Annotated in this window: 106 protein-coding genes, 1 pseudogene, 1 riboswitch and 1 other annotated feature (1 of these 109 running past the window's edge); of the genes and pseudogenes, 99 read left to right on the forward strand and 8 right to left on the reverse strand. The window is 40.3% G+C overall.

What is annotated here, in order from left to right; translation table 11 throughout:
- Window positions 1-256 precede the first annotated feature (256 nt).
- Window positions 257-769, reverse strand: a complete 513-nt coding sequence (locus tag BUB87_RS02310) for a tryptophan transporter (protein ID WP_073341494.1) — start codon at window positions 767-769, stop codon at window positions 257-259.
- Between the two features lie 52 nt (window positions 770-821).
- Window positions 822-1,061 (reverse strand) — a binding site (T-box leader).
- 121 nt (window positions 1,062-1,182) lie between these two features.
- On the opposite strand from BUB87_RS02310, the gene BUB87_RS02315 reads away from it, so the two are divergent.
- The 42 genes from BUB87_RS02315 (at window position 1,183) to BUB87_RS02525 (ending at window position 49,262) form a co-directional block, all read left to right on the forward strand.
- Complete coding sequence (locus BUB87_RS02315; protein ID WP_073341495.1) at window positions 1,183-1,917, forward strand: ZIP family metal transporter; 735 nt, start codon at window positions 1,183-1,185, stop codon at window positions 1,915-1,917.
- Window positions 1,918-1,931: 14 nt separating this feature from the next.
- Window positions 1,932-2,984, forward strand: coding sequence for an L-threonylcarbamoyladenylate synthase (locus BUB87_RS02320; RefSeq protein WP_073341496.1), 1,053 nt, complete (start codon window positions 1,932-1,934; stop codon window positions 2,982-2,984).
- Between the two features lie 10 nt (window positions 2,985-2,994).
- Window positions 2,995-3,471 (forward strand): low molecular weight protein arginine phosphatase, encoded by a 477-nt coding sequence (locus BUB87_RS02325; RefSeq protein WP_073341497.1) that lies wholly within the window; start codon window positions 2,995-2,997, stop codon window positions 3,469-3,471.
- Window positions 3,468-3,908, forward strand: a complete 441-nt coding sequence (rpiB, locus tag BUB87_RS02330; protein ID WP_073341498.1) for a ribose 5-phosphate isomerase B — start codon at window positions 3,468-3,470, stop codon at window positions 3,906-3,908. The genes BUB87_RS02325 and rpiB overlap by 4 nt, the downstream gene beginning before the upstream one ends.
- A gap of 11 nt (window positions 3,909-3,919) precedes the next feature.
- On the forward strand, window positions 3,920-4,567 hold the full coding sequence (gene upp, locus BUB87_RS02335; RefSeq protein WP_073341499.1) for a uracil phosphoribosyltransferase: 648 nt from the start codon (window positions 3,920-3,922) through the stop codon (window positions 4,565-4,567).
- A gap of 14 nt (window positions 4,568-4,581) precedes the next feature.
- On the forward strand, window positions 4,582-5,019 hold the full coding sequence (locus tag BUB87_RS02340; protein WP_073341500.1) for a deoxycytidylate deaminase: 438 nt from the start codon (window positions 4,582-4,584) through the stop codon (window positions 5,017-5,019).
- Between the two features lie 94 nt (window positions 5,020-5,113).
- Entirely contained in the window at window positions 5,114-6,154 is a 1,041-nt protein-coding gene (locus tag BUB87_RS02345) for a glycosyltransferase family 4 protein (protein ID WP_073341501.1), read from the forward strand.
- A gap of 13 nt (window positions 6,155-6,167) precedes the next feature.
- Window positions 6,168-7,319, forward strand: a complete 1,152-nt coding sequence (wecB, locus tag BUB87_RS02350) for a non-hydrolyzing UDP-N-acetylglucosamine 2-epimerase (protein WP_073341502.1) — start codon at window positions 6,168-6,170, stop codon at window positions 7,317-7,319.
- A gap of 38 nt (window positions 7,320-7,357) precedes the next feature.
- Window positions 7,358-8,761, forward strand: coding sequence for an aspartate ammonia-lyase (locus BUB87_RS02355; protein ID WP_073341503.1), 1,404 nt, complete (start codon window positions 7,358-7,360; stop codon window positions 8,759-8,761).
- A 20-nt stretch (window positions 8,762-8,781) separates the two neighbouring features.
- A complete protein-coding gene (gene hydF / locus BUB87_RS02360) occupies window positions 8,782-10,011 on the forward strand; it encodes a [FeFe] hydrogenase H-cluster maturation GTPase HydF (protein WP_073341504.1) in 1,230 nt (409 codons plus the stop codon).
- Window positions 10,008-10,283, forward strand: a complete 276-nt coding sequence (locus BUB87_RS02365; protein ID WP_084110791.1) for an AtpZ/AtpI family protein — start codon at window positions 10,008-10,010, stop codon at window positions 10,281-10,283. Before hydF ends, BUB87_RS02365 begins: the two co-directional genes overlap by 4 nt.
- Window positions 10,284-10,360: 77 nt before the next feature.
- A complete protein-coding gene (locus tag BUB87_RS02370) occupies window positions 10,361-10,759 on the forward strand; it encodes a hypothetical protein (RefSeq protein ID WP_073341505.1) in 399 nt (132 codons plus the stop codon).
- Window positions 10,760-10,918: 159 nt separating this feature from the next.
- Window positions 10,919-11,650, forward strand: a complete 732-nt coding sequence (locus BUB87_RS02375) for a YwmB family TATA-box binding protein (RefSeq protein ID WP_073341506.1) — start codon at window positions 10,919-10,921, stop codon at window positions 11,648-11,650.
- A 15-nt stretch (window positions 11,651-11,665) separates the two neighbouring features.
- Entirely contained in the window at window positions 11,666-12,922 is a 1,257-nt protein-coding gene (murA, locus tag BUB87_RS02380; protein WP_073341507.1) for a UDP-N-acetylglucosamine 1-carboxyvinyltransferase, read from the forward strand.
- Window positions 12,923-13,031: 109 nt separating this feature from the next.
- Window positions 13,032-13,688, forward strand: a complete 657-nt coding sequence (locus tag BUB87_RS02385) for an endonuclease III domain-containing protein (RefSeq protein WP_073341508.1) — start codon at window positions 13,032-13,034, stop codon at window positions 13,686-13,688.
- Between the two features lie 122 nt (window positions 13,689-13,810).
- Window positions 13,811-14,284, forward strand: coding sequence for a GNAT family N-acetyltransferase (locus BUB87_RS02390; protein ID WP_073341509.1), 474 nt, complete (start codon window positions 13,811-13,813; stop codon window positions 14,282-14,284).
- A gap of 107 nt (window positions 14,285-14,391) precedes the next feature.
- The gene (locus tag BUB87_RS02395) at window positions 14,392-19,800 is read left to right on the forward strand and encodes an IPT/TIG domain-containing protein (RefSeq protein WP_073341510.1); all 5,409 of its coding nucleotides are present in this window, start codon (window positions 14,392-14,394) and stop codon (window positions 19,798-19,800) included.
- Window positions 19,800-22,367, forward strand: coding sequence for an S-layer homology domain-containing protein (locus BUB87_RS02400; RefSeq protein ID WP_159432350.1), 2,568 nt, complete (start codon window positions 19,800-19,802; stop codon window positions 22,365-22,367). Before BUB87_RS02395 ends, BUB87_RS02400 begins: the two co-directional genes overlap by 1 nt.
- A complete protein-coding gene (locus BUB87_RS02405) occupies window positions 22,364-22,903 on the forward strand; it encodes a hypothetical protein (RefSeq protein WP_073341512.1) in 540 nt (179 codons plus the stop codon). The genes BUB87_RS02400 and BUB87_RS02405 overlap by 4 nt, the downstream gene beginning before the upstream one ends.
- A gap of 21 nt (window positions 22,904-22,924) precedes the next feature.
- Window positions 22,925-23,854, forward strand: coding sequence for an S-layer homology domain-containing protein (locus BUB87_RS02410; protein WP_073341513.1), 930 nt, complete (start codon window positions 22,925-22,927; stop codon window positions 23,852-23,854).
- Between the two features lie 63 nt (window positions 23,855-23,917).
- A complete protein-coding gene (gene spoIID, locus BUB87_RS02415) occupies window positions 23,918-25,009 on the forward strand; it encodes a stage II sporulation protein D (protein WP_073341514.1) in 1,092 nt (363 codons plus the stop codon).
- A gap of 53 nt (window positions 25,010-25,062) precedes the next feature.
- A complete protein-coding gene (locus BUB87_RS02420; RefSeq protein WP_073341515.1) occupies window positions 25,063-25,893 on the forward strand; it encodes a M23 family metallopeptidase in 831 nt (276 codons plus the stop codon).
- Between the two features lie 66 nt (window positions 25,894-25,959).
- On the forward strand, window positions 25,960-26,259 hold the full coding sequence (spoIIID, locus tag BUB87_RS02425; protein ID WP_073341516.1) for a sporulation transcriptional regulator SpoIIID: 300 nt from the start codon (window positions 25,960-25,962) through the stop codon (window positions 26,257-26,259).
- Window positions 26,260-26,293: 34 nt separating this feature from the next.
- Entirely contained in the window at window positions 26,294-27,331 is a 1,038-nt protein-coding gene (gene mreB / locus BUB87_RS02430; protein ID WP_073341517.1) for a rod shape-determining protein, read from the forward strand.
- 4 nt (window positions 27,332-27,335) lie between these two features.
- On the forward strand, window positions 27,336-28,085 hold the full coding sequence (flgF, locus tag BUB87_RS02435; protein ID WP_073341518.1) for a flagellar basal-body rod protein FlgF: 750 nt from the start codon (window positions 27,336-27,338) through the stop codon (window positions 28,083-28,085).
- A gap of 18 nt (window positions 28,086-28,103) precedes the next feature.
- Window positions 28,104-28,901: a flagellar basal-body rod protein FlgG gene (gene flgG / locus BUB87_RS02440; RefSeq protein ID WP_073341519.1), complete on the forward strand. Its 798-nt coding sequence runs from the start codon at window positions 28,104-28,106 to the stop codon at window positions 28,899-28,901.
- A gap of 9 nt (window positions 28,902-28,910) precedes the next feature.
- Entirely contained in the window at window positions 28,911-29,261 is a 351-nt protein-coding gene (locus BUB87_RS02445) for a rod-binding protein (RefSeq protein WP_073341520.1), read from the forward strand.
- A 57-nt stretch (window positions 29,262-29,318) separates the two neighbouring features.
- Complete coding sequence (gene fabZ / locus BUB87_RS02450) at window positions 29,319-29,741, forward strand: 3-hydroxyacyl-ACP dehydratase FabZ (RefSeq protein WP_327021777.1); 423 nt, start codon at window positions 29,319-29,321, stop codon at window positions 29,739-29,741.
- A gap of 21 nt (window positions 29,742-29,762) precedes the next feature.
- Window positions 29,763-32,288, forward strand: a complete 2,526-nt coding sequence (locus BUB87_RS02455) for an O-antigen ligase family protein (protein ID WP_084110793.1) — start codon at window positions 29,763-29,765, stop codon at window positions 32,286-32,288.
- Between the two features lie 4 nt (window positions 32,289-32,292).
- Window positions 32,293-33,264 carry a DNA double-strand break repair nuclease NurA gene (locus BUB87_RS02460; protein ID WP_073341522.1) on the forward strand — a complete coding sequence of 324 codons (972 nt, stop codon included), beginning with the start codon at window positions 32,293-32,295 and terminating at the stop codon, window positions 33,262-33,264.
- 13 nt (window positions 33,265-33,277) lie between these two features.
- Window positions 33,278-35,140 carry an ATP-binding protein gene (locus BUB87_RS02465; RefSeq protein ID WP_073341523.1) on the forward strand — a complete coding sequence of 621 codons (1,863 nt, stop codon included), beginning with the start codon at window positions 33,278-33,280 and terminating at the stop codon, window positions 35,138-35,140.
- 18 nt (window positions 35,141-35,158) lie between these two features.
- Window positions 35,159-36,142, forward strand: coding sequence for a metallophosphoesterase family protein (locus BUB87_RS02470; protein ID WP_073341524.1), 984 nt, complete (start codon window positions 35,159-35,161; stop codon window positions 36,140-36,142).
- 1 nt (window position 36,143) lies between these two features.
- The gene (locus BUB87_RS02475; protein WP_073341525.1) at window positions 36,144-37,592 is read left to right on the forward strand and encodes an AAA family ATPase; all 1,449 of its coding nucleotides are present in this window, start codon (window positions 36,144-36,146) and stop codon (window positions 37,590-37,592) included.
- An 18-nt stretch (window positions 37,593-37,610) separates the two neighbouring features.
- Window positions 37,611-37,883 carry a coiled-coil domain-containing protein gene (locus BUB87_RS02480; protein ID WP_084110797.1) on the forward strand — a complete coding sequence of 91 codons (273 nt, stop codon included), beginning with the start codon at window positions 37,611-37,613 and terminating at the stop codon, window positions 37,881-37,883.
- Between the two features lie 4 nt (window positions 37,884-37,887).
- Entirely contained in the window at window positions 37,888-38,538 is a 651-nt protein-coding gene (locus tag BUB87_RS02485; protein WP_073341526.1) for an OLD family protein, read from the forward strand.
- Between the two features lie 134 nt (window positions 38,539-38,672).
- Window positions 38,673-40,595, forward strand: coding sequence for a PrkA family serine protein kinase (locus BUB87_RS02490; RefSeq protein WP_073341628.1), 1,923 nt, complete (start codon window positions 38,673-38,675; stop codon window positions 40,593-40,595).
- Between the two features lie 4 nt (window positions 40,596-40,599).
- Window positions 40,600-41,760, forward strand: a complete 1,161-nt coding sequence (gene yhbH, locus BUB87_RS02495; RefSeq protein ID WP_073341527.1) for a sporulation protein YhbH — start codon at window positions 40,600-40,602, stop codon at window positions 41,758-41,760.
- Entirely contained in the window at window positions 41,761-43,053 is a 1,293-nt protein-coding gene (locus tag BUB87_RS02500; RefSeq protein ID WP_073341528.1) for a SpoVR family protein, read from the forward strand.
- Between the two features lie 167 nt (window positions 43,054-43,220).
- On the forward strand, window positions 43,221-44,360 hold the full coding sequence (locus BUB87_RS02505) for a pyridoxal-phosphate-dependent aminotransferase family protein (RefSeq protein WP_200792744.1): 1,140 nt from the start codon (window positions 43,221-43,223) through the stop codon (window positions 44,358-44,360).
- Window positions 44,361-44,383: 23 nt separating this feature from the next.
- A complete protein-coding gene (serA, locus tag BUB87_RS02510) occupies window positions 44,384-45,994 on the forward strand; it encodes a phosphoglycerate dehydrogenase (RefSeq protein ID WP_073341529.1) in 1,611 nt (536 codons plus the stop codon).
- Window positions 45,995-46,318: 324 nt separating this feature from the next.
- Window positions 46,319-48,529 carry a hypothetical protein gene (locus tag BUB87_RS02520; RefSeq protein WP_073341530.1) on the forward strand — a complete coding sequence of 737 codons (2,211 nt, stop codon included), beginning with the start codon at window positions 46,319-46,321 and terminating at the stop codon, window positions 48,527-48,529.
- 136 nt (window positions 48,530-48,665) lie between these two features.
- Window positions 48,666-49,262, forward strand: coding sequence for a 50S ribosomal protein L25 (locus tag BUB87_RS02525; protein ID WP_073341531.1), 597 nt, complete (start codon window positions 48,666-48,668; stop codon window positions 49,260-49,262).
- A 62-nt stretch (window positions 49,263-49,324) separates the two neighbouring features.
- On the opposite strand, the gene lysA is transcribed toward BUB87_RS02525, so the two are convergent.
- The gene (gene lysA / locus BUB87_RS02530; RefSeq protein WP_073341631.1) at window positions 49,325-50,665 is read right to left on the reverse strand and encodes a diaminopimelate decarboxylase; all 1,341 of its coding nucleotides are present in this window, start codon (window positions 50,663-50,665) and stop codon (window positions 49,325-49,327) included.
- Between the two features lie 71 nt (window positions 50,666-50,736).
- Window positions 50,737-50,911, reverse strand: a riboswitch (Lysine riboswitch).
- A gap of 86 nt (window positions 50,912-50,997) precedes the next feature.
- On the opposite strand from lysA, the gene BUB87_RS02535 reads away from it, so the two are divergent.
- The 40 genes from BUB87_RS02535 (at window position 50,998) to BUB87_RS02730 (ending at window position 91,869) form a co-directional block, all read left to right on the forward strand.
- Entirely contained in the window at window positions 50,998-51,453 is a 456-nt protein-coding gene (locus BUB87_RS02535) for a hypothetical protein (protein WP_073341532.1), read from the forward strand.
- Window positions 51,453-51,896 carry a hypothetical protein gene (locus tag BUB87_RS02540; protein ID WP_073341533.1) on the forward strand — a complete coding sequence of 148 codons (444 nt, stop codon included), beginning with the start codon at window positions 51,453-51,455 and terminating at the stop codon, window positions 51,894-51,896. The genes BUB87_RS02535 and BUB87_RS02540 overlap by 1 nt, the downstream gene beginning before the upstream one ends.
- Window positions 51,897-51,991: 95 nt before the next feature.
- Window positions 51,992-53,083: an NAD(P)/FAD-dependent oxidoreductase gene (locus BUB87_RS02545; protein WP_073341633.1), complete on the forward strand. Its 1,092-nt coding sequence runs from the start codon at window positions 51,992-51,994 to the stop codon at window positions 53,081-53,083.
- A 16-nt stretch (window positions 53,084-53,099) separates the two neighbouring features.
- Window positions 53,100-54,170 (forward strand): NAD(P)/FAD-dependent oxidoreductase, encoded by a 1,071-nt coding sequence (locus BUB87_RS02550; protein WP_073341534.1) that lies wholly within the window; start codon window positions 53,100-53,102, stop codon window positions 54,168-54,170.
- A 70-nt stretch (window positions 54,171-54,240) separates the two neighbouring features.
- Window positions 54,241-55,605: a PTS galactitol transporter subunit IIC gene (locus BUB87_RS02555; RefSeq protein WP_159432352.1), complete on the forward strand. Its 1,365-nt coding sequence runs from the start codon at window positions 54,241-54,243 to the stop codon at window positions 55,603-55,605.
- Window positions 55,606-55,668: 63 nt separating this feature from the next.
- Complete coding sequence (locus BUB87_RS02560; protein ID WP_073341536.1) at window positions 55,669-56,634, forward strand: sugar phosphate isomerase/epimerase family protein; 966 nt, start codon at window positions 55,669-55,671, stop codon at window positions 56,632-56,634.
- 35 nt (window positions 56,635-56,669) lie between these two features.
- On the forward strand, window positions 56,670-57,743 hold the full coding sequence (locus tag BUB87_RS02565) for an aldose 1-epimerase family protein (RefSeq protein WP_073341537.1): 1,074 nt from the start codon (window positions 56,670-56,672) through the stop codon (window positions 57,741-57,743).
- A 122-nt stretch (window positions 57,744-57,865) separates the two neighbouring features.
- On the forward strand, window positions 57,866-60,082 hold the full coding sequence (recD2, locus tag BUB87_RS02570; protein WP_073341634.1) for an SF1B family DNA helicase RecD2: 2,217 nt from the start codon (window positions 57,866-57,868) through the stop codon (window positions 60,080-60,082).
- The gene (locus BUB87_RS02575) at window positions 60,079-61,767 is read left to right on the forward strand and encodes a DEAD/DEAH box helicase family protein (RefSeq protein WP_084110801.1); all 1,689 of its coding nucleotides are present in this window, start codon (window positions 60,079-60,081) and stop codon (window positions 61,765-61,767) included. The genes recD2 and BUB87_RS02575 overlap by 4 nt, the downstream gene beginning before the upstream one ends.
- Complete coding sequence (locus BUB87_RS02580) at window positions 61,764-62,456, forward strand: ComF family protein (protein WP_073341538.1); 693 nt, start codon at window positions 61,764-61,766, stop codon at window positions 62,454-62,456. The genes BUB87_RS02575 and BUB87_RS02580 overlap by 4 nt, the downstream gene beginning before the upstream one ends.
- Window positions 62,457-62,471: 15 nt before the next feature.
- Window positions 62,472-62,885: a TIGR03826 family flagellar region protein gene (locus tag BUB87_RS02585; protein WP_073341539.1), complete on the forward strand. Its 414-nt coding sequence runs from the start codon at window positions 62,472-62,474 to the stop codon at window positions 62,883-62,885.
- 62 nt (window positions 62,886-62,947) lie between these two features.
- A complete protein-coding gene (flgM, locus tag BUB87_RS02590) occupies window positions 62,948-63,223 on the forward strand; it encodes a flagellar biosynthesis anti-sigma factor FlgM (protein ID WP_073341540.1) in 276 nt (91 codons plus the stop codon).
- 4 nt (window positions 63,224-63,227) lie between these two features.
- Window positions 63,228-63,713: a flagellar protein FlgN gene (locus BUB87_RS02595; RefSeq protein ID WP_073341541.1), complete on the forward strand. Its 486-nt coding sequence runs from the start codon at window positions 63,228-63,230 to the stop codon at window positions 63,711-63,713.
- 1 nt (window position 63,714) lies between these two features.
- Complete coding sequence (gene flgK / locus BUB87_RS02600) at window positions 63,715-65,199, forward strand: flagellar hook-associated protein FlgK (RefSeq protein WP_073341542.1); 1,485 nt, start codon at window positions 63,715-63,717, stop codon at window positions 65,197-65,199.
- A gap of 12 nt (window positions 65,200-65,211) precedes the next feature.
- The gene (gene flgL / locus BUB87_RS02605; RefSeq protein ID WP_234945936.1) at window positions 65,212-66,129 is read left to right on the forward strand and encodes a flagellar hook-associated protein FlgL; all 918 of its coding nucleotides are present in this window, start codon (window positions 65,212-65,214) and stop codon (window positions 66,127-66,129) included.
- A gap of 12 nt (window positions 66,130-66,141) precedes the next feature.
- Complete coding sequence (locus BUB87_RS02610; RefSeq protein WP_073341545.1) at window positions 66,142-66,498, forward strand: flagellar protein FlaG; 357 nt, start codon at window positions 66,142-66,144, stop codon at window positions 66,496-66,498.
- 13 nt (window positions 66,499-66,511) lie between these two features.
- The gene (gene fliD, locus BUB87_RS02615) at window positions 66,512-68,173 is read left to right on the forward strand and encodes a flagellar filament capping protein FliD (RefSeq protein WP_073341637.1); all 1,662 of its coding nucleotides are present in this window, start codon (window positions 66,512-66,514) and stop codon (window positions 68,171-68,173) included.
- The gene (fliS, locus tag BUB87_RS02620; RefSeq protein ID WP_073341546.1) at window positions 68,170-68,556 is read left to right on the forward strand and encodes a flagellar export chaperone FliS; all 387 of its coding nucleotides are present in this window, start codon (window positions 68,170-68,172) and stop codon (window positions 68,554-68,556) included. Before fliD ends, fliS begins: the two co-directional genes overlap by 4 nt.
- A gap of 2 nt (window positions 68,557-68,558) precedes the next feature.
- Entirely contained in the window at window positions 68,559-68,897 is a 339-nt protein-coding gene (locus BUB87_RS02625) for a hypothetical protein (RefSeq protein ID WP_073341548.1), read from the forward strand.
- A 52-nt stretch (window positions 68,898-68,949) separates the two neighbouring features.
- A complete protein-coding gene (locus BUB87_RS02630) occupies window positions 68,950-70,080 on the forward strand; it encodes a glycosyltransferase family 4 protein (protein ID WP_073341549.1) in 1,131 nt (376 codons plus the stop codon).
- Window positions 70,081-70,170: 90 nt separating this feature from the next.
- A complete protein-coding gene (locus BUB87_RS02635) occupies window positions 70,171-70,368 on the forward strand; it encodes a zinc-ribbon domain-containing protein (RefSeq protein WP_073341551.1) in 198 nt (65 codons plus the stop codon).
- Window positions 70,369-70,624: 256 nt separating this feature from the next.
- Entirely contained in the window at window positions 70,625-71,494 is an 870-nt protein-coding gene (locus tag BUB87_RS02640; RefSeq protein WP_234945934.1) for a basic amino acid ABC transporter substrate-binding protein, read from the forward strand.
- 13 nt (window positions 71,495-71,507) lie between these two features.
- Window positions 71,508-72,176, forward strand: a complete 669-nt coding sequence (locus BUB87_RS02645; protein ID WP_073341553.1) for an amino acid ABC transporter permease — start codon at window positions 71,508-71,510, stop codon at window positions 72,174-72,176.
- Between the two features lies 1 nt (window position 72,177).
- Window positions 72,178-72,897 (forward strand): amino acid ABC transporter ATP-binding protein, encoded by a 720-nt coding sequence (locus BUB87_RS02650; RefSeq protein ID WP_073341638.1) that lies wholly within the window; start codon window positions 72,178-72,180, stop codon window positions 72,895-72,897.
- A 119-nt stretch (window positions 72,898-73,016) separates the two neighbouring features.
- On the forward strand, window positions 73,017-73,559 hold the full coding sequence (hpf, locus tag BUB87_RS02655) for a ribosome hibernation-promoting factor, HPF/YfiA family (protein WP_073341555.1): 543 nt from the start codon (window positions 73,017-73,019) through the stop codon (window positions 73,557-73,559).
- Between the two features lie 80 nt (window positions 73,560-73,639).
- Window positions 73,640-76,162 (forward strand): preprotein translocase subunit SecA, encoded by a 2,523-nt coding sequence (gene secA, locus BUB87_RS02660; RefSeq protein ID WP_073341556.1) that lies wholly within the window; start codon window positions 73,640-73,642, stop codon window positions 76,160-76,162.
- A gap of 43 nt (window positions 76,163-76,205) precedes the next feature.
- A protein-coding gene (gene prfB, locus BUB87_RS02665) for a peptide chain release factor 2 (RefSeq protein WP_200792745.1) occupies window positions 76,206-77,331 on the forward strand; the annotation gives its coding sequence in 2 pieces (ribosomal slippage) (window positions 76,206-76,274 and window positions 76,276-77,331; 1,125 coding nt in all).
- A gap of 221 nt (window positions 77,332-77,552) precedes the next feature.
- Window positions 77,553-78,881, forward strand: a complete 1,329-nt coding sequence (rsxC, locus tag BUB87_RS02670; RefSeq protein ID WP_073341558.1) for an electron transport complex subunit RsxC — start codon at window positions 77,553-77,555, stop codon at window positions 78,879-78,881.
- A 15-nt stretch (window positions 78,882-78,896) separates the two neighbouring features.
- On the forward strand, window positions 78,897-79,853 hold the full coding sequence (locus tag BUB87_RS02675; RefSeq protein WP_073341560.1) for an RnfABCDGE type electron transport complex subunit D: 957 nt from the start codon (window positions 78,897-78,899) through the stop codon (window positions 79,851-79,853).
- On the forward strand, window positions 79,837-80,403 hold the full coding sequence (locus BUB87_RS02680; RefSeq protein ID WP_073341561.1) for an RnfABCDGE type electron transport complex subunit G: 567 nt from the start codon (window positions 79,837-79,839) through the stop codon (window positions 80,401-80,403). The genes BUB87_RS02675 and BUB87_RS02680 overlap by 17 nt, the downstream gene beginning before the upstream one ends.
- A 17-nt stretch (window positions 80,404-80,420) precedes the next feature.
- Entirely contained in the window at window positions 80,421-81,107 is a 687-nt protein-coding gene (rsxE, locus tag BUB87_RS02685; RefSeq protein WP_084110805.1) for an electron transport complex subunit RsxE, read from the forward strand.
- A gap of 27 nt (window positions 81,108-81,134) precedes the next feature.
- The gene (gene rsxA, locus BUB87_RS02690) at window positions 81,135-81,713 is read left to right on the forward strand and encodes an electron transport complex subunit RsxA (RefSeq protein ID WP_073341563.1); all 579 of its coding nucleotides are present in this window, start codon (window positions 81,135-81,137) and stop codon (window positions 81,711-81,713) included.
- 12 nt (window positions 81,714-81,725) lie between these two features.
- Window positions 81,726-82,565, forward strand: coding sequence for an RnfABCDGE type electron transport complex subunit B (locus BUB87_RS02695; protein WP_073341564.1), 840 nt, complete (start codon window positions 81,726-81,728; stop codon window positions 82,563-82,565).
- 1 nt (window position 82,566) lies between these two features.
- Entirely contained in the window at window positions 82,567-83,268 is a 702-nt protein-coding gene (locus tag BUB87_RS02700) for a gamma-glutamyl-gamma-aminobutyrate hydrolase family protein (protein WP_073341566.1), read from the forward strand.
- Window positions 83,269-83,390: 122 nt separating this feature from the next.
- Window positions 83,391-85,034, forward strand: coding sequence for an AMP-binding protein (locus BUB87_RS02705; protein WP_084110807.1), 1,644 nt, complete (start codon window positions 83,391-83,393; stop codon window positions 85,032-85,034).
- A 43-nt stretch (window positions 85,035-85,077) separates the two neighbouring features.
- Window positions 85,078-85,845, forward strand: a complete 768-nt coding sequence (locus BUB87_RS02710; protein ID WP_073341569.1) for a class II aldolase/adducin family protein — start codon at window positions 85,078-85,080, stop codon at window positions 85,843-85,845.
- 312 nt (window positions 85,846-86,157) lie between these two features.
- A complete protein-coding gene (locus tag BUB87_RS02715) occupies window positions 86,158-87,924 on the forward strand; it encodes an ABC transporter ATP-binding protein (RefSeq protein ID WP_073341571.1) in 1,767 nt (588 codons plus the stop codon).
- Window positions 87,924-89,702, forward strand: coding sequence for an ABC transporter ATP-binding protein (locus BUB87_RS02720; protein WP_073341572.1), 1,779 nt, complete (start codon window positions 87,924-87,926; stop codon window positions 89,700-89,702). The genes BUB87_RS02715 and BUB87_RS02720 overlap by 1 nt, the downstream gene beginning before the upstream one ends.
- 316 nt (window positions 89,703-90,018) lie before the next feature.
- Window positions 90,019-90,735, forward strand: coding sequence for a ThuA domain-containing protein (locus BUB87_RS02725; protein WP_073341574.1), 717 nt, complete (start codon window positions 90,019-90,021; stop codon window positions 90,733-90,735).
- A 153-nt stretch (window positions 90,736-90,888) separates the two neighbouring features.
- Window positions 90,889-91,869: a GSU2086 family protein gene (locus BUB87_RS02730; RefSeq protein WP_073341576.1), complete on the forward strand. Its 981-nt coding sequence runs from the start codon at window positions 90,889-90,891 to the stop codon at window positions 91,867-91,869.
- 7 nt (window positions 91,870-91,876) lie between these two features.
- Here the strand turns inward: BUB87_RS02730 and BUB87_RS02735 are convergent, their stop codons facing one another.
- Together BUB87_RS02735 and melA are read right to left on the reverse strand one after the other, a co-directional pair.
- Window positions 91,877-93,049, reverse strand: a complete 1,173-nt coding sequence (locus BUB87_RS02735; protein WP_073341577.1) for an ROK family transcriptional regulator — start codon at window positions 93,047-93,049, stop codon at window positions 91,877-91,879.
- Between the two features lie 150 nt (window positions 93,050-93,199).
- Window positions 93,200-94,501: an alpha-glucosidase/alpha-galactosidase gene (gene melA / locus BUB87_RS02740; RefSeq protein WP_073341579.1), complete on the reverse strand. Its 1,302-nt coding sequence runs from the start codon at window positions 94,499-94,501 to the stop codon at window positions 93,200-93,202.
- 120 nt (window positions 94,502-94,621) lie between these two features.
- Here melA and BUB87_RS02745 point away from each other — a divergent pair, with 120 nt between their 5' ends.
- The 12 genes from BUB87_RS02745 (at window position 94,622) to BUB87_RS02800 (ending at window position 108,642) form a co-directional block, all read left to right on the forward strand.
- Entirely contained in the window at window positions 94,622-95,434 is an 813-nt protein-coding gene (locus BUB87_RS02745) for an AraC family transcriptional regulator (protein ID WP_073341580.1), read from the forward strand.
- A 108-nt stretch (window positions 95,435-95,542) separates the two neighbouring features.
- Entirely contained in the window at window positions 95,543-96,397 is an 855-nt protein-coding gene (gene hag, locus BUB87_RS02750; protein WP_073341582.1) for a flagellin Hag, read from the forward strand.
- Between the two features lie 86 nt (window positions 96,398-96,483).
- Window positions 96,484-96,837 (forward strand): hypothetical protein, encoded by a 354-nt coding sequence (locus BUB87_RS02755; RefSeq protein WP_073341583.1) that lies wholly within the window; start codon window positions 96,484-96,486, stop codon window positions 96,835-96,837.
- Window positions 96,837-98,618 (forward strand): motility associated factor glycosyltransferase family protein, encoded by a 1,782-nt coding sequence (locus BUB87_RS02760; RefSeq protein WP_073341585.1) that lies wholly within the window; start codon window positions 96,837-96,839, stop codon window positions 98,616-98,618. Before BUB87_RS02755 ends, BUB87_RS02760 begins: the two co-directional genes overlap by 1 nt.
- Window positions 98,619-98,652: 34 nt before the next feature.
- Window positions 98,653-99,639 (forward strand): NAD-dependent 4,6-dehydratase LegB, encoded by a 987-nt coding sequence (locus tag BUB87_RS02765; RefSeq protein WP_073341640.1) that lies wholly within the window; start codon window positions 98,653-98,655, stop codon window positions 99,637-99,639.
- Window positions 99,632-100,744, forward strand: a complete 1,113-nt coding sequence (locus BUB87_RS02770; RefSeq protein ID WP_073341586.1) for a LegC family aminotransferase — start codon at window positions 99,632-99,634, stop codon at window positions 100,742-100,744. The genes BUB87_RS02765 and BUB87_RS02770 overlap by 8 nt, the downstream gene beginning before the upstream one ends.
- A gap of 19 nt (window positions 100,745-100,763) precedes the next feature.
- The gene (gene neuC, locus BUB87_RS02775; protein WP_073341588.1) at window positions 100,764-101,918 is read left to right on the forward strand and encodes a UDP-N-acetylglucosamine 2-epimerase; all 1,155 of its coding nucleotides are present in this window, start codon (window positions 100,764-100,766) and stop codon (window positions 101,916-101,918) included.
- A 21-nt stretch (window positions 101,919-101,939) separates the two neighbouring features.
- Window positions 101,940-102,983, forward strand: a complete 1,044-nt coding sequence (neuB, locus tag BUB87_RS02780; RefSeq protein WP_073341590.1) for an N-acetylneuraminate synthase — start codon at window positions 101,940-101,942, stop codon at window positions 102,981-102,983.
- A gap of 30 nt (window positions 102,984-103,013) precedes the next feature.
- Window positions 103,014-103,658 (forward strand): acetyltransferase, encoded by a 645-nt coding sequence (locus BUB87_RS02785; protein ID WP_073341592.1) that lies wholly within the window; start codon window positions 103,014-103,016, stop codon window positions 103,656-103,658.
- A 31-nt stretch (window positions 103,659-103,689) separates the two neighbouring features.
- On the forward strand, window positions 103,690-104,757 hold the full coding sequence (locus tag BUB87_RS02790) for a nucleotidyltransferase family protein (RefSeq protein WP_073341594.1): 1,068 nt from the start codon (window positions 103,690-103,692) through the stop codon (window positions 104,755-104,757).
- Complete coding sequence (locus tag BUB87_RS02795) at window positions 104,750-105,454, forward strand: acylneuraminate cytidylyltransferase family protein (RefSeq protein WP_073341595.1); 705 nt, start codon at window positions 104,750-104,752, stop codon at window positions 105,452-105,454. The genes BUB87_RS02790 and BUB87_RS02795 overlap by 8 nt, the downstream gene beginning before the upstream one ends.
- A gap of 737 nt (window positions 105,455-106,191) precedes the next feature.
- A complete protein-coding gene (locus tag BUB87_RS02800) occupies window positions 106,192-108,642 on the forward strand; it encodes an AAA domain-containing protein (RefSeq protein WP_159432353.1) in 2,451 nt (816 codons plus the stop codon).
- On the opposite strand, the gene BUB87_RS14850 is transcribed toward BUB87_RS02800, so the two are convergent.
- Entirely contained in the window at window positions 108,629-108,931 is a 303-nt protein-coding gene (locus BUB87_RS14850) for an HD-GYP domain-containing protein (RefSeq protein ID WP_268761573.1), read from the reverse strand. The two genes, BUB87_RS02800 and BUB87_RS14850, sit on opposite strands and share 14 nt — an antisense overlap.
- 47 nt (window positions 108,932-108,978) lie before the next feature.
- Window positions 108,979-109,458 carry an HD-GYP domain-containing protein gene (locus BUB87_RS14855; protein WP_084110811.1) on the reverse strand — a complete coding sequence of 160 codons (480 nt, stop codon included), beginning with the start codon at window positions 109,456-109,458 and terminating at the stop codon, window positions 108,979-108,981.
- A 491-nt stretch (window positions 109,459-109,949) separates the two neighbouring features.
- Here BUB87_RS14855 and BUB87_RS02810 point away from each other — a divergent pair, with 491 nt between their 5' ends.
- Both BUB87_RS02810 and mntA read left to right on the forward strand, forming a co-directional pair.
- Window positions 109,950-110,720 carry an SDR family oxidoreductase gene (locus tag BUB87_RS02810; RefSeq protein WP_073341599.1) on the forward strand — a complete coding sequence of 257 codons (771 nt, stop codon included), beginning with the start codon at window positions 109,950-109,952 and terminating at the stop codon, window positions 110,718-110,720.
- A gap of 153 nt (window positions 110,721-110,873) precedes the next feature.
- Window positions 110,874-112,154 (forward strand): type VII toxin-antitoxin system MntA family adenylyltransferase antitoxin, encoded by a 1,281-nt coding sequence (gene mntA, locus BUB87_RS14645; protein WP_084110813.1) that lies wholly within the window; start codon window positions 110,874-110,876, stop codon window positions 112,152-112,154.
- Here mntA and BUB87_RS02825 read toward each other — a convergent pair.
- On the reverse strand, window positions 112,149-112,745 hold the full coding sequence (locus tag BUB87_RS02825) for a superoxide dismutase (RefSeq protein ID WP_073341600.1): 597 nt from the start codon (window positions 112,743-112,745) through the stop codon (window positions 112,149-112,151). The genes mntA and BUB87_RS02825 overlap by 6 nt on opposite strands.
- A 254-nt stretch (window positions 112,746-112,999) precedes the next feature.
- Between BUB87_RS02825 and BUB87_RS02830 the strand changes: the two genes are divergently transcribed.
- From BUB87_RS02830 to dusB, 3 genes and pseudogenes are all read left to right on the forward strand, one after another.
- On the forward strand, window positions 113,000-113,302 hold the full coding sequence (locus BUB87_RS02830) for a DUF5320 domain-containing protein (protein ID WP_073341602.1): 303 nt from the start codon (window positions 113,000-113,002) through the stop codon (window positions 113,300-113,302).
- A 371-nt stretch (window positions 113,303-113,673) separates the two neighbouring features.
- Window positions 113,674-113,964: pseudogene (locus BUB87_RS15165) on the forward strand (DUF134 domain-containing protein); the annotation flags it as partial.
- Window positions 113,965-114,173: 209 nt separating this feature from the next.
- A complete protein-coding gene (gene dusB, locus BUB87_RS02840) occupies window positions 114,174-115,124 on the forward strand; it encodes a tRNA dihydrouridine synthase DusB (RefSeq protein ID WP_073341606.1) in 951 nt (316 codons plus the stop codon).
- A 5-nt stretch (window positions 115,125-115,129) separates the two neighbouring features.
- On the opposite strand, the gene BUB87_RS02845 is transcribed toward dusB, so the two are convergent.
- On the reverse strand, window positions 115,130-115,343 hold the final stretch of the coding sequence (locus BUB87_RS02845) for a glycosylasparaginase (protein WP_073341607.1). 668 nt of this gene lie beyond the right edge of the window; 214 of the gene's 882 nt are visible here — the last part of the coding sequence; its start codon lies off the right edge, out of view — the gene reads right to left on this strand; the stop codon is at window positions 115,130-115,132.

The following is a 115,343-nucleotide window of genomic DNA, read 5'->3' on the forward strand; positions in this document are numbered from 1 at the left end:
AGGTACCCGAGATTGGCTACTGTTTGTATCGACGGTAATGCATCTATGGCAAACCCCATAGGCCGAGAACGATACAGAAGGTGCTTGATCTGGGGATGCTCTCCACCTCGGTGGAGAGAGGATGTCACATGAAAAAACTTTACACTACTTGGAAAATGGCATTTTCACAACAAATTGATATTAAAAGACGTGTTTTGGACAAATGTCAAAAAAGAGCGCATTTCGCGCTCTTTTTAAACTTAAGGAGCTGGATAGTTTAGAAACTGACATTCGCTGCCTTTTTGGCTGCCAGAACCAAATTGTAAAGGATATATGTCACGACAAAATTGAGTATAGCAGCAGGGATGACTACAGCTACAAAAGTGGGACCAAATATAGACATCTTAAATGCGCCAAATAGTGCAGCGAGAGTTAAAAATACAGTTCCGCTTATGCATGTGCCTAAGAGAGAAAGAATCCCCAATTTGATCTGATTGTGGAGTTTACCCAGGCCGTAAAACAGAAGCAATACGATAAATGCGGTTATGAACTTTTCGATAAAGTTAGGGATTTGCCCACCGGGCATACCTGTGGTTAGAGCGGTAAAAAGTCCACTTAAGAAAGCTGTTATTAACGTGTTTTTGACCGTTGGGAACAATACGATGCAGATAAACATCATTGACAGCAAAAGATCGGGCTTAACTCCTGCGAAAATCGGCGGCGTAAGGTAATGAAGGAGAAGACCTATTGCTATCAGCAGAGCGATAGTTATCTCCTGTCTTAACTTCATAAAAATAATACCCCCTTAGATAATTTAATATAAAAAATAAAAGCATTTCATCGCAAGGGACGAAATGCTTTACTTCCGCGGTACCACCCCAATTAGGCTGTGCCTCACTCAAGGTACATATGCCCAGCATATATACCCGGTCTTTGTTAACAGGAGACCAACCCTGGCTATGGCTACTAAAATTCACCACGCATCTCCCGGACCCATTCAATGCGCTTAAGGTATCGGCTTCCACCATCCCGACTCGCTTTGACCAATCCGCGCATTTACTATTTCCGTTCATCGATTTTATATTATATTCAATCTCTATTATAATATATCATAACTAACCCCAATTTGCAATATATTTTTAAAATCATATTTGTACTATCTGGAGAATACATTGTAACAAGTTGGGGAAAGGAGACTTTGCTATGTTAAATATGATAATTTTTAGCTTTTTCGTGGGGATTATTGGCACAGGAATTGGAGGTCTTGTGGCTTTTATTTATAAAAAACCTACTAACAGGCTTATAAGTACCACACTGGGTTTTGCTGGTGGTTTGATGCTGGCTGTGGTGTGCTTTGATCTTTTACCTGAGGCCTTTGAGGTAGGGGGATTGATTAATGGGATTGTAGGCATGGTTATAGGCGTTTTGCTGGTGACGTATTTTGATATGTGGGTAGGCGAAGTGCTACCGAATAATCACAATATGAAAGGAATTGATTATATAAAAATGGGTGTATTAATGGGTATGGCTATTGCAGTACACAATTTTCCTGAAGGTTTGGCGATTGGGACCAGTTTTTCCACGTCGAAAGAACTGGGAATGAGTTTGATGCTTGTAATAGGGTTACACGATATTCCTGAAGGTATCGCCATGGCGGCACCTATGAGCATTGGCGGGGTAAATAAATTTAAGGTGTTTATGTACACCGTGCTATCAGGCATACCTACAGGTGTGGCTGTGCTTATAGGTTTGTATTTGGGGAAGATATCGCCTATGGTAATTTCGCAATCCATGGGTTTTGCAGGCGGTGCCATGTTGTATGTTACATGTGGAGAGATGATCCCACGCTCAAGGAATATATACAGAGGAAGAATTTCGGTTCTCGGGATGATTTTTGGCGTGATTGGAGGTATAATAATCACGAGAATTTTTAGATAAAGAGGGTTGAACAGATGACAAAAATTTTTCGCGTGAGTAAAGAACAACCTGAAGTGGATGTATTAAGGGAAGCTGCAAAATATATATTAAATGGCGGTATTGTAGCTTTTCCTACAGAAACTGTGTATGGATTGGGAGCTAATGCATTAAATCCCTTGGCAGTGAGGAAGATTTTTGAGGCTAAAGGAAGGCCACAGGATAATCCGCTAATCGTACATATTTCAGATATTGAAGATGTTTATAAATATGCGCAAAAAGTACCTGACAATGCCAGGACATTGATGGATAAATTTTGGCCCGGTCCTATGACTCTGGTGTTTAAAAAAAAGAATATAATACCTGATGTAATAACTGCGGGTTTGGATTCTGTAGGTATTAGGATACCAAGCCATCCGGTGGCGAGGGCTTTTATAAAGGAGTGCGGCGTGCCAATAGCGGCTCCCAGTGCAAATATTTCAGGGAAGCCCAGTCCAACCAAGGCAGAGCACGTCCTTGAAGATTTAAATGGTAAAATAGATGCCATAATAGATGGTGGGAGCTGTGATGTGGGGGTTGAGTCCACAGTCATCGACGTGACGCAGTCTGTTCCCATGATATTGAGACCAGGAGGTATAACATCTGAACAGATAAGGGATGCCATTGGCGAAGTGGCTATTGATCCGACAATAAAGGGAGAGGTTATGAAGGAGGATTTTAGGCCAAGGGCTCCTGGTATGAAATATAAGCACTATTCTCCTGAAGCGGAAGTTTACATCGTTAAAGGCCGGATAGATGAGGTAGTCAAAAAAATCAATGCTTTAGCAGAAAAAGACTTGTCAGAGGGTAAAAAAGTGGGTATAATGGCTACAGCGCAGACACATAAAATGTATAAATATGGTAAGATAGTGGTGGTTGGTGATCGCGAAGATGCATTGGGTATCGCTCGCAATCTTTTTGATGTCCTCAGGGAATTTGATAATGCAGGGGTGGACATAATATACGCCGAGGCTATTGATGAAGAAGGTTTGGGTTTGGCCATAATGAATCGCCTGGTAAAGGCGGCTGGTTATAAGATTTTGAATTTATGAGGAGGTCATTATGAAGACAGTGTTATTTGTCTGTACGGGAAATACTTGCAGGAGTAGCATGGCCGAATATATATTTCGCGATATGTTAAACAAAAGGGGGGATGTCAAAGGGATCAAGGTATTGTCAGCAGGTATAAGCGCTTTTCCAGGTGCTATGGCTTCACCTGAAGCTATTGAGGTAATGAAAGAGCTGGGTATAGATATGTCACCCCATAGATCCCGGGCTTTGACAAGGGAAATGATAGAAAAATCAGATCTTATACTGACCATGACGAGCGAACACAAAAGACAGATCTTGAGTATCGTTCCGCAAGCTGAGAATAAGGTGTTTACCTTAAAAGAGTTTGCTCAGATGGAGGAAAAAGATATACTTGACCCATTTGGTAAGACCATAGATGTATACCGCAATAGTGCTCAGGAGATAAAAGAAGCTCTTGAGAAGTCCATTGATAAAATCTTGGCTATAAGTGAGGAGGAGAAAGGATGATAGCATTAGGTGCCGACCACGGTGGTTATGAACTGAAAGAAGAGATAAAAAAGTATTTAATGCAAAAAGGTTATGAGGTAAAAGATTTTGGTACTTTCTCAGAAGAGCCAGTGGATTATCCCGATATGGCTGAGAAGGTGGGTGAGGCTATTATATCAGGGCAATGTGATAGAGGTATACTTTGCTGTGGGACGGGCATTGGTATTTCAATAGCAGCCAATAAAATACATGGCATAAGGGCTGCTAATTGCAGTGATAGTTATTCTGCCAGGATGGCCAAAGAACATAACAATGCAAATGTTTTGTGCCTTGGAGGAAGGGTTGTAGGTAAAGGGCTTGCTATAATGATCGTAGAAGAATGGCTTAATGCCAGATTCCAAGGAGAGAGGCATCAAAGGAGAATAGACAAGATAGCGCAACTTGAGAAAAAATATTGAGGAGGATCTTTATGTACGATTACTGCAAGAATGTTCACGTTGTCGATCATCCTATGATTCAACACAAGCTTTCTATAATCAGGGATAAAAATACAGGAACAAAAGATTTTAAAGACCTGGTAGAAGAAATATCTATGTTTATGGCATATGAGGTGACCAGGGATTTGCCACTAGAAGAGATTGAGATCGAGACGCCGATTTGCAAAACTAAGGCAAAAATGCTTTCGGGTAAGAAGCTCGGTGTTATCCCAATCTTGAGGGCAGGGCTTGGCATGGTAAATGGTATTTTAAAGCTGGTGCCTGCTGCAAAGGTTGGCCATATAGGAATTTATAGGGATCCTGAGACCTTAAAACCGGTGGAATATTACTGTAAACTGCCTACAGATATAAATGAGAGAGAACTTATTGTCGTAGATCCTATGCTGGCGACAGGTGGGTCGGCGGTTGCGGCTATTTATTTTTTGCTTCAAAGAGGTGCTGATATACGAAATATTAAACTTGTCAATCTTATTGCAGCGCCTGAGGGGATAAAAGCGGTTACGGAAAAATATCCAGAGATTGAGATATTTGTAGCAGCTGTCGATGAGAGGTTAAATGAACACGGCTATATTGTGCCTGGTTTAGGAGATGCTGGTGACAGACTTTTTGGTACGAAATAATGGAGATGACGTGTATGAGGCCTGATTGGGATGAATATTTTATGGAAATAGCCCACGTAGTCATGAAAAGGTCTACTTGTTTAAGGAGGCATGTGGGCGCTGTGATAGTCAAAGACAAGCGCATACTGGCAACGGGTTATAATGGTGCACCATCTGGGATAGCTCATTGTTCTGAGGTAGGATGCTTGAGAGATCAGATGAATATACCATCAGGCGAAAGGCATGAACTGTGTAGAGGTCTGCATGCGGAGCAGAATGCCATAATTCAGGCAGCTATGTCAGGAGTGAGCATAAAAGGTTCATCAATATATGTAACAAATCAGCCATGTTCATTGTGCGCCAAAATGATAATAAATGCAGGAATTATACGGGTTATATACAAAGGAGATTATCCTGATGAGTTTGCCATTAAACTGTTAAATGAAGCAGGTATAAATGTTAACAAGATGTAAACAATAGTTTGGCGTTATTGACTTATGTATGTTACTATTATATACTTATTATGTATATCTTATTATGGTAGAATGAGCATGGAAGGATGATAAAATGTTAAAATATATCCTTGCCTTTGTTATCGCGTTTTTATTGACATGCGTATTTACACCTCTTGCAAAGAAAATTGCATATGCGATTGGCGCTATCGACGTGCCTAAGGATGAGAGGAGGGTACATAAAAAGCCTGTACCTTTATTGGGTGGCCTTTCTATCTATTTGTCTTTTTTAGTGGGGGCTATTATTTTTGTGCCTAAAAACTCTCATATATTAGGATTATTGATTGGTTCGACAATAATAATTATCGTAGGCGTTTTGGATGACAAATATGAACTCAGTGCTATTGCTAAATTATTTGGACAGATAATGGCTGCGGTAGTGGTCATGGTGTACGGGATGAGGATAAATGTCATTTCTAATCCGTTTGGAGATAGTATAAATCTTGGACTTTGGGCTTATCCTATTACCTTGATATGGATTGTGGCTATAACCAATACTTTAAATCTTATAGATGGATTGGACGGGCTGGCGGCCGGCGTTGCAGGCATTGCGTCATTTTTCTTATTTATTGTTTCCCTTCTCAATAGCAGGGATATAGCGGCAATTTTGACGATTATCACAGCGGGTTCTGCATTGGGATTTTTGCCTTTCAATTTTAATCCGGCGAAGATATTCATGGGAGATACAGGGGCATTGTTGTTGGGCTTTATACTTTCGGTCATATCGGTGGAAGGAGCCATAAAGGGAGCAGCAGCTATAGCTATAATCGTACCTGTACTGGTTTTGGGCCTGCCGATATTTGATATGATAGTTTCTATTATCAGGAGAAGTATAAAGGGAATGCCCATCATGCAGGCGGACAAAGGACATATTCACCATAGACTTCTAGATATGGGCATGAGCCAGAGGCGGGCTGTTATCTATATGTATATTATTTGTATAGTGCTAGGTATAAGTGCCATTGTCGTCAGTGCTGGGAATACACTGACAGGTATTCTGGTCATTTCATTGGTGATTTTGCTGGCGATGATTTTGACAAAGCGCATGAATCTTATAGGTCTAAACGATGATAGGTATAGAGGTATAACGAGGTAGATGGAGGATTATAATGCTAAAAATTATAAGTGTCTTTGGGACCAGACCTGAAGCGATAAAGATGGCGCCATTGATAAAAGAATTAGATGGCAATACTGATATAAATTCAAAGGTATGTGTTACGGCTCAGCACAGGGATATGCTTGATCAGGTTTTGAACTATTTTGATATAAAGCCTGATTATGATTTGAATATCATGAGCTCAAGGCAGACATTATCACAGATTACATCAAGGGTGTTGCTGGGCATGGATGATGTACTGGAAAGAGAGAAACCTGATCTGGTACTGGTCCATGGAGATACCACGACCACCTTTGCAGCTGCTCTTTCGGCGTATTATCATAAGGTGATGGTGGGCCACGTGGAAGCGGGGTTGAGGACCCACGACAAATTTTTCCCATACCCTGAAGAAATGAACAGGAGGCTTACAGCTCCATTGGCTGATATGCATTTTGCGCCTACGGCGTCTGCCAAAGCAAATCTCTTGGACGAAGGAATTGCTGAGGGCAGTATTTACGTGACGGGTAATACGGTTATTGATGCTCTCAAGTGGACAGTAAAAGAGGGACACTTATTTGAAAACCAGGCTTTAAATGATGTTGATTATAAATCCTACAGGGTTATAACCATGACGGCTCACAGGAGAGAAAATTGGGGTAAGCCTCTTGAGAACATATGTTATGCCGTACTGGATATTGTGCAAAGGTATAAAGATGTTTTAGTGATATACCCTGTTCATTTAAATCCTGCTGTGAGGGATGTGGTCTTTAAGATCCTAGGTTCTGCTGAGCGGGTTATGCTTTTAGACCCGTTGAGCATGGTGGATATGCACAACCTCATTAAGCGCTCCTATTTTGTGATGACGGATTCAGGTGGGCTTCAGGAAGAGGTGCCGTCACTGGGCAAGCCTGTTCTGGTTTTGCGGGATGTTACTGAGAGACCTGAGGCAGTAGAGGCCGGAACGGTGAGGTTGGTGGGAACGGAAAAAGAAGTGATAGTCAAAAATGTTATGAAATTGCTTGATGATCAAGCTGAATACGCCAGGATGGCTAATGCCATTAATCCATATGGAGATGGATATGCCTCAAAGCGTATTGTACAGGCGATAAAATATAAATTCGGGCTAACAGCTGAAAAGCCAGAGGAATTTATGCCGCAGGTTTAATAATGCGGCATTTTGCTATTGTTGAGGGGAGATGCGTTATGAGGTACAGAGTGGAGCATGACTTATTAGGTGAGATGGAGGTGCCTGAAGAGGCTTATTATGGCATAAATACCCTGAGGGCTGCTTATAATTTCCCCATAACCGGCAGGCCTGTCCACAGGGAATTGATAAAGGCTATGGTTATGGTAAAAAAAGCAGCTGCCATGGCCAATATGAAGCTGGGATTGCTCAAAAGAGAGATTGGAAATGCAATAATAACAGCATGCGATAGGATACTTGCAGGTGAGTTTGCTGATCAGTTTATAGTGGATAGGATTCAGGGTGGTGCCGGAACATCTACTAATATGAATGTAAATGAAGTTATTGCCAATGTGGCTATAGAGCAGCTGAAAGGACACAAAGGCGATTATAGTTTGGTGCACCCTATTAACCACGTCAATTTGTCTCAATCTACCAATGATGTATACCCTACGGCTCTTAGAATTGCGGCTATAAACCTTTTAAAGCCGCTCAGTGAAGAATTCGCTGATTTGCAGGAGGCTTTACAACAAAAAGAAAACCAATTTTCTTCGGTAATTAAGATGGGCAGGACAGAACTTCAAGACGCTGTACCCATCATGCTGGGACAGGAGTTTGGAGCATACGCTCAGGCCATAGCCAGGGATCGCTGGAGGCTTTACAAGGTTGAGGAAAGGCTGAGGCAGGTTCCCTTAGGTGGGACGGCTGTAGGAACAGGCCTTAACGCAGATGTCCGTTATATATACATGGTTATTGATATTTTAAGAGATCTAACAGGCCTGGGTCTTGCTAGAGCGGAATACATGATGGATGGAATACAAAATGCTGATGTGTTTGTAGAGGTATCAGGGCTTTTAAAGTCTGCAGCGGTGAATTTGAGCAAGATAGCCAGCGATCTCAGGCTTATGTCGTCAGGGCCTGAGTGCGGGTTTGGAGAGATAAAGCTGCCTGCTATGCAGGCGGGATCGTCTATAATGCCGGGAAAAGTAAATCCCATAATACCTGAGATGATAAATATGGTGGCGTATCAGGTAATTGGCAATGACCTTACCATTACTATGGCGGCCGAAGCGGGGCAGCTGGAGCTCAATGCTATGATGCCGCTTATTGCGTCAAATCTTCTGGATTCTATTGAGATGATGACAAATGCCGTAAGGGTTTTTATAGAAAGGTGTATATCAGGGATTGAAGCTGATGTGGAGAGATGCCACAGATATGTATTTGAGAGCGTGGGTCTGGTGACAGCATTAACACCATACATTGGTTATGATAATGCTACAAGGGTGGCTTCAGTGTGTAGGGAGACCAATAAATCTGTAAAACAAGTGGTTCTTGAGATGGGCCTTATGGGCAAAGAAGAACTGGAGAAGGCGCTTAATCCTTATGAGATGACAAAACCAGGGATCAAAGTGATTAATGGATAAAGTATCAAGAGGTGATGATTATGAATGCAACGCCAAAATCGGAAAGGCTGCATATCGCCATATTTGGGAGAAGAAATGCTGGTAAATCCAGTATCATAAATGCGCTTACCAATCAAAATGTAGCACTGGTTTCTGATGTAGCCGGCACCACAACGGACCCGGTGTATAAGGCTATGGAGCTATTACCTATCGGCCCTGTGGTATTTATTGATACGGCGGGCATTGATGATGTGGGCGAATTGGGTCAAATGAGGGTAAAAAAGACCTATGAGGTATTAAACAAAACGGATCTAGCTGTATTGGTTGTGGATTCATCAACAGGGATTGGCGATTACGAGAAGGAGCTTTTGAATAAAATAAGGGAGAAAAAAGTGCCGGTGGTCGGTGTTATCAATAAAACCGATCTGCATAATATATCTGACGAAGTACTTAAAGCGTGGGAGAAAGATCTGGGCATCAATTTCGTCAGGGTGAGTGCGGTTTCCAAAAGCGGCATAAGCAATTTAAAAAGGGCTATTGTAGTCAATGCACCTTACGATGATACGGAGATGAGCATAGTAGGAGATCTAGTACGGGATGGCCAGATAGCTGTTCTGGTGGTTCCTATAGATAAAGCGGCTCCTAAAGGTAGGTTGATATTGCCGCAACAGCAGGTCATAAGGGATCTGCTGGATCACGATGCCATTGCCGTGGTAACAAAAGAGCATGAGTTAAAGAGAACGCTGGAGAGTCTTAATCAGAAACCTGCTTTGGTGATAACCGATTCTCAGGCATTTTTAAAAGTAGATGCTGACACCCCCAAAGATATTCCGATGACATCATTTTCCATACTTTTTGCCCGCTATAAAGGGGATTTGAATCAGCTGGTAGCGGGTGCCAAAGCTATTGAGGCCCTCAAGCCTGGCGATAAGGTTCTTATAGCGGAAGCTTGTACCCATCACAGACAGTCCGATGATATTGCCACAGTAAAGATACCCAGGTGGTTGAGGCAGCTTGTAGGTGGTGATCTTGAATTCCACTGGGTTAGTGGAGGGGATTTTCCGGACAACCTGCAGGAGTACAGGCTCATCGTGCACTGTGGCGGCTGTATGATCAACAGGAGAGAGATGATGTACAGGCTTTCGGTAGCGGCTGAAAAGGGTGTGCCTATAGTAAATTATGGCGTACTTATAGCTTACGTGATGGGTGTTCTGGATAGGGCATTGGATCCATTTCCGTTGGCCAGTATGACTTTTAAGGGACTGATTTGAAATTTGGGGTAGCCATAGACTTAAAGCTTGTGAAAGGAGCGATGGAGATTAATAACAGGAATTTCCTTTATTACGCCGGACTTTTTTCATATATAGGTTTTGCTATTGCTATACCGATCATTGGTGGAACACTACTAGGGTATTACATTGATGAGAGGTTTGGCAGGGGTCATATATTTATTTTTGTGTTTTTGATATTAGGGCTTATAGATGGTTTTTACAATATGATAAGAATTGCTCTCAGAAGTTCAGGAATGAGAAAAAAGCGCTAAACTTAGCGCTTTTTTTAAATGTAGATTATTAAATTATTATGCTATAATAAAACTAAGGGGGAAAGGGGGAATTCTATATGGACGAAAATGGTATAAGCGTGAGGGAGTTGCTGAAAGAAACGGCAATCGCTTTCATAATTCTTTCTTTATATTTTTTGCTGACGGGTAAGCATGCGCTATTTTATGGATTTGCTATAGGTCATGGAATGTATATGGCAGGTATTTATCACCTTGCACACATTACAGCCCATGTTTTGTCATTGCATGCTATTCACGTATCTGTGGCTAAACCATTGGCTTTTCTGAGTTTTGGTATGAGATACGGGGTTGCTGCAATCATTTTAATTCTCATTATAAATCACGATTTAGAGATGTTTTACGGTGCTTTAATAGGCATTGTTCTGGTGATATTGATAATAGTTATGGATAGCATTGTTTGTTATGTAAGAAATTATATAAATGCGATGATGCAATGAAGCCAAATTTTGTGTTATAGATTTTATATCGGTGTATAAAATTGGGCGATGATGTCAATAATTATAAATGTAAGCGGCAAGTACACAGGTGAATTTATTCTCCCCCTTGTAAATTTGCCTACCTTGCCGCTATATTTTTGACCTTGGAGGTGTGTTATTTTGGTAAAAAAGATTATTATAGGAATAATGATTTTGATATTTATAATTTTGGGTTATAATCCGGTTATGTCTTATGAGAACAAACCGATGGAGGAGTCGGTTCAAAAAGCATTTAGATACAGTGGCGCGAAAATCAATACGATTAACATCAATGGGTGGGCTATTGTTCAGGAGAAATTTATTGGTATAGATCTCATGAAAAAATGGATAGAGGATATCAGAAAGGAATTGAATCTTGAGAATGTGAAATTAACTGAAAAAGACTATAATACATTTAGAGAAGTAAAGATGGAATACTCAGGTGATGAAAAGAGGGTAGTTGTGATATTTCAGTCGTTACATGAAGATGTTCCACAGACCTATTTAATAGTGGATGAGTACTTGGATGACTTTCAGTATATAAATGATAAAACCGATATAGAAAGGGTATTTGAAAATTACAACAAAAAACCGGAAATTTCAATACTCTGTGAAGGAACCTTTGACGGACGAAAATCTTATAATGAATTAGAAGCAATAAAAAATAAGGTAATCAATTCAATACATGGGTCAGTAATAAATGAAGGCTATTACGGCAATTTTATAAGCACAACAGCTTATTCGCCAGAAATAAAAGAATATATCGCGATAGGTGGTGAGAAAATAAATATAAATGTGGCTTTAAGATACAGCAGTTATGATGATAAAACTCATATTTATATTGGTTCGCCCATTATCACAAGTGAATATTGAAGGAGTTGAGGAGGTGTGGCCAGATTAATAGTAGAAAAAAGCCCACCATTAAAAGGTCATGTAAAGGTGAGCGGTGCTAAAAATTCTGTACTTCCGATTATGGCAGCGTCGCTAATGAGCGAAGGAAATATTGTGTTACAAGATATACCCAATCTTGAAGATGTGGATGTCATGAAAGATGTGCTTGATGCCATCGGCAGTCAGGTGCAGTATAAAGGAAGAGGAATTATCGAGATTATCACTCCAAGGATTTTAACGTGTGAAGCTCCCAATGATTTGGTAAAAAAGATGAGAGCGTCTTTTCTCATCATGGGTGCTTTACTGGCCAGAACAGGAAGGGCCAGAATGTATATGCCTGGTGGTTGCAATATAGGGGTAAGGCCTGTGGACCTGCATTTAAAAGGTTTTTCAGCCTTAGGTACAGAAATAATACAGGAGCACGGATATATAGAAGCCAGGGCTAAGAAATTAAGAGGGACGACTATATACCTTGATTTCCCCAGCGTGGGAGCTACCGAGAACATAATGATGGCAGCATGTTTTGCTGAAGGTCAAACAGTGATAGAGAATGCTGCGGAAGAGCCTGAGATTGTGGATCTGGCCAATTTTTTAAATAAAATGGGAGCAAAGATAAAAGGTGCGGGTACAGATACGATTAAAATAGAAGGTGTGAAGCAGTTAGGCTCTGCCGAACATAGAGTTATTCCTGATCGGATTGAAGTTGGTACATTTATGGCGGCGGGAGCTATTACGGGTGGAGATATTGTAATTGACAATGTCATCATGGATCATGTGGTTTCAATAGCGGCTAAGCTTAAAGAGGCTGGGGTAGAGATAATACCCTATGGTAATTCGGTCAGAGTAAGAAGTGATGGCTGCTTAAAAGCTACGGATGTAAAAACACTTCCGTATCCTGGATTTCCAACAGATATGCAGGCTCCATTTATGGCTTTGATGAGTGTTGCCAGAGGCAACAGCATAATTATTGAAACGATATTTGAAAATCGCTTTTTACATGTGGAAGAATTAAAAAGGATGGGAGCAAAGATCAAGATCGAAGGCCGCAGCGCCATTGTTGAAGGCGTTCCAAAATTGACAGGGGCTCAGGTGAAAGTTACTGACTTGAGAGCAGGGGCAGCACTGGTATTGGCTGGCCTTGTAGCTGAAGGAAAGTCAGAAATAACCGATATATTTCACATAGATAGAGGGTATGAGAGACTTGAGGAAAAGTTAAAGGGGTTGGGCGCAATCATAAATCGTGTCCAGGATTAGTGAGTACAGTACAAAGACAAGGGCTTATCGTTGTACAGGCCCTTTTTTTGTTGTATACTATTATTCAAATAATATATAAAATAGAAGTAAGCTTATAAGGGAGAAGACGATGAAGAAAGAGCTACTACACATATACGATAGATTATATAGGTACTTTGGGCCACAGCATTGGTGGCCTGCGGAATCAGAATTTGAGGTTGTCGTGGGAGCCATATTAACACAAAGCGTTTCTTGGAAAAACGTCGAAACTGCCATACAGAATTTAAAAAAAGAAGGTATATTGACGATACAAGGAATCGCAGATGTGGATAAGGGAAGGTTAGCTGAGCTAATAAAATCCACGTTGTATTACAACCAAAAGGCAGAAAAACTTAAAAGGTTTTGCAACCATCTAAAAGAAAATTACGGCTGCAATATATTTAAACTTTTTAATAAAGAAATGTATGATTTAAGGGCGGAATTGCTAAGTATAAAAGGTATCGGAAAAGAAACTGCGGATTCCATAATTTTATATGCTGCCAAAAAGCCTATATTTGTGGTGGATGCCTATACAAGGAGGATTTTTCATCGGCTGGGTTATTTTAGGGAAGATGAGGATTATCAGAGTATGCAGGACTTTTTTATGGGAAATCTGCCGCCTGATGTGGATATGTTCAACGAATACCATGCATTGATAGTGGCAGAGGGGAAAGACTTTTGCACTTCCAGAAAGCCTAAGTGTAACGCTTGCCCTTTGAGTGATATATGCAAATACTGGCGCAAGTAGTTCAACTCAATCTTTTTATTGAATAATGATTATAGTATAATAGGCGTATAATATTTTTTACATCATTTTTGGGTTTTGCAATCGACTAATTTTAATTTATGAATAGAAGGGGGAATATTATCATGCCGGATATGCTGGTAAAATTGTACGATCTTCCGGATCTGGCTCCCGCTCTACAAAGACAAAAGGAGCAGGGAATTGAGATTCGAAGGGCTATCGCTCCTGAAAAGCACGTTGTTGTGAACTGGGTCCGTAAAACCTTTGGAGAAGGATGGGCCAGCGAGTGCGAAGTGGCATTTTCTAATCATCCGGTCTCATGTTACATAGCGGTAAAGGAAGGTAACATCATAGGTTTTGGTTGTTATGATGCTACATATAAGGATTTTTTTGGTCCCACAGGTGTGGAGGAGTCCTGGCGAGGCAAGGGGATTGGTAAAGCTATATTGCTGGCTTGCTTGCACGCTATGGCTAATGAAGGTTACGGTTATGCCATAATAGGTGGCGCTGGACCTGTGGATTTTTATTCCAGATGTGTTGGAGCTGTGATTATAGAGGGATCAGTTCCAGGGATATATAGAGGCATGTTGAAGCTTTAAAATGTGGCTTAAAATATGGCCGTGTTCGAAAAAATCGGATACGGCCTTAACATTTTAAAAAATATGTCGATATAAATAATGGAGTATTGTAAACAGGGGGTCAACTTATGAGAAGAATTGTGGCGCTCTTATTGAGCATGTTTATTGCTATATCAGCTACAGGTATCTTACTACCTCGAACTGCCGTGGCATCGTCGGGTGATGTTTCCATGAATCCTACGGTTGTTTCATCAGCAGATGGAGGATATGTAGTTTTGACGGCCTTAAACGGCAAGTATTTTGACAGCAATACAGTTATAACGGTTACCTATGGTTCTAATAGTGTGACTATTGACAGTAAGGATATAAATATTACCCCAAATCAGATTCTTGTAAAAATTCCTCCAGCTAATGGTTATGTAGGCGATGCTTGGTTGATTATAAAGCCTGGTTCTTCAACTTCAACAGGTATTTCAGATATTCTTCAATTTAAATATGTATCTGGTTCTGTTATTTCCGTCAATCCCACTATAACAAATATATATCAAAATGTAGAGACGACCTTTGTAAGAGATACCAGTGGGCGCATAATTGGCAGTAACAAGATATTGCAGACTGTCATAGAGGGTAAAAACTTTGATTTAAAGGAAGTAAAGATAGGCTCTCTTTCTTCTGCCAAAAAGGATACTAATGGTAATCCTGAATTGCAACTTATATATGCTGATAGTGAGAAAATAGTAATCAAGACCCCTACAGATATAATGAGTGGAGATATAAAAGATATAACGGTGATAAACAACGATAATGGCCAGGATGTAAAGAGCTTTAAGTATAATGTTACACCTTATATATATTATATTGATAAAAGTAAAGCATACCCAGGTCTGAAAGTCACTATAACCGGTGATAATTTTAGAGCACAGGACATACAATGGATGGCTATATCCAATACAAAATTATCTTATGATAGTTATAGCGTGTTAAGCGGTCAAAAAATAGAATTTACAGTGCCTGTTGGAATGGATCCGGGTGTCAAGGACATCGTGATAAGCCAGGCGGGTTCTGATAATTATGGTGCGGATTTTGGTGGAACTCGTGTCACACTAAAAGGTGAATTTACAGTAGTACAGACACCTCCCAACCTTTCTATACAGAAGGTAGAACCTAATGCAGGTCCTACATCAGGAGGGACTATTACTACTATAACCGGTGCAGGATTTGTAGATTCACTGCAGGTCTATATAGGCGATGCAAATAATCTGGATCAGTATTTGAAGGATAGTTCTAATAAGCACCTGGCAAAGAAATTGCCTTTATTGTCAGGACAGGATGCCTATTCCACCATAAGGGTACAGATTCCACCGTTGCCTTCAGGTGAAAATCCGGGCCCCAAGGATGTTATTCTTTACAACCAATTGGATGGTACATTTTATGTTTTTAGTGGTGGTTTTACGTATTTGACGGTGGGTAATCAGCTTACCATAGATACCGTATATCCTATGGAGATGAGGGAGACCTCAGGAACGAGAACGATTAATGTTCAGGGTAGAAATATAAAGAATTTTAATATAGATAAATTTACAGCGGTATCGGATTCAGTATATGCTGCATATGACAATAACACTGATGAGTATATAGTAAGGGCTAAAGGTCAGTATTATGATAACCAAAATGTGAGCATTGAAAAACGAATTAAGCTCAATATAGGGAATAATCTTAAGATAACTGATATCGAAGGAGACGACAATGGCATTCAAACCATAACGGCAGAAATGCCACCTTTTACTCTTAATCCGAGGCAGGATACACCTGTTGATGTTATTCTCACGACCCATACTGTGATTATTGATGCCCAAGGGAAGACTCTCCTGGATATAACAGAACAGGTCATAAAAGCGGGCTTTACATTAAAACCTGATCTCACCACGCCTCAAATAGTGGATATTACACCTCCTGTAGGGTCTAGAGAAGGTGGGTATGCGGTCACCATTAAGGGTATTGATGTCAGAGATGGGGCAAAAGTATATTTCGGAGATATTCAAGCCCAGGTCAAGTCTATAGATGCGGTTTTTGATAGTGTGTACAAAAAGATTAGTTCGACCCTGGTAGTGATTGTACCTCCATCAAAAACTATTGGTAAAGTTCCTGTTAAAATAGTAAATACTGAAGGAGGAACGACTGATATTAATGACCCAAAGGCGATTTTTACCTATCAGACGGCGCCTAAAATCTCTTCTATAACGCCTGCCGTAGGAGAGGTTAACAAGGATATTTATGTTACAATAAAGGGCAGTGAATTTTATGTGGCACCAGATGGCAAAAGTATGCCGAAAGTAAGGGTGCATTATAAGGAGTATAATAGTGACGGCACGGTGGCTCAGGATGTTTATGGAGAATTTGAAGCTATTCAGGTTACCGATGACAAAGGGAATCCTATCGATGGCAGAAATGGGTCCTTTGGTACCCAGCTCCAGGTAAAAATAAGTTCGAGCTATATTGGATATCATGATGTAGAGGTAATCAATCCTGATTACGTGGAAGGGTCAACAGGAGCTCGCGCTGTAGCTAATAATGCTTTCGTCTTTAAAAAACCAGAAAAAGATATAGTAGTAAATTCAGTAACACCATCAAAGGGTAAAGTGGACGGAGGTACACCTATAACTGTAAATGGTGCCAATTTTGGTTTAAAAATGATGGTTACGATAGACGGTAGACCTGCTACCAATATTACTCGTGTTGATCAAACGCAGATAAAAGCCACAACACCTCCGGGAACCTCAGGGTTAAAGCCGGTACAAGTGATAGATCTGGATACGGGTTCTACTTTTACATATTACGATCCTTCTATCGGTAAAGGCTTTAAGTACGTAAGTATAGTGACAGATCCTTCTATTAGTTCTATTGCTCCGGATCACGGGACAGAGGGTACATGGGTCTACATTAAAGGTAAGGACTTTGTACAGGAGGTTAAAGACAATACGGGTAAACTGATAGCGTCAAAATCCACGGTGTATATAGGGGATATGAGAGTGCCGGATGGAGACGTTTACGTCATAGATAGCGGTCTAATAAAGTTTAAGGTACCTCAAATGCCTGAACCTATGGCTTACGATATAACGGTGGAGAATCCTGACGGCTCTGTAACCAGTTCTCCTGCTAAATTTCAATACATGACGCCCAGTCAGGATACCCTGCCAAGTATTGAAGGTATAGAACCTCCAATAGGGCCGGTAAATGGAGGCAACATCGCTATTATAAAAGGGAAGAACTTCAAAGATGGGATAGAGGTTTACTTTGGCAGTGAAAAGGCTAAGGTTGTAGCTTTTGACATGTCCAAAATAGACGCTGATGGATTTCAAAGCATAAGTGTTGTGGTACCGCCATCGAGAAATGGCGCCGGTTATGTAGATGTTATAGTAGTAAATTACGATGGTGGCAGTGATACACTGGTGGGGGGATACAGATACGCTATACCTAATAGCAGCCCTGTGGTAACTTCTGTTCAGCCTAATAAGGGTTCTACATTGGGCGGTGATGTGGTTATTATAAAGGGCAAGGATTTCAGGAGGATATCTGTGACCAGCGGCGGTTCTACTGTGCAGAAAGTTCCCGACGTGTTTTTTGGCGGTACAAAAGCTGAAAGTGTAAAGTATATTGATGAATTTACATTGGAGGTTACAACACCTGCATACCCCAATGGTCAGAGCGTTGATGTGACGGTTGTAAATCCCGCCGATGATAAAAACAGTGGCGGCGTGACCGTGTTGAAGAACGGCTATACATACACCCAGTCCAAACCTGTGATTACCGATATAATACCGCCTGCAATATCCGTAAAAGGTGGTGTTGTGTTGATAAAAGGCAGCAATTTTACCATGAGGCGTACAGGCAGTGATGGCAAGACTATAATGAGCGTTATAAGGATACACGACGGCGCTAATATTATACAGCTGCCAAAGGATATAAATGATCCTAGGGATGACAGTGTGACGGTTATTGATGCATCGACGATAGTGGTCAAAATTCCTGAACTTGAAAGTCAGGGAGATAAAATTATAGAGGTAATAAACCCTGATGGGGGTACAGCTACGGGTAAACTTAAGGCTGTTATTGCCCTGAGCAACCCATTAATATCGCGTATCAGCCCACAATCCGGTTCTATAAATGGTGGGACCAGGGTCACCATATACGGTCAAGATCTGAGAAAAACAGCAAAGGTGTATTTTGGGAATAATGAAGCCCAGGTGATACAACACGCTGATGATAATTCTTATATAGTGGTACTTACGCCTAAGGTTACTGAGGATTATGCAGGCAAGTCTGTGGGTGTATTAATAGATAACGGCGATGGGGGGAGCGCCTATAAGGCTGATGCTTTTATGTATCTTAAGACAAGTGCCAATCCTACCATTAACAGGATAGTACCCAATACAGGTTCCACCAATGGTGGAGATAGGGTAACCATTTATGGTTCAGGTTTTCAGTACGGTGTACAGGTTTACTTTGACGGTGTTTTGGCTTCCAATCCTCAGGTTATTAATGATAATACTGCTATTACGGTTATAACCCCCAGCGGCCGTGAAGGTTTGGTCGACGTGACGGTGAGAAACCCAGACGGTTCGGAGGCCACTTTAAAAGGTGGATATAAATATATCGTCACGAACCCCGAAACACCTATAGGCTTTTACGCGTATCCTCAGAGTGGCGACACGGTGAAGTTGGGATGGAGTTCATCCAAAGGGGCTTTAAAATATGAATTATACATTAAAGAAAGTTATAACGACCAATGGATTTTTGTGACTTCAGTGGATGCTTCTACTAATACATATTATGTTCACGGCCTTACGCCGAATACCTCGTATAGTTTTCAGCTGAGAGCTATAAACTCCAGCGGTATGTCCAATACTGTAACCACAGGAACCACAACTCTGAAAGCGGGCAGCGAAAGTTCATCTCCAGGAAGCAGTACGGGAGATTCAACTGCCAATTCTATTGAGGTGGACTCGGGTGTGGTAGTTGTAACGCTGGGGATAAGCGGTGCTAATGAAGTAAACCTGACAGGAGCAAAGTACAGAGGTGTCGACAGATATATTATAAATATTCCGCAAAGGTTTATAGGACAGGATAAATATTTTAACATATATTACGAAGGTGGAAAGATAGGCTTTAATACAAAGTACATTTGGGGTGCGGGAGATGTGGATTATGTGGTTTTAGAGTTAAACAGGATGGGAGGAAATATCGAGGAAAGAGCCAGTATTTCAGTGGGCAGGGCTTATAAGCTTATGAGCGATGTATATGACGTAAATACGTATGTGCAAAATGGTAATAAAAAGGTTAAAGCCGATGATATTATATTTTATTACGATCTAATGCTGAGCTATAGTGATTTAAAATACTGGAATAATATCCACATGTATTATTATGATCCTGATGCTGACAAATGGAAAGCAACCATAGATGATGTTTCGTTTTTGGGCGTAAGTAGCAGTCAGTATAAAAATGGGAGGTTTGCCCTTTTTAGTGAGGTGAAATGATGAGAAGGCTTATAGCGATTTTGTTAGTTGTTATCTTATCTACTTTGCAGGTATTGGGATTTGGAGCTCAGATTTATCAAGGTACCGAACAGGCAAAATACCTTGTAGAATTATCTCGCTTCAAGGATATAGAAAATAATTGGGCAAAAAAACCAATAAAAGTTCTTACAGCGCTTTCGATTTTTAGAGGTTATGGCGATAGATTTTATCCTGATAGAATTATTACTTATGAGGAGGCATTGATAGTAGCTCTTAGGGCAGCTGGACAGGAAGAAAATGCACAAAGATATATGCAGACTCTTAAAAGTAGGCCTGGTGGCACGACAAGCAACGGGGTACAAAATAGGCAGACGGCAGCCATAAATGCGGACCCGTGGGCATATGGATATGTGGATTATGCCATAAGTAAGGGAATACTGTCAAAAGCCGATGCCACCATTCCATGGACAAAACCTGCGCAAAGGCAGGTAGTAGCATATTGGCTAGCTAAATTAGCTGGTGTTGCTCCCATTTACGGCACAGAACAGGGTGCGATATATAATTTTAGTGATTGGCGAGATATAAATGAAGTTTACGCTCCGTACATAGAACCGCTGGTGCGCATCGGAGCCATCAAAGGTAGTATTTCTGGAAATAGCTTAAAATTCAGGCCTGAGGATTCCCTTGCGAGAAATGAGATGGCCAGTATGGTATACATTCTTTTGCCTTATTTTGCAAAAGTTCAAGGCATTGTATCAAAAGGCGGTATTATAGTAAGGACATCATCTAGATACGTGGATAATGCTCCAGTCAAGGATTATTATATAGAAAATGATGATGGATCCAGAGCTGTAATAGAGATAAAGCAAGATTTCGATGTGCCTGTCTTAAACGGCGATGACATTGACCTGACATCGTGGCTCAAAAACGGTGACAATATAACATATTATGCCAAAGGAAACAACATACTATTTATAGAGTTAAATGCCGGTAGCAATAACGCCAATCGGGTAGAAGGAGTTATCTTAGATGTTTCTCAAGACCAGCTGACATTAGAAGACTCCAGTGGAAATACAAGAATTTATACGTTGAGCAAGTACACACCTGTTGACGTCAATGGTCTTGCAGGCAGTTTATCAGATCTTAAATATGGGCAGTCTGTGAGTCTAAAATTGGTAAATGGTCGCGTCAAAAGTATTTCTGTGTATATAGATAATAACAATCCTGGTTATGTGACACCTGGAACTATAAGGGTATATGGGCAGGTCTTAGACATTATAAAAAGCGGAGATGGATATGCACTTAGAATTTATACACAGAATGGCGATATAAAAGATTATTATGTCAGCGAAAATATACCCGTTTTAATGCCTCAGAAGACTGGAAGTATACAGGATGTTTTAAGGGGCGACTTTGTGGCTCTGTACCTTGATTCCCTGAACTCCGCCACACCTTCAAAAATAGCCGTCCAGAGTAACTACGGTCAGGTAGTTGCGGTTATAAAAGGGAATATAAAAGGTTATGCCAATGGTCAGCTGGCGCTTTCTGATGTCAAAAGATACGAAAATGGCACGTGGGTAGATGAGAGCGGGTATGCCTTTTATGGCATTTCGAATGATGCCAAACTGTATGTTGACGGCAACAAAATCATTGCTGATGATATAAACAATTATAAGAGTATGAGAGCATATGCAGTATTGACAAATAATTATGGAGGCTCGAAAATAGGGTATTTAAATGTATTTAAGGGCTATGAATACACATATGAGTATACTTTGAGTTCCATTGATTATGCGGCTCAACGCATCACTGTTGGCAATAATGTTCTACCGTATAATAGCTCTACAGCGGTGGTTAACAGCGATAGGTTGATGCCGCCTGAAGGCCTTGTAAGCGGGGAGGATTTATTAGTTATAGCCTCTAAAGATGGAAATAATAGCATTGCCCGACTGGTATTGGTGGAAACGCCCCAATGGCCTCCGTATATGATATTTAAAGGGAACATTGTAGCAGATGCGATAAAAAATCAATATGGAAATATAATTGGATACAATGGGATATATGATGACAGATTTGAGCTGGTTAAAAGCTATATTCTTAAGAGCGGTCAATGGGAGAAGACAGGTGATGAGTACCTATATCTCAATAACGATACCAATATCGTCGATAATACATCTACACCCGGCAGATCAATTACTCTGAGAGACTTTACGTCCATGAGGTATAATGATTCAAACATGTCTTATCTCAGAGGCAAATTTATATATGTGGTGTCAGATGCTTTCAATAACACCATAGCTATAAACGTGGTAGGCGATGCAGGTGATTTTGCAGGTTCTGGTGATAGGATTACTACAGCCTATATAGATGCAGTCGATGCAGGTAATGGCTTGCTGAGTTTGAAAAACGCCAGGGATTACAGTCAATTTAAAAGTTCCTGGTTCATAAGCGGTGCAGATATGATAAATGTAAAAAAGGCTGTAATCGTTAAAAATGGCATGCCTGTGGGATTAAATGATATAAACCCAGGTGATGAAGCATTTATTGTAAGAGATGGCAGTATTGGATATGTGGTGATTGTAAGATGAGAAGAAATATTTTGATAGTGTTGCTGATTGCTGTGATATCTATGACTTTTAAGGTAGTATACGCTGCGGATGTAGGTTACGAAGGCGGTGTTTCAGATGGCGTACAGTATAAGGAGATGGTCTTTATAACCGGCGAGCCTGTAGAATTTCAGGGTACTTTGAAGGTTTATTCAACTCCACCTAGAAATAATACCCAGAGAATAAATTATACTTATTTGCTTACAAATGCACAGCATAAAGCTACATTAAGACGTACTGTTTCACTAAATGTGGATTATGAAAATGTGGGCGACTCACAGGTGCTGTCCAGGATCTCTATGTTAAATATGTCTGAGAGTATTACTATTGATGGCGTTAATTATATCTTAAAGGCACCTAATTATACTTTTAGCGCATCAAAGGTGACTGATGAAAGGCCTGCAGTAAACTACTTTGCATCTAACTGGATATATAAAAAGGTTTACGATATAAACCGCACGGAAGGCAGCGTCACTGTGAATATGACAGGTAAATCATCAGGGTATAGCAGTGCATGAGGGTCAGCTTACGACAGTAAGGTGGATATAAGTATACGCTATAATAGAACCCCAAATGGGGGCTCGCCAATTCAGTGGGAAGGTTCAATATCTGAAATTGCCGCCGATTCAAGTGCTAAACGTATTGTGTATACCAAAAACGATCCACAATATATAAGCTTTGACGGAAGTTACGTGATCAAAAATGAGGGCCAGACTGTGTTGCAGTATTCATATAATTTACCCGTATTGGAAAATGGCGTACCATCGTCTGCAAGAACAGAAAAAGAGGGTACTCTGGCAATGGAAATGTCCCCTACGATAACCCAGCCCCTTGCCATAGGAAATAAAAAGGATATAAAAGGGCACTGGGCAGAAGATTCTATAAAAAAGATGCTGGCGTTAGGAGTGTTTAGGGATGATTCTGACTATTTTGGGCCGGCATTGCCTATAAAAAGAGGGGATTTCGCTAAAGCTATAGCTATAGTGGCGGGAATAAATATTGATCAAAGTAACGATAATGTTCCAGCGTACTTACGTAATCGAAATAAAACGCCTGAGACTTCGCCGTTCTTTGATGTGTCTGTAAATAGCGCAGACTATAAATACATAAAGGCAGTGGTCCAGAACGGCTTGATGGAAGGTACATCTAATAGTACTTTTTCACCTGCCCAATCCCTTACAAGGGAACAGGCTATCGTCATTGCTATTAGGGCATTAGGCCTTGAGTCTCTTGCTCCAACGGCAGGTTATAACACAACTTTTGCAGATGACGATAAAATAAGTCCCTGGGCAAAGGATTCGGTTTATGTAGCATATCTCATTGGCCTTATTCAGGGTGATGAGTACAACAGGTTTAACCCTCAGCAGGCTATGACAAAAGCGGAGGTTTCGGTTTTTTTAGATCGATTTATACAATTTCTCCAAAAAGATATGATCAAAAATTATGTAGATAGGGTTTTGAATTTTTGATGGTAAATATCCCCCTGGTGTGCATATAAATAGATTGTAGGTGTGCACAAAGGGGGAATTTTAATGAGAATATTCCTTTATTTTATTCTGGGGTTATTTGCTACGGTAGTATTTTTGCCCCTGAGCATTGTGATCAGCTGGAACGCTTTGCATCCTGAAAAACCCCTGACATTTAATGAACCTCGACTTAATACATCCTACAAACTGATACAGGAGGGTAGGGCTGTAGCGGAAAAAAACGATAAAATATCTCCTGCGACAGATGGTAAAAATTATAAAGATTTAGAAATAAATGTATATGTGGTTCAAACAGGTAAACTGGAGAAAATGCCTCTAGAGCAATACGTGAGAGGAGTGGTAGCGGCGGAGATGCCGGCTAACTTTAATACCGAGGCTTTAAAAGCTCAAGCGGTGGCATCCAGGACCTATGCTGCGAGCAAAATGAAGATCTTTGGAGGCAATGGGGATGGTGAACATCCGGGTGCTGATGTGTGTACTGATTCTCACCATTGCCAGGCTTGGGCGTCAGAGGCAGAATTGAGATCGAAATGGGGGAAAGATTATAATATGTATATGGACAAAGTGAGTAAGGCGGTACAGGACACCACCGGTCAGGTGCTTGCTTATGAAGATAAGCTTATCCAGCCTGTATTTCACGCTATTAGTGGTGGAAAGACCGAAAGCGCAGAGGACGCATGGGGTAAGAATGTCCCATACCTTGTAAGTGTTGATAGCCCTTATGAAGAAGGTGCTCCTAAATATAAAACCCAGATCGTGATGACAAAAATTGAATTTGTACGCCGATTAAAGACCTTAAGACCGGATGCAAAGGTGGATGCAAGCAACCTTTCATCGCAGATTAAGGTTCTGGAATACTCCCACACAGACAGGATAAAGAAGATTAAAATAGGAGATCAAGTCTTGACGGGTGAAGAACTCAGAAACGTATATGATTTGAATTCCACCAATGTCAAATTTACGTTTACTGATAATAATGTGGTAATGGATGTGACAGGGTATGGACACGGCGTCGGGATGAGCCAGTTTGGAGCAGAGGGCATGGCAGAACACGGCAGTAGTTATGAAGATATTTTAAAACATTATTATAAAAATACAGCTATTATAAGTTTAAGTGAGTTACATAAAAATCAGTGATTAAAGTATATTCCACCAATATATGGCTATACTAATTTTGGAGGTGGAATATAATGAAAAATTTTTTACAAAAGAACGGTTTTTATGTAATTCTTTTAATGTGTATCGCCATAGTGGCTATTGCGGCCGTTGTCATGACAAATAACGATATAAATAAGCTGGTTAAAAAAGGGTTGCCGCCTAAGAGTGCATCTGAAAAGCAAACAAATCCTGATGTCAGCATGAGAGACAGCGATATTATCATTGGAGACATAAATAAGAAGCTAGAAAGCAACACAGCTCAGAACAACGTACAAAAATATTATGAAGAGAAAAAACAACAAGAAACAGCTCAAAACAGTGCTCAAAATACGATAACCAAGGCACAACAGACAGAACCCACTAAAGTTGTAGATAACACCAGGGATACGGAAAAAACTATTAAAAATGTTTCAACACCTGTGGCCAATGCAACTCCAGTATCCTCTACTATAACTGTCAGTATGATAATGCCTGTAGATGGCCAGATATCTACGGATTATGCAATGAGCAATCTTATTTACTCAAAAACTCTTGATGAATGGCGTACCCATAATGGCATAGATATTGCCGCAAAAGCCGATATGCCTGTTAAGGCAGCGATGGCGGGCATAGTAGAAAAGGTTTATAAGGATTTAAAGATGGGATACACAGTAATAATTAAACATAATGGTGGTTATGAGACCAGATACTCGTCTTTAGGAGAAGATATAAAAGTAAAAGAAGGCCAGACAGTAAAACAAGGTGATATAATTGGAATTGTGAGTCAATCAGCCAGTTTTGAGATAGCTGAGGGACCCCATGTACATTTTGAAGTAATAAAAGATGGCAAGAACGTCAATCCCCATGACTATATAAAACAGTGATTTGTTCTACCCTTTATCCGCTTTGCATATATTAGTAACAGAGTCGGGTAAAGGGGGCTTTTTTTTATGAAAGGCGACATTGATGAGAGAGTTATTGAAATAGCCAGATATGTGATTTCGTCTAAAGCAACTGTCAGAAAAACCGCCATCGTATTTGGCGTGAGCAAGAGCACTGTACACAAGGATATGACCGAGAGGCTTCCCAAGATAAATCCCGAACTTTATAATGGTGTGAAGGACGTCTTAGAGAAAAACAAAGCAGAAAGGCACATAAGGGGCGGCAAGGCTACCAAATTGAAGTACAAAAATTTAAAGCATTTAGCGACGGAACAGAAGGATTTTTCGGAATTATATAGAATTAAATAAAAGGGTAAGTATAAGTGAAAGGGCGAATGATGAAATGTTCGGGTTTGGCATGGATATCGGAATTGACTTGGGTACGGCTTCTGTTTTAGTTTATGTAAAGGGTAAAGGCATTGTCTTGATGGAGCCATCTGTAGTAGCCGTGGAGGCTAAAACGGGGAAAATAGTGGCGATAGGATCAGAAGCCAGGAGGATGATAGGCAGAACTCCTGGCAACATAGTAGCTGTAAGACCTCTCAGGCAGGGTGTTATTTCAAATTTTGATGTTACGCGTAAGATGTTGAGGCATTTTATAAATAAAGCATGCGGGGAGAGGTCTTTTTTTAGACCGAGAGTTATGATCAGCGTTCCCAGCAGCATAACGGAAGTAGAGAAGCGTGCAGTTATCGATGCGGCATACCAGGCTGGAGCAAAAAAGGCGTTTTTGATCGAAGAACCTATTGCGGCGGCTATAGGAGCGGGGCTTGATATATCAAAACCGAGTGGTTCGATGGTAGTGGATATAGGCGGTGGGACTACAGATATAGCGGTTATCTCTTTGGGTGGTGCTGTAGTTAGTACTTCCATAAAGGTAGCGGGAGATGACTTTGACGAGGTAATAACGAGGTACATAAGAAAAAAATATCACCTTATGATAGGGGAGAGGACTGCAGAAGAACTAAAGATAAATGCCGGTGCAGCATATCCTCAAAATCCTCCGCTTAAGATGAGCGTGCGGGGCAGAAGCCTTGTTACAGGGTTACCCATGATTGTTGAGATAAATTCCGATGAGCTGCTGGAGGCGTTAAGCGAGCCTTTAAACGTTTTGATAGATGCTGTACATGGAGTGCTTGAAAAGACGCCTCCAGAGCTAGTAGGGGATATAGGCGATAAAGGTATTGTGATGACGGGCGGTGGTTCACTGCTGAGGGATTTAAATAAATTATTGCAGGACAGGCTCAATGTGCCCGTGTATTTAGCTGATGATCCTGTTTCATGTGTAGCTCGGGGAACGGGCAAGGCGCTGGATTATATAGGTATTTTGGATACCAGTAGCATATATTCTGATGATAAAATCGTTTTTAGTGAAAGGTGATACGATGATAAGGGGTTTGTATATAGCGGCAACCGGAATGGTGGATCAGATGGCAAGATTAGATACTATTTCAAATAATTTGGCCAATGTCAATACGACGGGTTTTAAAAAGGATTACAATGTCAGTAAATCTTTTTCTGATATCATGTTAATGGCCCAAAATTACGCAGATCCCTCGCAAAACACACGAAATATAGGGATTATAAATTACGGCGTGTGGTCTGGAGGCGTATATACGGATTTATCGCAGGGTGGGCTTCAAAAAACGGACAACCCTTTAGACCTGGCTATTGATGGGAATGGTTTTTTTGTAGTACAGAATGGCAACAAAATCATGTATACGAGGGATGGACATTTTAAAAGGGACCAAAATGGTCTTTTAGTTACAGCTGAAGGTTTGCCTGTGTTAGGCGTAAATGGCAACATAATATTGCCGCCAGGGGATATCAATATTGACGTGAGCGGTGCTATATATGTAAACGGCAAATATGTAGATAGGCTCAGGATTGTAGACATCAACCAGAACGGTGCTAATACCATAACAAAAATTGGGGACGATTTAATAACAGGTCCTTTGGGTAATAGACCCCTGGGTATGATCCGTCAAGGGTATGTTGAATTATCAAATGTTAACCCCATTGTTGAAATGGTAGATATGATAGATGTGACCAGGGCTTATGAAGCCAATCAGAAGGTTATTACAGCCATGGATGATACTTTGAATAAGGCAGTAAACGATGTAGGAAAAATTTGATGAGGAGGTATATGAAAAATGATAAGAGCACTTTGGACAGCTGCTACAGGCATGAATGCTCAACAGTTAAATGTCGACGTAATTTCAAATAATCTGGCTAATGCCAATACCACGGGATATAAAGCTGCAAGGGCGGAATTCAAGGACCTGCTTTACGATACTATACAGGGTCCAGATAATCAACAATACGTGGGTTCACCTGTAAATATACAGGTAGGAGTGGGAGTAAGGCCATCGGCTACTTCCAGAGATTTTAGCGAGGGCAATTTGCAGCAGACAAACAATCCTTTTGACATAGCTATTGATGGGAAGGGTTTCTTTGTGGTCCAGGGATTAAATGGCCCTCTTTATACCAGAGATGGTAGTTTTAAGTTGAGCGTCAATGGTAACCAGGCAATGCTGGTTACATCAGAAGGATATCCCGTATTGGATGACACTGGTAACCCTATAACTTTTGATAGTACCCAAAAAGACATTACTATATCCAGCACGGGTGAAATCAGTGCCAAGGACGACATGGGTAATATACAGGATCTTGGGATAAGACTTGGCATTGTTAATTTTGTGAATCCCGATGGTCTTATGGCTCAAGGAGATAATCTATTTCAGGAAACAGTAGCGTCGGGTCAGCCTATACCTGATGATCCAACAAATCCGCAGAATAAGGTATTGCATGGTTTTTTAGAGACATCCAATATAAAAGTTGTTCAGGAAATGGTAAATCTTATAACAGCTCAGAGGGCTTATGAGATAAATTCAAAATCTATACAGGCTGCTGATGAGATGCTGAACACCGCTAATAATTTGAGGAGGTAGTAGCAGTTAATGAGCATTATCGATCCTGTGAATTTATCGAATAATTTATTACAAATAACCGTCAATAGTGGAAATATTGATAAAGTTACACGAAACTTTCAACAGGTGCTTGACAATGCAGTAAAATCAAAGGATAATGAAAAATTGAAACAGCTGTGCCAGGACTTTGAGGCCATTATGGTTAGTATGGTTATAAAATCCATGAGACAGGCAATTCCTAAGGATGGTCTTATACCTGATTCATTTGAACAGGATGTTTTTCAATCCATGCTTGACGATGAATATGCCAGGCTAATGGTTCAGAAACAAAACTTCGGCATTGCCCAGCAGTTGTATAACCAGCTTACTTCTAAAACGTGATTCTGGTGTAAATCAATAATCACAACAAATTGGGGCTTATAAGGAGTTGATATCATGCTGGATTTAAAAGATATACAAAAGATTATTCCGCATAGATACCCTTTTTTGTTAGTTGACAGGGTGGTGGAAATCGGTGATAATAAAATAATAGGTATAAAAAACGTAAGTGGCAATGAGCCATATTTCCAGGGACATTTTCCTGGGAAGCCTATTATGCCAGGTGTACTTATAGCTGAGGCGCTGGCGCAGCTAGGGGCTGTATATGTTAAGCAGCAAGATGAATTTAAAGACAAGCTTATGGTTTTGGCGGGCCTTGACAAGTTTAGATTTAAGCGTCAGGTTATTCCAGGAGATACGTTGAAATTACAGGTGGAATTTTTAAATATTAAAAAGAATATCGGAAAAGGACACGGTATAGCTACTGTTGATGATATAATAGTATGTGAGGGGGAAATACTTTTTGCAGCAGTAGAAGAATAAAGAATAAACGAGGGGTAATATATGGGCAAAAAAAAGAGAGCAATGGCAAAAGAACAATTAAACAACGATAAGTTCAAAGGAGATAAGGCCTATTATAAACGCGGCATAGCAGAAAAGGATAATAAAGTAATTTATTATATAATATTTACATTTTACCTGGTCTCACTTATATATCCTCCTTTTTTTAGGGGTATGTATTTTGATGATGAGTTTCTTGTAGCGCATATTTTAACGTCGATTTTATCAATAACCTGGTTTGTGCATAAGATGATGTCAGGTGAAAAGAGGTTGTTAAAAGACCCCATAGACTACGGGGGAGCGACATTGTTGGCTGCTTATGTGCTTTCATCGTTTTTTGCTGTTAATCCACGAGCCGCATGGGGTGAAGTATTAAAGTATATCAATTACTTCTTCATCCTTTTAATGGCCAGTAAACTCCCCAAAAACATCAGAGAGATTAAGGCGTCTATTTATGCCCTGGGTTTCAGTGTCTTTGGCGTAGCATTTGTGGGAATTGGTGCGGCGGCAGGTACCATTAATTATAATGGTGCGTGGGTAGGTGGCAGGATAAATTCGACCCTCCAGTATCCCAATACAACAGCGGCATTACTGATGGCAGGCTATGTACTGATACTTTCTCTTATGGATACAGCAGAAAACAAATGGCTAAAAGCTCTGCTAAACGGGGTTAATTTTACTGTGCTATTAGCTTTTGTATTCACGTATTCCAGAGGCGCATGGATTATTATACCATTTATTCTGGCAATTTATATTGTTTTTATTCCTAAAGGAACGCGAAGCGAAACGGTTGTGGATATTATAAGCGCGCTCATACCTCTGGGAATAGTAATGAAAGGCTTTAACAATGCGATAACCAGCAATGCTGGTGGTGCAGCCTGGAAATGGTATTTTATCGGACTCATAATCTCTATTTTAATAGGAATAGTGCTGAACGGAGCTATAAACTTTGTGAAGAAAAATATAAGAGCGGTGTCGTATGCCAGCGCTTTTGTGGCAATACTGGTAGTGGTTGCGGTCATCTATATTATGACGGCCCAGACCGAATTGGTGATGAGTCATGATTCAAATCAGCCGGATAGTGACATATCTGTAATCAGATTTGTGGACGTAAAACCTGATACCGATTATATCCTTTCTTTTGATATCAGGACAAAAGAAAGTACAAATAAGCCGTGGGATTACGGCGTCATCATACAGAGCAGGGATTATCTAGATACGCCTACGAACATCACTGAGAAGTACGGAAAGGCTACTGCTTCCAGGGATAATGTGATAGTAAATTTTAAAACCTTAAAGAATTCCAAAAGGGTTGCCATTATATTTATGAATAAATTTGCAGGCACTACTGCGATTATCGACAATGCCTTTGTGCAGCAAAGGGGAAGCAGTGAAAAATCCTATTTGAAGCTCAAATATAAATATATACCTGAATCCATTGCCAGTAGAATCGCTGATATAAGTTTTACCACAAAAAATTCTACAGAGCGCATGATATTTTACAAAGATGCTTTTAAGATTTACAAGGATTACATTCTTTTGGGAGCAGGCGGAGGTGCGTGGGCGTCATTATACTTTATGTACCAATCTTACCTCTATTGGACAACTCAGACCCATGATTACTTTATGCAGGTGATGGTTGAGACAGGGACATTGGGTTTGCTGGCGTTATTCTTTTTAATCGGAGGATTTTTGTATGGCGCTGTCAGGGGGCTTAAAATAGAGGATAAAAAGAACAAGGCATTGTTTGTAGGGGTAGTATCGTCTGCCATTGCATTATGGTGGCATTCCGCGCTAGATTTTGATTTGTCATTGGGTGCTGTGGCCCTGTTCTTATGGACTTTGATGGGGCTTATGTACGCATTTTTAAGGTTAAACGGCATAGATACGACTTTAAATATCAAAACTGATATCGGTTATAAGGGAGCTATTGTTCTAGCTATTGCAGCACTGATATTTTCCACGTCGCTCAAAATGGGACAAGTATACAGTAAAGGTGCATTGACCCAGCTGAAAGCCAGTAACTATGCAGGTGCGGTTCAATTATACCGCAAGGCAGTGGCTTTTGACCCTTTGAATGCTGGATATAGGTTAAATTACGGCAAGGCTTTGGAGGCCCTGGGTCAGCAGAGTGGTAACAATATATACGTAGCTATGTCACAGCAGATGTTTGAAAAAGCTGTAGGCCTGGAACCATATAATTCTCAATATAATGCTGAACTGGCTGCCTTTTATCTGCGCCATGGCGCCATTGATAAGGGCCTTAAGTACATAGATAAGTCCGTGGCGGTACAACCTCTGAGGCCGCAAAATTACCAGCAAAAGGCCGATGCGTATTTTAAGGTGGGGCAGTATTACATGACTAATGGTGATAAAGCCGCTGCTCAGAAGTATTTTAATGTGGTTTTAAAAATACCCGATGATATAAAAAGGGTCAACCGCAAGATTCTCAAACCTATTGAGATGACTCCAGACACTCAGAGGATCATTGATGAGGCGAAAAAATCTCTGGAGATTGTAAAGGCGTGATTGTATGCTTATAGGAAATGATCAGATTTTAAAAGAGTTGAAGAATTTCAACGATGCTATAAAGAGTAAAAGACCGCCAGAAAGAAATGATTTAAAGGCGTTGATAAGTGAAATAGGTAGTTTTTACAGAGCGCGGAAGGATTATATAGCAGATAAGAAAAAGATGAGGGTGGCTGCGGTAGACGGCTCCCTTTTCTCTTATGGTGGCGGTTATCCATATATGCTCACATGTTGCCAATCATACGCTTATATTCTCCCGAGGGAAAATGATGATATATCCTTTGCAAAGGTGTTTTCACCTTTAATAAATGAAGATATGGAGAGATTGAAAGCAGAAGGTGAAGGGGAAGATGGCTCTGCTCTTGAAATAGCTGCCATAAGGACGGCTCAAAAACTGATGGCGGAACTGGAAATGAAGGCTGCAATGGAGGCTATCGATAGGTACAGGCCGCATCTTATAATGCTGGATGGAGGGTTTGTACAGTACAGAATAAAAACACCTGCGTTATGGGAACAGTTTGTGAAAAGGGTATTTGATACAGATACGCTTATTGTAGGCGTTATCGAAGAGGTTTCAACCCATATGATTTCTGAAGTGCTTGGCAATAAGCTTCCGGGGCAGCCCTATGACAGGGAGATTTTTTATGGTAATCTGGATATGGGTCAGTGGTTTCTGGTTCATCCTGACTATTGTACAAAAGAGGGATTTATAACCGCTTTCGCCCGGCTCTCAAAACAGCCGCAGGTTATCGCCTGTGATTTCTTGTTTGAGCAATGGGATTACGTCCATGAGGTAATGGATATAGTATACAGCATGACGCCGGAGCACAGCAGGGGCATACCGGTATTGCTGGACCTGGTAGATAGGGCTGTGCGATTGACAGCGCCAGAGATAAAAAGGCTCATTGAGATTTCACTGGATCCCGTGTCTAAAGAGTTGCTTCTAAGGGCTCAAAGGGACAGGAGATTATTTTAAGGGGTGAGAGTAAATGAGGGTAGTAGGCACGACCACTGAACATGAGGCGCTTATAGTGTCAAGGGAAAGGCCTTTTCGAATAAACGAAATATTAATAATTGAAGATACAGCAGGAGCTATACGGGTAGAAGTGATTAAGACCCAATCTCTGAATCCCCTTTTACCTGAGAGCAATTATGGATCGGGCCTTTTAGATGATACAGCTCTTGGGACATTGAAAGCTATGGGCTTTGCTCCCGAAGAAGAAACTTTATACATCGCTCAGGTAAGAGTGCTGGGTGAGCTGGATATTCCGATAACTGTTGGAGCGCAGGCGAGGGTACCCCACTTTAGCGAGATCCAAGATCTTCTGGTTCCCAAAGATATACCCAGAGCACTTTTAATGGGAGTTATAAGGGGTACGGAGGAGCTTTATGAGACCTTGCCAGATGCGTTAAAGGACCTGGAATATACAGTAGACCAGGAGAGCGGTGAACTGGTGCCGCAAAATGGGGTGCCATTTTTCTTTGATATAGAGAAGATGGACCAATACCCCCATATAGGTATTTTTGGTGGATCGGGTTCTGGGAAATCTTATGCCATGAGGGTACTCATAGAAGAGCTTATGGCCAAGCGGCTTCCAACACTGGTTTTTGACCCCCATTACGAACTGGATTTTTCTCAGCCTATTTTCGGCGTAGACCCTGGTAAGTGTTTGGCGCTGAGAGATAGATTTGTTTTGTTTGAGTTGGGAACCGATGTGGGAATAAGGTTTGATTCCATAACCGAGTCGGAGCTTATTGTTCTACTCAGGTCTTCAATGGGAGAATTTACGGAAAACATGGAACATGCTGCCAGGAGGCTTTATAAGCGAGGCGATAGTCTTCAGTCTTACAGGCAGAGGATAGAAGATGTTATGTGGATACTCTCCCATAAAAAGGAAATGGACGAGCTGGTCAGGGTCAATCCTGAGCCGGATACAAGGGAGGCGCGACTTGTAGAACTCTACAGCCAGTATTCCCAGGCCCAGCTCAGCGAGTACAGCTTGAGTGCTGTGGCCAGGAGGGTGGATGCGCTGGAGATGAGTGGACTTTTTAAAGGGGATTCTGTTCCGCTGGAGGAAGGTTTAAAGAGTGGCAAGACCGTAGTAGTAAGAGGACCTATAAAAAATCTGAACATTTTTGCTGTTTATATTATACGACACCTTTACAATAAGCGAAGACAATATCGAGATGCGATAACTCATACAGGAAGAGCAGGTGAAGAGTTTTTTCCTCCTTTTTTCATAGTAACCGATGAAGCCCACAATCTGGTGCCGAAGGCTACGGGGTTAAATGATTATGCGCCGGCGAGGCCTATTTTCAGGGAAATAGCTCAGGAAGGTCGAAAGTACGGGGTATTTCTGGTGCTGGCTACCCAGCGACCGGCTCTTCTGGATGACACGGTAAATGCTCAGCTCAATACCAAATTTATACTGAGAACAGTGAGAGCCCAGGACATTGATACCATACAGAGGGAAACGGATTTAACGCCATCAGAGACCGCCAGATTACCTTATCTCACATCGGGAAATGCCTTTATATCCTCAGCGATTACAGGGAGGACCGTCCCTGTTAGAATAAGAGCATCCTGGACATCCAGCCCTCATGCCCAGAGTCCATTTGAAGAGTGGAGAGCGTATATAGAGTCCAGAGGCGACGATTTATACCAAGTAGTAAGGGATTTGTTGCCTTTTAATACCATGCAGCTGGCTGCCGTGGCTGGAAAATGCGCTGAAAGATTAGGAAGAGATGTCACAGTGGATGAGCTATCAGAAGCACTGGATAGGTGGCTTGCACAGGGCAAGATTAAATCCAGTATAGGGCGCATCGGCAATATGAGAGTGTATACAGCGTAAATTAGTCAGGTGGTGTTTATGAAATTTCTATTTTTTACTGATACCCATTTAAGGAGTACAACTCCCGAAAATAGAACAGACGATATCGTTGAAACCATGAAAGAAAAGTTAACCGAGGTTGTACAGATAGCCAATGATAATAAGGTCTCAGCTGTGATACACGGCGGCGACCTTTTCGACATACCAAATCCCGGACTGGGAACCATGGGCGATTTAGTGGGGATTTTTAAAGGTCTGGAGGCTCCCATGTACATTGTAAACGGCAATCACGATATATACGGGCACAATATCGCTACGCTAAATCGCACGTTGTTGGGCTTTCTTATTGCGATGGGCAATATTACCCTTTTGACGAGAGAGCCTGTATACGTGGACGATGGGAATGTAAGAGTACAGCTTACAGGGGCAGGTTATCAGTACGATATAGATGATGATATATCCTCATATGTGGTATCGAAGGATAACTGTGATGTGGCAATCCATACTGTACATGGTATGCTTCTGAACAGGGCGGTATTTCCTGATGTGAGGTATACGCTGGTAGATGATATAAAGGATAAGACCCATGCCGACATAACCCTTGCAGGGCACTATCATCTGGGGTTTGACGAGGTGATTTACAACGGGAAGTACTTTTTCAATCCGGGAAGCATTGTCAGGTTGAGCAATCATCCTGCAGAAATTAAAAGGATGCCAAAGGTTTTGCTTATTGATTTGGATAGCGGCATAGCGTACAGGTATATAAAGTTAAAGTGTGCCAAGGCAGGACCAGAAGTGCTGGATCGAAGTAAAGTAGAAGAAGCCCGTTTTCGAGAAGAAAAAAGGGCATATTTTTTGCAGGAAATAAGAGCTGCTGCTGGTACGAGGCGAACAGATCCTTACAGCATATTGGATGCGGTCGTAAAGGCCAGGCAGGATAGCGAGGGCCTTTCAAAGGACGTAGTTGATGAGGTTAAAAGGCGTTTTGCTGAAGCTGAAGCTGCGCTGAAAGGTGGTATGTAAAGTGTTGCTGAAGAAAGTGGTATTAAACAACTTTCAGTCTCATGCCTATACAGAAATCGATATTGCGCCAACTCTTACAGTTATAGTAGGAGAGTCGGACAACGGGAAGTCCGCAGTGGTGAGGGCAATAAGGTGGGTGCTCTTTAATGAGCCCAGGGGATCGGATTTCATAAGGGTGGGTGCGTCGGAGTGCAGCGTGTCCTTGATATACGAGGACGGTGTGACAGTTACTAGGGTGAGGAATGCATCGGGCAGCAAAAACCGCTATATCATATCCCGACCGGGACAGGAGGAACAGGTTTTTGAAGGGTTTGGCATTTCAGTTCCTGAAGAGGTCGTAAAGGTAACAGGCGTAAAAAAGATAAAAATTGACGACGACGTAAGCGTCGATCTGCATACGGCACCTCAGCTAGACCCTCCTTTTCTTTTGATGGAGAACGGTTCTGTAAAGGCCAGAGCTATAGGCCGATTGACGGGAACGGATATATTCGATTTTGCTCATAAAAAGGCAACTCAAGATCTCAACCGCACTAGAGACGATTTAAAGCAGGCTAAGGGAGAGCTGGATATTCTGATAGATAATCTTAAAGAATACGATGATTTGCAACAGCTGGAAGATACTATACAAAAATTAAAAGGGCTTATAGAAAAAGTTGATTTGTTAAAAGAGAGATTAGTTTTTTTATCAGAAAAAAGAGAGATGCTTAATCGCATTGACTGCGAGATACACGAACTGGATGGTATAATAGAGGAGCTAAAAAGTATTGATAACATAGAAAATATGGCTTTAAAAACAGAAGCCCTGTGCGACAGATATATTACATTGATGAATTTTAAAGGTTCTCTGAGCAATTTGGCAAATGGTATAAACTCAGCCGAGTATGTATTGAAGGGTACTGAGAGCCTTCAAGAGTGTATTGCGTATTTATCGGAACTGGATGTGATGGTAAGCAAATATAAAACTGTAAAAGGCCTCTGCGATAAATATAAGAAGAATGATAAGGACCTCAATATAATCTACAGGGCGCTGGAAGATATGAAATATATTGACATATCAGAAAATATATACACTGAAGTTGCGAACATGAAGGAGAAATTGGATGTTTTAACTTCTATGAGGGATAAGCTTTATGGGTTGAAAAGGGAGTTGAAGTATGTCGAAAAAGTCCTAGATGATTCTAATGAGTTACCAGAGGTAGAACAACTTATATCAGGTGTACAGGGGATTTTAGACGTATACAGACAGTTGATCAAGATAAACCAGCAGTTAAAAGACGTAAAGCAAAATATTGCCATTGCTGATCAGGATATAAATAAGGCACAAAAGTCATTAAATGATATGGTCAATCGGTACGAAGAACTGCTAAAGGCTTTGAAGATATGTCCTGTATGTTTTTCACCTATAACTCAAGACAGGGCACACGAGATCGCCCACAATATTGCAGGTTAGGTCAGGGAGGGGATTGAAGTGAAAAATAGCGACGAAATAAGTAACGTAAATGAGAGCATAGCAAAGCTAAAAGATGGCATTGAAAAGGCCAAAAACTTACGGCAGAGAGCCATGACTCAAAAGGAGTTTCTGCTGAAACAGCAAGAGGAATTGAGAAATCAGATAAAGGAACTAGGGGTTGACCCTGATAACCTGGATCAGGAGATAGAGAGGCTTAAGAAGCAGATTGATGAATACCTTAAAAAGGCCGATGAATTGATGCCGTGGAAGCTTATAGAAAAAGCGAGATGATCTTATGAAAGATATAGATGAATTAAAAAAAGGATTGGAAGTACTTACAGCGTACTACCACCAGCGAAAGGGCCAGAGGGATAGGCTTAAACTGGAGGTTGAGAAGAAACAACAGGAGGTAGAATTGCTACAGCAAAAGCTGGATATGCTTACAAAGGTCAAATTGATATTTCAGGTGGCGGCAGAAAATGCCAGAGAGCAAGCCAGACAACATATTGAGCAAATGGTGACATCAGCTTTGCAGAGTGTGTTTGGTCCTGATATATCATTTGAAGTGGCGCTGGAGGAAAAAAGGGACAGGCCTGAGGTGGAATTTTTGGTAGCGTCTACGTATGGCGGAACTGCCAGGATAGCTAATAGACCTGAAGATTCCAGGGGCGGTGGAGTTGTAGATGTGGTCTCTATAGCATTGAGAAGTGCACTTTTGGAAGGGATGTATCCGAGATTAGATGGGATAATGGTGTACGACGAGCCTGCTAAACATGTATCTGAGGAATACAGTACAGCGGTAGCAGAGCTCATTAAAGGCATAAGCGAGGATATGGGCAGACAAATAATTATGGTTACTCACAATCAGCATCTGGCTGAAAGTGGGGAGATAGCCTACAAAATAATTTTAAAAAAAGGTATAAGCAGTGCGGAGCGCATAAAGTAAAAAGCTATGGGATTTGTCCCATAGCTTTTTGCAGTTGTATAGCTAAACTTTTCTTCACGATAAGTTTGTATAATTGATAGTCCTGTGACATACATATTAATAAACGCAGTCCTACAAAGGGGGTTATGGGTGGTATGGATTTTGAGGAACTGATAAAAAAAGATAGGGAAGCTAGGAAAAATACTGAGTTTGAAGGTACATTTCTCGACTATTTAAAAATAGTAAGAGAAAACCCGGATATTGTTAAATTGGCTCATAAAAGGCTGTACGATATTATAATTAGAGAAGGGTATGAGGTATTAAAGCCTGAAGAAAATCCCAGGATAAGAAGGATATACGGCAATGAAGCTATCAAGAAATACAACTTTTTTAAGGATGATTTTTTTGGGATAGACAGAACATTGATGAAGCTGGTAAACTACTTTCATTCGGCAGCTATGGGAGGAGAAGAGTCCAGGCAGGTGTTGTATTTAGTAGGTCCTGTAGGATCGGGTAAGTCTTCTATCATGGAAGCACTAAAAAAGGCCCTGGAGAGAAGTGAGCCTATTTATGCTATCAAAGGATGCCCTATGAGAGAAGAGCCGCTGCACCTGGTCCCAAAACACTTGAGAAGGCAGTTTGAGGAAATGCTGGGAGTACAGATCGAGGGGGACTTGTGCCCTATATGTCGCTATAGACTAAAAGAGGAGTATGGCGGAGAATACGAGAAGATGCCTGTGGTAACGGTGAATTTTTCTATAAGGTCTAGAAAAGGCATAGGCGTGGTACCGCCTGTGGATCCTAACAATCAGGATACATCAGTTTTAACCGGTTCTGTGGATATCTCCAAGATGGATTTATACCCTGAAGATGATCCGAGAATCATGTCACTAAATGGGGCATTTAATGTGGGCAACCGAGGTATTGTGGAGTTTATCGAAGTTTTCAAAAATGACGTAGAATATCTTCATACGATTATTACAGCTACCCAGGAAAAAGCAATACCCTCTCCCGGCAAAGGTGCCATGATATATTTTGATGGCGTTATACTGGCTCATTCCAACGAGGCAGAATGGAACAAATTTAAATCAGATCACACCAACGAAGCTATTTTGGATAGGATTGTCAAGATTGAAGTTCCGTACTGCCTGGAACTCAATGAGGAAATAAAGATATACGAGAAGATATTGAAGCAGAGCAGGTTCAAAGCCCATATCGCTCCACATACGGTGGAAATCGCCTCCATGTTCGCGATTTTAACAAGGCTTGTACCCTCTTCTAAAGTGGATCCCCTCACAAAATTGAAAATTTATAATGGCGAAGAAATTTTAGAGAAAGGTATGACTAAAAAGATAGATATCCTAGAGCTCAGAGAGGAGGCTGGAAACAGGGAGGGGATGTTTGGTATATCTACGAGATTTATAATAAAAGCCATTGATAGAGCCTTATCAGAGTCGGAATACGATTGCATAAACCCATTGAGCGTCATGGAATGCCTTGTTAAGTCGGTAAAGGAACTGGATATATCCGATGAGGATAAAAAAAGGTATTTGAGCTTTTTACAGGATACCCTGAAAAAGGAGTATAACAAAATATTGGAAAAGGAAATCACAAGGGCCTTTATACACAGCTTTAAAGAGCAGGCGGAAAGCTTATTTAATAATTATCTGGACCATGCAGAAGCTTACGTAAACAGGACAAAAATAAAGGACCGCTCCACAGGGGAGCAATTGGAACCCGATGAAAAATTCATGCGGTCTATAGAGGAACAGATAGGAATAACCGAAAGTTCAGCCAAAGGTTTTAGACAGGATGTGACGTCGTACATGTTTTACCTTATGAGAAGCGGTGGAAAAATCGATTATACGTGTTACGAGCCCCTGAAAGAGGCTATAGAGAAAAAGCTTATGGCGTCAGTAAAAGAATTAACCAGGATTATAACTAAAGCCAGGGTAAGGGATAAGGAACAGGACGAAAAATACGGTATGATGGTAGAAGAAATGAAAGCAAATGGTTACTGTGATCACTGCTGTGACGTGGTATTAAAATATGCCGCCAATAATCTCTGGAGGGATTGACGCCATGGCTGTATTCAGGGATTATCAGGAATCTCATTCTGATAGGGCAGCTGAGGATCGACAGAGGCACAGGCGCCTTGTGGAAGAATCTATAAAGAAAAATATTGTAGATATAATATCAGAGGAAAGCATAATAGGTCAGAGCAAAAATAAAAAAGTCAAAATACCCATAAGAAGCTTAAAGGAGTACCAGTTCATATATGGTAGCAATGCACCTGGTGTTGGCTCTGGAAAAGGTGACGAGAAAAGGGGAGATAAGATTGGCAGCATTGAAGAGGGAAATTACGGTACGGGTGCAGGAGACAGCAGCGGAGAAGACATTTACGAGACGGAAGTGACCATAGAGGAACTGGTTAATTACATATTTGAAGATTTAAACTTACCGTATCTGGATAGGAAAAAATTCTCTGAGGTCATCTCTGATCGCTCTATAAAACGCCGGGGGTATCAGAAAAAAGGCATTCCTCCGAGGCTCGCTAAAAAGCGCACGGTTATTGAGAAAATAAAGCGCAAACAAGCGACAAAAAGGGCATTAAAGGAGGAAGGGCAGGAAGAACACATAGGAAGATTTCCTTTCAAAGAAGAGGATTTAAGGTATAAAAGGGTGAAAGAAGACAGAAGGCGCGAATCCAATGCGGTGGTCATATGCATTATGGATACATCGGGTTCTATGGATCAGACCAAAAAGTATCTAGCCAGATCATTCTATTTTTTGCTGTATCAGTTCGTAAAGATGAAATATTTAAATGTAGAGGTAGTATTTATAGCCCATTCTACCGTGGCTAAAGAGGTAAATGAAGAGGAATTTTTTCATAAGGCCGAGGCGGGTGGGACTTATATATCCAGTGGCTACCAGAAGGCTCTGGAGGTAATCCAACAGAGGTACGACCCTGAATTTTGGAACATCTACGCATTTCACAGCAGTGATGGCGACAATTGGAATGAGGATGACAACAGGGCAGTAGAACTGGCCAAGAAGCTGTGTCAGGTATGCAATTTGTTCGGTTATGGGGAAATCATGCCTGGATTTTATTCCAGCACTATAAAAAACAGGTACAGGTCTGAGATACATTATAAAAATTTTGTAATATGTACGATTTCTAAAAAAGAGGATATCTGGCCGGCATTAAAAAAAATGTTAGAGTGCGACCAGGAGGTGGAATAAATGGATTACTCTATAGAAGAGCTGGAATACTGGGATGATATGATAGAAAGAAAAGCGCGGGATATGGGTCTGGATTTTTATCCACAGGAATTTGAACTGGTAAATTACGAGAACATGCTGGGATATGAGGCTTATGGAGGTATGCCGTCCAGGTATCCCCATTGGAGTTTTGGAAAGGCTTATGAAAGGCTGAAGACTTTTTACACTTACAATTTAACAGGGCTTCCTTATGAAATGGTGATCAATTCAAATCCATGTATTGCGTATTTAATGAAAGAAAATACGCTTTTATTGCAGATACTGACAATGGCCCATGTATATGCGCATAACGATTTTTTTAAGAATAACAGGCTTTTTAAAGAAGGCACCGATGCTGAAATGACCCTGGAGATGTTTAAAAACCACGCTGATAGAGTGAGGCGATACATTGCCAATCCGAATATAGGTTATGAAGGCGTTGAAAAATTGTTGAATGCTGCTCATGCTATAAGGTTTCAGATACCAAGGGTTATAGGTGAAAAGAGAAATAAAGCTATGGAAAAATCCCGGGATTTAAAGAGGGTTCCAATGGAACCTGAAGATGACCTATTATATTTTTTGAGAGAATACGGGGAACTGGAAGAATGGCAGAGAGATATACTGGAAATAGTAGAAGAAGAAACTCGGCATTTTATTCCCCAGATTGAGACAAAGATAATGAATGAGGGTTGGGCCAGTTTCTGGCATTACAAGATATTGAATTCCATGAACCTGCCACAGGATTTGTACATGGAGTTTTTAGATAGGCATAACCAGGTGGTAGCTCCCGTACAGGGGGCAATAAATCCATATTATATAGGTTTTAAGATGTATATGGACATTGAAAAAAGATACGGCTTGGATAAGGTTTTTGAAGTGAGGTCCTTTGACAGAGATCAATCTTTTTTGAGAAGGTATTTGACATATGAATTGATACACGATCTGAATTTATTTGAATATGTAAGAGAGGGTAAAGACATCGTGATAACAGAGGTGGCCGATGATAAGGGATGGGAAAAAATAAGGAATACCTTGAGCGATACCGCTGGTATGGGAGCAATACCTTATATAAGGGTAGTAGAAATGTCTGATAAGGACAGGACATTGACACTGGAGCACGTCTACGATGGTAGAGAACTGGAGCTTAATTATGCTTGCGAAACCCTTAAGCATATTGTAGATATATGGGGGCATAAAGTTGTATTAAAAACTCTCTTAGAAGGTAAGGTAAAGGAAATATTGTGCGATGAAAGTAAGAATATAAGCTTAACTTGATACTTATTTAAGATATTTATACTATGAAATAAAATATTTTATCTTGTTCACTATTGAAAAAAATTCGAAAATAAGTTATCATTAATTCAAACTATTCAACATGATACCGCTTTTCACTGTGCAATAATAATTTTTACATCTTGCATTTTAACCGAGGAGGGAGTTTTTTGGCGAATAAATTGCTAATGACGCCAGGGCCTACGATGGTGCCTGAAAGGGTATTAAAAGCCATGGCGAGGCAGCCTATTCATCATAGGACACGTGATTTTGGTGAAATTTTTAATTCTATGAACGTAAAGTTGCAAGAGATTTTTGGGACTAAGAATTATGTACTTACCTTCCCGGCATCGGGTACGGGTGGTATGGAAGCCGCAGTAGCCAATTTGTTCAGGCCTTCAGATAAGGTATTAGCTGTAAGTATAGGAGTTTTTGGTGATCGTTTTGCACAGATAGCAAAGCGATTTGGCGTTGACGTAGATATGTTAAGCTATGAGTGGGGACGATCTGCTTCTCCTGAGGATGTAGTAGCCAGGCTCAAGGAACGTAAATATAAGGGGATTCTCATAACACACAATGAGACGTCTACAGGAGTAATAAACGACATTAAATCTATTTGCAAAAGTATCAGGGAGGTTGACTCAGACATACTCATAGTTGTAGATGCTGTGAGTTCAGCAGGCGGTGTGCCGGTAGATGTGGATGCTAATGATATTGATGTAATGATAACAGCGTCTCAGAAAGCACTTATGACACCTCCGGGTCTTGCATTTATCTCTGTAAGTGAGAGAGCGTGGAAGTCGATAGAGACCGACCCTGTAAGCTATTATTGGGATTTTAATGCTGCTAAGAAGGGTCTTCAAAAATCTATTCCCGATACACCTTATACGCCGGCTATTTCGCTGATTGTAGCTCAAAACGAAGCCCTTTCTATGATTATGGAAGAAGGACTTGAGAATGTCTTTTTAAGACATCAAAAGATAGCTGCAGCGACTCAAGCCGCATTGAATTCTTTAGGATTTGAGTTGTTCGCCGATAAATCCGATTCATCTCCACTTATTACCGCGGTAAAAGCGCCTGACGGATTTGATGTATCTCGCTTTTTGTCTTTGGTGGACCGACAAGGAGTGGTTTTAACAGGTGGTCAGCAGCATTTGAAGGGGAAAATCTTCAGAATTGGACACATGGGGTATATAAATAAGGAATTTCTTTTAAGAGCCTTTGAAGCCATTGAGATGGCGATGGTTGAGATGGGATTTAATATAGAGAAAGGCATTAGCTTAAAGACTATAGATGAAACATTAGTATAAAAAACAAAGGGTGGTGTTGCTGCGTGGATAGAGAATATAGGATAATTGTGACTGAGAGGATAGACGAGGCAGGTATTCAGTACCTAAAAGAACATGCGGAAGTGGATATAAAGTACGATGTGCCTTATGAAGAATTGTTAAAGATCATAGATGAGTATGATGCTATTATTGTCAGAAGCGTAACAAATGTTTCGGAAGAACTGATGAAGGCCGGGAAAAAGTTAAAAGTAGTAGGTAGAGCTGGAAATGGGACTGATAATATAGATCTGGATGCTGCAACACGGCTGGGAATAATTGTAGTCAACACGCCTGAAGGAAATATTATAGCAGCAGCAGAGCTCACTATTGCACATATACTCGCGATATCCAGGAATTTACCTCAAGCTAATTATGCAGCCAAACAAAAGGATTTTAGAAGAAATAGATTTAACGGAGTAGAGCTTTATGGCAAAACCGTAGGTATCATCGGCCTTGGCAGGATAGGTTCACTGGTGGCTACAAGGTTAAAGGCATTTGGTATGCGTGTCATAGCCTATGACCCTTATATTTCTGATGAGAGATTTACTAAATTTGGGGCAGAAAAGGTAGAAAATCTAGATGACCTGCTTAGGCAATCAGATTTTATTACTATTCATACGCCGAGAACTCCTGAAACTATGGGAATGATAGGAAAGGAAGAACTTAAAAAGGTAAAAAAAGGCGTTAGAATTGTTAACTGCGCCAGGGGTGGACTCATAGACGAAGAAGCTCTTTATGAGGCGTTAAAAGAGGGAATTGTTGCAGCCGCCGCATTGGATGTTTTTGTAAAGGAACCGTCTTACGAGAAGGAACGGGATGAAGATTTTGATAATCCACTGTTGAATTTAGACAATGTAATTGTAACACCTCATTTAGGTGCATCTACTGTAGAGGCACAGTACAACGTAGGTTATTCGGTAGCAAAAGCGGTTATTGCGGCTCTAAACGGTGAAATTACACCTAATGTTGTGAACATGCCTCAGCTGGATAAAGAAGAACTTTTTGCAATGAAGCCATTTTTAAACCTTGGAGAAAAGATAGGGAATATCTATTATCAGGTGGAGAGAGAACCGGTAAAGAAGATCGAAATAAACTTAAGCGGGGATGTAGCGCAGTGCCGTTCGCAGTTTATATCTATGTCGGTGTTAAAAGGGTTGCTGGATCCTGTTTTAAATGAGCGGGTAAATTTTGTCAATGCTGAATATGTTGCAAAGTCCAGGGGCATTGATGTGGTTGTAAGCAGCAGCAATGAAGTGAGCGATTATACGAATCTGGTCAAAGTGCGCTTTGAAAATGCTAAACGCTCATTGGAGTTTGCAGGTACAGTGTTTGGTAAAAATGAACTGCGTATAGTAAACTTCATGGGTTATGAGGTAGAGTTTGCACCATCGGAGTATATGCTGGTGGTTAAAAATGTGGACAAACCCGGTGTCATAGGTCAGATTGGTACACTTTTAGGCGTTTCAAAAGTCAATATTTCCATGATGAGGGTTAGCCCATCAAAAGATGGGAAGGCCTTAATGGTGCTTGGCATAGATAGGGGATTATCCAGGGAAACCTTGTCTATGATAAAAAACATAGAGGGCGTAGAAAATGCCATTATGATGAATTTGTGATTTTGGCATAATTTTGTACTTGAAAAACACCTGAAATAATATTATACTTATAGCTGAGAAGAGAAAACGAAATCCTGTTGGGTGCGTGGTGCCCCTGTTTAACAACCCACAGCTGATAATAGGGAGCCGGAGTCCCTGTGTGGATGAGAAGCCTGCGTTGACAGGACCTCAGAAGCACAGGGCAGGCTCCCACCCTACGAGAGTAGGGTTGGTTTAAACGGGCAAAACGGCCAGACGGGATCCAGTAGAGAGCCCTTAAATGAGGGCTCTTTATTTTTGTTTTTTTTTACGGTATAATAAAAAATAAAAAACGGAGAGATATATATGAGAAAAAATTCCTTTATAGTAATAGTAGCACTTCTTTTGATGATATTTTCTACTTTTAGCCCAAAAGCGTACGCTGCCAGTGCTAATGGCAGGCCAAAGTTTGTTATCGTAGTTATGAACAAAGTGGGATTGAGAGATTACGTAAAGTATGAGCTGCCCAACATAAAAAAACTTATACAATCAGGTGCCTTAGGCCTCCTCAATGTGAGAACGGCTAAAAACTATCATGAACCTTCTGCCTATTTGAGCATTGGCGCTGGATCCAGAGCAGAAAGCGACTATAATGGAGGATATGCGTTTAATTATAATGAGATGTACGATTTCGGAAGAGCGGGAGAACTCTACCATATATATACAGGAAACAATGCTTCAAAAGGCGATGTGGTAAATTTAAGCATCAATAGTTTAAAAGAGGTTTCTGCAAAGCAGGATCACCAGGTAGTGCCGGGCTTATTAGGACAGATTCTTAAAGATAAAGGAATACCTGTTGCTGTGCTGGGTAATGCTGATTTGCCAGATACATATAGGAGATATGTTTCGCTCATAGGAATGGATGAAAATGGCAAAGTTAAGGGCGATGTATCCGGTAACTTATCTAAGGATGACATGAATGCACCATACCTTATGAGCACCGATTATGATAAATTGTACGATGAATATCAGAAGTATTCTTCAAAGGGCGGCTTGCTTGTGATTGAGCTAGGAGATACCAGCAGAGCTGATGACTTTACATCAATGACAACACCTGATCTGGGTACTTATTACAGAGAACAAGCATTGAAGAAAGCCGATGCTTTTGTAGGGAAAATTGCCAGGTCGATGGATTTTAAAAAGGACATTTTGATGATTGTTACACCATATCCGTCAAAAGAAGATATAGCCAGCAATCACCTTTTGACGCCTATTTTAGTGGTCGGAGACGATTATAAGGGTGGTTTTATTACATCCTTTTCCACAAAAAGATTAGGTATTGCGCAAAACATAGACATTGCCCCCACTGTGCTTCATTTTTTTGATATAAGTGTGCCTAAATCAATGATGGGATTACCTCTGACGAGTATACAGAAATCGCCCGATATCGGTGAGGTACAGTTTAATACAGCGCAATCTAAATTGAATTATCTTAGCTACATGAACGAAAAGATTGTCGCCACTTATGTTCAGCGGCCATTTTTTATAAAGACCTATGTTATTGTTCAGATAGTAGTTTTGTTTCTAGCTATTATGGCACTGTTTTTCAGGGATGAGTATGCAAAACACATTAAGCCGCTGATTTTAGCTAATATGGCTGTACCTTTGGTTTTTTTGATTCTCCCTGTTTTTGATGTAAATTCAGCTTTTTTCAAAGCTGTCATTATATTGGCAGTACTTATTGCAATGGTCTTTTTGTCATTAACACTATCCAGAAATAACATGGATGTGATAATGACCCTCTGTATTATAACTGCTGCACTCTTAGCAATGGATATACTGACAGGGCAGAAATTGATGAAAAATTCGATATTGGGTTATGATCCCATTATTGGAGCAAGATATTATGGCATTGGCAATGAGTATATGGGGGTTTTGATGGGGTCCAGTATTATAGGTTTAACAGCCCTTATAGATAGATATAAAAAACCGTTTATGAAATACGTTGTTTCAGCCATATTCATATTTTTAATTTATATAATAAGTGCCCCCAGCCTTGGCACCAAATTAGGAGGGTTTATTGTCTCATTTATGGCTTATGGTACGTCTATGCTGTTGTTGTTTAACTTCAAATTTAACAAAAAAAATTTTGTATATTTGTTTGGATTTATGCTAATTATGATGATAGGTTTGTTTATTTACGACATGCTAAGAGGAGGTCAGTCTCACATAGGGAGAACTGCTTTGCTGGTTAGAGAGGAGGGCATCATGCCACTTCTTATGATATTCCAGCGTAAGTTATCAATGAATATAAAGCTTATAAGGTATACTATATGGACAAAAGTCCTGATAACATTTATTTTGGTTTTAGGGTTTTTGTTCTATAAACCTACAAACATACTCATAAATATATTTAAGCGCAACAAAGCGGTTTACGCTGGCTTTTTGGGTAGCACAGTGGGTATGCTTTTTGCCCTGGTTTTTAATGATGCGGGTATTGTAGCTGCTGCAACCATGTTTATATTTGTGGTTCCGTCTTTTCTGGTTATGGTGATCGACGAACTGAGCAACCCTTGACATCCTCGTCTGGAAGATATATACTGAAAACAGGGTAAGGCATGTCCTCAGGAATTTACGCTTTGGTGTTCTATTAAAGCTATCGTTGCTTATGGCAAAAGCAGTTCAGAAGAGTTCAGAAAGGAGATGTTTTGATATGGAAACTGTCAATCTTGAGGTAAAGACAAGAGAAGCAGGGAAAAGTGCTGCTCGCAAATTGAGGGAGAAAAATCTAATTCCTGCTGTTGTCTATGGGAAAGGTTTGGACAGTTTACCTATAGCCGTTAATGCATCAAAGTTCAACGAGATATATAAAAAGCACGGCCATAGCACGATTTTAAACCTGGTACTGGATGGCCAGGTGATACCTGGGATCATAAAAGAGGTGCAGTATGGTATCCTGGATAACAAGATAATACATATTGACTTCCAGCGAGTTTCTATGGAAGAGGATATTGAGGCAGAGGTCCCGATAGTGGTGGAAGGAACAGGTCTTATAGAGAGCAAAGGTGCTATTGTACAGCACCAGTTGAGAGAAGTGTCTGTGAGGTGTAAGGCTAAGGATCTACCTGAGAGTATTACGGTAGATGTATCTAATATGGAGATTGGAGATGTGGTTAAAGTGTCTGATCTCTCTGTGGCAGAAGCCGTTAAGATTCTTGATGACCCTGAGGAGATTGTCTTATCTATAATAGTTCCTGAAATCAGCGAAGTTGAGGAAGAAGAGCAGCCAGAAGAGGCTGAAAAAGAATAGAGAAAATAAAAGCCGGTTCTTAACCGGCTTTTATTTTCTCTATCCAATTTACGTAATGCATATTATATAGCGCTGACGCTGGCATCTTCACTTATATCCTGGTAGCTATTTTTGCTTAGCCTGGCAGGAATAACATCATTTCTCACCAGATCTTCATATGTTTCGCGCTTTACGATGATGTCTGCACGGCCATCTTTTACCAACACCACAGCGGGTTTTGTGAGCCGGTTGTAATTACTGGCCATGGAATAATTGTATGCTCCTGTGCTCAATACGGCGATGATATCTCCTGGGACTATATGAGGAAGACATATATCCCAGATCAACATATCTCCAGATTCACAACACTTACCTGCGATGGAAACGACCTCGCTATTTTTTTCAAAGACCTTGTTGGCGATGACGGCTTCATACTTAGCACCGTATAAAGCCAGCCGCGGATTGTCTGTCATACCGCCGTCTACCGAGATATACTTTCTTATGCCTGGTATCTCCTTGATGGCGCCGACAGTATACAAGGTTATGCCAGCATTGGCTATAATAGACCTTCCAGGTTCGACAATTACTTTCGGCATTTTTATATCAAGTTTATTTACCATTTTGTTCAAAGTGCTAAACACCATATCAGCGTAGTCTTCTATAGTGGCTGGATCATCTTCTTCAGTATAATATACCCCAAAACCACCGCCTAGATCCAGTTCTTCTGCTTCGTAACCTGTTTCATCTTTTATCTGCCTTATAAAACTTGTGGTTATTTCTACTTCATGCTTATACGATTGCATATCGAAGATCTGGGAGCCTATGTGGCAGTGGATACCTTTTAAATTTAAATTCGGCATCTTTATCGCCATATCAATAGCTTTCATGGCCTGGCCATCGGGGACGTTAAATCCAAATTTTGAATCCAGTTGCCCCGTCATAATGTATTCATGGGTGTGGGCTTCTATTCCCGGCGTTATCCTTATGAGAATATCTGCTTTTTTACCCAATGTACCTGCTATATGGTTTAGAATTTCTAATTCATAAAAATTATCCACTATAATACGTCCTACACCGGATTTGAGAGCAAATACCAGCTCTTCTGGGCTCTTGTTATTGCCGTTAAAATACACCTTGTTCATTGGGAATCCGGCCTGAACAGCAGTATATATTTCGCCTCCTGAAACGACATCTAGGCCTAATCCTTCTTCATCGATCAAACGGACCATAGCCATGTTCATGAAGGCTTTGGAAGCGTATAAAACCAGCCCATTATTCTTTTTCATAAAAGAATCATAATATCTCTTGCACGTTTGGCGAACAAGATCTTCATCGATAACGTATAGAGGAGTTCCAAATTTTTTAGCTAATCGAACAGCATCACATCCACCTATTTCCAGGTGATTTTTAGAATTGACCTTCATAGTACCATGTAATCTCACTTACTTCACTCCCTTAAATAATTGCGCATTTAAGGGAGTTTCCTCCCTTCCATGCGCGAGATAGCTCTCCACCGGCGGTTGTGCCGGTGACAGTCCTGTACCTATTCGATACAGGCCCAGCTACAAGAGATGGGCTTCTCTTGCGCTTCGGCGAAATACCCTTTCAGCCAGTTCATCGCTTCCCGGGCTCCGTGGCTTACTGATGTATTTCGCGCCTCTACTTCACTGCTGGAAGATGAGGTGTTCGTTTTTTACATTTTACAGCATAAAAAATATTATGTCAAGGGAAAATAAATGCATGGAGGTAGTTGTTTATGCAAAAGTTGACGCCGCAGGAACTTATGTATAGCTGCTTGAATAAAGCCGAGGAACAGGAAATGGTGCTAAAGGATAAATGCAATAAGTATGCCAGACGAATCGGTGACCCTGTGATAGCTGGGATTTTAAACGAGTGCAGCAAGATGGCAGATGATCACATATATGATATAAAGCAAAAGAAAAAGTCAATAAATATACCTTCACTGATTAAAACCAATATGTCACTGGATACGCTTGATTTGATGCAGGACCTCGTAAAAGAGATGACAAAACTTCAAACCTTTTATAATGATCAAATGATATTGATAACCAATCCTGATATAAGGGGACTTTTGACGAAGCTGAGAGACGAAGTAATGAAGGCCATATCGATGCTTCAGCAGCGAATAGAAGCGATGGAATCTAAGCCCACTGAAATCAATAAGGTTTTTTCAACGAGAGAAGGGTTGTAATGGGCTGGGTTCTCGCATTTGTTTTGAGCTGGATTTTGTTCCTGATTTGTATAGACTGGAAAAGATTATGGCCGAATGTAATAGGAGGCATATGGGCATCCATAATACAGATCATGGTAGATAAGATTTTTATAGGTTTAAACCTATATGCTATAAAAGAAAGCATCCTGTGCATATCGGGAGCCGGGTCGATTTTTTTTACATTGGGGCCGGTTTTTACTATGGGCACACTGATGGTACAACATCTCCCGAAAAATAGATGGGCGAGGCTTTTAAATATATTTATATGGGTTGGGTTTTTCATGCTTTTTGAGCGTGTCATGTGGGTATTCGGCTATCTGGAATACCGACACTGGAATTCGCTCTACAGCTTTTGGATTGATATAATGGCGCTAATTGATATTTCGTGGTTTGGAGAAAATTTTGTCAAAAGGATGAGGTAATAGCAAATGTATCTTTTGGTAGTTTATTTGATAGGCATAGGAGCACTGGTTTATATTTACATAAGAATTTTAAAGTCGAAGAGATGGTGATGGTTATGAAAGTGGCGATCGTAGGGGCAGGTATATCAGGTCTTGCGTGTGCGTACCAGTTGGAGAGCTACGGAATTGATCCCATCATATTTGAAGCTCAATCTGCTGTGGGCGGTGGATATAATCATGTTGCCGCGATTTTACAGGTATTCACGAGATCTATAAAGGATCCTCTAAGATATGAAAAATATAAATACGATATACCGATACAGCCGACAGCTGTTATAAATAAGATCATCATGAATGGACCTACTAAGAAAAGTATTATACGCGGCAATAACCTTGGGTACTTTTTTGTGAGAGGACCTGAAGAGGGTTCTCTGGAGAGTAACTTGTTTAAACTTATAAAATCCAACATAAATTTTAATACGAAGATCGATGACCTTGAGCCTCTAAAAAGGGAATTTGATTATGTGGTGGTAGCCACTGGAAGCAATCAATTTACGAAATTATACGGCTGCTGGCAGGATCTCATGGAAACGTGGCTTAAAGGGGCTGTGATATTAGGAGAGTTTGATCCCAATGTACTGATGATGTGGATAAATATTGTTTATGCAAAATCGGGATATGCGTACTTAGCACCATATGATTCCAGAAGGGCCTTACTGGCTTTAATGGTTCCTTACATTAAAAAAGACGAGTTAGAAACCAACTGGCAGACATTTTTGAAAATAGAGAATATAACAAATGAAAGAGTGGAGGAATTTGTTATTCAACATAAGTCCGGAAATGTCTATCCCCATACAGTAGAAAACGTCTATTTTGTAGGCAATGCCGGAGGGATTTTGGAACCGTTTCTTGGATTTGGCCAATTTCATGCCTTGCTATCGGGTAGTATTGCAGCTAAATGCATAGTAGAAGCGAAAGATTACGAGCAAGAGATTAAATATATCCATGAAGAATTTATGAAGATGCTGACTTTTAGAAAGGCCCTGGATGCATTGACGAATAGAGGCTTTGATTTCATCGTCGGGTTATTGGGTTTTCCAGGCTTTAACAAGATCATTTACAATACAGGTCTAAATGTGGTCAGGTATGCTTCCTGGCTTGTCGATAATGCATACAACAGGTTTTGGGGTGAAAAGCCTTTAAGGTGAAGGAGCTGGTGGTATAGTGAGAGTGGCGATTGTTGGTGCTGGTATATCGGGGCTTGCATGTGCCCATGAGCTAGAGAGGCTTGGGATAAATCCCGTGATATTTGAGAGGCGTTTTACAGTAGGAGATTTTCATCAACATTCTGGGGTCATACTAGGGATATTTACCAGACCGATACGTGACCTGTTTAGATATATTGAGGATAACTATGATATAACCCTTTTTCCTCTGAATAACGTCAACGAAATAACTGTGTATGGCCCGGGGCGAAAAACTGTAGTCAGGGGTGAAGGATTAGGGTATACATTTTTGAAAGGACAGGATGAAAATTCTATTGAGAATCAGTTGAGGCGTTTGGTTAAGTCTAAGATTAATTTTAATATCCACGCAGATTATAGGGTTTTAAGCAAGGAATACGACTATGTGGTTGTGGCATCGGGAAACCATCTCATAAGCAGCGATATAGGCATATGGCGGATGACGATGCACACCTTTATCAAAGGAGCTGTAATATTGGGGGATTTTAATCCTCAAGCCATGCACATGTGGTTTAATACCCGATTTGCCGGTTCAGGTTATGGTTATATGATACCTTTTGATAATAAGAGGGCGACATTGGGATTGGTGGTACCCCATATAAGCCAAGGCGATATAGATGAACACTGGGATCTTTTTTTAAAAACTATTAAACTTGATAATCCTATAGTTGAGACTTTTGAGCAAGATTTGGCGGTTGGGTACTGTACATCTCATATAATTGATAACATGTACTTTGTGGGCAATGCAGCGGGGCTTTTAAACCCTCTTTTGTGTTTTGGAACGATTACGTCACTTTTAAGCGGTATATATGCGGCAAGAGCTATGGTTCAGAAAAAGGATTACGAAGATATGTTAAAGCCTCTTGTAAACCAGATTGCCGATTTAACAACTTTTAGAAATTACATAGATAAGCTAGACGATAGGGGATTTGACAAGATTATAAGATTATTATCGGTGCCAGGAGTAAAACAGATGTTTTATAACTCAAATGTGGATGTTTGGCGATTAGGAGCGAGGCTGCTGGGTTTAAAGAAGACTATACGAGATTAATTTTTGTAGCAATATAGATACTAATATGATAAAATGAGAGCTAGAAGACATGGTTGAGGGAGGATTTTGGATGGCCGCACTGTCATATATACTCAGCTTTAAGGCATACGTAATGCTTCCTATTGTCATATTTATCATCGCATTGATGATATCTATAAAACCGGGTCAGGCTTTGATGTCATCTCTTACCCTGGGCGTAGGGCTTGCGGGTATCTTTATTGTAATAGATTTCCTTGTATCTAATGTGGGACCTGCCATAGGCAGCCTTATAAGTCACACGGGATTGAATTATCCGGTGCTGGATGTAGGTTGGCCTTCTCTGGCTGCTATGGCGTGGGCTTCTGATATAGGTGTGGTTGCCATACCTATGGTGCTTTTAATCAATGCGATCATGATTTCGATGAATATGACCAGGACTATAGACGTAGACATATGGAACTACTGGCATTTCGTGTTATTAGGTGTTATGGTGAAAAAGGCCACAGGTAATTTTTACATGGCTGTGCTTGCTACCGCTGTCATTGCAATAATAACGCTAAAGCTGGCAGATTGGACGGCGCCTTTTATTGAAAAACGTTTTGGATTTAAAGGAATATCAGTGCCTACGGTATCTGCCATCACGTTTTTCCCGATTGGCGTTATAGGAAATGCCGTAATCGAAAGGATACCATATATCAGAGATCTCCATGCTAATCCTGATACAATTAAAAAGCGATTTGGGGTATTGGGTGAACCTGTGATCATAGGCTTTGTCATAGGCGATTTTTTGGGTATTTTGGCTGGATACGATGTAAAAGGTATTCTTCAGTTGGGAGTGAGTCTGGCAGCAGTTATGGTGCTTTTGCCTGCTATGGCGGAAATACTTGTGAGAGGGCTTACTCCCATATCTGAGGGCATAAAGCGATTTATGGAGAGGAGGTTTCCAGGCAGGGATAAGTTGTATTTGAGCGTGGATCCTGCCCTTCTTTTGGGGAATACATCTGTTCTTGTGACAGGATTGTTGCTCATGCCCTTATCCATTGCGCTGGCTTTTGTTATACCGGGTAACAGGATAATACCACTGGCAGATTTAACCAATCTTATGACTACAATATCCATGGTGATTCTGGCTACTAACAGCAATGTGATTAGGGCGTTGATCATTGGCATACCTATTGTCATCATAGATCTTGTCATTTCATCGAGAATGGCTGCTTTTTTTACAAGCCTTATGCATCTCTACAAGGTTGCAGGGCAGAAAGGTTATAGTGGCCTTATGAGCAGTTTTACAGATGGAGGCAATCCGCTGCGATACTGGATTTTTGAGGTGTTTAAAGGGAATGTATTGGCATACGCATCGTTACCCTTATTGGCGCTCCTGCTTTATGCATCGTGGTATGCGTATAAGAGATTTAAGAATAGTGAAAATAAAGGAGGAATTTCTGATTCTGTGTAGAATAAAAATATAAGGTCATAAATATAATAGATTTGTTATGATACATACAGAAAGGGGATTTCTATGAAGTTAGGTGTGTTTATGGTTTTATTTCAGGATAGGAAGCTGGAAGATGCCCTGGACCACATCGTGGAGTTGGGCGTGAATGTGGTAGAAGTTGGAGCGGGCGGATACCCCGGCAAGGCTCATTGCAATCCCGCAGAATTGCTCAAAGATCCAGAGAGCATAAAGAAATTTAAAAAGGCTTTTGATGACAGAGGGGTAGAGATAAGCGCATTGAGCACCCATGGCAATCCGGTGCACCCCAACAAAGAGATTGCTAAAAAATTCGATGAAGATTTCAGAAATACGGTGCTTCTGGCAGAAAAACTGGGAGTTGACAGGGTCATTACGTTCTCGGGTTGCCCTGGAGATTCACCTACTTCTCAGTATCCCAACTGGGTCACATGTCCATGGCCGGAAGATTTTCTGAAGGTATTGGATTATCAGTGGAATGAGGTATTGATTCCGTACTGGCAAGAGGCGGTCAAATTTGCCAATGAGCACGGTGTTAAGAGGATTGCACTGGAGATGCACCCTGGATTTTGCGTATACAACCCTGAAACGCTGCTCAAATTAAGAAAGGCTGTGGGACCGACTATCGGTGCCAACTTTGATCCCAGCCATCTCTTCTGGCAGGGCATAGATCCTGTGGCAGCTATCAGGTATCTGGGCGATGCTATCTATTTCTTCCACGCAAAAGACACCAAGATAGATCCTATCAACACAGCTAGGATTGGCGTTCTCGATACAAAACACTATAGCGATGAAATAAATAGGGCGTGGATATTCAGATCTGTAGGCTATGGCCATGATTATCAGGTCTGGAAGGATATCGTAAGCAATCTGAGAATGGTAGGGTATGACGATGTATTGAGCATAGAACACGAAGACAGCCTGTTTACTTCTGAAGAAGGTTTCAAGAAAGCAGTGGCGTTCTTAAAAGAGGTCATACCTTTTGAGGCAAAAGGCGGCATGTACTGGGCTTAACAGCCCAGTTTTTCCTTATTAAAGGGGGTGTATTGATGAAAATTTTTGGAGAAGAGCTCAGCGCGCAAGAATTGAAAAAGTACTTTGGCGACATGTCCCAAATAGCTGACATAAGGCGCTGCATCATATCTGAGGGTCGAGCCACAGGAACAGATATCTTTGATGTCAAAACCGGAAGCGGCCTTGTTTATACGGTACTCCCCAACAGGGGTATGGATATAGCAGATGCAAGCTACAAGGGAGTGCCTTTAAGTTTTATTAGTAAGACTGGTATAGTCTCATCTCAATATTATGCATCAGAGAGCACGGGATTTCTTAGAAACTTCTTTGGTGGCCTTTTGACCACTTGTGGGCTTATGAATGCGGGTCCCCAGTGTGAAGTGGATGGGGAGATGCACAGGATGCATGGTCGTATTTCCAATACGCCGGCATATCAGGTGGGGTATCAGTGCTCCTGGGTTGGGGATGAATATGAGCTGATGATGCAGGGCACTGTGAAAGAATCAAGGCTTTTTGGAGAAAATTTAACGCTGAAGCGGACCATAGTGTCCCGCCTAGGGCAAAGCGTCATTAAAATCCACGACGTCATAACAAATGAAGGCTTTGATGACACACCTTTTATGCTTTTATACCACATGAACCTGGGATATCCGGTGGTAAGCAGACATTCGCTATTTATAGTTCCTTCCAGGAATGTGGTGGCGAGGGATGAAGAGGCAAAAAAAGGGATAGATGATTGGGAAAGGATGCAGGATCCTACCCATGGTTATAGAGAACAGGTGTTTTTTCACGATCTGGCATCCGATGCTGATGGAAATACATTATATGGCGTCATAAATGAGAAGCTATCCATGGGCGTTTATTTTCGCATAAATAAGAACCAGCTGCCGTGCTTTACTCAATGGAAAATGATGGGCGAGCAGGATTATACGTTGGGTCTGGAGCCGGGAGTAAATATACCTGAGGGGCGATTAGCTGCACATAATAATGGACATTTGAAGGTCTTGAAACCCCAGGAAGAGTACGTAGTAGACATAGAATTTGGTGTAATCGAGGGGCCAGATGCCATAGAGGACTTTAAACACCGCGTCAAAAGCTTGATGAAATAAAGTGTACCAAAAAAAAAGAAGGCTATGAAGGCCTTCTTTTTAATTTATCTGATTTTATTTGATTGTATTAGTTATAAAGTAAATGGTATAATGTCATTGGAGAAAACAGACGGGTGATAAAAATGGTTGAGTTGAATGGCTTGGTAAATGAGGTGATCTTTCACAATAAATCTAATGGTTACACCGTCCTGGAACTTTCGTGCGAAGATGGTGAAGTGGTATGTGTTGGGACTATGCCCATGATAAGTGAGGGTTCAGAGATAACAGTAGAAGGCGAATGGACTGTTCATCCCGATTATGGGCAACAGCTAAGGGTGTACAGGTATAAAACAGCGGTATCCAAGACCAGATCCGGTCTTATTAGATATCTATCTTCAGGGCTTATACCAGGAATAGGTAAATCATTGGCAGAAAAAATTGTGGAAAAATTCAAAGAGGATACTATTGATATCATAACAGAGCACCCCGAAAAACTGTTGGAGATAAAGGGTATAGGCGAATCCAGGATTAAGGATATATCCAGGGCTTTAACTGAACAAAGGGAGATCATGAGGCTTTACGAATTCCTGTATCAATACGATATAAGCCCGAATTTTGCGGTTAAGATATACAAGACCTATGGCCAGGACAGCTTAAATATAATAAAGCAAAATCCGTATCGATTGTGTATAGATATACCAGGGCTGGGTTTTACCAGGGTAGACCGGATAGGGCTCAGCCTGGGTATCGCACAGGATGATGTCAACAGGGTGGCATCCTGTGCCCGGTATGTCCTCATGCAGTCATGTGTAAACGGTCATACGTATTTGCCTGAGGATGTGCTACGCGAGCTGGTCAACCAGTATATTCCCGTAACCGAAGAGCGCTTAGGCGAAGCGCTGACAGATCTATTCAGACAAGGACAGGTGACCTTTGATACTATAGACGGCAAGGCGGTTATTTACTATGCACCTTTTTATCAGGCAGAAGTCAATGTCAGCAAAAAGCTTTTTGAAATGGCCGTGACCGAGGTCGAGGAATTGCCCGTAGATTTTGGCAAAACATTGGATAAAGTGGCTTCAGAGACAGGTATACATCTCTCAAATCAGCAGAAGGAAGCGGTTATCCAGTCATTTAAAAACGGTGTCTTGATTATAACGGGAGGGCCTGGTACAGGTAAAACCACAATCATCAATTATATAATACGAATATACGAGGGATTTAACAAAAAGGTGGCTTTAGCAGCTCCTACAGGTAGAGCTGCTAAACGCATGACCGAAGCCACAGGGAAAGAGGCAAAAACCATTCACAGGCTGCTTGAATATGGTAAAAAAGATGATGACGAGGATGATATCATCTCAGGAGGTTTTTTTCATAAAAATGAGAGCGATCAACTGGATTTTGACGTGATAATAATCGATGAAATGTCCATGGTCGACATACTCCTTATGAATAACCTTTTAAAAGCGGTTAAACCTGGGACCAGATTGATACTTGTAGGAGATGCAGATCAGCTGCCATCGGTGGGCGCTGGCGATGTATTAAGGGATATGATAAACTGTGGTATTATACCTGTTATAAGGCTTGAAGAAATTTTTCGCCAGGCCCAGCAGAGCCTTATTGTAGTAAATGCTCACAGGATAAATCGCGGCTATATGCCTATTTTTAATGATAGAGATAACGACTTTTTCTTTATAAAGAGGTCTACGCAACAGGAAGTACTTGACGAGATAATAGATTTAGTGAAAAATAGGTTGCCCAGGGCCTATGGATTTGACCCTTTAAAGGATATACAGGTACTGTGTCCTATGAAAAAAGGCGTTGTAAGTGTTTTTAATCTGAATGCGCAGCTTCAAAAAGCTTTAAATCCTAATAGCAGGTATCGAAAGGATATGGATTTCGCTGTTGGGGATAAAGTCATGCAGATAAGAAATAACTACGATATAGAATGGGAAAAACCCAATGGAGAAAAAGGTACAGGTGTGTACAACGGAGATATAGGTTATGTTGAGCAGATAGATTTAGATGGGCAATATCTTACTGTGATTTTTGACGATGAGCGCAGGGTGCACTTTGACTTTTATATGTTAGAGGATTTGATGCTGGCATATGCTATTACCATCCACAAAAGCCAGGGCAGCGAATTTCCTGCCGTCATCATACCTGTTACATGGGGGCCAAAGGTCCTTTTGACGAGAAACCTTCTCTACACAGCTGTGACCAGGGCCAAAAAGCTGGTGGTACTTGTGGGACAGGAAAGGTATATAAAGGAAATGGTGGATAACGATATGATCGCATCCCGGTATTCAGGTCTTTGTCATAGGCTTAAAAAAGGCATTTTGGTGGTGGAGAGAAGGTGAAGTATGCTATTTATGCCGCGTATGATGGCGATACTGTTGAGTACAGATATACCCACGATATTCGCGTGGACGAAGCTTTTTATTCCGGTAAATTTACCGTTGAGCGGATCTCACCTTACATGCCTATAGGCTATGCTGATTATTTGCTGCGTGAAATTTGCAGCAAACCAGGCTTTGTGTTGCGTTTTTTAAAGAAGGCTGTAAGACAAGAAGTTCGCGACAGGGCTATGAGAATAAAAAGACGCGTTGAAGAGCTTAAGATATCCTGTATTGATGTAAGTGGCAGCGGATACTGGATTGATGAAGGTATTCAAGGTGAGATTTTGGGTGTTGTTAAAGGAAAAGCATTGCTTTTAGATGAGATTAAATCCCGTTTGCCCTACGATGAAAAAACCCTTTGCGATAATCTGCAGGTGCTTCATCTCAAGGGAGAGCTGGATATAATACCCTCTATAAGGATGTGTTCAGATGGGTATACGTGTCAGCGCTGTGGATCTCATGAAGTGTTTAAGTATTCGTGCCAGAGATGTGGAAATGAATGCGTGTATTGTGAAGAGTGCCTGATAATGGGTAGAACCCTTTTTTGTCAGCCTTATATCCTGTGTCCTGGGAGAAACGGCAGCGGCGTTTATCGTGAGGTAAAACTTGATATGCCTGTAAGGTTGACACCTGCTCAGATAAGCGCTTCTGAGGAAGTGCGAAGGTTCATAGAGGGAACAGATAGAGAAGCTTTAGTATGGGCTGCATGTGGAGCTGGCAAGACAGAGGTCACCTTTGACGGCATAAGGGAAGCGCTATCATGGGGTAATAAGGTCTTATACGCGGTTCCAAGGAGAGACGTGGTTATAGAGCTTTCACAGAGATTTAAAAAGGCTTTTCCTGACGAAAAGATTGCGGTTTTATATGGAGGCAGCGAAAAGACTTCGTCAGATTTTACTATAGCGACTACTCATCAGGTGATGAGGTATTACGAGGAGTTTGATCTGGTGATATTGGATGAGGTGGACGCATTTCCCTATGATGGAAACGATATGCTGGAGATGGCTGTAAGGCGCTCTATGAAGAGAGACGGGAAGCTTTTATATATGACGGCTACACCTCCCGTAGGATTATATAGAGCGTATAAAAGAGGTAAAATAAAGGGCATTTTAATACCCGCGAGACATCATGGGCACCCATTGCCTGTACCCACCATTTTAAAGGCTAATATTGATGAAAATATGTCGGCATTGCCCAAAAGTATTTGTAGTTTCTTAGAAAAGTGTGTAAAATTAAATAAAAGGGTGATTGTATTTGTTCCCACTGTTAACTTGTCTATAAAAATTGCAGAGATTATCAAAAATATGGGAATTGATGCTGATTATGTCTATTCAAAAGACCCAAAAAGGGATGTAAAGCGCAAAAGATTCTACAACGGGCAGCTACCTGTGATTGTGGCCACTACTGTCATGGAAAGGGGCATTACAGTAGAAGGGGTGCAGGTTATTGTCTTATTTGCCGATTATAATAATGTGTTTGATGAAAGAACTCTTGTGCAGATGGCAGGTAGGGTTGGCAGAACTGAAAGCTGTAGTACAGGGGATGTGTTGTTTGTTTCCAGGACTATTACCGAGGAAATGAGCACAGCTATAGAGATGATTGAGCATATGAATAGAGTGGCTATAAAAAAGGGGTACGTGATATGAACTTTATGGATATAATCTACCCTGTTAGAAGATGCCCATTATGTGGCAACAAGGTTTTTAAATATGGCCTTTGCAAAAGCTGCCTTGAGGAAATGGAATTTATAAAAGACAGGATTTGCATGGTTTGTGGGAAACCTCTTGGTGACAACTATGAGGGAGACGTGTGCCCTGATTGCATCGGCGGGAGGAGCTTTGATAAAGCCCGCAGCGCGTTGGTTTATAACGAGCGTCTTCACGACATGGTGTATCTATTTAAATACAAGGGTAAACTGGACATGGCTGAACCCTTTGGGAAAATGATGGTGGACGTGCTTAAATCGTGGAATCCTGATGTAGATGTGATAATTCCTGTGCCAATGCATCCCGAGAGACTTGCGCAGAGGGGATATAATCAGGCATATCTGCTGGCGAGAGTAGTAAGCAGGATTTCAAGGTTGCCTTTGAGAGAGGATCTTGTCAGGATAAAACACACCAGTGTTCAAGCTAAATTAGATAAGCTTGAAAGGTTTGACAACATGAAAGGAGCATTTTGTATAAAAGGTGGAGAAAAAATTTGTTGTGATAATGTACTTTTAATTGACGATATTTTGACGACAGGTGCTACGGCTGATGCTGCTTCTTCTATTTTAAAAGCAGGAGGAGCACATAAGGTTTACGTTTTAACCCTGGCGACAGGTAGAAATACGTAGTGGAGGTGTTTTGCTATGGAACTCAGGAATTGTGCAAGGTGTGGGAAGCTGTTTTTGTATAGGGGAAGTCCTTATTGTCCGGAATGCCAGAAGTTAGATGAGGAGGATTTTGCAAAGGTAAAGGATTATCTATATGAAAATCCTGGGGCGTCAGTGATGGAAGTATCGGAAGCTACACAAGTATCGCCCGATAAGGTATTGCGGTATTTAAAGGAAGGTAGATTAGAACTTACGTCAGAGCAAGATAGCATTTTATTAAGATGCGAACGCTGCGGAAAACCCATACGAACGGGGAGATATTGTGAGACATGCATAGCTGAAATAAGCAAGGGTTTGAGAAAAGGTTTAGAAACTCGTTTGAAAAGCACAAAGGATAATGAGAGGCTTTATATAGAAGATAGGATAAAAAACAGGAGAAATTCCGATTGACACTAAACAAATTTGTTTAAATGACGATATGCTATATAGGTATAGAAAATGAGGTGGTATAGGTGAGGATAGAAAATTACAGCACCCAGAGGGTGTTAGCAAGTTATAACGCTCAGGTAAAAAAGGATAAAGCTATAGCCAGGAATGCGGAAGAACAGAAAGACAGCATAATCATATCTGAAGAGGGTCAGCTCATTCACAAAGCCGTGGCAAGGATGAAAGAGTTACCTGATGTAAGATGTGATGTGGTAGAAAAACTAAAGCAGTCAATAAATGCCGGGAAATATGTAATAGATGCTAAGCAGATAGCAGGCAATATAATCGATAGGAAGGCATGATACCATGGAAAAACTGATTGATGAGCTGATAAGAATTCTCTCAGTGATACTGTCTACTTATAAAGAACTTTATGAATTACAAAAAAAGCAGACGGCTGTTATAGTAGCAGGTGATATGGAAAAATTGCAAGAAATACTCAGACGGGAAGATGCCATTATAACTTCGCTGGGTGAACTGGAAAGGGCGAGGAACGATATTGTTTTTGAGATTTGCCAGAAGGGCAATTTAAATGGTGATGTATCGTTGACAAAGATAGCGTCTATAGGAATTCGGGGCGGTGAACTTTTAGAGCTTCAGGCGAGGCTTAAAGATGTGATAAATGATGTAAGCCAGCAAAATAGCCTCAATGGAAAGTTAGTAAAGCAGGCATTGGAATATATAGACAGATCTATCAATGCCATTAAATCAGCAATGATCCAGGATAATGGCATATATAAAAGAGAACATTCAAGTGAAAACGCGATAAGTTTATTTGATAGGAAGGTGTGATATGAGTTCACTCTTTTATGGGTTTGAAATTGCAAAGACAGGGCTTTTTGCAAGTCAAAAAGCATTGGACGTGACAGGTCATAATGTGGCAAACGCCAATACACCCGGATATTCGAGACAACAGGTAGTGCTGGAAGCCAATGCTCCGCAGGCGTATTTTAATATAAATACGGCTTACGGTTCTGGGCAGATTGGAGCAGGTGTCAGCATTCAGGATATAACCAGGGTTAGGGACATGTTTCTGGACGTCCAGTACAGAAACGAGAATAAAGCTCAAGGGGAGTGGCAGGCCAGAAGCGATGTACTTTCAGCGGTGGAGTACATATTTAATGAACCCAGCGATACGGGTATAAAGACTGTGATAGGGCAGTTTTTCGATTCATTGCAAGAGCTGAGCAAGAACCCTGAAAGTCTCGATGCTAGGGCTCTGGTAAGGCAAAGGGCTGTGGCACTTACAGATACTATAAACCACATGTATAGCCAGCTGGAAGATCAACAAAATCAGCTTAAGAGCCAGATCCAGTCTACGGTGGATCAGATAAACACTTATGCTAAACAGATCAGAGAGTTAAACGAACAGATCTATAAATTTGAGCAAATGGGAGATAGAGCCAATGACTTAAGGGACAAGCGGGATTATATAGTTGACCAGCTGTCAAAGCTCGTCAATATAAAAGCTTATGAGACTGCTGGTGGTCATTACAGGGTAGATATAGGAGGAAGGCCGCTGGTAGACCATATTAGTTCATATGAGATATTTTACAAACCGGATGGCACCAGCCTCGGTGAGGTATTCAAGTGGTCTGTGGACGGCCAGGGCGTTGATGTGGAGAGCGGTACATTGAAAGGCATGTACGATATGGCCTATGATGATAAACAGGGCATCCCTTATTACAAGAATAAGTTAGATGAATTTGCTTATACCTTTGCAACGAAATTTAACGAGATACATACAAATGGATATGGGCTGGATGGATCATCGGGTGTGGATTTCTTTAAGATCGATGCAACTTTATATACCGACACATCCCATAGGGGCTATGCCAAGGTGTTTGCTGTATCTGACGATATTCTGAATGCTTCCAATGGGCTTAACAAGATAGCGGCGGCGAAGAAAGATGGTCCCAATTTGCCAGTAGACACAGGGGATAACAGGAATGTAATAGACCTCATAAATTTAAGGCATGATCCAACGGTCTTCAACCTGGATGACCAGAATAAAGGCACATTAGATGATTATATAAATTCACTCATATCAGGTCTTGGGGTGGACAGCCAGCAAGCTAAGAGAATGGCGGAAAACCAGGCGGCGCTTACCAAACAGGTGGATATGTTAAGGAAGCAGGTATCGGGGGTATCCCTGGACGAAGAGATGACCAATATGATCAGGTTCCAGCATTCTTACGAAGCAGCTGCCAGGATGATTACGGCTATTGATCAGATGCTGGATGTACTTATAAACAACACCGGTGTTGTCGGGAGGTGATAGCAGTTGAGAGTGACAAATAACATGATGATAGACAATATGCTAATGGATTTGAACAACAATTTAAACCGCATGATGCAGACACAGAAACAGATGTCTTCTGGAGTTAAGTTCAAGGCTCCTTCGGATGATCCCATAGCTGTTTCCAGGGCGCTAATTTTAAAGAGTATACTTCACGACAACCAACAATATACTAAAAATGCACAGGATGGCGTGTCATGGCTGGACCTTACTGATACGGCTTTAAATCAGCTGACAAAGGATTTGCAGAGGGTGAGGGAGCTGGCTGTACAGGGTTCTAATGGAACGTTGAGCAAAGAGGACTCTTTTAGTATAGCGCAGGAGATACAGCAGATAAGAGATGACATGGTCAAAATAGGCAATACCACATATGCAGGAAGGTATATATTTGGGGGATACAATACCCAAAATCCGCCTTTGACAGTGCAGCCGTCTGATGGCACAATTACGTACAGAGGGATTAACGGCGGCGTGACGCCCCAGGAGATTGAATTTGAGGTTGGACAGGGCATAAGCATACCTGTCAATGTAGAGGCATATCAGGTGTTTGGGACCAGGGACAGTGCTAACGGCAAAAATGATATTTTTACTGATTTAGATAATTTGATAGATGCCCTCAACAAGGGTGATACTCAGGCGGTATCTTCAATGCTGGGCAAAATCGACGATCATTTGAATAATGTTCTGGCTGTAAGAGCTGACATAGGTGCGCGGCAAAACAGGATGCAGCTTATATTGGATAGATTGCAGGACGACAACCTGAATTATACCGATCTTTTGTCAAAAACTCAGGATGTGGATATTGCTGAAATATCTATGAAGCTAGCCAACGATCAAAACGTGTATATAGCATCTCTTATGCTGGGTTCAAAGATAATAATGCCGACACTGGTAGAATTTATAAGATAGGAGGTATTATGGGTGAATGTAATACCAGCCGTAAACAATGTTCCTGCTATAAAGCCGGTCAAGGGAGAGACGGATAGGGAAGTACGCCTTAAAAAAGAAGGTAGCGACTTGCAAAACAGTTCTGAGAAGGATGTTGATGAAGTCAAAAAGAGTGCGTTAATTAAAGCGGTTGAGGATGCCAATAAAAAGATTAAGGATCTCAATATAAGATTAGAACTTTCTGTTCATGAAAAGACCAAAGATATAGTTATAAGGTTTATCAATAGCGAGACCAACGAGGTAGTGAAAGAATATCCACCAGAGAAGTATCTGGATATGATAGCAAGTCTGTGGGAATTAGCGGGATTATTTGTGGACAAAAAGGTATAAAGGGGATGATAACGTGATAAGCCCTATAAACACGCTCAGGATAACTGGCCTTGCAACAGGTCTTGATATAGATTCCATAGTAAAGCAGCTGATGCAGGTTCAGCGCATACCTTTGGACAAGCTGGAACAGAAAAAACAGATACTGGAGTGGCAGAGAGATGACTACAGGAGTATAAATACTGCCATAAGCGCATTGAGGGACCTGACCTTCAATATGACGCTTCAGGGGACTTATTTGAAGTATAAAGCTGATGTAACGGCGACACCTGGAAGCACTAACGGCAATGCGGGTGCAGTTTCAGCAACACCAGGGGCATCGGCTGTGGAAGGTAGTTATACTATTACAGTAAATAATTTGGCTAAACCTGCAAGTCTGGTGAGCACGTCAGATGTTACGATAGACCCGACAAAAAAGTTATCTGAACAAGGTATTACTTCAGTAGATTTTACTATAACTGTATATCAGGTAGATGCCAATGGGAATCCCATAAAAGACAGCAGTGGAGCTCAAATTAAGTATTTAGCAACATTTAGTTCAACAGGTACAGATACTAATGGTTCTTATAAAGTAGATACAAGTATGACTTTAAATGATATTATAAACAAGATAAATAGCGCCAAAGATGCTAGTGGTAATAGCCTTGGTGTAAAGGCTTCTTTTGATGCTGTGCTAAAGAGATTTGTGCTCACCACTACTGGTATGGGTGGTAATGCAAAGATTGAAGTAACAGATAATAATTCAACGACATTTATGAGTGGTACTTTAAAGCTATCATCCAATGGCAGCACTACGATTTCGGCGTCTGGAAGTGATGCTTCTTATAGCTATACTAACAAGCAAATAAATTTGACTGTTTCCAACCTTACTTCCCATACTAATACCGTCACGATAAACGGTACTACATATAACCTCCTTGCATTAGGTAGTGCCGATGTTACCATAAAGAAGGACACCGATGCCATATATCAATCCATAAAAGACTTTATAGATAAATACAACAACACAATAGATACAATTTATAAGAAGTATACAGAGCCCAGGTATCCCGATTATCTTCCGCTGACAGATGACCAGAAGCAGCAGCTTACGGATACCCAGCAGCAACAGTGGACGGAGAAGGCAAAAAGCGGATTGCTAAAGGGCGATGATATGCTTGGCAGCATAATGGCAAATATGAGGAAAATAATGTCTGCTACTGTAGGTGATTCTTCATTTACGTATAGAACTATGTACCAGATAGGTCTAAGTACATCCAGTTATTGGATTGATAAAACGGGCAAGATCATCATAGATGAGGCTAAGTTGAAAGATGCTATTAATAACAACCTGGATGCCGTTATAAAGCTTTTTACAAATCCATTTCCCACAGATTCCAGCGGCAAAATAATCCAATCGCAAAAATCTCAAGGTGGGTTGGCCGTACAGCTCAAGGACTATCTGGATTCTGCTATAAAACAGCTTAAAGACAAAGCAGGGACCAGTGATATGCTTTATGATAACAGCTACATATCTCAGCAGATACAGCAATACAATCAGCAGATATCCGACATGCAGGCACGCCTGACAGAGATGGAAAATAGGTATTATGAGCAGTTTACGCGGCTTGAAACTGCTATGCAGCAGATGAATGCTCAAAGTGCATGGCTTGCCCAGCAGTTAGGAGGTGGTAAATGATGATTAACAATCCGTACCAGCAATACAGGACTGATGCGGTGATGACCGCTTCGCCTGAAGAGCTTACATTGATGCTTTACGATGGAATTATACGGTTTTTAAATCAAGCGAAAGAGGCTATATTATCGCGGGATATGCAGACAGCCCATGAGAAATTGATAAGGGTACAGGATATATTAAATGAGCTCAATGCTACACTGGACAGAAGCTATGATATAGCCTCTAATTTAGCCAGTATATACGACTTTATGATTCGCAAAACTATAGAGGCCAATATAAAAAAAGACGTAAATATTATAGATGAGGTATTGGAATTTGCAAGAGACCTTCGAAATACATGGCAGCAGGCTATGAAAATCGCCAGGAAGGATAGCGCGAGATAGCCATGCAAAAGGTAGATTTGGAAGAATGGTACCGATTGACATTGGAGCAGCAAAGGGCACTAGAGGAGCAGGATATACAAAAACTTGTTGATGTTACAAATAAAAAACAGGAGATCATAAACGCTTGTAACGAGGGTATTTATGTTTTGAATGATGACGGCAGGCGTAAAGAATTGTTAAGTGAGATACTGGAATTAGAAAAAGCTAATTTAGATGCAGCGGCACGGTTAAAGGAAGAGATAATAAGCAAGATCGCAAACATAAGGTATGGAAAAAATGCCATCAGAGGTTATCTTGTTCATGGTCATGATTTTTCTGCATATGTAGATAAAAGAAAGTAAAAAGTACACAAAAATACCCCCTATCATATTAATAGGTAAGGGGGTATTTTTTATGAAAATTCTCATCGCTTCGATATGGATGTATCCATTTCCAGGCAGTGTTTCGTCTCACATAAGAGCATTAAAAGTCATGCTAGAACGTTTGAGCCACAGTGTAGATGTGGTTTTTCCTGATTATCCTGAATGCCAAGACACTTCGCTCATAAAATTTTATGAGAAAGCCAGGCATTCACTGGCCGATAAGGTGGAATTGAAACTGAGATCTACTAAGTACGATGTAATAAGCTGCCACGATGTAATGTCATTTCTTGCTTGTCTGTTTTTAAACGTGAATGCGCCACAGCTGCTTACTGTTCACGGCTACATGAGCGATGATGCGTTGGCTGCAAAACTTGTGGCTGAAAATTCTGCTGAGGAGAAATACCTCAGGTATTGCGAGCGAATCGCCTATCAGAATGCACCTGCAATAATTGCAGTTGATGCAAATATAAGGGATTACATAAAGTCTATTGCAGGTATAAAAAAGATAATCGTATTAAAAAGTTTCGTGGATATGGAACTTTTTAAGCCTATGGAGAGGGATGAGGGGTTTAAGAAAAAGTTGGGTATACCTGATAATAGGTTTGTGATATTGTGTCCTCGAAGGCTTACAGCAAAAAATGGGATAAATTATCTTTTGGAGGCTTTCAGGATATTGCTGGACCGGAATGTAAAAGCATATCTTGTGATAGCAGGTGATGGAGAAGAGCGAAAAAATCTTATAAACATGGCTGAAAGCCTTGGCCTAACAGGCCATTATTTGATGCTGGGATCTGTAAACCATTCTATAATGCCTATGTTTTACGCCATCGCTGATGTGGTCTGTATACCATCTGTTGTTATAGGAAATATGAGTGCAGACACACCCATATCTGCTCTTGAAGGGATGATGTGCGGCAAAGTAGTCGTCGCTTCGGACATTGGTGGGATAAAAGATATAATAAAGAATGGGATAAATGGCATTTTGGTTAAACAGAGGGATCCTTATGCTATAGCCGATGGAATTATGAGAGTATTAAGAGATGAGGGCTTAAGGCACTATTTAGAAAGAAATGCTTATGCCACAGCCCTTCAGGGGCATTCCAGTATTTTTGCTGCTAAGATCTATTTGAAAATATTTGAGAGATTGCTTGGTGAAAATTAAAATATTTTTTGTAAGTGCTTGTGCTTTTGTAAATAATATGATATAATCAATGTAATTTAAACCATTAATTCAAAGTGAGGGGATTTTTTGATGTATCAGGACAAAGTTTTAGTATGTAAGGATTGCGGGAAGGAGTTTACCTGGACCGCGGGTGAGCAGGAGTTTTATGCTGAAAAAGGATTTCAGAATGCTCCGGTGAGGTGCAAGGCGTGTAGGACTGCGAGAAAGCAAAACCACAGGAACAACGGTGGTTTCAGGCAGCGCCGAGCAAGTTCAATGGAATTATAATCCCCTTGCTTTGAGAGGATTATAAGCCGCAAAAAAGAGGTCATAAGGCCTCTTTTTTTGTACATTTAGAAAATTATTTGCCCACATTTTTTCCACATGAGGAATGCCCAAACAAGAAGTTATAAACAGGTTTATCCACATTATCCACAGACAAGCTGTCAACAAATTCACTTGCAAAAAAATAATAGACAATATATAATTAACAATGTATAATTATTCAAGAGATTTAATATTTAAAAAGAGGGGAGAAAAATACATGAAGAAGTTAATGGCTTTTCTTTTAATCGCTGCATTGACGCTGTCGTTGGTTTCCTGCGCTAATTCCAGCAAAAATACGACCGCGGGAAATTCTAATAAAGCAACTCAATCCAGCGACAATACCAATGGTTCTGCTGCTAAATCCAATAGCTCATCAGGTACATCTAATAGTTTAGAGAAGATCAAAAAAGCTGGTGTAATAGTGATGGGTACCAGCGCCGATTTTCCACCATATGAAAGCCATCAACTTATAAATGGTGAGGATAAAATCGTCGGCTTTGATGTGGATATTGCTCAAGCGGTTGCTGATGGATTGGGCGTAAAACTTGATATAGAAGATATGAAGTTCGACGGCCTCATTGCGGCACTTCAGGCTGGTAAAATCGATATGATTGTAGCAGGTATGACGCCTACACCAGAGAGAGCTAAAAGCGTAGATTTTTCAGATCTTTATTATATTGGTAAACAGGTATTAGTAGTTAAAAAGGATAATAACTCTATCAAGACCGTTGATGATTTAAAAGGCAAGAAGTTGGATGCTCAATTAGGTACCACGAGTGAAAAAGCGGCCAGAAGCATAAAAGGCGTCACTGTAATTCCTATAGACAAGGTATCAACCGAGATAATGGAAGTAAAAACAGGAAAAGTAGATGGGGTTGTTGTTGAAAAGACGGTTGCAGAGGCATACCTGAAAGAGAACCCAGACTTAAAGATAGTGGAAATACCAGAGATAAAAAGCGAAGAGGGTTCCGCTATAGCGGTTAGAAAAGGTGACAAAGCTCTTCTAAACGAAATAAACAAGATATTAAAACAGCTGAAAGATTCAGGGGAATATGACAAACTTATTGAGAAATGGTTTAAGCAGTAAAGGAGAGTAATATATGACGAATTTGGATTTTGCCAGTATGCTCAAATACTGGCCTCTATTTTTGAAAGGTACCGTAAGTACAATAGAATTTACCATAGGCGCGGTAATAATAGGCGTAATTCTAGGCATTTTAGCGGCATTTATGAAGATGTCTAGGATAAAGGTAATAAGCTTTATTGGAAAAGCGTATATAGAGATAATAAGGGGTACTCCTGCCCTTGTACAGCTCTTTATCATATACTTTGGCATCTCTCAGGTGTTAAATCTTAATATACCTAAGTTTTATGCGGCTGTCTTTGCACTGGGTATAAATAGCGGTGCTTATGTGGCAGAGATAATAAGGGCTGGAATTGAGGCAGTAGATAGGGGGCAGATGGAAGCTGCCAGGTCATTAGGAATGCCCCATGGGATGGCCATGCGATATATCATCATGCCCCAAGCTATAAAGAATATACTTCCGGCACTAGGGAATGAGTTCATCGTGCTGCTAAAGGAATCTTCCATAGTTTCCGTAATAGGTGCGTCGGACCTTATGAGACAACAGGAGATCATATCAAGTGTTACTTACAGGCCTTTTGAGCCCCTTATTGTCATTGCGATGATATACTTTGTTATGACGCTGTTCCTCTCTAAGTTGATGGGTATGTTTGAGAGGAGGTTAAAAGCCGGTGATGTTAGATAGTATGGTGAAGGTAGAGAATTTAAAAAAATCTTTTGGGCATTTGCAGGTGTTGAACGGTATAAACCTGGAAATAAAAAAGGGTGAGGTTTTGGCGATTATAGGGCCCAGCGGATCAGGAAAGAGTACATTGCTGAGATGTGTCAACTATCTGGAAGAACCTACTGCCGGAAACGTGTATATTGAAGGGGAGAAAGTGGATCCTGTTAAAAATATAAATAGAATAAGACAAAAGGTGGGCATGGTATTTCAGCATTTTAATCTTTTTCCACATATGACCGTCCTGGATAACTTGACCATAGCGCCTATAAAGGTCAAAAAGATGGATAAAGCTCAGGCCGAGGCCATCGCCATGAACCTTTTAGAGAGGGTTGGCCTTAAGGATAAAGTAAAGGCGTACCCAGCGCAGTTGTCGGGAGGCCAGAAGCAGAGGATTGCAATAGCCAGGGCTTTGGCGATGCAGCCCGATGTCATGCTGTTTGATGAGCCTACTTCAGCATTAGATCCTGAGATGGTTAAAGAGGTGCTTAACGTCATGAAGGACCTGGCCCATGATGGCATGACCATGATGGTAGTTACTCATGAGATGGGGTTCGCAAGAGAAGTTTGCCATAGGGTTGTGTTCATAGATGAAGGGCAGGTAGTCGAAGAAGGACCGCCACAGGAAATTTTTACAAATCCGCGGCAGGAAAGGACCAGGTCGTTTTTAAGCAAGGTTTTATAAAGAGTTTATAAAAAATTCATAAAAATTTTCAAAAATTAAGAAGGATTATCATTGCTTGCGTAGAATAATATAAGTAACAAGGGTAAAGAATACTAATGCTGAAGGGAGTAGTGGCATTTATGAACCTAAGGATTACAGGGAAAAACAATCTCGAGCTTACAGATGCATTAAAAAATGCTGTGGAGAAGAAGCTGCGCATTCTAGATAAATTTTTTAATGAAGACACGGATGTAAATGTGGTTTTAAGCGTGGTTAAAAATGACCAGATTGTAGAAGTTACTATACCGTATAAAGGCGTGATTTTTAGAGCTGAAGCTGCGACAGAAGATATGTATTCTACGCTGGATGAGGTAGTAGAAAAGCTCAAGAAGCAGTGGAGAAAGCACAAAACGAAACTTGAAAAGAGGTTTAACGTCAAAGTTCCTGAAAACCTTCAGTTGACCGAAGAAGATGAGGAAAAAGAGGTTTCTGAAGAAGAGTTTAGGATAGTCAGAAAGAAAAAATTTGGTATGAAGCCAATGTCTGTAGAAGAGGCGATACTGCAGATGAATTTGCTGGGACACGACTTTTATATCTTTTGCAATGAGGAGAGCAACGATATAAACGTGGTGTACAGGCGAAGAGACGGCAGCTATGGACTTATAGAAGCAGAAAAAGTATAAAAAGGTCCTTTTAAAAGGACCTTTTTTAGTGCATTTGACGGTATATGTAAAATATTATATAATACTATAAGGTGATCAAAATGTTAAATTTATTAGAAAAGATTTTTGGAAGCTACAATGAGAGAGAGCTTAAAAGGCTTTATCCCATCGTGGATAAGGTTTTGTCATATGAAGACGAAATGTCTAAACTTACCGATGAACAGTTAAGGGCTAAGACGCAGGAGTTTAAAGATAGACTCAATAACGGGGAGACATTGGATGATATCCTCCCGGAGGCTTTTGCGGTAGTAAGGGAAGCCGCGTGGAGGACATTGGGTATGAAGCATTTTCCTGTTCAGGTGCTGGGTGGTATTGTGCTTCACCAGGGCAGGATAGCCGAGATGAAGACGGGTGAAGGTAAGACGCTGGTGGCCACATTGCCAGCATACCTCAATGCGCTGGAGGGAAAAGGCGTTCATATCGTGACGGTGAATGACTACCTGGCCAAGCGTGATAGAAATTGGATGGGCAAGATTTATGAGTTTCTCGGCCTCTCGGTGGGCGTTATTGTCCACGATATGGATAGTGATCAGAGGCGAGAAGCCTATAACTGCGATATAACCTATGGCACAAACAATGAATTTGGCTTTGATTATCTAAGGGATAATATGGTCATATACAAGGAAGAGATGGTACAGAGGGGATTTAATTATGCTATCGTCGATGAGGTAGATAGTATACTCATTGATGAAGCCAGGACTCCACTTATCATCTCAGGTCCGGGGGATAAATCTACTGATTTATATGTAAAAGCCGACCGCTTTGTCTCCGGGCTGAAGCCTGATATAGATTATAAAGCAGATGAGAAAGAGCATACCGTAAGTTTAACAGATGTAGGCATAAAAAAGGCAGAAGCTTATTTCGGCGTAGAAAATTTAGCTGATCTTGATAATATGGAGATCAATCACTGTATCATTCAAGCGTTAAAGGCTCATGCCCTCATGAAGAGAGATAGAGATTACGTGGTCAAAGACGGCGAAGTGATAATTGTAGATGAGTTTACTGGCAGATTAATGTTTGGCAGAAGGTACAGCGATGGCCTTCATCAAGCTATAGAGGCCAAGGAAAATGTAAAAATTCAAAGTGAAAGCAGGACATATGCTACCATAACATTTCAGAATTATTTCAGAATGTACAAAAAGCTGGCAGGTATGACGGGCACGGCCAAGACAGAGGAACAGGAGTTCAGGGATATTTACGGGCTGGACGTAGTGGTAATACCTACCAACAAACCTATGATAAGGGTGGATTACCCCGACGTTATATATAAAACCGAAGAAGCTAAGTTTAGAGCTGTGGTTGAGGAGATAGTAGAGAGGCATTCAAAGGGGCAGCCTGTACTGGTGGGTACTGTATCCATTGAGAAATCTGAGAAACTCAGCCAGATGTTAAAGCGTCGCGGCATAAAGCATGAGGTGTTAAATGCCAAGTACCACGAGAAAGAGGCAGAAATCATAGCTAAAGCCGGACAGAAAGGTGCCGTGACGATAGCCACAAACATGGCGGGCCGTGGTACGGATATCGTGCTGGGAGAAGGGGTCAAAGAGCTGGGAGGCCTTCACATCATAGGCACAGAAAGGCATGAGTCCAGGCGAATAGACAATCAGTTGAGGGGTCGTGCAGGTAGACAGGGTGATCCCGGCTCATCAAGGTTTTATATCTCGCTGGAAGATGACCTCATGAGGCTTTTTGGTTCGGAACGCATTATGAGCATGATGGATAAGCTCGGCATTGAAGAGGATCAACCTATAGAGAATAAGTTCTTGACAAAGCAAATCGAAGCAGCTCAGAAAAGGGTAGAAGCTAGAAATTTTGATATAAGAAAAAATCTGTTGCAGTATGATAACGTGATGAATAAGCAGCGCGAAGTGATATATCAGGAGAGAAGAAGAGTTCTTGAGGGTGAGAATCTCAAGGATTATATCATTGGAATGGTGGAAAAAATTGTAGATGAAGTTATTGATATATATACTGCTAATAGCAGGTATCCAGAAGAGTGGAGGCTGGACGATTTAAAAGCCCGCCTGGAAGATATATTTATGCCAAAAGGTGCTCTATCTTTTGAGAAAAATGAAATTCCAACTCTTACCAAAGAGAGTTTAAAAGAAAAGATAATGGATATAGCCACGCGGTTGTACGATGAAAAGGAGAAAAAAGTCGGTTATGAACAGATGCGAGAACTGGAGCGGGTGGTGCTCCTGCGCGTCGTAGACACCAAATGGATGGACCACATTGACAATATGGAAAGACTTAGAGAGGGTATAGGTCTGAGAGCTTATGGACAGATCGATCCGATTGTGGCATATCAAAAAGAGGCTTATGATATGTTTACTGATCTCATTGATAGCATACAGGAAGATACGGTCAGATTGTTGTATCACATTGAGATCAGGGAGGAAAATGTGCCAAAACGTGAAAGTGTGGTAGGTCCTGTTTTGATGACAAATTCTGAAGGAGAGGAAAAGAGAAAGCCTATTGTAAAGGGTAAGAAGATCGGACGAAATGATCCATGCCCCTGTGGCAGTGGCAAAAAGTATAAGCACTGTTGCGGCAGGACAGCATGATAGAAAATCAAATATCGGAGAAAAGGCAGAAGGAGTGATTTAAGTGCTTGACGAACTAAAAACAAAAATTCAGAGTTTAAAAGAGGAAATCGATGAAATGGGGGTTTCTCTTTGACTACGCGGGTTCTAGAGAGGAACTAAAAAAAATGGAAGAGAGCATGGCAGATCCCGATTTTTGGTCTGATATAGAAAAAGCGAGCAAAGTAAATCAAAAGATAAAGGTATTAAAAGATAAGTTAGATCAGTATGACAGCATAAGATCGCGTTATGATGATCTGACAGTGCTTCTGGAACTGGCTTATGAGGAAGGAGATGAATCCTTAGAGCCGGAGATACAGAGTGAATATCAAAAGCTTCAAAAAGATGTAGCGGATATGAAGATAAAATTGATGTTAAACGGTCGATATGACGCTAACAATGCTATTATGTCTTTTCATGCCGGGGCCGGCGGTACCGAAGCACAGGACTGGGCGCAAATGCTCATAAGAATGTATACCCGATGGGCTGAGCGCAGGGGCTTTGAAGTGGATATACTGGACTACCTAGAAGGCGATGAAGCAGGGGTCAAAAATGCTACACTTATGGTAAAAGGCGATTACGCTTATGGTTATCTAAAGGCAGAGAAAGGTGTGCATAGGCTGGTGAGAATATCTCCTTTTGATGCCGCAGGAAGAAGGCATACCTCCTTTGCCCTGGTTGAGGTGCTGCCAGAAATAACCGAGGATATTGATGTGGAGATAAATCCTGCTGATTTGAAGATTGATACCTATCGTTCCAGTGGTGCTGGTGGACAGCATGTCAATAAAACAGAGTCGGCCGTAAGGATTACCCATATTCCAACGGGCATAGTGGTTCAATGTCAGAACGAGCGTTCACAGCTTCAGAACAGGGAAACGGCTATGAAGATGTTAAAAGCCCGGCTTTTAGAGCTCAAGGAACGGGAGAGGGAAGAGGAGATCAGCGGAATAAAAGGTGAGCACGTGGATATGGGTTGGGGTAACCAGATAAGGTCGTATGTATTTCATCCATATTCTATGGTCAAGGATCACAGGACAGGTTATGAGGTAGGAAATGTCCAGGCAGTAATGGACGGTGAAATTGACGATTTTATAAACGAGTATTTAAAGAAGATGGCAAGAGAAAACAGTAAAATATCAGCGATTGAGTAGTTAATATTTTACAAAGAATAAAAAAGGATTGAACATATGTTCAATCCTTTTTTAAGTTCCTTCTTTGGTTTGTAATTTGAATGCTATATAGATGATTGAAGTTAAATTCCTTACTTTGCTTGATGAAATTGTTGTAAAATGTTATACTATTTTTGAAAAAGTAGATGCTATATGAAAGTGATTTGCGACTGCTTTTGATAAGCTAAAAAGGGGGGCGTTTGATGGCAATAAAGTCAAAATTAACATTTCACGGCGGTATACATCCTCCTCATGCTAAAGAATTTACTCAAGATAAACCTATAGAGCCTTATATGCCAAAAGACCGTGTGATTATACCACTTGTGCAGCACATAGGTGTTCCATGTAAGCCTGTGGTAAAGGTAAATCAAGAAGTAAAAGTAGGCCAGATAATAGGGGAACCTGGCGGCTATGTATCCGCACCTGTACATTCTAGCGTATCTGGCAAGGTAGTTGGTATTGAAGAATACCCCAGCCCAGCGGGTAAGAAGGTATTATCTGTGATTATTCAGTCAGATGGTAATTTTGAACCGCAGGAAGGCGTTTTTATAAAAAGAGATATAGATCAGTTATCGCCAGAAGAAATCAAAGCAATTATAAAAGACGCTGGTATTGTGGGTATGGGTGGAGCAGCTTTTCCCACCATAGTAAAGATCAGTCCCCCACCTGATAAAAAAGTGGATGTAATCATATTAAATGGTGCAGAATGTGAGCCATATCTTACAGCTGATAGCAGGCTTATGGAAGAATATCCGGATGATATAGTATATGGCCTTAGGGCTATCATGAAGGCTATGGGTGTCAAAAAAGGGATTATAGGTATAGAGGACAACAAACTAAGAGCGATAATTTCAATGAGAAATGCTGCTAAAGGTTTTGATGGTATAGAAGTAGCGGTATTGAAAACCAAATATCCCCAAGGTTCAGAGAAGCATATAATCAAAGCTATTACAGGCAGAGTGGTTCCGTCGGGAAAATTGCCTGCTGATGTAGGTGTGGTAGTAAACAATGTAGCTACGGCTAAAGCCATAGCTGACGCAATAAAAGAAGGGAAACCTTTGATAGAACGGGTTGTTACCGTGACAGGTGAGGGTGTAGAAAATCCTAAGAATTTACTGGTTAAAATAGGTACGCCTTTTAGCGAACTTATAGATTTCTGCGGGGGCTTTAAAGGCACGCCTGGTAAAGTTATATCAGGTGGTCCTATGATGGGTATTGCCCAATATACGCTGGATGTGCCTGTGATAAAAGGGACTTCGGGTATTCTTGTACAACCGGCAGAAAAAGTGAGGGTTACTAAGCCAAGTCCCTGTATTAGATGTGGAAGATGTGTAGATGCCTGTCCTATGAATCTCTTACCTCTTTTTATAAGCGCTTATTCCATCAAAGGTGATTTTGACAGGTGTAAGGAATACAATGTCATGGATTGCATTGAATGCGGCAGCTGTTCGTACATATGCCCATCTAAGAGACCGCTGGTAGAGTCTATAAGATTGGCTAAAAGCGTGATTTCTAGTAAAAATAAGAAGTAATATGGAGGGGAAAAAGTGGAGGGTAAATTATATGTTACATCATCACCTCATTTTGGTACTGCCGATGATGTAAAAAGGATAATGCTCGATGTAATAATATCTCTTATACCTGCATTGATTGCTGCTATCGTAATTTTCGGAATAAGGGCACTTTACATAACAATTATATGTGTGACTGCGGCCGTAATGACAGAGGCTGCTATTGAGTGGATTTTTCATAAAGATATCACGGTAGGTGATTTTAGCGCAGCTGTTACGGGCTTGTTGCTGGCATTTAATCTACCGGTTACGGTACCATGGTGGATAGGTGTTATTGGTTCGATGTTTGCCATCGCTGTAGTAAAAATGGTTTTTGGGGGTTTAGGCTATAACTTTATGAATCCTGCGCTGGCTGCCAGGGCTTTTCTGCTGGCGTCATGGCCTGTGCAGATGACTCATTGGACTTCTCCTGATGGGGTTACGACGGCAACTCCTTTAGCTTTGCTGAAAGGCACGGAGGTTTCAGGAAAACTTCCTGATCTCTGGGACCTGTTTATAGGCAATGTAGGCGGCTCCCTAGGGGAGACATCGGCATTGGCTTTACTTATAGGAGCGGTGTATCTCTTGTACAGAAAGGTTATAACGTTGAGGATACCTGCAAGTTATATATTGACGGTGGCCTTTATGACCTGGGTATTTGGGAAACAAGGTTTATTCACAGGTATGCCGCTGTATCATATTTTAGCGGGTGGCCTTATATTAGGAGCTTTTTATATGGCGACCGACTATACCACATCTCCTATCACTCCCAAGGGACAGATTATATTTGGCATAGGGTGTGGAATTCTCACCTCTGTTATAAGACTTTACGGTGGATATCCCGAAGGAGTGTCTTATTCCATAATACTGATGAATTTGGCTACTCCCCTTATAGATAAGTACACTGCACCTAGGGTCTTTGGAAAGGTGATGAAAAATGAAGGCGGAAAATGATATATTAAAGACAGGACTTATTCTTTTCATGGTTACAGGTATAGCCGCCTTGGTACTGGGGTTTTTTAATTTTATTACTCAGAAACCGATAGAAAGGCAGATCAGGGAAGCGAATCTTCAGGCAATGAAGGAGGTCATGCCTGCGGATACATACAAAGAAATAAAGGCTGAGACTGCAACAGGTGATATTGTAAAAGCTGTTTCAAAGGCTTATAAAAACGGAAGTGAAGCAGGTTTTGTTATTAGGGTATCTCCGTCAGGCTATGGCGGATCTATAGAGATGCTGGTGGGAATTGATAAAAATGGGAAAATAACCGGCATAAAAATTATAAGCCACAACGAGACACCGGGTTTGGGGGCTAAAGCCACTGAACCGTCGTGGCAGAGTCAGTTTAAAGGCAAAGGACCTGATGCCTTGACGGTAGTAAAACATCCGCCTTCTAATGATAAAAATGAAGTTCAGGCTATCACTGGTGCCACCATTACATCGCGGGCCGTTACTAAAGGTGTCAATGAAGCATTGAGAGAATTTAAACAATTAAGCAAATAAAAGGGGGTGTACTTTTTATGGCTTTATTTGATTCGTTTAAACCCTGCTGCGGATGTAATAGCAGCGATCCTTCAGATAAAGAGGGCTTACCGTGTCAATCCTGCGGAGCGGCTTTTAAAAATGGGCTTTGGAAAGAGAATCCGACATTTGTTCAGGTAATAGGCATGTGCCCCACATTAGCGGTATCGACGGCCGCTATAAACGGTTTGACGATGGGTGCAGCTGCTACTTTTGTGCTGTTTTTCTCCAATGTACTTATTTCTATGTTCAGAAAGGTCATACCAGATAAAATAAGGATACCTGTGTTTATAGTCGTTATAGCTACATTTACAACTATAGCAGGTATGCTCATAAAGGCTTATTCACCAGCGCTGGATAAAGCCCTTGGTATTTATATACCCCTTATCGTTGTCAACTGCATTATCATGGCAAGAGCAGAGGCCTTTGCGTATAAAAACACTGTCCTTCGGTCGGCTGCCGATGGACTGGGTATGGGACTGGGCTTTACAATGGCTCTGTTTATTCTGGGCTCTATAAGAGAGATATTGGGCAACGGCACAATACTTGGTTACCCTGTACTGGGTTCGGGTTATCAAAAAGCCCTGATATTTATAATGCCGCCGGGTGCTTTTTTAGTGTTGGGAATGCTATTAGGGCTTTTTAAATTCTTTGAGCTAAAAGCCCAGGACAGGAAGGCTAGATAATGGTAAAATCCGGAGAGGTGGAGGCATATGCTGACAAGGATTATCATCATACTGATCAGTTCGGTATTCGTAAATAATTTTCTACTGGTGAGGTTTTTGGGAGAATGTCCCTTTTTAGGCGTATCAAAGCGCATTGATACCTCTATAGGAATGGGTATTGCGGTAACATTTGTCATGACTTTAGCATCAGCTGTAGCTTATATTGTCTACTTTTATATATTGGTACCCCTTGGGATAGAGTATCTTGAGACTATCGCTTTTATACTTGTTATAGCCGTTTTGGTTCAGTTTGTGGAGATGGTGGTAAAGAAGATAAATCCCGTGCTCTACAAAGCATTGGGCATTTATCTGCCGTTAATAACTACGAACTGCGCGGTTTTGGGTGTTGCTCTGTTGAGCGTGGAACTCAAGTATAATTTTATAGAAACGGTTATAAACGGCTTTGGATCAGCGATAGGTTTTACTCTGGCGATGGTGCTTTTTGCAGGCATAAGGGAAAGGCTGGAGCTGGCACCGATACCAAAACCTTTACAGGGGTTTCCCATTGCTCTCATCGGCGCAGGACTTATGTCTATTGCATTTCTAGGCTTTCAAGGTATGATATAGGAGTGATGCAATATGAAAGAAATTTTTCCATATCTCTTTTTGCCCCTTATCAGCTTAGGAGGTATGGGTTTAGCTTTTGGGGTAATTCTGGCTTATGCAGCAAGGAAATTTAAGGTGGAGGTAGACCAAAGAGAGGCTCAGATCAGAGAGGTATTGCCTGGGGCCAATTGCGGCGCATGCGGCTATCCCGGTTGTGATGCATTTGCAAGCGCCGTCAATCAGGGCAAAGCGCCTGTGGATGGATGCAAAGCGGGCGGGCCCACTGTTGCCGAGAAATTAGGGCAGATTTTAGGCGTGCAGATAGATCATGAGGGGAAAAAGAAGGTGGCTTTTGTTAAATGCGGAGGTACGATTGAAAAAGCCGTAGAGAAGTATCATTATGAAGGATTATCAGATTGTAGGGTTGCTGCAATGTATCAGGAGGGCATGAAAGGATGCCGTTATGGATGCCTTGGCCTGGGTACATGTGAAAAGGAGTGTCCTTTTGATGCTATACACGTAGGTGAGGGCGGTGTGGCTGTGGTAGATGAGGAAAAGTGCACAGGCTGCGGTATATGTGTTGATGTCTGTCCAAAAAAGATCATTGATCTGGTATACAGCAGCAGGGTAAGAGTTGCCTGTTTCAGCTTGGATAAAGGTAAGGATGTAAGATTGGTGTGCCAGGCGGGTTGCATAGGCTGCAGAGCCTGTGAGAGGGTATGTCCTCATGACGCTATTCACGTAAAGGAGAACCTCGCCGCCATTGATTATGATAAATGTACCAACTGCGGTTTGTGCGTAGAAAAATGTCCTGTAAAGTGTATAAAGGTTATAGATGTCAATCATTTAAATGCCGTTGAATTGGAGGTGTAATATGAAACCGGTTATCGGTCTTACGTCTTCGTATGATTACAATAAGGGTTATTCATACTTAAAATCGGGATATTACAGCGCCATCAGCAATGCGGGTGGTGTTCCTGTGATATTACCTGTGACAGATGATGCAGAATATCCGGAAGATATTGTAGAGAATATTCATGGCCTTTTGCTCACGGGAGGATGTGATGTAGATCCTGCATTATACGGAGAGTTACCTTGCAGGCATCTGGGCATGGTTTCGCCTGAAAGAGATAGGATGGAGATCCGGTTGGTTAAATTGTGTATAGAGAAGGATATTCCTATATTAGCTATATGTAGAGGTATTCAGGTGTTAAATGTGGCATTAGGCGGTACTCTGTATCAGGATATACCTTCACAGATAGATGGTGCTATAATGCATGAACAAGGGGAAATACCCACGTATTACGGAATTCACTCTGTTAGAATAGATGAAAATTCTCTTTTATACAAAGTGATTGGTAACAAAAACTTGATAGTAAATTCTTTTCACCACCAGTCAGTAAAATTGGTGGCTCCATGCCTTAAAGCCGTCGCATGGTCAGAAGACGGCGTAATAGAAGCGGTGGAAGGCATTGGCTTTAAATTTGTGCTGGGAGTGCAATGGCATCCTGAGCGAATGTGGAGCAAGAGCCCGGAGAATTTTAAAATTTTTAAGGATTTTGTTGGACATATATAAGGAATGCATTGAAGTTTTATTTCAAAAATTTAATAACAGGTCAAAAAAATTGTCCTTTAAACGGCGTTTTTTGGTGTGATATAATGAATAAAAATAAGAATTAAGCGATTGGAGTGGAATTGATGATAGACATGACTATAGGGCAATATTTAGATTATATCGCATCAAAATACCCGGATCAGGATGCGTTGATATTTGAAGATAAAGTAAGGTATTCATACCGCATCTTAAAGGAAATTTCTAATAGATTGGCAAAAGGTTTATTAAAGATAGGTATAAAAAAAGGGGACCATGTAGCTATATGGGCTACCAATATTCCTGAATGGGTGGTGACGCTGTTTGCGACAGCTAAAATCGGTGCTCCGCTTGTCAGTATAAATACAGCATACAAAGAACATGAAGTGGAGTATATATTAAGGCAATCGGATGCCAGGGCTTTGGTACTCATTGACGGGTTTAAAGATTCTGATTATATTAAAACCCTTTATAACTTAGTGCCAGAATTGAAGCACAGCTCGAAAGGTATATTAAGAAGCTCTAAATTTCCTGAGCTTAAGGCGGTAATATATATAGGCAATAAAGAATTGCCTGGTGTGTATAAGTATGAGGAGATTATGGAGCTGGGTAGTACTGTAGATGATGATGAGCTCTATAGCGTTCAGAGATCTATTAATGCCCATGAAGTGATTGATATACAGTATACATCTGGTACCACCGGCTTTCCTAAAGGGGCGATGTTGACCCATTACAATCTGCTGAACAATGGTGATGCCATAGCTTCCCGCATGAATTTTACCACTGCTGACAGATTGTGTATTCCTGTGCCTTTGTTTCATTGCTTTGGTTATACGCTATCCATCATGGCGTGCCTCTCAAAAGGCTCCACGATGGTGCTGGTAGACCATTTTAATCCTTTGGCGGTCATGAATGCTATTCAAAGAGAGAGATGCACGGCGGTGCACGGGGTTCCAACCATGTTTATAACTATGCTGGAACACCCGGATTTTGAAAATTACGATTTCAGTAGCCTGCGGACGGGCATAATGGCAGGTTCTGTCTGTCCTATAAAGGTGATGAGAGCGGTAGTGGACAGGATGAACATAAAGGAAATCACCAGCGTGTACGGTCTTACAGAGGCATCGCCTGGTATTACTCAGACGAGCGTATATGATTCACTGGAGGATAGGGTGACAACCGTGGGTTACGCTTTGCCAGAGATTGAGGTTAAGATCGTGGATCCGGCTACAGGATGTGAGGTTCCACGCGGGGTACAGGGTGAGGTGATGGCAAGGGGCTATAATGTCATGAAAGGGTACTATAAGATGCCTGAAGAGACTGAAAAGGTAATAGAACCAGATGGATGGCTGCATACAGGCGATATCGGCGTGATGGATGAGAGAGGATATCTTACCATAACGGGCAGGCTGAAAGATATGATCATAAGAGGCGGCGAAAATATATCCCCGCGAGAAATCGAAGAATACCTGTACCATCATCCCTATATCAAGGATGTGCAGGTAGTGGGTGTTCCCGATGAAAAATATGGGGAGGAGATTATGGCTTATGTTATTCCCAAAGAAGGGCATATATTAACTGAGGAGGAAGTGATTGAGTACGCAAAAGCAGGGCTGGCCAGGTTTAAGGTTCCAAAATATGTACGCTTTTTAGACAGGTTTCCTATGACTGCCAGCGGGAAAATACAAAAATATGTTTTAAGAGAGATGGGTGCAAAGGATATATGTTCTCAAAATTCATATATAAGATAAATGTGAAGGGAGGGATACCGCCGATGAATTCGGCGGGCGGATGATGTATTTAGAATCACAGGTTAAAAACGATATCATAGAAATAGGGAGAAGATTGTGGCTAAAGGGTTTTGTGGCTGCCAATGACGGTAACATTACAGTAAGAGTTGGCAAAAATGAGATATGGGCGACGCCTACAGGAGTAAGCAAGGGGTTTTTGAAGCCTGAGATGCTCATCAAGCTGGACCTGGACGGCAACGTTATCTCAGGGACATGGAAACCTACTTCTGAGCTCAAGATGCATTTAAGGGTGTATAAGGAAAGAGATGATGTCATGGCGGTGGTTCATGCCCATCCTCCTGTGGCGACGTCTTTTGCCATAGTTGGGAAGACGCTTGACGCGCCTATAATGCCTGAGGCTGTTATCTCATTGGGAGTGGTACCCATTGCCGAGTATGGTACACCGTCTACGGAAGAGTTACCTGAGAACGTAAGTAAATACCTGCAGGAATGCGATGCTCTTTTGCTGGAAAATCATGGTGCCCTAACATATGGTCCTGATATCTATACAGCCTATTACAGGATGGAAACCATGGAGTTTTACGCTTATATAAGTTTATTAACGCACCTTTTAGGTGGAGCCAGGGAGCTTTCGGAGGATAAGGTGAGAAAGCTCGTTGAAATACGCAAGAAATTGGGTGTTAAAGGCAGGTATCCTGTGCAGAGGCTCTTTAAGCGCTACAACATAAATAAGGAAGAGATAAAGGAAGAACAACTGGTGGATATGGTTACGCGTATAACCAAGAGGGTCTTAGAAGAGATGGGGCAATAAAAAATTTTTAGCTCCGGTTGTGAGCCGGGGCATTGTTTTTATCTTATAGAAATGTATTAACATATGAAAGAAAAAGACAGAAAAAAATCAAATAGCATAAAAAAATTGATTAATTAGTAAGTAGAGCGAGAAAAACAGAGTATTTTTTGGATTTTGCGAGATTACGAGGTAATACGGCGGATAATGAGGATTGAAACAATTGGAGATGATGATATAATCATAGAGGTAATTGTGAAAAGTTGAGGGGTGGGAAAATGTAAACCTTTCATATGAGTATGGTACCGTAAATCATATTATGAAAGGTGTGTTTCTATGGATATTCTCAAGCGACTTTTTGGGTTTATGAAGCCGTATAGGAAATATTTTTACATTGCTGCCTTATTGATGTTTGCAAATATCGGGCTAGGTATGATCAATCCTTATCTCCAGAAGCTATTGGTTAACAAAGTGTTGTTGGGAAAACAGAAGGGTTTATTGATATATCTCCTTATGGGAATGTTATCTGTGAGCATTGTGACGTCATTGTTTGGTTATATTTATTCGTATTTGGTGGAGTATACTTCACAAAGGACGATTGCCGATATAAGACACAAGATGCTTAATCACCTTCAAGAGCTGTCGTTTAGCTTTTACGACAAGGCAAGAACCGGTGAACTTATGTCAAGGCTCACAGGTGATCTGGAAGGGGTAAGGGTTTTCATACCGGGCGGTTTTTTGCAGTTTTTTAACAGCGCTACGACGTTTATAGCGTACCTCATAATGCTGTTTATTATTAACTGGAAATTGACTCTACTCACTCTTATATTATCGCCATTTTTAGTGACCTTATCCATGAGATTTGATAAAAAGATAAGGTCTGCCTATGATGAGTTGAGGAAGCAGTACGCTGTTCTCAACACGACGTTGCAGGAAAATATAACAGGTATAAGGGTAGTTAAGGCTTTTGCACAAGAGCCCAAGGAGATTGAAAAGTTTAAGAAAGAAAACATAAATAACATGAACAGAGGCATAGACATAGGTTTTATCTCAGGTAAATATTCTCCGCTCATGTGGTTTATCGGAGATATGAGTTTCGTGGCCCTTATCTGGTTTGGAGGTTATTTGGTGGTAAAAGGGCAGATATCATTGGGTTCTTTGATACAGTTTAATGGCTATCTGTGGGCGATGATCTGGCCTCTTAGGGCATTACCTAATATCTTGAATATGTACGAACAGGCCAACGCTTCCGGTGAGAGGATATTTAACCTCCTCAACACCAAGCCGCAGATAAAAAATTCGCCGAATCCAGTGGTGCCTGATAAGATAAAAGGACATGTGGTATTTGAAAATGTCTCTTTAAAATACGATGGTGAAATGGTGTTAAAAGACATTAACATTGACGCGCCTCCTGGCAAAAAAATCGCTATCATGGGCGCAACGGGTTCGGGTAAGACATCTATTATCAACCTTATAGGGCGGTATTATGATGTGACTAAAGGCAGGATATTGATTGATGGCTACGATATCAGGGATCTGGATCTTAAGACCTTGAGGAGCGGTATAGGTATTGTCATGCAAGAGACGTTTTTGTTTTCAGATACTATCAGGAACAATATTGCCTTTGGTAAACCTGATGCTTCGATGGATGAAATAATGAATGCAGCGAAAGCAGCTCAAGCCCATGACTTTATTATGGAAATGCCCGATGGTTACGATACCGTAGTCGGTGAGCGGGGCGTTGGATTATCGGGTGGACAAAAGCAGAGGATCGCCATTGCCCGCGCCATTCTCAAGAATCCACCTATTCTCATTCTGGACGATGCCACTGCCAGCGTTGATATGGAAACGGAAGCCGAGATTCAGCGCAATTTAGAGGAACTTTCTAAGGGACGCACTACCTTCATCATAGCTCACAGGATTTCTTCGGTAAAGGATGCTGATGAGATTATTGTGCTTGAAAACGGCTCTATAGTAGAGAGAGGTACTCATCAGGAGCTCATAAAGTTGAAAGGGCGTTATTATCACAACTTCAAGGAACAGTTTAGAGCTATGCTCACTGATGAGATGATAGAAAAAATAGTAAAAGAGGTGAGCGCCTGATGGCAGTCAATAGGTATAATGAAGACGAAGAGCTGGAAAAGCCTTTTAATGCAGAGCAGTTTAAGCGGTTGGTTAAATTTGCGCTGCCCTATAAAAAAGAGATTATTTTGTCAGTGATTATGGTGCTTATTGTCACGGTAGGCGGTTTGGCAGGGCCGTATATATTAAAAGTGGCTATTGATGATTATATAAGCAGAAAAGATTTAGTAGGCTTGGGGCGCATTTCAATTCTATATATCGCTATAACTTTTACGGTCATGTATTTAAACAGAACCAGGACATTTATTTTGTCCAAGACTGGGCAACACATCATATTTAATATGAGGCAGCAGTTGTTTGAGCACGTTCAGAGCTTATCATTTAAATTCTTTGACAGCAGGCCTGCCGGCAAGATAATGATGAGGATAATTAACGATATTAACGCACCTGCTGATCTCATAACAAATGGCTTTGTCAACGTGTTGAGTGACCTTGTTACATTGGTAGGTATCATCGTAATAATGGTGAGCATGAACGTAAAGTTGTCCTTGATTACCTTTGCTGTCTTGCCGGTGTTGTTTACTGTAATAACGGTGCTCAAAAGGCACATAAGGAAAAGATGGTTTGATGTCAGGCAGAAGTCATCAAATATGAATGCATATCTCAATGAGAGCATTCAAGGTATGAAAGTAACTCAGGCTTTTGCACAGGAGGATGTAAGCGAGGCTAATTTCAATGAGTTAAATGCAGATATAGTGAAGACCTGGATGAAGGCAATAAGGATTAACAACTTTTTTGGACCCGCTGTCAATATCACCGGAGCCTTGAGCACCATGTTGGTATTTTTTATGGGTTCATACATGTACTATAGAGGGGAAGCAACTATTGGCGTCATATTCGCATTTTTAAGCTATATGGGCAGGTTCTGGGGTCCCATAAATGATATAAGTAATATATACAATATGCTTTTGGTCACCATGGCATCTATAGAAAGGGTATTTGAGCTGTTTGATCAGACTCCGGATATAGCAGATCTACCGGATGCCAGAGAGCTGCCTAAAATTGAAGGCAAGGTGGAGTTTAAAGACGTTTCTTTCTACTATGATCCTGAGAAACCGGTCTTAAAGCATGTTAGCTTCACAGTAAAGCCTGGTGAAACCATAGCGCTGGTTGGGCCTACAGGTGCGGGCAAGAGTACTATAGTAAATCTTATAAGCCGCTTCTATGACCCTGTAGAAGGGCAGGTATGTATAGATGGTTATGACATAAAGCACGTAACACTGAAATCTTTAAGATCTCAGATGGGCATTGTATTGCAGGATACATTTATCTTTGCGGGCACCATATATGATAATATCAAATATGGGAAACCCGATGCTACGTATGAGGAGGTTATTGAAGCTGCTAAGGCTGTCCATGCCCACGATTTCATAATGGAATTTGAAGACGGCTATAATACACAGGTCAACGAGAGAGGGTCCAGGTTGTCTGTTGGCCAGAGGCAGCTTATATCTTTTGCCAGGACACTGCTGGCAAATCCAAGAATCCTTATATTAGATGAGGCTACATCCAGTATAGATACCCATACCGAGATATTGGTTCAGCAGGCATTGGAGAAATTGTTAGAAGGTAGAACATCATTTGTTATTGCTCACAGGCTTTCGACTATCAGAAATGCTGACAGGATATTTGTTATAGATGATGGTCAGATAAAAGAAATGGGTAACCACGAAGAGCTTATGGCTAAAAAAGGCATATACTATGACCTCCAGATGTCGCAGTACAGGTTTGCTGTATGATAGGTGTCAACAAAATTATGTACTAACTTTGATTTGCAATTTGCAATATTTATAAATAATAAATAGGTTACTTACGAAAAAGTTCAATAGCATCGGCAAGTGACTTTGAGAGGATGTGCTACGTCAGCATTTCACAAAGTCACTTGCCTCAGAGGTATTCCTTTGGAGTCAGTGAACTTTTTCTCCAGCAACCTATTTTGTGTATTTGGACAATTTTTGTAGCATTCAAATTGCAAATCAAAGTATATCAAATGATTTGTGGCAGATTTTGTGGTATAATGGTATATGGGAAATAAACATAAGGGGGCCAAAAAGTATGATAAAGGTTACAGTATGGAATGAATACGTCCACGAGAAGATGGATGCAAATGTGGCATCGATATACCCCGAAGGTATACATGGAGCCATAGCCAAATATCTTAAAGAGCAGCCTGGACTTGAAGTAAGGACAGCGACAATGGATCAGCCAGAGCATGGTCTTACCGACGAGGTTTTAAACCAGACTGATGTTCTGATATGGTGGGGACATGTGGCACACCATATGGTAAGCGATGAGGTAGTGGAAAAGGTCTACAATAAGGTGTTAAACGGTATGGGACTTATAGTCTTGCATTCAGGCCATTTCTCCAAGATATTCAGGAAGCTTATGGGTACATCCTGTGACCTTAAGTGGAGAGAAGCAGGTGAGAACGAGAGGCTATGGGTGGTAGAACCAGGGCATCCTATTGCTCGGGGAATAGGGGAGTACATAGATTTGCCCCATGAGGAAATGTATGGCGAACGCTTTGATATACCGGCTCCTGATGAATTGGTATTTATAAGTTGGTTTAAGGGCGGAGAGGTATTTAGAAGCGGATGCTGCTTCTACAGAGGCAAAGGCAAGATATTCTATTTCAGACCGGGTCATGAGTCATTCCCTATATACCACAATGAAAAGATATTAAAGGTTATAGATAATGCGGTTCGCTGGGCAGCACCTATAGAAGGACCTACTCCAACATTTGGCAATGTAAAGCCATTGGAGCAGCTGTAGCCTGTGGCTCGCGGGTGTCGTAATCTGCGTTTTATGAGGGGCTGATGGAATACAGTCCCTTTTGCTTTGTTTTTTTATGTCACATTTAACCTTTTTCGGAATTACCTTTTTGTGATATAATATAATTAAATTAATTATGAGAGGAGAAAGAATATGTTTGAGAGATTGGATTTAACTAAGAGCAGGACATTTACGGCCAGAGGAAGGCACAACCTTGTTACGATAGATGATCTCAAGAAACCCGGCATTGATGAAGTGCCTGAGTATCACAATCCTGAATTTGATGAGCTTATAGACCGCATTGTAGAGGCTAGAAAAAACGGCCGTCCTGTGATATGGTCAATGGGTGCCCATGTGATAAAATGCGGCTTATCCAGGTATTTAATCGATTTGATGAAAAGGGGGATTATAACCCATATCGCAGCTAATGGCGCTACCAGCATCCATGATTTTGAGCTTGCATATTTAGGAGGGACGTCGGAGCACGTTCCTACGGCTATTGAGGACGGCACTTTTGGGATGTGGGAAGAAACCGGTGCCTGGATGAATGAGGCTATAAAAGAAGGATACAGCAAAGGCATGGGATATGGTCAGTCGTTAGCTGTCTACATCGAAGAGCATAAAGATCGCTTCCCTTATGCAGATGATTGCGTAGTGTACAATGCATATAAGTTGGGCATCCCGGCCACCTATCACATCACCATAGGCACCGATATAATACATGAGCATCCATCGGCAGATTTTGCTGCATTAGGAGGTGCCAGTGGGATTGATTTTGCTATATACTGCCACAGCATTTCACAGCTGGGTGGAGGAGTGTTCCTGAATTTTGGCTCAGCGGTTACGGGTCCTGAGGTATTTTTGAAAGCCCTGGCTATCGTGAGAAATCAGGGTTACGATGTGACCAGGTTTACCACAGCTAATTTTGACATTATTCCTCTAGGTGATTACAGAAGCGAAGTGAGCAAGGATCACTTCCACTACTACTATAGGCCAAGAAAGAATATCGTAAACAGGCCTACCAGCATGGGTGGCAAGGGCTTCTATATCGAAGCCAATCACATGGTAACAATACCTAACCTGTACAAAAAAGTTATAGAAAAATTGCCCAGTGTTCCACCTGGAGTCAGATGAATTACCACTAATCGCTCAGTACTAAGGCACCGCTGAGGAGTTTGTCGAAAACCAATGTGGCAGCTCCTAACACTGGTGCTTTTTTTGCAATGGTGGATGTGGCGACCTTTACCTTATGGACATTGCGATTTATAAAGCGCTGGTCTATAACCTTCTGTATATAATCTGTTACCAGGTTGGAGGCCAGTGCGATATCGCTGCCGAGGAAAATGGCCTCAGGGTCAAAGGCGTTTGCAATGCTTATTGAAGCGGCTGAGAGGTATTTTGATATTATATCTATTTGCTCTTTCATAAACTTGTTGCCTTGTCTGGCATTCTTTACTATATCTGCCCACGTGATGCCATCGGTATGTAATTCGGAGCGCACCCTTTCAACCACCTGGGGGATTGTGGCGTAAAGTTCCAGGCATCCCCGGTTACCGCAATCGCATTGTGGACCATTTATATCTATGGTGATGTGGCCCAATTCGCAACCATGACCTGTTCCTCCTCGGAATATTTTATCGCCTATAACTACGCCGGCACCTATACCCTCATCGACGATCATATAGATATAATTTTCAACGTTTCTCGCTTCACCAAAGTATTTTTCTGCCAGGGCACAAGCATTAGCTACATTATCGCTGTAGATGGTGAGTCCATAGCTTCCAATAGCTGATTTTAAATCGGTGTTTTCCCAACCCTTAAAATTTGGCGGATTTATTATAATGCCTTTCTCGGCATCTACAGGGCCGGGCGTGCCAACGCCTATACCAATGATCTTTTTTGATGTATTTTTTATAATATTCCCGATTATGTCATTTATAGCGTTTAAGGTGTTTTCCTTATTTTCAACAGTATGGGTATCATTTTTGTATTCAAAGAGTATTTCACCGTTCATGTTGACGAGGGCTACTGCAAAACCATATCTTGATATGTTTATACCGATGGCGTGCAGATAACTGGAGTTAAGTTCCAAAGATATCGGCCTGCGGCCACTGGTTGTTTCTTCAGGCCCCAGTTCGTTGACAAGATTCCCCTTAATTAAATCATTTATGATATTGGTTATGGTTGGCTGGGTTAAACCTGTCATATTGGCCAGATCTATACGGGAAAGAGGTCCTTTAAAGTACAGAAGCCTCATTATAAGAGCTCTGTTTAAAATCTTGACGTTGCTGAGATTGCTTCCTTTAAACTTCATTTCACTACTCCTTTGTCATATTATTTAATTAAGTATATTAAGTATATTAATTATATCATATTGTATGTGAGTTGGCTATAAAATCTGCATAACAAAAGACCTCTGAATATTCAGAGGTCTTGAATATGAGACTTATTTGTGGTTTTCACATTATTTAAATTTCGGTAACCAGTCGCCGTGAGCCTCTATGAGGTCGTCGCACATGGCTCTAATTTCGTCAATGGTGAGCTCCGCCGCTGTGTGAGGATCCATCATCGCAGCCATGTAGATGTAGTCTTTTTTGAGCGTAAATGCGGCTTCTAAGGTGAGCAGCTGCACATTTATGTTGGTCCTGTTGATGGCGGCACATTGCTGCGGCAGGTCTCCTACATAGCATGGATTTACACCATTCCTGTCTACCATGCAGGGTACCTCTACGATGGCATCACTGGGCAAGTTAGTAATAAGGCCTGTGTTGAGCACATTGCCGTGGATTCTATATGGCTTATCTGTGAGCATGGCCTCCATTATGTATGCTGCAAACTCGTGGGTCTTGTGGTGTTCTATATTTTTGTTGTTTACAAGATTTTCTCTCATGGCTTCCCAGCCTTTGATCTGGTTTACACACCTTCTGGGGTACTCATCCAGAGGAATATTAAACCTCTCTATCAGTTCAGGATGGGTGCTCTTGATAAACCATGGCACATATTCGGCGTTGTGCTCGCTGGACTCTGTTACATAATAGCCAAACTGCCTCATTATCTCGTAGCGCACCATATCGTTGTGCGGTGTTGGCCTGCTGAAGGCTTTTTCTTTGATTTCGGGGTACAGGTCTTTTCCGTCCCTGGTGATCTCTAAAAGCCAGGCCTGGTGGTTGATTCCTGCGATTTTCCACTGTACATTTTCAGTGCTTATGCCCAGCGGCTCCAAAAGCCCCGGCACGCAGCCCTGAACGCTGTGGCAAAGTCCTACTGTCTTTACGCCAAACCTTATAAGGGCGCCAGTCAACATGGCCATGGGATTGGTGTAGTTTAAAAACCAGGCGTCAGGGCATACCTCAGCCATATCGTCGGCAAATTCTTTAAGAACGGGGATGGTCCTCAACGCCCTAAATATACCGCCGATTCCCAGGGTATCGGCAATGGTCTGCCTCAGGCCGTATTTCTTAGGGACCTCAAAGTCTATGACGGTGCAGGGCTCATAACCGCCCACTTGGATGGCGTTGACCACGAAGTCGGCACCTCTTAAGGCTTCTTTTCTGTTTTCTACGCCAAGGTATGCTTTTATTTTAGCATGTCCCCCGTAGTTTTCATTTATGTTGTTGAGCATCATCTCAGAGTCTTTAAGCCTTTGAGGATCGATGTCATATAAGGCGATCTCGCATCCCTGCAATGCAGGCGTGAGAATCACATCGCCCAGCACGTTTTTGGCAAAGACGGTGCTTCCAGCACCCATAAATGTGATCTTAGGCATATAAAAACCCCCTTGCGATCAAACGATTTCTCGAGACAAATTATAACTGTATACGGTAGAAAATCCAATGACTTGATGCGGAATAAATATGGTATAATGTGAGATAGAGGAGATGGATGTATGTACGATTTTCACACAAATTTAAGAGAAGGTATTGATTTATGCGTATACCACTGCGGCATGGAAGAATGTGAGCCGGGCCACTCCTACGGGCCTGCTGTAAGAGACCATTTTCTTATACATTACATATTAGATGGGCAAGGGAAATTCCATATCGACGGGAAGGTATACACTCTCCACAAGAATCAGGGATTTCTCATATGCCCTGATATAGTCACTTATTACGAAGCTGATAGAGAAAACCCATGGACATACACGTGGGTAGGGTTTCAGGGCATCAAGGCTGAGATGTATTTAAAGTACGCAGGGCTTACGCGAGAAAATCCTATATTTACTTACGACAAAGGGGATTACGTAAAGGAATGTTTTTCTAAAATGATAGATGCCTCTAAGCTGAAAAGAGGCGGCGAGATACGCCTTCAGGGTCTTTTATACCTATTTCTCTCAGAGCTCATAGAGACAGCCGATGGATATGCTGAGGCAGGCGAAAAACAGCAGGAGGTGTACATTAGAAAGGCTATTCAGTACATAGAGATGAACTATTCTAGGGATATAAGCGTAATGGAACTGGCAAGGCACATAGGCCTTGATAGGAGCTATTTATGCTCGCTGTTTAAAGAGTATCTTAAAGTATCCCCTCGAGAGTACCTTATAAAATACAGGATGGATAAGGCTTGTGATCTTATGAAAAACCCTTCGCTGTCCATAAGCGATGTGGCTCGCTCAGTAGGCTACAGCGATCCGCTGGGTTTTTCCAAGATGTTTAAGAAAGTAAAGGGGTGTAGTCCGAAGAAGTATAGGAGAAGGTATTGATTATATTTCAAAACACCTATAAAGTTTTATGAGATATTTACGATAAATATTAGTGAAAGAAAGAGGCAGTTAGCCAACTGTAAAAATACATAAGGGAGGAAGAGAAGGATGATAATAAACCATAACTTAAGCGCATTAAATGCGTGGAGGCAACTTTCAGTTAACAATATGAATACACAGAAAGCCTTAGAAAAACTCTCATCAGGTTACAGGATCAACAGGGCGGGCGACGATGCAGCAGGATTGGCTATATCCGAAAAAATGAGAGCGCAGATCAGAGGTTTGGAACAGGCTACAAGAAATGCTCAAGATGGTATATCTTTGATCCAGACAGCTGAAGGTGCATTAAATGAAACACATGCAATACTTCAGAGAATGAGAGAATTAACAGTTCAAGCGGCAAACAGTACAAACACTCTTACTGATAGGCAAAATATTCAAAAGGAGATTGACCAACTTAAGAATGAAATAAATAGGATTGCTTCAACAACCCAATTTAACACTCGAAATCTTTTAAATGGTTCTTTGGCTGCTGGTAAAGCTACACTTACATTTCAGATTGGTGCTAATAGCCAACAAGTACTTAAATTAAATATAGCTACAATGACTGCAGTAGCGTTGAAAGGTACTGCTACTGGGGCTAAATCAATGGCAAGTATTAATGTAGCTACTAATAATGCTTCTGTTATTAGTGCCCAGATTAATTCTATCGATGCTGCAATAAATAAAGTATCTGGTCAAAGGGCTGATCTTGGTGCGGTACAAAATAGGCTTGAACATACGATAAACAACCTTGGCACAGCATCAGAAAACTTAACAGCAGCTGAATCGCGTATAAGAGATGTTGATATGGCAAAAGAAATGATGGAATTCACAAAAGACAACATACTAAACCAGGCAGCAACAGCAATGCTTGCTCAAGCGAATCAACTGCCACAAACAGTTTTGCAATTACTCAGATAATATAAGAGGGAGGTTTTACCTCCCTTAAATTATATTTATTTTTGCCGATAGAATATATAAAACAAATAAATCGTGGAGGTATTAAAATGGCTAATGAACTTATGAAGGAAACAATGGAAGAGAGTTTTAAGTATATACCGAAATTGATAAATGGAATTGACAAAGAAATAGAGTATATTAATAATGGAGAATATACAGATGCCCTATCTTTATTAACATATATACTTGAAGGGTTAGGTTGGTCGATACAAGCTATTACTTTAACTGCACCACTTCATGGTTTTAGCATAGATATTTCAAAAACTAATGAAAGCTTGAATGTGTTACTCTCAGCTATTGAGAGTTCAGATTACCAATTAATATCTGATGTATTAAATTACGAAATTAAAGATGTTTTGCGTGGATACATGAACCATGTCAAAAAAGGAGAGCTTAACTGATGAATTCATTTGAAATTGTAAAAGCAAAGGACGGGAATGATACTCTAATTGTAATAAGTGACAATAAAAGATATTTTTTACACAGTTCGTACTATCCTGTAAGGGAAGCACAAGAATGGGCAAGTCGGATTGAATTTGGTGAAGAATCGATAATATTGGTCTATGGAATCGGATTGGGATATCATATTAATTATTTGAGCGAGAGATTATCCACAAACAATAGGTTAATTCTGGTAGAACCCTCTAAAGAAATATTTGAGTATGCATTAAACAATGGATATTACGATAGGTTTAAGAATAGGCCTGATACTTTTTTTATTGTCGAAGGTTCTGAAAAAGGTATAGGTACGCTGTTGTCAATGTATATTCCATGGGACAATTTTGAAAATCTTACCTATATAGATTTTAAGCAGTATCCTAAAATTTTTGAAGAACATTATGAGAGATTCAGCAATAGTTTGATTGAAACTATAAATTCAATGAGGATAAATAGAAATACGTCTTTATATTTTGCAGCACAATGGCAGTCAAACTTTATGGAAAACATAGAATTTGTTTTCAGAAGTGTACCTGTTAAGTCATTTTTTAACTCGTTTAAAAATGTGCCGGCTGTAATAGTGTCGGCAGGTCCTTCATTAGACAGGAACGTCAGATTGTTAAAAGAAGTGAAAGGAAAGTGTATAATTATATGTGTCGGAACAGCCTTAAAAGTCCTGGTGAAAGAAAATATTGAACCTGATTTTGTTGTATCAATAGATGGAAGTGAGAAGAATTTTAGACACTTTGATGGGTGTTCGGTAAATGTACCGCTGCTATATGACCTTACAGTATATCCTGAAATATTAAGAAGATACAAAGGCCCTTTAGTTATTGGCATGATTGCCTCAGAATTTTCATCTTTGCTTGAAGAAAAGTTATCTGTAGAATTTGGGAGACTAAGTGCAGGTCCGTCTGTTGCGAATTTGTCATTGGATTTTGCTTATAAATTAGGGTGCAATCCTATTATATTTATAGGACAGGATCTGGCATATCTAAACCACAGGACACATGCTGCAGGAACAATATATGAAAAAGATAGGATCAAAAGTAGTTATGATGAAAAAGAATATATATACGTTAAAGGCAACCTTGAAGAAAAAGTCTTAACAGATAAAGTGCTTCTATCGTTTAAGACATGGTTTGAAAATTATGTATACAGTCATCCGGAAAGGATATATATCAATGCCACAGAAGGCGGAGCTTTAATTAAAGGTATGGAAATAATGAGCTTTAAAGAGGCAATTTTAAAGTATATGGGAAAAGAATATTATGTAAAGCAAATAATCGATGAAATTTTAAAGAATAAGAAAATAGAGCCAGAACTAAAACAAATAAACTCACTTAAAAGAGAATTTGAAGATACAATTAAGAGGTTAAAAATAATAAAATATGATTGCATGCGTGGAGCAAAACTTTCGAAAAAGTTGTATAATGAATATGAAAAGGATATTGATGCTGATGTTACACGGATACTAGCTATATTAGATAAAATAGACGTGAAATTAAAAGATTCTAAAGATAGTTTTTCATTTATATCATCCATTTTAAACATTGTAACAACAAAAGTCCTTAAAGGCTTTAAACCTGAAAAAGATGAAACAGAAAAACAAAAAAAGCTGCGAATCGCTTCTATGTCATATACCCTTTATCAGGGAATCTATGAAGCGATATTGCAGTCAGAAAGTGGGTTAGAACATGCAAAAGAGGCGATAGAAAACATTATAAATGAAAAATATGCTTAAGTTGATAATTTTTATTTCTCAGGAGGCCGTATTAATGAAATTAAGAGATAAAAGAGTTCTTGTTACAGGTGCTGGGGGGTTTATTGGCTCGCATCTGGCAGAAAAGCTGGTTGAGGAAGGTGCGAAAGTAAGAGCGTTTATAAGGTATAATTCAAAGAACAATTGGGGATGGTTGGAAACATCATTATATAAAGATGAAATTGAAATATATACAGGTGATATAAGAGATTATGATAGTGTAAAAGATTCAATGAAGGATATCAATGTTGTTTTTCACCTTGCGGCACTTATAGGTATTCCGTATTCTTACGTATCGCCATTAGCATATATAAAAACAAATATAGAAGGCACATATAATATTTTGCAGGCAGCAAAAGAATTAGGTGTAGAGAGGGTAATTCAAACTTCCACAAGTGAGGTTTACGGAACAGCTAAGTATGTGCCAATAGACGAGAGTCATCCATTTCAGCCTCAGTCACCGTATTCAGCTACAAAAATAGCTGCTGATAATATTGCATTGAGTTTTTTCAATGCCTTTAATTTACCTGTGACGATAGCAAGGCCATTTAACACATATGGACCAAGACAATCGGCGAGGGCTGTAATACCTACAATAATTACGCAGATATTGAGTGGCCAGAGAGAAATCAAATTGGGAAGTCTTACTCCCAAAAGGGACATGAATTATGTAAAAGATACCGTAGATGGATTTATAAAAGTTGCTGAGTGCGATGAACTTATAGGACAAGTTGTTAATATTGGATCTGGACAGGAGATATCTATTGGTGAATTGGCGTATCTTATTTCAAAATTGATGGGTGTTGATATTAAAATAGTTCAGGAAGACCAGAGAATTCGCCCGGAGAAGAGCGAAGTTGAAAGACTTTTATGTGATAATACGAAAATAAAGCAATATACTGGCTGGAAGCCAAAATATACTCTTGAAGAAGGCCTGAAAGAAACAATAGGATGGTTAAAGGATAACATAGATATTTATAAACCGGAGGTATATAATGTATAGTGAAATAAAGCTTGACGACCCTAATTTGGGAGACTTAGAAAAAGAGTATATATTAAAAGCTATTGATAGTAATTATGTATCAACTGCTGGTCCGTTTGTACCTGAATTTGAAGAAAAATTTGCAAGATATTTAAATGTTAATTCATGCGTTTCAGTGCAAAGCGGCACGGCAGCAATACATATGGCACTATATGAATTGGGAATAGGGGCAGGTGATGAGGTAATCGTACCTGCCATTACATTTATTGCAACAGTTAATCCTATAGTGTATTGTGGTGGAACTCCTGTCTTTGTAGATGTGGATGCGAATACTTGGAATATAGATCCGGAAAAAATCGAAAAAGCAATAACACCTAAAACAAAGGCCATCATAGTTGTGCATTTATACGGTAATCCATGTGATATGGATAAGATTATGAAGATTGCCGAAGAGCATGGGTTATATGTCATCGAAGATGCAACAGAAAGCCTTGGAGCGATATATAAAGGTAGATATACAGGAACTATTGGCCATATGGGATGTTTCAGCTTTAACGGAAATAAGGTAATTACAACAGGTGGGGGAGGAATGATAGCAACAAATGACAAAAAAAGAGCTGGGCATATTAAATATCTTGTTAATCAGGCGAGAGATAATTTACCTGGATATCATCATTCAGAAATAGGCTTTAATTACAGGATGACGAATTTAGAAGCGGCATTGGGTCTTGCGCAATTTGAACGATTAGATGAATTTTTAACGAAGAAACAGTTGTTTAAGAAAATATATGAAAATGCATTTAATGGAATTGAGGTAATAGAGCTGCAAAAGGAGTATGCAGATGCTATCAGTTCATCGTGGTTATTTTCTATAAAGATAGACACTAAAAAAGTGAAAAAAACAATACCGGAGATTCAGGATAAATTAAAAGCAAGAGGGATACCGAGCAGAAGAATATTTAAACCGATAGTAGATATGCCGCCATATTTAAAATATAAGAAGGGCAACTATGATAATTCGTATGATATTTACGAAAGGGGATTAAACCTTCCATCATCGACATTGAACGGACCGGAAGATATAGAATATACAGCAAAATCCTTATTAGAAATATTGGAAATATAAACAATGGAGAGGGCAAAATATGAGGAAAATAGCAGTTGTTACAGGGACAAGGGCAGAATATGGCTTATTATACTGGACACTTAAAGAGATTGCAAATGATCCCGAATTGGAATTACAACTTATTGTGACAGGGTCTCATTTATCACCGGAATTCGGGCTTACAAAGAGAGATATAGAAAAAGACGGTTTTAAAATATATGATGAAGTTGAAATATTACTTTCGTCAGATACAGGACAGGGAATTGCGAAATCGATTGGGTTGGGTATTATCAGCTTTGCACAAGTTTTTTCAAGGTTAAAGCCCCATATATTGTTGATATTGGGTGATAGGTTTGAGGTATTTGCCGCTGCTACGGCAGCAATGGCATTAAATATTCCTATAGCACACATAGCAGGTGGTGAGTCAACAGAAGGAGCGATAGATGAACAGATAAGACATGCGATAACTAAAATGGCACATATTCATTTTCCTAGTTGCGATTATTATGCTGAAAGAATAATAAAGATGGGAGAAGAAGAGTGGCGAGTATATAATGTAGGGGCGCCTGGATTAGAGAATATCAAAAAGTTAAAATTGCTTGATAAAGGTGAACTTGAAAAATCTTTAGGAATAAGGCTAGATTTAACTACTTTATTAGTAACCTATCATCCAGAAACACTGGAAAGAGAAAATATAGAACAGCATGTCAATAATTTATTAGAAGCTTTAAAAGAAACGGGTTGCCAAATAATTTTTACTTATCCTAACGCCGATAGTGGTGGAAGGTATATAATTGGAAAGATAAATGATTTTGTTGAGAAATATAAGAAGGCCAGATTGTATATTAACTTAGGACAAATAAGATATTTAAGCTTATTAAAATATGTTGATGTTATGGTTGGCAATTCATCCAGTGGAATAATCGAAGCTCCATCATTTAAATTACCAGTGGTTAACATTGGTAGCAGGCAAAAAGGAAGATTGAGAGCTTTAAATATTATAGATGTAGGCTATTCTAAAGAGGAGATCTTAAGCGGGATAAGAAAAGCCCTTTACGACGAGAGCTTTAGAAGAGAGTTGAAAAATACAAAAAATTTATACGGAGAAGGAGATACAAGTAAAAAAATCGTCAGTGTACTAAAAACCGTAGATATAAATAATGAAAACTTCTTAATGAAAAAGCTCACATATTAAGGCTGAAAGTGAGATGACTATATGATAAAAATAGGTGATAGAATTATAGGTGATAATTCTCCTGCCTTTATAATAGCAGAGGCAGGAGTAAACCATAGCGGGAGTGTAGAATTGGCAAAAAAAATGATAGATGCAGCCGTGGAAGCTGGAGCAGATGCAATTAAGTTTCAAATTTTTAAAGCTGAGAACTTAGTGATAAAAAGCGCCGAAAAAGCTGAATATCAGAAAAGAACTACTGGTGAAAATGAATCACAATATGATATGCTCAAAAAATTAGAACTTACATATGATCAACATATTGAGCTTATGAAATATTGCCAGCAAAAGAGGATAATCTATTTATCTACTCCTTTTGACTTTGAGAGTGCTGATGTACTAGATAAATGTGATGTGGCTGCATATAAAATAGGCTCAGGTGATATTACTAATTTGCCGCTTATTGAATATATTGCGCGAAGAAATAAACCAATGATAATATCAACAGGGATGGCTGATCTTGGGGAAATAGAAGATGCTATAGATATTATAAGGAAGACAGGTAATGAGAAAATCATACTTTTACATTGCGTATCAAACTACCCGGCAGATTACAGAGACGTAAACTTAAATGCAATGCTTACTCTTAAAAATGCATTTAAATTTCCAGTTGGCTATTCGGATCATACATTAGGTATTGAGATTCCTATAGCAGCTGTAGCGCTAGGGGCAAAAGTTATTGAAAAGCATTTTACACTCGACAGAAATTTACCAGGGCCTGATCATAAAGCTTCGTTGGAGCCTTTTGAACTTAAGCAGATGATAAAGAGCATAAGAAACGTAGAATGTTCAATGGGAGACGGGATAAAGAAGTGTACGTATGTTGAAGAAAATGCCAGGAAAGTGGCGCGCAAAAGCCTTGTAGCGGCTTGCGACATAAGAAGAGGGATGGTCATAGAAAAAGAGATGCTGACGGTAAAAAGGCCTGGAACTGGCATACCGCCAAAAGATATAGGCTATATAGTAGGTAGGAAAGCTAAAATTGATATTTTAAAAGATACACTAATTAACTTGGATATGTTAGAATGAATTAAAAGGAGCCTGGATGGGGGAATTTTTTTGGAAGAACTTATTTTAATTGGAGCTGGTGGGCATGCTAAAGCCGTATTAGAAATCCTCAAACTTATGGATACTTATAGGGTTGTAGGGCTTATAGAGAAGGACAGACAAAAGATGGGAAGAAGGATATTAGGTATTCCAATAATAGGTAGTGACGAATGTTTAAGTGATTTTTATAATGAGGGCATAAAGCATGCCTTGATAGCGGTTGGTAGTACAGGAGATAATCGGATAAGAAAAGATCTGTATAATACCGCAAAAAGTATAGGTTTTAATATGATAAATGCGTTTCATCCTAAAGCGATAATTTCCCAATATAGCAAATTTGGTGAAGGGAATGTGGTTATGGCTGAATCGGTAATTGGACCGGATGTGGAAATCGGCAATAACGTTATAATAAATACTGCAGCAGTAGTGGAACACGATTGTAGAATTGGAGATCATGTGCATATTGCTCCAGGTTCTAAAATTGCAGGTGGTGTTGAGATTGGTGATGAAAGTTTTGTGGGTATCGGGGCAGTAATAATTCAGGGTATAAAAATAGGAAAAAACGTGTTAATTGGAGCGGGAGCGGTTATTATAAATGACGTTCCTGATAATGCTGTTGTCGTAGGTGTTCCAGGGAAGATTATTGCTTATAGATAATATATTTCATGAACGGGTGAGGAGATTTTTTATGAAGGATATTGTGAAAAATGCTTTGGCCCATGCAGATTGTACAATAAGAGATGCAATAAAAAAAATAAATGATAATGGGTTACAGATTTTAATTGTGGTTGATAATCAAAACAGATTAATTGGTACTGTTACTGATGGCGATATAAGAAGATCTATTTTAAAAAACATATCACTGGACGAATTTATTGGGGAGATAATGAATAGGTCACCTAGGTTTGTATATAAAGGCGAAGAAGATAAAGCTTATGAATTAATGTTGAAGTATAAAATTAGAGTTGTGCCGGTTTTGGACAGTAATAATACAGTTATAGACTTAATCATGATCGAAGAATTGTTTGGAGTTAAACAATATGCCAATAAATCCAACTATGTTTTTATAATGGCGGGAGGAAAGGGGACAAGGTTGGACCCATTTACAAAAATACTTCCTAAACCGTTAATACCTATCGGGGAAAAACCAATAATAGAGGTTATAATGAGTAATTTTAGAAAATATGGTTTTAATAACTTTATTATATCGCTTAACTACAAAGCAGAGATGATAAAATTATATTTTTCAGAAAATCCAGATAGGTACAATATTACATATACAAATGAAAAAGATTTTTTGGGGACAGCTGGAGCATTGCAGTTGGCCAAAAGTATGCTAAAGGAATCATTTATAGTTTCAAATTGCGATGTAATCGTTGAGATTGATTTTGATGAATTGTTAAAATATCATAAAAATAATCACAATCAAGCAACTATTGTGGGTGTTATAAAAAATATGCAAATTCCTTATGGTGTTTTAGATGTTAAAGATGGTATTCTGGAGCGGGTAACTGAAAAGCCGGAATATTACTTTGTTATAAACTCGGGTATTTACGTTTTAGAGCCTGAAATCATAGATTTGATTCCTGAAGGGCAGCCTATAAATATGCCGGATCTCTTACTAAAGGCTAAAGAATGTGGTTTTAAAGTAGGAGTTTATCCTATAAGCTCAAAATGGTTTGACGTAGGGCAGTGGGAAGAGTACAAAAAAACATTAGAATATTTTAAAAAGTTATATGGTGATGTAAATGTATGACGGTCAAACGATATTAGCGTTAATACCTGCCAGAGGAGGATCTAAGGGGGTCCCGCGGAAAAATTTAAGGTGTCTTTCAGGTAAACCTCTTATTGCTTATACAATCGAAGCGGCATTACAGGCTAATTTTATAGATAAAATAATTGTATCAACAGATGATTTGGAAATAGCGAATGTATCTAAAAAATATGGTGCAGAAGTTCCTTTTATACGCCCGGAAGCTTTAGCAACAGATGAAGCAAAAGGAATTGATGTGATATTACATGCCATGCAGTGGCTTGAAGATCATAATGAGAAGTTTGATTTATTGATACTTTTACAGCCAACGTCTCCATTAAGAGATTCGGAAGATATAAAAAATGCATTAAGTTTATTTGTCAGAAAAAATGCAGATGCGGTGGTATCAGTCTGTGAGGCTGAACATTCGCCGTTATGGATGAATACATTGAGAGAAGATCTATGCATGAAAGACTTTATAAGGAAAGAAGTATTAAATAAGAACAGGCAGGAATTAGAAACTTATTATCGCCTGAATGGCGCTATATACTTAGCTAAATGGAATTATATAAAGCAGTATAAGAGTTTTTACGGGGATAAAACATATGCATATATAATGTCAAGAGAAAAGTCTGTGGACATTGATAGCGAATTTGATTTGCAATTCGCAGAATTTTTGATGAAAAACAAAAATATATAGTAAGGTTGGGTTACGTAAAAAGTGAGCTATTAAATAGTCTTTGCTTTATGATTGACGAGATTGAAAAAATGGGTACAGAAAGCGATAGAAAACGTTAGGGAGATAGTAAAGCACATTATAATTATGCAGCTGACAGTATGTCGATAGAAGATGAGTTTTTTGGATAAAGGCAGAAGCATAAAAGTGCGGGTACCCTCTAAATTTCAGTGGGAGAAGAAGAATTGAATATGTTTGCAAAGAATAGCTCGCTGAGGTCATGTATTCAATAGTTAAATGTTATTTGTCATTTTATGAACTGTGACGCTTTTTTATTGAAACGGCCTGTGCTTTAGGATTTAACAGAACATAAAATACAAAATAGTTATGAATGAATTGATTTATCTACGATATATGCAGGGTTCAAGAAAAAGGTGATAAGATATTTGATTAGATAGGTTGTTTGTATTTTATTAAATTGGCAGGGAAGACTTTGGAGGAAATTGAAGGGTATGATATCATTATATTATATCAACATATTTATAGATGTCCTTGAAAAAGAAATAGAAGCTATAAAAGGTAGTAGAGAAAATCACTTTATCAAAATATATAACGGTATTTTTATTGGCAAGGATTTATCTGGTTTTATATATAAATTTGCTTATGATAGTGAATTATATAGTATAGATGAAATTCCGTGCAAAATTGAGATCAATGGCGAAGTATATTCAGCGGAAATAATATCATCTACCAGTTCGGAATTGGAGATAATAATAGACGAATATGTGGACAATAATGTCAAAGAAGCGGTTTTGGATTTCAAGCCATGGTATTTATTGGATATATTAAGGCATAAATATATTGAGTGCAAGAAAAATATAAAAGAATTTGATTTTAGTTTGAGCGATAAGATATTTAGCGGACATATAGATAATGCAAATGATGATGTTAATTGTGATATATCCGGTGATGAATTAAATGATGCGCAGATAAAGGCCATTAAAGCTTCTTACAATCAACCTTTATGTATAATATGGGGACCACCTGGAACCGGGAAAACTAAGACATTGGCAAAAGCTATTGAAGCGCATTTAAAAGCAAAGCGAAGAGTACTATTAGTATCCCACGCCAATAATGCTGTAGATGAAGCAATGAAGGAAGTTTTATCAATTTTTAAAGAAAGTGATTTATATAAGGAAGGCAGAATTATTCGTTATGGGAAGCCACAATCTAAATTTATGGAGTTATATAATAGAGATTATAAAAATGTTTTGTTCGATAATGTAATAAATGAAAAATTTGGATTGTTAATAAAGGAGAAGGAATCTTTAAAGAAAGCTATATCTAGAAGAGAAGCAAAATTTGAAGAAATAGAAAGAGATAGGGAGAATTTAAAAAGTATAAATAAAGCTTTAAAAGAAATAGATTTTAGTTTACAGGTTTTAAAGTCCCATTTGAATCAGTACGAAGGAAGCAGCGATAAAAAGGGATATGCCGAGGAGATTAAAGAAGCAATAAAGAAAAAGGAATTAGAAAAAGCTATTCTAGAAGAAAAAAGCAAAAAAATATGTGAAGCTATAAACAGTAATCAAAATATATTAAAAGAGAGAGAGCAAGATACTGAAAGAGTTCTTCAGTTGATGAAAGAAAGAATCACTGAAATAGATAACATATTAGCAACTAACAGTGATGATATTATATCTAAAGCTATGCTTGTTGCAACGACTGTTACAAAGACGTTTTGTGATGAAAAAATCTCAAATAAATATTTTGATGTATTAATTATTGACGAGGTGAGCATGGTTCCATTGCCTCAACTGTATTGGGTGGTAGCCAGGAGTAAAAAATATGTTACAGTTGCGGGTGATTTTTTACAGCTACCTCCTATATGTATATCGGAAGATAGGATGGTAAAAGAGTGGTTTGGAAGAAATATTTTTAATATTATGAAAATCGATAAAGTAGATGTAGCATATAATCACAAATTAGTGAGATTATTAGATACGCAATATAGGATGGTCCCTCAAATATCCTCTATAGTGAATATGTTTTTTTATCAAAATAAACTTAAAGATCACGAGAGTGTAATAAACAGAAATTTAAATGATTCCATAGCGGGTTTTCCACTTGTCTTGGTGGATACAAAGGATGTGAACCCTCCATGTTATAAAGTATCCTATGGAGGTAGATTTAATATTTATAATGCGTTTGTTTGTGCTAAAATCGCAAAAAGGATTTTGGAAAGTAACAAGAGTATACAAATTGGCATAATTACACCGTATTCGTCACAATCGAGATTGATTGCTAAAATAATAAGGGAATGGGGAGTAAGAGAAAAAATTCGAGTTAGTACAGTCCACAGATTCCAGGGTGGAGAAGAAGATGTAATCTTATTTGATGCATCAGATAGTATCGGACTTACAATATCTCCGCTTTTAAATGATTTAATTCCTGATTCGAATGCAGCTTTATTATTTAATGTGGCAATTTCAAGAGCAAAAAGCAGCTTTTACTTTATTGGCAATACGAAATATTTATTATCTCAACTCAATGCGAGATCTTTAATATATAGGATAATAAGTTATATATGTCGAAAATCCATCAAAATACCTGCTGAAAATTTTATTAAAAATATTAATGCTACTGATGTGATTACGTATTGTAAGTTAGAAGCAAGAAATAAGGAAGAGGTTTGGACAAAGCTATCCGATGATTTAAAGAATGTTAGTAGGCAAATTGTTATTGTTTGTACAAAGATTTCATTAATCGTGAAGGTATTTAATGAGATATTTGCTAAAATAAAAGGTCGAGAGATTGATATTAAAGTTTATACAAAGCCTGTATACCGGAACAATATAAGTAAAGATACAGAGGTAATTAGTATTTTGCGAGATAAGGGAGTAACTGTAATAGAAAGAACAACCGTAAATAAAAATCTACTTATCATAGATTCTGTAATATGGGAAGGGAATATTAATATGTTTTGCAATTCTGGATATTCGGGAACTGTAAGGAGATATGAGAGTGCCTTAGCCGTTGAGGAAATAATTAAGAATTTAGAGCTAAATAAATCAAATGCACTTGGTGATGTTGTTGACAAACCATGTCCTAAGTGTGGCAGGCCTATGGTGATCAGGAAGGGTAAGTACAGAACTTTTTTAGGATGTATTGGATATCCTGGGTGCAATGGCAAAATATTCAGTCAACCGTAAAAAATGGGCTTGGAATCACGCTTCCATGCCCATTTGATATGGCTGATAAAAATACATTTACGACTTGTGGATCAAACTGGCTGCCAGAATTTGCATCTATTTCGTTTAGGGCTTTTGAGAAAGGATACGGATTTTTGTATGGCCTATGGGATGTCATGGCATCAAGGCTATCTGCTAAAGCTATTATTCTGGAGCCAAGGGGTATTTGGTCATCCTTTAGGCCTGCCGGGTATCCTTTTCCATCGTATCTTTCGTGGTGGTGAAGTATAAGAGGAACCAGATCTGCCATGGTGTTGACTTTTTTGATGATTTCGGCACCTATAATTGGATGGTCCTTTATAGGGCAAATTCTTCTGCAGAGAGTTTTTGCGGCTTATTTAATATGGTGGTGTTAATCCCTATCTTTCCTATATCGTGAAGTCTCGCCGCTAAATATATTTTTTCTATTTCTTTAGAAGCCAGATCCATTTTCTGCGCTATCAATTTTGCTAGCCTGCTTACCCTGTTGGAATGATTGTAGGTATATAAATCTTTTGCTTCTAAAGCTGATAGCAAAGCGTTTATTGTATCTTGCATACTTTGGGAGAATTTGGAATAATATTCTTGTACCGCTTCTGCTTTAACTTTTAGTTTAGCTATTAAAGCAAATACTACAAAGTAAATAGGTATACTTATTTCAAACAGAGTTAATAAAACATCGCTTTTGTCCGGCAAATACAGAGTTAACAGTTGTCCTGATATTGACAGTACAGGAAATACTATTGCATATCTGTAGTTGTATAAAAAAGCTCCTACTATTATAGGTATGTAGTACAATTGCGAGTATACGTAAAAGTGTACTATGTCACGTCAAAAGCGATAAGATACCCAGTATATTGCGATCGTCGCTAAAAGTAAGAAAATTAAAATTCTATAGTTTTTTAGTTTTAAACTCACGACGGTATTTTCTCCTTTGCAAGGTATTTATTAGTAAAAGCACAAAAAGCCCAACTCCATCCGTATCCTTTCATGGAACAGGCATATGCCTAGACTACACGGACCTTTTCTTTTTTACTTTTTGCTAGATTTGGGAAGTAATAGAGTGTTTCAGTTTAAGATTGTGTAATTAGAAAAGAAAACTCTCTGGCAAATTTTGAAGCACTACAAACACTCGCTGAAGTCTTCTTAATTGCCAACATTGTCCGTCCCTTTTTCAGCCTATATTGTAGCATAAAAGCATATGTTTTGTATAGAGATTTATTTGTAAAGTTTTTGTAAAGTTTATGGTATAATTTAACTATATGAATGAAAATAGGGAGGTTAGCATTATGGGAAAGTTTGATAATAAAGTAGTCATAGTGACAGGAGGAGGCCAGGGCATTGGCAGAGCTATTTCTCGGGCTTTTGCTCAGGAAGGGGCTAGTGTGGCCATTGCTGACATAGATGATGAAGCGGGGTTGGAAAATAAAGAATATATAATAAGCAATGGTGGAAGATGCATCTTTGTCCACACGGATGTGGCTATCGAAGAGGATGTAAAAAACATGGTGGACGAAGCTGTAAAGGTCTTTGGCAGAGTGGACGTACTGATAAATAATGCGGGGATAGGAACTGGTGGCACTATCTATACAAGAGATATGAAAGATTGGGATAGGGTTATAGCCGTAAATTTGAGGGGGACATATATGTGTTCCAAGTACGCTGCTTTGAAGATGAGAGATCTGGGCGGAGGCGTCATTATAAACATAGCGTCTACCAGGGCTTTTATGTCAGAGCCACATACGGAGCCTTATTCTGCGTCAAAAGGCGGCATAATAGCCCTTACTCATTCACTGGCTATAAGCCTGGGACCGGATCATATCAGGGTGAACTCTATAAGTCCGGGGTGGATAGAGGTTTCTGAATGGAAGAAGAGCTCGCAGGCCACAAAACCTGTTCTGACAGAGGCGGATCACAAGCAGCATCCGGTGGGCCGTGTAGGAAAACCAGAGGACATAGCCAATGCTTGTTTGTTTCTGGCGTCAGAAGAAGCAGGGTTTATAACAGGAGCTAATCTCACCATAGATGGAGGTATGACCGTTAAGATGATTTATGTGTAGGATTTTTCAGGGCGTAAATTGCCCTTTTGCCATATAATTCGGATACATATTATGGTATAATATATTATAAAGAGGAATGTAAAGGATAAGGTGGAAATATGGAATATTTAGAGACCTTGAAAGATTTTTTTTAAGGATAAAGATTATGTTTTAATGGCGTTTTTATTTGGTTCTGCAGCCAAAGGAAAGCAAACTAAGGAGTCTGATATTGACATTGCTGTGTATTTGAAAAACTATGATGAATCCATGGTTTATTCATTATGGAATCAGCTGGAGGATTTACTCAAGCGCGATGTAGATCTCATCATATTAAACAATGCCAACGCGACAATTGCATGGGAAGCTATTAGAGGTTATATGCTTGATGTTTCAATGGAAGCAGAAGATTTCAGAAATGTTGTATACGATATTTATAAAGTGCGCCAAGAAAGAAGGGCATTACTTAAAATAAAACCTAACAGAAAGGATGGTATTATGAAATACCGTAAAGTTGGAAGATATGGGCTTAAGGTAAGTGAGATAGCTCTGGGCAGCTGGCTTACATATGGGGGGTCTTATGGACAGGAGCAGGCCAACGCCTGTGTTAAAAAGGCCTATGAGCTGGGTATCAATTATTTTGATACCGCTGATGTCTACGGAGCAGGCCAAACCTATCCTGGCGCCGCTGAGGAGATCCTGGCAAAAGCGTTAAAGGATTTCCCCAGGAGCTCTTACGTGCTGGCTACCAAGACATTCTGGCCTGTGGGAGATGGGCCCAACGATAGGGGACTATCCCGCAAGCATATTATGGAACAATGTCACGCCAGTTTAAAAAGGCTAAACACCGATTATGTGGATATATTTTACTGCCACAGGTATGATCCAGATACACCCATTGACGAAGTGATGCGGGCCCTTGACGATCTGGTGCATCAGGGTAAGGTGCTGTATGTGGGCGTAAGCGAGTGGAGCACTGCGCAGATTCTGGACGGTGTATATACCGCAAGGCAATTAAATCTAAATCCCATTGCGATTAACCAGCCTGTGTACAACATGTTAAACCGCTACATAGAAAAAGAGGTTATGCCTATCTGTGCCAGGGAAGGTATAGGCCTTGCTGTCTTCAGTCCGTTGGCTCAGGGCGTTTTGACGGGAAAATACAAAAAAGGAGGGGGCATTCCCGAAGGGAGCAGGGCAGCTGACCCCAAGGTAGGTCATTTTGTACAGGGATATTTAACCGATGAAAACCTGGATAAAGTGGAGAAGCTTAAAGACATTGCAGCAGAAAATGGCTTGACTGTTGCGCAGCTGGCCCTTGCCTGGATATTGCAGCACAAAGAGATAAGCAGCGTCATCATAGGCGCATCTAGGCCTGAGCAGATAGAAGAAAACGTAAAGGCAGTGGGCGTTACTCTGGATGAAAGCACCATGAACGCTATAGAGGAAATATTATAAGTTGTGCATGTCTACCCACAATGATACCCTCTTGTTGACTTCGCTCCATTTTATGTTATCCATAAATGCCTTTATATACCCCTTTTTATCCGTACCGTAATCTATAAAATAGGCGTGTTCGTAGGTGTCCATCACCAGGAGTGGGGCCGTTCTGGCAATGATCCCGTGGTTGTGCAGATCCTGAAGATAATTGTGCAATTTCAGGTCTATGGGATCAAAGCACAGAACGGTCCATCCCCTTGAAGATATTCCACAAGCTATAAAATCCTCCTTCCATGCCTCAAATGACCCAAAGCTGGCCGCAATCATCTGGCTTATCAAGCCATCGGGCATACCTCCGGGGCCGCCCAGGTTTTCAAAATATAGCTCATGGAGCTTTACTCCGTCAAGGCTATAACTTTCTTCTAATTTCAGCTCCCTGTATTCGCTGTATGTGGCGTTAGCTTTTGTGCGGTCAGCGGTCAGTAATTTATCCCATATCTCATTGGTCTTATTTATATAACCTTCATATAGTTTATAGTGTTCTTTCAGGGTCTTTTCTGAAATTCCTTTCAATACCAGGTTATATTTTTTGGCTACAAGCTTATCCATCTTTATCACCTCAGGTAAAATCAATGATTAATACATAATATGAAAATTATAAGCTTTTGTGAAAGATTGGCGTAGCGCATCCCCTCAAAGTTACTTGCTGATGCTATTGAATTTTTTCGGAAGCAATCCATTTGTAAATATTGTGAATTACAGATTGAAAATTTTTAAATTAGTTATTGACATATGCCCAAAACCGACATATAATTATAATTGAAATAGGGCATATGCCAATAATATTGAGAGGAGGGTTTATAATGCCAGGTAGAGATGGTACAGGTCCTGTAGGAATGGGACCTATGGGAGGTCATGGAGCGGGTTTTTGTGGAAGGCACGGGAATCCAGGATATATGATGTTTGGAAGATATGGATGTCACAATTTTTATAGTATCCCGCATCATCACAGGGGATTTTTCTACCAGTATAAAGAAGCCGATGAGAAGAAATGGCTAGAAGCGAGAGCAGAAATTTTGCAAAGGCATCTTGATGCCATAAATAAAAGGCTTAAGGAGCTGGAAGGCCGAGATAAAGGCGACAACAGCGATAAAAACGGCGAATAACCATTAATAGCACATGGCTATCTTTCATAAAGGGGCGTAAATCGCCCTTTTTTTGTAGGCATTTTCTTCAATTTGTGATTTGAATTCAATATTTTTGTTCTAAAATAGGTTGCTGGAGAAAAAATTCATTACTCTAAAGGAATACCTCTGAGGTAAGTGACTTTGTGAAAAACTCGCGGAGCGCATCACCTCAAAGTAACTTACCGATGCTATTGAATTTTTTTGGAAGCAACCTATTTTACGAAATATTGTAAATTATAAACTGAAGATTTTTCCTTGAAGAAAATTTGTCTTATCTGTATACTAATATAAAAAGGTTGTTAAAATTAATTTCAGTTAAAACGTGATTTATGGGAAATGGAGTGATAATTTTGCCAAGGCCTGTTAAATGGAGAAAAGTCGAGTTTTTACCTGATATAAATTATTTTGTGCCTGTAGGCGTACCAGGAGGGCATCTGCAAGAGAATGTATTGAAGGTAGAGGAACTGGAGGCCCTGAGGCTTAAGGACATAGAAGGTCTGGAACAGGATGAATGTGCTGCCAGGATGGAAATATCAAGGCAGACCTTTCAGCGCATTTTGAATGAAGCCAGGGCAAAAGTAGCGGATAGCCTTGTAAACGGCAAGGCTATAAGGGTTGAAGGTGGCAATTATACAGTACACATATGCGAATTTGAATGCCTGAGTTGTGGCAACAGGTGGGAAGACAGTTTTGAAAATCTGGAAAAGGTGAGAGAAGGCAAGCTTGAATGTCCAAAATGTGGTTCAACTGATACGATTTGCGCCAATATTGGGTCCTTTTGTCATGGAAGGTGTCATCGCCGTGGGCGCCATGGACGCCATGGACATTACGGAATGTGAGGTCGGTGTTTTTGAAGATAGGCGACGTGGTATTAAAGAATAATGTGTTTTTATCGCCCATGGCTGGCGTTACCGATAAGCCTTTCAGGATGCTGTGCCAGGAGATGGGTTGCGGGTTGGCTTATACAGAAATGGTTAGTGCTAAAGGTCTTTATTACGGCAGTGAGAATACGGAGTTTTTGACGGATATCGGTGATGAAGAACAGGTGGCATTGCAGATATTTGGTTCCGATCCCGATATAATGGGTGTGATAGCAGAAAGGTTAAACCAATCTAGAGCCTTGATAATAGATATAAATATGGGATGCCCCACCCCTAAGATCGTGAAGAATGGCGATGGGTCTGCCCTTATGCTAAAGCCTGAATTAGCAGAAAAAGTTATAAGTGCGGTGGTAAAGGCCTCCAAAAAACCTGTGACGGTGAAGATAAGAAAAGGATGGGATGACCAGCACGTAAATGCTGTGGAAATTGCGCAAATCGCTGAAAATTGCGGTGTTGCAGCAGTAGCCGTACACGGCAGGACGAGGGAGCAATTTTATTCAGGGAAGGCAGATTGGGATATAATACGCAGCGTCAAAGAAGCCGTGAGGATTCCCGTTATAGGAAACGGAGATATCTTTACACCGCAGGACGCTAAAAATATGTTGGAGTATACCGGCTGTGATGCCGTGCTTATAGGGAGAGGAGCTCAGGGGAATCCCTGGATATTTAAGAGGACTGTGCATTACTTAAACACAGGAGAATTGCTCCCTGAGCCTACCCTTGAAGAGAAAGTAGATGTAATTCTTAGACACCTGGACATGATGGTGCAGTATAAGGGAGAGGATAAAGGTATCCGGGAGATGAGAAAGCACATAGGCTGGTACCTTAAAGGTATCTACGGCAGTGCCAGGTTGAGGGACAGCATCAATAAGATGACGGATTATAGTGAGATAAAGCAATTGCTTCTCAGTTTAATTTAGAGGGTTTATATACCGCTGACTCTGGTAACCTTATATACTGCCGGTGCTACCTCATCTGACGCAAACACGAATTCAAATTCTGGCCGGTTGGTTGCAGCGCCCCAGTTGCCTTTATTGTCCATGCAGACGATGGATATGTCCCCAACGTGTTCCTTGGTTTCAGCCAGCCTTTTATGTATGCGCCTTACAGCTTCTTCAGCTGCATCTTTTGGACTGTAT

This window comes from Caldanaerobius fijiensis DSM 17918 (assembly GCF_900129075.1).
In the GTDB taxonomy this organism is placed as follows: domain Bacteria; phylum Bacillota; class Thermoanaerobacteria; order Thermoanaerobacterales; family Caldanaerobiaceae; genus Caldanaerobius; species Caldanaerobius fijiensis.

What these genes read in the sequence shown, in the direction of transcription:
- BUB87_RS02310 (WP_073341494.1), bottom strand. Translation starts at nt 769, where the DNA reads ATGAAGTTAAGACAGGAGATAACTATCGCTCTGCTGATAGCAATAGGT.
- BUB87_RS02315 (WP_073341495.1), top strand. Translation starts at nt 1,183, where the DNA reads ATGTTAAATATGATAATTTTTAGCTTTTTCGTGGGGATTATTGGCACA.
- BUB87_RS02320 (WP_073341496.1), top strand. Translation starts at nt 1,932, where the DNA reads ATGACAAAAATTTTTCGCGTGAGTAAAGAACAACCTGAAGTGGATGTA.
- BUB87_RS02325 (WP_073341497.1), top strand. Translation starts at nt 2,995, where the DNA reads ATGAAGACAGTGTTATTTGTCTGTACGGGAAATACTTGCAGGAGTAGC.
- rpiB (WP_073341498.1), top strand. Translation starts at nt 3,468, where the DNA reads ATGATAGCATTAGGTGCCGACCACGGTGGTTATGAACTGAAAGAAGAG.
- upp (WP_073341499.1), top strand. Translation starts at nt 3,920, where the DNA reads ATGTACGATTACTGCAAGAATGTTCACGTTGTCGATCATCCTATGATT.
- BUB87_RS02340 (WP_073341500.1), top strand. Translation starts at nt 4,582, where the DNA reads ATGAGGCCTGATTGGGATGAATATTTTATGGAAATAGCCCACGTAGTC.
- BUB87_RS02345 (WP_073341501.1), top strand. Translation starts at nt 5,114, where the DNA reads ATGTTAAAATATATCCTTGCCTTTGTTATCGCGTTTTTATTGACATGC.
- wecB (WP_073341502.1), top strand. Translation starts at nt 6,168, where the DNA reads ATGCTAAAAATTATAAGTGTCTTTGGGACCAGACCTGAAGCGATAAAG.
- BUB87_RS02355 (WP_073341503.1), top strand. Translation starts at nt 7,358, where the DNA reads ATGAGGTACAGAGTGGAGCATGACTTATTAGGTGAGATGGAGGTGCCT.
- hydF (WP_073341504.1), top strand. Translation starts at nt 8,782, where the DNA reads ATGAATGCAACGCCAAAATCGGAAAGGCTGCATATCGCCATATTTGGG.
- BUB87_RS02370 (WP_073341505.1), top strand. Translation starts at nt 10,361, where the DNA reads ATGGACGAAAATGGTATAAGCGTGAGGGAGTTGCTGAAAGAAACGGCA.
- BUB87_RS02385 (WP_073341508.1), top strand. Translation starts at nt 13,032, where the DNA reads ATGAAGAAAGAGCTACTACACATATACGATAGATTATATAGGTACTTT.
- BUB87_RS02390 (WP_073341509.1), top strand. Translation starts at nt 13,811, where the DNA reads ATGCCGGATATGCTGGTAAAATTGTACGATCTTCCGGATCTGGCTCCC.
- BUB87_RS02395 (WP_073341510.1), top strand. Translation starts at nt 14,392, where the DNA reads ATGAGAAGAATTGTGGCGCTCTTATTGAGCATGTTTATTGCTATATCA.
- BUB87_RS02400 (WP_159432350.1), top strand. Translation starts at nt 19,800, where the DNA reads ATGAGAAGGCTTATAGCGATTTTGTTAGTTGTTATCTTATCTACTTTG.
- BUB87_RS02405 (WP_073341512.1), top strand. Translation starts at nt 22,364, where the DNA reads ATGAGAAGAAATATTTTGATAGTGTTGCTGATTGCTGTGATATCTATG.
- spoIID (WP_073341514.1), top strand. Translation starts at nt 23,918, where the DNA reads ATGAGAATATTCCTTTATTTTATTCTGGGGTTATTTGCTACGGTAGTA.
- BUB87_RS02420 (WP_073341515.1), top strand. Translation starts at nt 25,063, where the DNA reads ATGAAAAATTTTTTACAAAAGAACGGTTTTTATGTAATTCTTTTAATG.
- spoIIID (WP_073341516.1), top strand. Translation starts at nt 25,960, where the DNA reads ATGAAAGGCGACATTGATGAGAGAGTTATTGAAATAGCCAGATATGTG.
- mreB (WP_073341517.1), top strand. Translation starts at nt 26,294, where the DNA reads ATGTTCGGGTTTGGCATGGATATCGGAATTGACTTGGGTACGGCTTCT.
- flgF (WP_073341518.1), top strand. Translation starts at nt 27,336, where the DNA reads ATGATAAGGGGTTTGTATATAGCGGCAACCGGAATGGTGGATCAGATG.
- flgG (WP_073341519.1), top strand. Translation starts at nt 28,104, where the DNA reads ATGATAAGAGCACTTTGGACAGCTGCTACAGGCATGAATGCTCAACAG.
- BUB87_RS02445 (WP_073341520.1), top strand. Translation starts at nt 28,911, where the DNA reads ATGAGCATTATCGATCCTGTGAATTTATCGAATAATTTATTACAAATA.
- BUB87_RS02455 (WP_084110793.1), top strand. Translation starts at nt 29,763, where the DNA reads ATGGGCAAAAAAAAGAGAGCAATGGCAAAAGAACAATTAAACAACGAT.
- BUB87_RS02460 (WP_073341522.1), top strand. Translation starts at nt 32,293, where the DNA reads ATGCTTATAGGAAATGATCAGATTTTAAAAGAGTTGAAGAATTTCAAC.
- BUB87_RS02465 (WP_073341523.1), top strand. Translation starts at nt 33,278, where the DNA reads ATGAGGGTAGTAGGCACGACCACTGAACATGAGGCGCTTATAGTGTCA.
- BUB87_RS02470 (WP_073341524.1), top strand. Translation starts at nt 35,159, where the DNA reads ATGAAATTTCTATTTTTTACTGATACCCATTTAAGGAGTACAACTCCC.
- BUB87_RS02485 (WP_073341526.1), top strand. Translation starts at nt 37,888, where the DNA reads ATGAAAGATATAGATGAATTAAAAAAAGGATTGGAAGTACTTACAGCG.
- BUB87_RS02490 (WP_073341628.1), top strand. Translation starts at nt 38,673, where the DNA reads ATGGATTTTGAGGAACTGATAAAAAAAGATAGGGAAGCTAGGAAAAAT.
- yhbH (WP_073341527.1), top strand. Translation starts at nt 40,600, where the DNA reads ATGGCTGTATTCAGGGATTATCAGGAATCTCATTCTGATAGGGCAGCT.
- BUB87_RS02500 (WP_073341528.1), top strand. Translation starts at nt 41,761, where the DNA reads ATGGATTACTCTATAGAAGAGCTGGAATACTGGGATGATATGATAGAA.
- BUB87_RS02520 (WP_073341530.1), top strand. Translation starts at nt 46,319, where the DNA reads ATGAGAAAAAATTCCTTTATAGTAATAGTAGCACTTCTTTTGATGATA.
- BUB87_RS02525 (WP_073341531.1), top strand. Translation starts at nt 48,666, where the DNA reads ATGGAAACTGTCAATCTTGAGGTAAAGACAAGAGAAGCAGGGAAAAGT.
- lysA (WP_073341631.1), bottom strand. Translation starts at nt 50,665, where the DNA reads ATGAAGGTCAATTCTAAAAATCACCTGGAAATAGGTGGATGTGATGCT.
- BUB87_RS02535 (WP_073341532.1), top strand. Translation starts at nt 50,998, where the DNA reads ATGCAAAAGTTGACGCCGCAGGAACTTATGTATAGCTGCTTGAATAAA.
- BUB87_RS02540 (WP_073341533.1), top strand. Translation starts at nt 51,453, where the DNA reads ATGGGCTGGGTTCTCGCATTTGTTTTGAGCTGGATTTTGTTCCTGATT.
- BUB87_RS02545 (WP_073341633.1), top strand. Translation starts at nt 51,992, where the DNA reads ATGAAAGTGGCGATCGTAGGGGCAGGTATATCAGGTCTTGCGTGTGCG.
- BUB87_RS02555 (WP_159432352.1), top strand. Translation starts at nt 54,241, where the DNA reads ATGGCCGCACTGTCATATATACTCAGCTTTAAGGCATACGTAATGCTT.
- BUB87_RS02560 (WP_073341536.1), top strand. Translation starts at nt 55,669, where the DNA reads ATGAAGTTAGGTGTGTTTATGGTTTTATTTCAGGATAGGAAGCTGGAA.
- BUB87_RS02565 (WP_073341537.1), top strand. Translation starts at nt 56,670, where the DNA reads ATGAAAATTTTTGGAGAAGAGCTCAGCGCGCAAGAATTGAAAAAGTAC.
- recD2 (WP_073341634.1), top strand. Translation starts at nt 57,866, where the DNA reads ATGGTTGAGTTGAATGGCTTGGTAAATGAGGTGATCTTTCACAATAAA.
- BUB87_RS02580 (WP_073341538.1), top strand. Translation starts at nt 61,764, where the DNA reads ATGAACTTTATGGATATAATCTACCCTGTTAGAAGATGCCCATTATGT.
- BUB87_RS02585 (WP_073341539.1), top strand. Translation starts at nt 62,472, where the DNA reads ATGGAACTCAGGAATTGTGCAAGGTGTGGGAAGCTGTTTTTGTATAGG.
- BUB87_RS02595 (WP_073341541.1), top strand. Translation starts at nt 63,228, where the DNA reads ATGGAAAAACTGATTGATGAGCTGATAAGAATTCTCTCAGTGATACTG.
- flgK (WP_073341542.1), top strand. Translation starts at nt 63,715, where the DNA reads ATGAGTTCACTCTTTTATGGGTTTGAAATTGCAAAGACAGGGCTTTTT.
- fliS (WP_073341546.1), top strand. Translation starts at nt 68,170, where the DNA reads ATGATGATTAACAATCCGTACCAGCAATACAGGACTGATGCGGTGATG.
- BUB87_RS02625 (WP_073341548.1), top strand. Translation starts at nt 68,559, where the DNA reads ATGCAAAAGGTAGATTTGGAAGAATGGTACCGATTGACATTGGAGCAG.
- BUB87_RS02630 (WP_073341549.1), top strand. Translation starts at nt 68,950, where the DNA reads ATGAAAATTCTCATCGCTTCGATATGGATGTATCCATTTCCAGGCAGT.
- BUB87_RS02635 (WP_073341551.1), top strand. Translation starts at nt 70,171, where the DNA reads ATGTATCAGGACAAAGTTTTAGTATGTAAGGATTGCGGGAAGGAGTTT.
- BUB87_RS02640 (WP_234945934.1), top strand. Translation starts at nt 70,625, where the DNA reads ATGAAGAAGTTAATGGCTTTTCTTTTAATCGCTGCATTGACGCTGTCG.
- BUB87_RS02645 (WP_073341553.1), top strand. Translation starts at nt 71,508, where the DNA reads ATGACGAATTTGGATTTTGCCAGTATGCTCAAATACTGGCCTCTATTT.
- BUB87_RS02650 (WP_073341638.1), top strand. Translation starts at nt 72,178, where the DNA reads ATGGTGAAGGTAGAGAATTTAAAAAAATCTTTTGGGCATTTGCAGGTG.
- hpf (WP_073341555.1), top strand. Translation starts at nt 73,017, where the DNA reads ATGAACCTAAGGATTACAGGGAAAAACAATCTCGAGCTTACAGATGCA.
- secA (WP_073341556.1), top strand. Translation starts at nt 73,640, where the DNA reads ATGTTAAATTTATTAGAAAAGATTTTTGGAAGCTACAATGAGAGAGAG.
- rsxC (WP_073341558.1), top strand. Translation starts at nt 77,553, where the DNA reads ATGGCAATAAAGTCAAAATTAACATTTCACGGCGGTATACATCCTCCT.
- BUB87_RS02680 (WP_073341561.1), top strand. Translation starts at nt 79,837, where the DNA reads ATGAAGGCGGAAAATGATATATTAAAGACAGGACTTATTCTTTTCATG.
- rsxE (WP_084110805.1), top strand. Translation starts at nt 80,421, where the DNA reads ATGGCTTTATTTGATTCGTTTAAACCCTGCTGCGGATGTAATAGCAGC.
- rsxA (WP_073341563.1), top strand. Translation starts at nt 81,135, where the DNA reads ATGCTGACAAGGATTATCATCATACTGATCAGTTCGGTATTCGTAAAT.
- BUB87_RS02695 (WP_073341564.1), top strand. Translation starts at nt 81,726, where the DNA reads ATGAAAGAAATTTTTCCATATCTCTTTTTGCCCCTTATCAGCTTAGGA.
- BUB87_RS02700 (WP_073341566.1), top strand. Translation starts at nt 82,567, where the DNA reads ATGAAACCGGTTATCGGTCTTACGTCTTCGTATGATTACAATAAGGGT.
- BUB87_RS02705 (WP_084110807.1), top strand. Translation starts at nt 83,391, where the DNA reads ATGATAGACATGACTATAGGGCAATATTTAGATTATATCGCATCAAAA.
- BUB87_RS02710 (WP_073341569.1), top strand. Translation starts at nt 85,078, where the DNA reads ATGTATTTAGAATCACAGGTTAAAAACGATATCATAGAAATAGGGAGA.
- BUB87_RS02715 (WP_073341571.1), top strand. Translation starts at nt 86,158, where the DNA reads ATGGATATTCTCAAGCGACTTTTTGGGTTTATGAAGCCGTATAGGAAA.
- BUB87_RS02720 (WP_073341572.1), top strand. Translation starts at nt 87,924, where the DNA reads ATGGCAGTCAATAGGTATAATGAAGACGAAGAGCTGGAAAAGCCTTTT.
- BUB87_RS02725 (WP_073341574.1), top strand. Translation starts at nt 90,019, where the DNA reads ATGATAAAGGTTACAGTATGGAATGAATACGTCCACGAGAAGATGGAT.
- BUB87_RS02730 (WP_073341576.1), top strand. Translation starts at nt 90,889, where the DNA reads ATGTTTGAGAGATTGGATTTAACTAAGAGCAGGACATTTACGGCCAGA.
- BUB87_RS02735 (WP_073341577.1), bottom strand. Translation starts at nt 93,049, where the DNA reads ATGAAGTTTAAAGGAAGCAATCTCAGCAACGTCAAGATTTTAAACAGA.
- melA (WP_073341579.1), bottom strand. Translation starts at nt 94,501, where the DNA reads ATGCCTAAGATCACATTTATGGGTGCTGGAAGCACCGTCTTTGCCAAA.
- BUB87_RS02745 (WP_073341580.1), top strand. Translation starts at nt 94,622, where the DNA reads ATGTACGATTTTCACACAAATTTAAGAGAAGGTATTGATTTATGCGTA.
- hag (WP_073341582.1), top strand. Translation starts at nt 95,543, where the DNA reads ATGATAATAAACCATAACTTAAGCGCATTAAATGCGTGGAGGCAACTT.
- BUB87_RS02755 (WP_073341583.1), top strand. Translation starts at nt 96,484, where the DNA reads ATGGCTAATGAACTTATGAAGGAAACAATGGAAGAGAGTTTTAAGTAT.
- BUB87_RS02760 (WP_073341585.1), top strand. Translation starts at nt 96,837, where the DNA reads ATGAATTCATTTGAAATTGTAAAAGCAAAGGACGGGAATGATACTCTA.
- BUB87_RS02765 (WP_073341640.1), top strand. Translation starts at nt 98,653, where the DNA reads ATGAAATTAAGAGATAAAAGAGTTCTTGTTACAGGTGCTGGGGGGTTT.
- BUB87_RS02770 (WP_073341586.1), top strand. Translation starts at nt 99,632, where the DNA reads ATGTATAGTGAAATAAAGCTTGACGACCCTAATTTGGGAGACTTAGAA.
- neuC (WP_073341588.1), top strand. Translation starts at nt 100,764, where the DNA reads ATGAGGAAAATAGCAGTTGTTACAGGGACAAGGGCAGAATATGGCTTA.
- neuB (WP_073341590.1), top strand. Translation starts at nt 101,940, where the DNA reads ATGATAAAAATAGGTGATAGAATTATAGGTGATAATTCTCCTGCCTTT.
- BUB87_RS02790 (WP_073341594.1), top strand. Translation starts at nt 103,690, where the DNA reads ATGAAGGATATTGTGAAAAATGCTTTGGCCCATGCAGATTGTACAATA.
- BUB87_RS02795 (WP_073341595.1), top strand. Translation starts at nt 104,750, where the DNA reads ATGTATGACGGTCAAACGATATTAGCGTTAATACCTGCCAGAGGAGGA.
- BUB87_RS14850 (WP_268761573.1), bottom strand. Translation starts at nt 108,931, where the DNA reads ATGGCAGATCTGGTTCCTCTTATACTTCACCACCACGAAAGATACGAT.
- BUB87_RS02810 (WP_073341599.1), top strand. Translation starts at nt 109,950, where the DNA reads ATGGGAAAGTTTGATAATAAAGTAGTCATAGTGACAGGAGGAGGCCAG.
- mntA (WP_084110813.1), top strand. Translation starts at nt 110,874, where the DNA reads ATGGCGTTTTTATTTGGTTCTGCAGCCAAAGGAAAGCAAACTAAGGAG.
- BUB87_RS02825 (WP_073341600.1), bottom strand. Translation starts at nt 112,745, where the DNA reads ATGGATAAGCTTGTAGCCAAAAAATATAACCTGGTATTGAAAGGAATT.
- BUB87_RS02830 (WP_073341602.1), top strand. Translation starts at nt 113,000, where the DNA reads ATGCCAGGTAGAGATGGTACAGGTCCTGTAGGAATGGGACCTATGGGA.